The 112,037-nt window shown below is 56.7% G+C and carries 115 protein-coding genes, 4 tRNA genes and 3 pseudogenes (1 of these 122 running past the window's edge); 93 read left to right on the top strand and 29 right to left on the bottom strand.

Going from position 1 to position 112,037, the window contains the following annotated elements:
- Positions 1–202 precede the first annotated feature (202 nt).
- From birA to bfr, 49 genes are all read left to right on the top strand, one after another.
- Complete coding sequence (birA, locus tag HBN68_RS09820) at positions 203–1,150, top strand: bifunctional biotin--[acetyl-CoA-carboxylase] ligase/biotin operon repressor BirA (RefSeq protein WP_169963898.1); 948 nt, start codon at positions 203–205, stop codon at positions 1,148–1,150.
- A complete protein-coding gene (locus HBN68_RS09825; protein WP_169963900.1) occupies positions 1,140–1,883 on the top strand; it encodes a pantothenate kinase in 744 nt (247 codons plus the stop codon). The genes birA and HBN68_RS09825 overlap by 11 nt, the downstream gene beginning before the upstream one ends.
- 7 nt (positions 1,884–1,890) lie before the next feature.
- Positions 1,891–2,277, top strand: a complete 387-nt coding sequence (locus HBN68_RS09830) for a hypothetical protein (RefSeq protein ID WP_094992105.1) — start codon at positions 1,891–1,893, stop codon at positions 2,275–2,277.
- A 160-nt stretch (positions 2,278–2,437) separates the two neighbouring features.
- A tRNA-Tyr gene (locus HBN68_RS09835) sits at positions 2,438–2,522 on the top strand.
- Positions 2,523–2,546: 24 nt separating this feature from the next.
- Positions 2,547–2,620: transfer RNA gene (locus HBN68_RS09840), tRNA-Gly, on the top strand.
- Positions 2,621–2,643: 23 nt separating this feature from the next.
- Positions 2,644–2,719, top strand: a tRNA-Thr gene (locus HBN68_RS09845).
- A 247-nt stretch (positions 2,720–2,966) separates the two neighbouring features.
- Positions 2,967–3,042, top strand: a tRNA-Trp gene (locus tag HBN68_RS09850).
- Positions 3,043–3,087: 45 nt separating this feature from the next.
- A complete protein-coding gene (gene secE, locus HBN68_RS09855; protein ID WP_094992106.1) occupies positions 3,088–3,456 on the top strand; it encodes a preprotein translocase subunit SecE in 369 nt (122 codons plus the stop codon).
- A gap of 9 nt (positions 3,457–3,465) precedes the next feature.
- Positions 3,466–3,999 (top strand): transcription termination/antitermination protein NusG, encoded by a 534-nt coding sequence (gene nusG, locus HBN68_RS09860; protein WP_094992107.1) that lies wholly within the window; start codon positions 3,466–3,468, stop codon positions 3,997–3,999.
- Between the two features lie 116 nt (positions 4,000–4,115).
- The gene (rplK, locus tag HBN68_RS09865) at positions 4,116–4,547 is read left to right on the top strand and encodes a 50S ribosomal protein L11 (protein WP_008008888.1); all 432 of its coding nucleotides are present in this window, start codon (positions 4,116–4,118) and stop codon (positions 4,545–4,547) included.
- Entirely contained in the window at positions 4,547–5,242 is a 696-nt protein-coding gene (gene rplA, locus HBN68_RS09870) for a 50S ribosomal protein L1 (protein ID WP_016779167.1), read from the top strand. The genes rplK and rplA overlap by 1 nt, the downstream gene beginning before the upstream one ends.
- Before the next feature lie 197 nt (positions 5,243–5,439).
- A complete protein-coding gene (gene rplJ, locus HBN68_RS09875) occupies positions 5,440–5,940 on the top strand; it encodes a 50S ribosomal protein L10 (protein ID WP_003444392.1) in 501 nt (166 codons plus the stop codon).
- Positions 5,941–6,020: 80 nt separating this feature from the next.
- The gene (rplL, locus tag HBN68_RS09880; RefSeq protein WP_094992108.1) at positions 6,021–6,386 is read left to right on the top strand and encodes a 50S ribosomal protein L7/L12; all 366 of its coding nucleotides are present in this window, start codon (positions 6,021–6,023) and stop codon (positions 6,384–6,386) included.
- A 219-nt stretch (positions 6,387–6,605) separates the two neighbouring features.
- On the top strand, positions 6,606–10,679 hold the full coding sequence (gene rpoB, locus HBN68_RS09885) for a DNA-directed RNA polymerase subunit beta (RefSeq protein WP_047277902.1): 4,074 nt from the start codon (positions 6,606–6,608) through the stop codon (positions 10,677–10,679).
- A 64-nt stretch (positions 10,680–10,743) separates the two neighbouring features.
- Positions 10,744–14,943 (top strand): DNA-directed RNA polymerase subunit beta', encoded by a 4,200-nt coding sequence (gene rpoC / locus HBN68_RS09890; RefSeq protein ID WP_047277900.1) that lies wholly within the window; start codon positions 10,744–10,746, stop codon positions 14,941–14,943.
- Between the two features lie 216 nt (positions 14,944–15,159).
- A complete protein-coding gene (gene rpsL, locus HBN68_RS09895) occupies positions 15,160–15,531 on the top strand; it encodes a 30S ribosomal protein S12 (protein WP_002555494.1) in 372 nt (123 codons plus the stop codon).
- Between the two features lie 123 nt (positions 15,532–15,654).
- Positions 15,655–16,125: a 30S ribosomal protein S7 gene (rpsG, locus tag HBN68_RS09900; RefSeq protein ID WP_016779172.1), complete on the top strand. Its 471-nt coding sequence runs from the start codon at positions 15,655–15,657 to the stop codon at positions 16,123–16,125.
- A gap of 30 nt (positions 16,126–16,155) precedes the next feature.
- The gene (fusA, locus tag HBN68_RS09905; protein WP_094992109.1) at positions 16,156–18,258 is read left to right on the top strand and encodes an elongation factor G; all 2,103 of its coding nucleotides are present in this window, start codon (positions 16,156–16,158) and stop codon (positions 18,256–18,258) included.
- Between the two features lie 35 nt (positions 18,259–18,293).
- Positions 18,294–19,487 (top strand): elongation factor Tu, encoded by a 1,194-nt coding sequence (gene tuf / locus HBN68_RS09910; RefSeq protein ID WP_025857206.1) that lies wholly within the window; start codon positions 18,294–18,296, stop codon positions 19,485–19,487.
- A gap of 143 nt (positions 19,488–19,630) precedes the next feature.
- Positions 19,631–19,942 carry a 30S ribosomal protein S10 gene (gene rpsJ / locus HBN68_RS09915; protein ID WP_003186070.1) on the top strand — a complete coding sequence of 104 codons (312 nt, stop codon included), beginning with the start codon at positions 19,631–19,633 and terminating at the stop codon, positions 19,940–19,942.
- Positions 19,943–20,023: 81 nt separating this feature from the next.
- Positions 20,024–20,659, top strand: a complete 636-nt coding sequence (gene rplC, locus HBN68_RS09920; protein ID WP_003444377.1) for a 50S ribosomal protein L3 — start codon at positions 20,024–20,026, stop codon at positions 20,657–20,659.
- Positions 20,660–20,671: 12 nt separating this feature from the next.
- The gene (gene rplD, locus HBN68_RS09925) at positions 20,672–21,274 is read left to right on the top strand and encodes a 50S ribosomal protein L4 (protein ID WP_047277894.1); all 603 of its coding nucleotides are present in this window, start codon (positions 20,672–20,674) and stop codon (positions 21,272–21,274) included.
- Entirely contained in the window at positions 21,271–21,570 is a 300-nt protein-coding gene (gene rplW / locus HBN68_RS09930; protein ID WP_003444375.1) for a 50S ribosomal protein L23, read from the top strand. Before rplD ends, rplW begins: the two co-directional genes overlap by 4 nt.
- Positions 21,571–21,584: 14 nt before the next feature.
- The gene (gene rplB, locus HBN68_RS09935; RefSeq protein ID WP_047277892.1) at positions 21,585–22,409 is read left to right on the top strand and encodes a 50S ribosomal protein L2; all 825 of its coding nucleotides are present in this window, start codon (positions 21,585–21,587) and stop codon (positions 22,407–22,409) included.
- A 16-nt stretch (positions 22,410–22,425) separates the two neighbouring features.
- Positions 22,426–22,701 (top strand): 30S ribosomal protein S19, encoded by a 276-nt coding sequence (gene rpsS, locus HBN68_RS09940; RefSeq protein WP_003232420.1) that lies wholly within the window; start codon positions 22,426–22,428, stop codon positions 22,699–22,701.
- A gap of 13 nt (positions 22,702–22,714) precedes the next feature.
- Complete coding sequence (gene rplV / locus HBN68_RS09945) at positions 22,715–23,047, top strand: 50S ribosomal protein L22 (protein WP_003444373.1); 333 nt, start codon at positions 22,715–22,717, stop codon at positions 23,045–23,047.
- A 13-nt stretch (positions 23,048–23,060) separates the two neighbouring features.
- Positions 23,061–23,747, top strand: coding sequence for a 30S ribosomal protein S3 (rpsC, locus tag HBN68_RS09950; protein ID WP_003176422.1), 687 nt, complete (start codon positions 23,061–23,063; stop codon positions 23,745–23,747).
- A 12-nt stretch (positions 23,748–23,759) separates the two neighbouring features.
- Complete coding sequence (gene rplP / locus HBN68_RS09955) at positions 23,760–24,173, top strand: 50S ribosomal protein L16 (protein ID WP_003186052.1); 414 nt, start codon at positions 23,760–23,762, stop codon at positions 24,171–24,173.
- Positions 24,173–24,364 (top strand): 50S ribosomal protein L29, encoded by a 192-nt coding sequence (gene rpmC / locus HBN68_RS09960; protein ID WP_003444371.1) that lies wholly within the window; start codon positions 24,173–24,175, stop codon positions 24,362–24,364. The genes rplP and rpmC overlap by 1 nt, the downstream gene beginning before the upstream one ends.
- 2 nt (positions 24,365–24,366) lie before the next feature.
- Positions 24,367–24,633, top strand: a complete 267-nt coding sequence (gene rpsQ / locus HBN68_RS09965; protein ID WP_003194644.1) for a 30S ribosomal protein S17 — start codon at positions 24,367–24,369, stop codon at positions 24,631–24,633.
- A 23-nt stretch (positions 24,634–24,656) separates the two neighbouring features.
- Complete coding sequence (rplN, locus tag HBN68_RS09970; protein WP_002555479.1) at positions 24,657–25,025, top strand: 50S ribosomal protein L14; 369 nt, start codon at positions 24,657–24,659, stop codon at positions 25,023–25,025.
- An 11-nt stretch (positions 25,026–25,036) separates the two neighbouring features.
- Complete coding sequence (gene rplX, locus HBN68_RS09975) at positions 25,037–25,351, top strand: 50S ribosomal protein L24 (RefSeq protein ID WP_042561341.1); 315 nt, start codon at positions 25,037–25,039, stop codon at positions 25,349–25,351.
- A gap of 22 nt (positions 25,352–25,373) precedes the next feature.
- On the top strand, positions 25,374–25,913 hold the full coding sequence (gene rplE, locus HBN68_RS09980; protein WP_003186044.1) for a 50S ribosomal protein L5: 540 nt from the start codon (positions 25,374–25,376) through the stop codon (positions 25,911–25,913).
- 13 nt (positions 25,914–25,926) lie between these two features.
- Positions 25,927–26,232, top strand: a complete 306-nt coding sequence (gene rpsN / locus HBN68_RS09985; RefSeq protein ID WP_047277885.1) for a 30S ribosomal protein S14 — start codon at positions 25,927–25,929, stop codon at positions 26,230–26,232.
- Positions 26,233–26,444: 212 nt separating this feature from the next.
- Positions 26,445–26,837 carry a 30S ribosomal protein S8 gene (gene rpsH / locus HBN68_RS09990; RefSeq protein WP_047277884.1) on the top strand — a complete coding sequence of 131 codons (393 nt, stop codon included), beginning with the start codon at positions 26,445–26,447 and terminating at the stop codon, positions 26,835–26,837.
- 12 nt (positions 26,838–26,849) lie between these two features.
- Positions 26,850–27,383 carry a 50S ribosomal protein L6 gene (rplF, locus tag HBN68_RS09995; RefSeq protein ID WP_003176412.1) on the top strand — a complete coding sequence of 178 codons (534 nt, stop codon included), beginning with the start codon at positions 26,850–26,852 and terminating at the stop codon, positions 27,381–27,383.
- Between the two features lie 10 nt (positions 27,384–27,393).
- On the top strand, positions 27,394–27,744 hold the full coding sequence (gene rplR / locus HBN68_RS10000; protein WP_003444364.1) for a 50S ribosomal protein L18: 351 nt from the start codon (positions 27,394–27,396) through the stop codon (positions 27,742–27,744).
- Positions 27,745–27,747: 3 nt separating this feature from the next.
- The gene (rpsE, locus tag HBN68_RS10005) at positions 27,748–28,248 is read left to right on the top strand and encodes a 30S ribosomal protein S5 (RefSeq protein WP_003186035.1); all 501 of its coding nucleotides are present in this window, start codon (positions 27,748–27,750) and stop codon (positions 28,246–28,248) included.
- Positions 28,249–28,250: 2 nt separating this feature from the next.
- Entirely contained in the window at positions 28,251–28,427 is a 177-nt protein-coding gene (gene rpmD, locus HBN68_RS10010; RefSeq protein WP_003186033.1) for a 50S ribosomal protein L30, read from the top strand.
- A 3-nt stretch (positions 28,428–28,430) separates the two neighbouring features.
- On the top strand, positions 28,431–28,865 hold the full coding sequence (gene rplO / locus HBN68_RS10015; protein ID WP_047277881.1) for a 50S ribosomal protein L15: 435 nt from the start codon (positions 28,431–28,433) through the stop codon (positions 28,863–28,865).
- Complete coding sequence (gene secY, locus HBN68_RS10020) at positions 28,866–30,194, top strand: preprotein translocase subunit SecY (protein WP_003444361.1); 1,329 nt, start codon at positions 28,866–28,868, stop codon at positions 30,192–30,194. It abuts the gene before it with no gap.
- A 28-nt stretch (positions 30,195–30,222) separates the two neighbouring features.
- On the top strand, positions 30,223–30,339 hold the full coding sequence (rpmJ, locus tag HBN68_RS10025) for a 50S ribosomal protein L36 (protein ID WP_002555468.1): 117 nt from the start codon (positions 30,223–30,225) through the stop codon (positions 30,337–30,339).
- 129 nt (positions 30,340–30,468) lie between these two features.
- Positions 30,469–30,825 (top strand): 30S ribosomal protein S13, encoded by a 357-nt coding sequence (gene rpsM, locus HBN68_RS10030; protein ID WP_047277874.1) that lies wholly within the window; start codon positions 30,469–30,471, stop codon positions 30,823–30,825.
- Between the two features lie 30 nt (positions 30,826–30,855).
- Complete coding sequence (gene rpsK, locus HBN68_RS10035; RefSeq protein ID WP_007924177.1) at positions 30,856–31,245, top strand: 30S ribosomal protein S11; 390 nt, start codon at positions 30,856–30,858, stop codon at positions 31,243–31,245.
- 18 nt (positions 31,246–31,263) lie between these two features.
- Entirely contained in the window at positions 31,264–31,884 is a 621-nt protein-coding gene (rpsD, locus tag HBN68_RS10040) for a 30S ribosomal protein S4 (RefSeq protein WP_003444359.1), read from the top strand.
- A 22-nt stretch (positions 31,885–31,906) separates the two neighbouring features.
- The gene (gene rpoA / locus HBN68_RS10045; RefSeq protein WP_003176403.1) at positions 31,907–32,908 is read left to right on the top strand and encodes a DNA-directed RNA polymerase subunit alpha; all 1,002 of its coding nucleotides are present in this window, start codon (positions 31,907–31,909) and stop codon (positions 32,906–32,908) included.
- Positions 32,909–32,950: 42 nt separating this feature from the next.
- Positions 32,951–33,337, top strand: coding sequence for a 50S ribosomal protein L17 (gene rplQ, locus HBN68_RS10050; RefSeq protein WP_016779185.1), 387 nt, complete (start codon positions 32,951–32,953; stop codon positions 33,335–33,337).
- Positions 33,338–33,510: 173 nt separating this feature from the next.
- Positions 33,511–34,959 (top strand): catalase, encoded by a 1,449-nt coding sequence (locus tag HBN68_RS10055; RefSeq protein ID WP_169963902.1) that lies wholly within the window; start codon positions 33,511–33,513, stop codon positions 34,957–34,959.
- A 155-nt stretch (positions 34,960–35,114) separates the two neighbouring features.
- Complete coding sequence (gene bfr, locus HBN68_RS10060) at positions 35,115–35,579, top strand: bacterioferritin (protein ID WP_047277866.1); 465 nt, start codon at positions 35,115–35,117, stop codon at positions 35,577–35,579.
- Positions 35,580–35,673: 94 nt separating this feature from the next.
- Here bfr and uvrA read toward each other — a convergent pair whose 3' ends face one another.
- Positions 35,674–38,508: an excinuclease ABC subunit UvrA gene (uvrA, locus tag HBN68_RS10065; RefSeq protein WP_169963904.1), complete on the bottom strand. Its 2,835-nt coding sequence runs from the start codon at positions 38,506–38,508 to the stop codon at positions 35,674–35,676.
- A gap of 196 nt (positions 38,509–38,704) precedes the next feature.
- On the opposite strand from uvrA, the gene HBN68_RS10070 reads away from it, so the two are divergent.
- Both HBN68_RS10070 and HBN68_RS10075 read left to right on the top strand, forming a co-directional pair.
- Positions 38,705–40,096, top strand: coding sequence for an MFS transporter (locus HBN68_RS10070; RefSeq protein ID WP_169963906.1), 1,392 nt, complete (start codon positions 38,705–38,707; stop codon positions 40,094–40,096).
- A 9-nt stretch (positions 40,097–40,105) separates the two neighbouring features.
- Positions 40,106–40,630, top strand: a complete 525-nt coding sequence (locus tag HBN68_RS10075; RefSeq protein WP_047283157.1) for a single-stranded DNA-binding protein — start codon at positions 40,106–40,108, stop codon at positions 40,628–40,630.
- A gap of 73 nt (positions 40,631–40,703) precedes the next feature.
- Here HBN68_RS10075 and HBN68_RS10080 read toward each other — a convergent pair.
- Positions 40,704–41,506 (bottom strand): annotated as a pseudogene (locus HBN68_RS10080) (IS3 family transposase); the annotation flags it as partial.
- Positions 41,507–42,120: 614 nt separating this feature from the next.
- On the opposite strand from HBN68_RS10080, the pseudogene HBN68_RS10085 reads away from it, so the two are divergent.
- Positions 42,121–42,607 (top strand): annotated as a pseudogene (locus tag HBN68_RS10085) (Hcp family type VI secretion system effector).
- A complete protein-coding gene (locus tag HBN68_RS10090; RefSeq protein WP_262373501.1) occupies positions 42,604–43,326 on the top strand; it encodes a DUF4225 domain-containing protein in 723 nt (240 codons plus the stop codon). The pseudogene HBN68_RS10085 and the gene HBN68_RS10090 overlap by 4 nt, the downstream one beginning before the upstream one ends.
- A 354-nt stretch (positions 43,327–43,680) precedes the next feature.
- Here HBN68_RS10090 and HBN68_RS10095 read toward each other — a convergent pair.
- Positions 43,681–43,945: pseudogene (locus tag HBN68_RS10095) on the bottom strand (Tn3 family transposase); the annotation flags it as partial.
- Between the two features lie 82 nt (positions 43,946–44,027).
- Positions 44,028–44,918, bottom strand: a complete 891-nt coding sequence (locus HBN68_RS10100) for a LysR substrate-binding domain-containing protein (protein WP_070411080.1) — start codon at positions 44,916–44,918, stop codon at positions 44,028–44,030.
- A 167-nt stretch (positions 44,919–45,085) separates the two neighbouring features.
- Between HBN68_RS10100 and HBN68_RS10105 the strand changes: the two genes are divergently transcribed.
- From HBN68_RS10105 to HBN68_RS10115, 3 genes are all read left to right on the top strand, one after another.
- On the top strand, positions 45,086–46,177 hold the full coding sequence (locus tag HBN68_RS10105; protein WP_169963909.1) for a 4-oxalomesaconate tautomerase: 1,092 nt from the start codon (positions 45,086–45,088) through the stop codon (positions 46,175–46,177).
- Between the two features lie 217 nt (positions 46,178–46,394).
- A complete protein-coding gene (locus tag HBN68_RS10110; protein WP_070411090.1) occupies positions 46,395–47,699 on the top strand; it encodes a citrate:proton symporter in 1,305 nt (434 codons plus the stop codon).
- A 70-nt stretch (positions 47,700–47,769) separates the two neighbouring features.
- Complete coding sequence (locus HBN68_RS10115; protein WP_169963911.1) at positions 47,770–49,023, top strand: OprD family porin; 1,254 nt, start codon at positions 47,770–47,772, stop codon at positions 49,021–49,023.
- 84 nt (positions 49,024–49,107) lie between these two features.
- Here the strand turns inward: HBN68_RS10115 and HBN68_RS10120 are convergent, their stop codons facing one another.
- Positions 49,108–50,298, bottom strand: a complete 1,191-nt coding sequence (locus tag HBN68_RS10120) for an MFS transporter (protein WP_169891939.1) — start codon at positions 50,296–50,298, stop codon at positions 49,108–49,110.
- Positions 50,299–50,407: 109 nt separating this feature from the next.
- Here HBN68_RS10120 and HBN68_RS10125 point away from each other — a divergent pair, with 109 nt between their 5' ends.
- The 4 genes from HBN68_RS10125 to HBN68_RS10140 all read left to right on the top strand — a co-directional run bounded on the left by HBN68_RS10125 (position 50,408) and on the right by HBN68_RS10140 (position 55,554).
- Positions 50,408–51,313, top strand: coding sequence for a LysR substrate-binding domain-containing protein (locus HBN68_RS10125; RefSeq protein ID WP_169891937.1), 906 nt, complete (start codon positions 50,408–50,410; stop codon positions 51,311–51,313).
- A gap of 174 nt (positions 51,314–51,487) precedes the next feature.
- Positions 51,488–53,602: a mechanosensitive ion channel family protein gene (locus HBN68_RS10130; protein ID WP_169963913.1), complete on the top strand. Its 2,115-nt coding sequence runs from the start codon at positions 51,488–51,490 to the stop codon at positions 53,600–53,602.
- A gap of 145 nt (positions 53,603–53,747) precedes the next feature.
- A complete protein-coding gene (locus HBN68_RS10135; RefSeq protein WP_169963915.1) occupies positions 53,748–54,632 on the top strand; it encodes a sugar nucleotide-binding protein in 885 nt (294 codons plus the stop codon).
- Positions 54,625–55,554 carry an NAD-dependent epimerase/dehydratase family protein gene (locus HBN68_RS10140; RefSeq protein ID WP_169963917.1) on the top strand — a complete coding sequence of 310 codons (930 nt, stop codon included), beginning with the start codon at positions 54,625–54,627 and terminating at the stop codon, positions 55,552–55,554. Before HBN68_RS10135 ends, HBN68_RS10140 begins: the two co-directional genes overlap by 8 nt.
- 59 nt (positions 55,555–55,613) lie before the next feature.
- On the opposite strand, the gene HBN68_RS10145 is transcribed toward HBN68_RS10140, so the two are convergent.
- The 5 genes from HBN68_RS10145 to HBN68_RS10165 all read right to left on the bottom strand — a co-directional run bounded on the left by HBN68_RS10145 (position 55,614) and on the right by HBN68_RS10165 (position 59,682).
- Entirely contained in the window at positions 55,614–56,312 is a 699-nt protein-coding gene (locus HBN68_RS10145; RefSeq protein WP_169963919.1) for an OmpW family outer membrane protein, read from the bottom strand.
- A gap of 203 nt (positions 56,313–56,515) precedes the next feature.
- Positions 56,516–57,046 carry a DUF3299 domain-containing protein gene (locus HBN68_RS10150; protein WP_094992123.1) on the bottom strand — a complete coding sequence of 177 codons (531 nt, stop codon included), beginning with the start codon at positions 57,044–57,046 and terminating at the stop codon, positions 56,516–56,518.
- An 8-nt stretch (positions 57,047–57,054) separates the two neighbouring features.
- Complete coding sequence (locus HBN68_RS10155; protein ID WP_169963922.1) at positions 57,055–58,320, bottom strand: ABC transporter permease; 1,266 nt, start codon at positions 58,318–58,320, stop codon at positions 57,055–57,057.
- Position 58,321: 1 nt separating this feature from the next.
- Positions 58,322–59,032 (bottom strand): ABC transporter ATP-binding protein, encoded by a 711-nt coding sequence (locus tag HBN68_RS10160; RefSeq protein ID WP_169963924.1) that lies wholly within the window; start codon positions 59,030–59,032, stop codon positions 58,322–58,324.
- An 86-nt stretch (positions 59,033–59,118) separates the two neighbouring features.
- Positions 59,119–59,682 carry a DUF2796 domain-containing protein gene (locus HBN68_RS10165; RefSeq protein ID WP_169963927.1) on the bottom strand — a complete coding sequence of 188 codons (564 nt, stop codon included), beginning with the start codon at positions 59,680–59,682 and terminating at the stop codon, positions 59,119–59,121.
- A 135-nt stretch (positions 59,683–59,817) separates the two neighbouring features.
- Between HBN68_RS10165 and HBN68_RS10170 the strand changes: the two genes are divergently transcribed.
- Positions 59,818–60,159: a hypothetical protein gene (locus HBN68_RS10170; RefSeq protein WP_094992127.1), complete on the top strand. Its 342-nt coding sequence runs from the start codon at positions 59,818–59,820 to the stop codon at positions 60,157–60,159.
- Positions 60,160–60,192: 33 nt separating this feature from the next.
- Here the strand turns inward: HBN68_RS10170 and trxA are convergent, their stop codons facing one another.
- Genes trxA through HBN68_RS10185 form a run of 3 tightly spaced genes read right to left on the bottom strand, consistent with a single transcriptional unit; the run spans position 60,193 to position 62,235 of the window.
- On the bottom strand, positions 60,193–61,068 hold the full coding sequence (gene trxA / locus HBN68_RS10175) for a thioredoxin (RefSeq protein WP_169963929.1): 876 nt from the start codon (positions 61,066–61,068) through the stop codon (positions 60,193–60,195).
- A 31-nt stretch (positions 61,069–61,099) separates the two neighbouring features.
- Positions 61,100–61,789 (bottom strand): 50S ribosomal protein L11 methyltransferase, encoded by a 690-nt coding sequence (locus HBN68_RS10180; RefSeq protein WP_169963930.1) that lies wholly within the window; start codon positions 61,787–61,789, stop codon positions 61,100–61,102.
- Positions 61,786–62,235, bottom strand: coding sequence for a YbaY family lipoprotein (locus HBN68_RS10185; protein ID WP_094992130.1), 450 nt, complete (start codon positions 62,233–62,235; stop codon positions 61,786–61,788). The genes HBN68_RS10180 and HBN68_RS10185 overlap by 4 nt, the downstream gene beginning before the upstream one ends.
- Positions 62,236–62,375: 140 nt before the next feature.
- Between HBN68_RS10185 and nrdR the strand changes: the two genes are divergently transcribed.
- The 10 genes from nrdR to HBN68_RS10235 all read left to right on the top strand — a co-directional run bounded on the left by nrdR (position 62,376) and on the right by HBN68_RS10235 (position 69,812).
- Entirely contained in the window at positions 62,376–62,840 is a 465-nt protein-coding gene (gene nrdR, locus HBN68_RS10190) for a transcriptional regulator NrdR (protein ID WP_162199719.1), read from the top strand.
- A 38-nt stretch (positions 62,841–62,878) separates the two neighbouring features.
- Entirely contained in the window at positions 62,879–63,970 is a 1,092-nt protein-coding gene (gene ribD, locus HBN68_RS10195) for a bifunctional diaminohydroxyphosphoribosylaminopyrimidine deaminase/5-amino-6-(5-phosphoribosylamino)uracil reductase RibD (RefSeq protein WP_094992230.1), read from the top strand.
- Between the two features lie 46 nt (positions 63,971–64,016).
- Positions 64,017–64,682 (top strand): riboflavin synthase, encoded by a 666-nt coding sequence (locus tag HBN68_RS10200; RefSeq protein ID WP_094992131.1) that lies wholly within the window; start codon positions 64,017–64,019, stop codon positions 64,680–64,682.
- A gap of 16 nt (positions 64,683–64,698) precedes the next feature.
- Positions 64,699–65,790 carry a bifunctional 3,4-dihydroxy-2-butanone-4-phosphate synthase/GTP cyclohydrolase II gene (gene ribBA / locus HBN68_RS10205; protein ID WP_094992132.1) on the top strand — a complete coding sequence of 364 codons (1,092 nt, stop codon included), beginning with the start codon at positions 64,699–64,701 and terminating at the stop codon, positions 65,788–65,790.
- Positions 65,791–65,882: 92 nt separating this feature from the next.
- A complete protein-coding gene (ribE, locus tag HBN68_RS10210) occupies positions 65,883–66,359 on the top strand; it encodes a 6,7-dimethyl-8-ribityllumazine synthase (protein WP_047277819.1) in 477 nt (158 codons plus the stop codon).
- Positions 66,356–66,856: a transcription antitermination factor NusB gene (nusB, locus tag HBN68_RS10215; RefSeq protein ID WP_094992133.1), complete on the top strand. Its 501-nt coding sequence runs from the start codon at positions 66,356–66,358 to the stop codon at positions 66,854–66,856. The genes ribE and nusB overlap by 4 nt, the downstream gene beginning before the upstream one ends.
- Before the next feature lie 15 nt (positions 66,857–66,871).
- On the top strand, positions 66,872–67,825 hold the full coding sequence (gene thiL / locus HBN68_RS10220; RefSeq protein ID WP_169963932.1) for a thiamine-phosphate kinase: 954 nt from the start codon (positions 66,872–66,874) through the stop codon (positions 67,823–67,825).
- Between the two features lie 153 nt (positions 67,826–67,978).
- Positions 67,979–68,596 carry a GTP cyclohydrolase II gene (ribA, locus tag HBN68_RS10225; RefSeq protein WP_169963935.1) on the top strand — a complete coding sequence of 206 codons (618 nt, stop codon included), beginning with the start codon at positions 67,979–67,981 and terminating at the stop codon, positions 68,594–68,596.
- Entirely contained in the window at positions 68,593–69,012 is a 420-nt protein-coding gene (locus HBN68_RS10230; protein WP_169963937.1) for an MFS transporter, read from the top strand. The genes ribA and HBN68_RS10230 overlap by 4 nt, the downstream gene beginning before the upstream one ends.
- Positions 69,012–69,812: a cobalamin-binding protein gene (locus tag HBN68_RS10235; protein ID WP_169963939.1), complete on the top strand. Its 801-nt coding sequence runs from the start codon at positions 69,012–69,014 to the stop codon at positions 69,810–69,812. The genes HBN68_RS10230 and HBN68_RS10235 overlap by 1 nt, the downstream gene beginning before the upstream one ends.
- A gap of 37 nt (positions 69,813–69,849) precedes the next feature.
- On the opposite strand, the gene HBN68_RS10240 is transcribed toward HBN68_RS10235, so the two are convergent.
- The 4 genes from HBN68_RS10240 to HBN68_RS10255 form a co-directional block, all read right to left on the bottom strand.
- Positions 69,850–71,700, bottom strand: coding sequence for a TonB-dependent receptor (locus tag HBN68_RS10240; protein ID WP_169963941.1), 1,851 nt, complete (start codon positions 71,698–71,700; stop codon positions 69,850–69,852).
- Positions 71,701–71,768: 68 nt separating this feature from the next.
- A complete protein-coding gene (gene dxs, locus HBN68_RS10245) occupies positions 71,769–73,667 on the bottom strand; it encodes a 1-deoxy-D-xylulose-5-phosphate synthase (RefSeq protein ID WP_169963943.1) in 1,899 nt (632 codons plus the stop codon).
- A 133-nt stretch (positions 73,668–73,800) separates the two neighbouring features.
- On the bottom strand, positions 73,801–74,688 hold the full coding sequence (locus HBN68_RS10250; protein ID WP_094992140.1) for a farnesyl diphosphate synthase: 888 nt from the start codon (positions 74,686–74,688) through the stop codon (positions 73,801–73,803).
- The gene (locus HBN68_RS10255; RefSeq protein WP_047295759.1) at positions 74,685–74,927 is read right to left on the bottom strand and encodes an exodeoxyribonuclease VII small subunit; all 243 of its coding nucleotides are present in this window, start codon (positions 74,925–74,927) and stop codon (positions 74,685–74,687) included. The genes HBN68_RS10250 and HBN68_RS10255 overlap by 4 nt, the downstream gene beginning before the upstream one ends.
- Before the next feature lie 820 nt (positions 74,928–75,747).
- Between HBN68_RS10255 and HBN68_RS10260 the strand changes: the two genes are divergently transcribed.
- The 3 genes from HBN68_RS10260 to tssM all read left to right on the top strand — a co-directional run bounded on the left by HBN68_RS10260 (position 75,748) and on the right by tssM (position 80,967).
- The gene (locus tag HBN68_RS10260) at positions 75,748–77,256 is read left to right on the top strand and encodes a sigma 54-interacting transcriptional regulator (protein ID WP_094992142.1); all 1,509 of its coding nucleotides are present in this window, start codon (positions 75,748–75,750) and stop codon (positions 77,254–77,256) included.
- Positions 77,257–77,410: 154 nt separating this feature from the next.
- On the top strand, positions 77,411–78,193 hold the full coding sequence (gene icmH / locus HBN68_RS10265) for a type IVB secretion system protein IcmH/DotU (RefSeq protein ID WP_169963945.1): 783 nt from the start codon (positions 77,411–77,413) through the stop codon (positions 78,191–78,193).
- Entirely contained in the window at positions 78,193–80,967 is a 2,775-nt protein-coding gene (tssM, locus tag HBN68_RS10270; protein ID WP_169963947.1) for a type VI secretion system membrane subunit TssM, read from the top strand. Before icmH ends, tssM begins: the two co-directional genes overlap by 1 nt.
- Positions 80,968–81,311: 344 nt before the next feature.
- Here tssM and HBN68_RS10275 read toward each other — a convergent pair whose 3' ends face one another.
- The 8 genes from HBN68_RS10275 to HBN68_RS10310 form a co-directional block, all read right to left on the bottom strand.
- Complete coding sequence (locus HBN68_RS10275) at positions 81,312–82,067, bottom strand: XRE family transcriptional regulator (RefSeq protein ID WP_169963949.1); 756 nt, start codon at positions 82,065–82,067, stop codon at positions 81,312–81,314.
- A gap of 230 nt (positions 82,068–82,297) precedes the next feature.
- Positions 82,298–82,825 carry an inorganic diphosphatase gene (gene ppa / locus HBN68_RS10280; protein WP_016779241.1) on the bottom strand — a complete coding sequence of 176 codons (528 nt, stop codon included), beginning with the start codon at positions 82,823–82,825 and terminating at the stop codon, positions 82,298–82,300.
- A 101-nt stretch (positions 82,826–82,926) separates the two neighbouring features.
- On the bottom strand, positions 82,927–83,739 hold the full coding sequence (locus HBN68_RS10285) for a M90 family metallopeptidase (RefSeq protein ID WP_169963950.1): 813 nt from the start codon (positions 83,737–83,739) through the stop codon (positions 82,927–82,929).
- A 13-nt stretch (positions 83,740–83,752) separates the two neighbouring features.
- Positions 83,753–84,400: a DedA family protein gene (locus HBN68_RS10290; protein WP_094992147.1), complete on the bottom strand. Its 648-nt coding sequence runs from the start codon at positions 84,398–84,400 to the stop codon at positions 83,753–83,755.
- 257 nt (positions 84,401–84,657) lie between these two features.
- On the bottom strand, positions 84,658–85,467 hold the full coding sequence (gene eutC / locus HBN68_RS10295; RefSeq protein ID WP_169963951.1) for an ethanolamine ammonia-lyase subunit EutC: 810 nt from the start codon (positions 85,465–85,467) through the stop codon (positions 84,658–84,660).
- A gap of 2 nt (positions 85,468–85,469) precedes the next feature.
- Positions 85,470–86,870 carry an ethanolamine ammonia-lyase subunit EutB gene (locus tag HBN68_RS10300; RefSeq protein WP_169963952.1) on the bottom strand — a complete coding sequence of 467 codons (1,401 nt, stop codon included), beginning with the start codon at positions 86,868–86,870 and terminating at the stop codon, positions 85,470–85,472.
- Positions 86,871–86,922: 52 nt separating this feature from the next.
- On the bottom strand, positions 86,923–88,371 hold the full coding sequence (gene eat / locus HBN68_RS10305; protein ID WP_094992231.1) for an ethanolamine permease: 1,449 nt from the start codon (positions 88,369–88,371) through the stop codon (positions 86,923–86,925).
- Positions 88,372–88,485: 114 nt separating this feature from the next.
- Positions 88,486–90,006 carry an aldehyde dehydrogenase family protein gene (locus tag HBN68_RS10310; protein ID WP_094992150.1) on the bottom strand — a complete coding sequence of 507 codons (1,521 nt, stop codon included), beginning with the start codon at positions 90,004–90,006 and terminating at the stop codon, positions 88,486–88,488.
- Positions 90,007–90,351: 345 nt separating this feature from the next.
- Between HBN68_RS10310 and HBN68_RS10315 the strand changes: the two genes are divergently transcribed.
- From HBN68_RS10315 to HBN68_RS10330, 4 genes are all read left to right on the top strand, one after another.
- Positions 90,352–92,238, top strand: a complete 1,887-nt coding sequence (locus HBN68_RS10315) for a sigma-54-dependent Fis family transcriptional regulator (protein ID WP_169963953.1) — start codon at positions 90,352–90,354, stop codon at positions 92,236–92,238.
- A 79-nt stretch (positions 92,239–92,317) separates the two neighbouring features.
- Complete coding sequence (gene mpl / locus HBN68_RS10320; RefSeq protein WP_094992152.1) at positions 92,318–93,664, top strand: UDP-N-acetylmuramate:L-alanyl-gamma-D-glutamyl-meso-diaminopimelate ligase; 1,347 nt, start codon at positions 92,318–92,320, stop codon at positions 93,662–93,664.
- On the top strand, positions 93,664–94,293 hold the full coding sequence (ubiX, locus tag HBN68_RS10325) for a flavin prenyltransferase UbiX (RefSeq protein ID WP_047273487.1): 630 nt from the start codon (positions 93,664–93,666) through the stop codon (positions 94,291–94,293). The genes mpl and ubiX overlap by 1 nt, the downstream gene beginning before the upstream one ends.
- Positions 94,286–94,573, top strand: coding sequence for a YceK/YidQ family lipoprotein (locus HBN68_RS10330; protein ID WP_169963954.1), 288 nt, complete (start codon positions 94,286–94,288; stop codon positions 94,571–94,573). The genes ubiX and HBN68_RS10330 overlap by 8 nt, the downstream gene beginning before the upstream one ends.
- Before the next feature lie 4 nt (positions 94,574–94,577).
- On the opposite strand, the gene HBN68_RS10335 is transcribed toward HBN68_RS10330, so the two are convergent.
- A complete protein-coding gene (locus HBN68_RS10335) occupies positions 94,578–95,219 on the bottom strand; it encodes an oxidoreductase (RefSeq protein ID WP_094992154.1) in 642 nt (213 codons plus the stop codon).
- Positions 95,220–95,280: 61 nt separating this feature from the next.
- Positions 95,281–96,963 carry a C13 family peptidase gene (locus tag HBN68_RS10340; RefSeq protein WP_169963955.1) on the bottom strand — a complete coding sequence of 561 codons (1,683 nt, stop codon included), beginning with the start codon at positions 96,961–96,963 and terminating at the stop codon, positions 95,281–95,283.
- A gap of 170 nt (positions 96,964–97,133) precedes the next feature.
- Here HBN68_RS10340 and HBN68_RS10345 point away from each other — a divergent pair, with 170 nt between their 5' ends.
- From HBN68_RS10345 to HBN68_RS10355, 3 genes are read left to right on the top strand one after another with little or no spacing between them, the layout of a single operon-like run.
- Positions 97,134–97,496, top strand: coding sequence for a CidA/LrgA family protein (locus HBN68_RS10345; RefSeq protein ID WP_094992156.1), 363 nt, complete (start codon positions 97,134–97,136; stop codon positions 97,494–97,496).
- Positions 97,493–98,209 (top strand): LrgB family protein, encoded by a 717-nt coding sequence (locus tag HBN68_RS10350; RefSeq protein ID WP_094992157.1) that lies wholly within the window; start codon positions 97,493–97,495, stop codon positions 98,207–98,209. The genes HBN68_RS10345 and HBN68_RS10350 overlap by 4 nt, the downstream gene beginning before the upstream one ends.
- 10 nt (positions 98,210–98,219) lie before the next feature.
- Positions 98,220–98,822: an LON peptidase substrate-binding domain-containing protein gene (locus HBN68_RS10355; protein ID WP_169963960.1), complete on the top strand. Its 603-nt coding sequence runs from the start codon at positions 98,220–98,222 to the stop codon at positions 98,820–98,822.
- Positions 98,823–98,844: 22 nt separating this feature from the next.
- Here the strand turns inward: HBN68_RS10355 and HBN68_RS10360 are convergent, their stop codons facing one another.
- Together HBN68_RS10360 and HBN68_RS10365 are read right to left on the bottom strand one after the other, a co-directional pair.
- Positions 98,845–100,161, bottom strand: coding sequence for a bifunctional DedA family/phosphatase PAP2 family protein (locus HBN68_RS10360; RefSeq protein ID WP_169963963.1), 1,317 nt, complete (start codon positions 100,159–100,161; stop codon positions 98,845–98,847).
- Positions 100,162–100,209: 48 nt separating this feature from the next.
- Positions 100,210–100,920 (bottom strand): DNA-3-methyladenine glycosylase, encoded by a 711-nt coding sequence (locus HBN68_RS10365; protein WP_262373502.1) that lies wholly within the window; start codon positions 100,918–100,920, stop codon positions 100,210–100,212.
- Between the two features lie 135 nt (positions 100,921–101,055).
- Between HBN68_RS10365 and HBN68_RS10370 the strand changes: the two genes are divergently transcribed.
- The 12 genes from HBN68_RS10370 to lipA form a co-directional block, all read left to right on the top strand.
- The gene (locus HBN68_RS10370; RefSeq protein WP_094992160.1) at positions 101,056–102,327 is read left to right on the top strand and encodes a glutamate-5-semialdehyde dehydrogenase; all 1,272 of its coding nucleotides are present in this window, start codon (positions 101,056–101,058) and stop codon (positions 102,325–102,327) included.
- Positions 102,328–102,331: 4 nt separating this feature from the next.
- Positions 102,332–103,018 (top strand): nicotinate-nucleotide adenylyltransferase, encoded by a 687-nt coding sequence (gene nadD, locus HBN68_RS10375; RefSeq protein ID WP_169964090.1) that lies wholly within the window; start codon positions 102,332–102,334, stop codon positions 103,016–103,018.
- 70 nt (positions 103,019–103,088) lie between these two features.
- Positions 103,089–103,583 (top strand): ribosome silencing factor, encoded by a 495-nt coding sequence (rsfS, locus tag HBN68_RS10380; RefSeq protein ID WP_047279125.1) that lies wholly within the window; start codon positions 103,089–103,091, stop codon positions 103,581–103,583.
- 9 nt (positions 103,584–103,592) lie between these two features.
- Positions 103,593–104,060: a 23S rRNA (pseudouridine(1915)-N(3))-methyltransferase RlmH gene (rlmH, locus tag HBN68_RS10385; RefSeq protein ID WP_003444191.1), complete on the top strand. Its 468-nt coding sequence runs from the start codon at positions 103,593–103,595 to the stop codon at positions 104,058–104,060.
- Positions 104,061–104,072: 12 nt separating this feature from the next.
- Positions 104,073–105,968, top strand: coding sequence for a penicillin-binding protein 2 (gene mrdA / locus HBN68_RS10390; protein WP_169963965.1), 1,896 nt, complete (start codon positions 104,073–104,075; stop codon positions 105,966–105,968).
- 31 nt (positions 105,969–105,999) lie between these two features.
- Positions 106,000–107,103 (top strand): rod shape-determining protein RodA, encoded by a 1,104-nt coding sequence (gene rodA / locus HBN68_RS10395; RefSeq protein ID WP_047274257.1) that lies wholly within the window; start codon positions 106,000–106,002, stop codon positions 107,101–107,103.
- A gap of 5 nt (positions 107,104–107,108) precedes the next feature.
- Positions 107,109–108,131 carry a lytic murein transglycosylase B gene (gene mltB / locus HBN68_RS10400; protein WP_169963967.1) on the top strand — a complete coding sequence of 341 codons (1,023 nt, stop codon included), beginning with the start codon at positions 107,109–107,111 and terminating at the stop codon, positions 108,129–108,131.
- Positions 108,131–109,129 carry a septal ring lytic transglycosylase RlpA family protein gene (locus HBN68_RS10405; RefSeq protein ID WP_094992165.1) on the top strand — a complete coding sequence of 333 codons (999 nt, stop codon included), beginning with the start codon at positions 108,131–108,133 and terminating at the stop codon, positions 109,127–109,129. The genes mltB and HBN68_RS10405 overlap by 1 nt, the downstream gene beginning before the upstream one ends.
- 176 nt (positions 109,130–109,305) lie before the next feature.
- A complete protein-coding gene (locus HBN68_RS10410) occupies positions 109,306–110,463 on the top strand; it encodes a D-alanyl-D-alanine carboxypeptidase family protein (RefSeq protein ID WP_094992166.1) in 1,158 nt (385 codons plus the stop codon).
- A 79-nt stretch (positions 110,464–110,542) separates the two neighbouring features.
- Positions 110,543–110,818 (top strand): DUF493 domain-containing protein, encoded by a 276-nt coding sequence (locus tag HBN68_RS10415; RefSeq protein WP_094992167.1) that lies wholly within the window; start codon positions 110,543–110,545, stop codon positions 110,816–110,818.
- On the top strand, positions 110,818–111,471 hold the full coding sequence (lipB, locus tag HBN68_RS10420; RefSeq protein ID WP_169963969.1) for a lipoyl(octanoyl) transferase LipB: 654 nt from the start codon (positions 110,818–110,820) through the stop codon (positions 111,469–111,471). The genes HBN68_RS10415 and lipB overlap by 1 nt, the downstream gene beginning before the upstream one ends.
- A gap of 1 nt (position 111,472) precedes the next feature.
- On the top strand, positions 111,473–112,037 hold the 5' portion of the coding sequence (gene lipA, locus HBN68_RS10425) for a lipoyl synthase (RefSeq protein WP_094992169.1). It continues 476 nt past the right edge of the window; only the first 565 of its 1,041 coding nucleotides appear in the window; the start codon lies at positions 111,473–111,475; its stop codon lies off the right edge, out of view.

Here is a 112,037-nt window from a genome sequence, read left to right on the forward strand (position 1 = left end):
GAGAGTAGGTCATCGTCAAGATTAAATTCCAGAATCCCTGTCTGCTCACGCAGACAGGGATTTTGTTTTTGTGGCTGAAAAAGAGCGTGCACGCCATCTCTACGCTGGACACTCCTTACCCCGTCCCTGCACGCATTTCAGCTTCTATGCAATCTGCTAGCTCATCGTTATGATGCGTGCCTGATAGTGAGGCGATACTTGCATGCTGACGTTGTTGAAACTCCTTAAGGATGGCCACTTTCACTCTGGGCAGGCATTAGGCGCCCAATTGGGTATAAGCCGCAGTGCTGTATGGAAGCAATTACAAAGATTAGAGGCGGACTCAAATCTGTCTATCCATAAGGTTCGTGGTCGAGGCTATCAATTAGCATTCCCTCTGGATCTTCTAGACGAGGCAGGCTTCTCGAACAGCTGTTATCCCGTACATCTCCACGAAATAGTGGACTCAACCAATGCGGAAGCATTTCGTCAGATCAATAAAGGGCATTCTGCGCCTTACGTGATTGTCGCTGAACAGCAAAATGCCGGGCGAGGGCGCAGAGGGCGGAATTGGGAAAGTCCTTTTGCGCAGAATGTTTACTACAGTTTAGTGCTTCGAGTGGATGGTGGGTTGCGTCAGCTGGAGGCGCTGAGTCTTGTGGTCGGTCTTGCTGTATTGAATACGCTTAAAGATTTCGGTCTACAGGCAGTGGGGCTGAAGTGGCCTAACGATGTATTGGTTGGCGACAAGAAGATCGCTGGAATTCTATTGGAGTTAGTCGGTGATCCCGCAGACGTATGTCACGTTGTCATAGGTATTGGTATTAACGTAAATATGAGAGCCGCCACAGGCGTGGGCCAACCCTGGACGTCAATGAGCTTGGAAACCGGCATGAGAGTTGAGCGTAATGAGGTTATAAACGCGCTGAATAAACGGCTGAAAAATTATTTGAACGCTCACGCAGTGACGGGGTTTTCTTCGTTTCATGCTGAGTGGGAGAAGAATCACGTGTGGCAAGGTCGCGATGTTTCATTGATGGCTGGCTTGCACCAGGTTGATGGGGTTGTGGTCGGTGTGGATCAGCAGGGAGCATTGCGCTTGTGCATTAATGGTGAATTGAGAACGTACAGTGGCGGCGAGCTTAGTTTGAGATTGCGCGATGATTCTTGAGCTCGATTGCGGTAATAGCTTCATCAAATGGAGAGTGCTTGATTCCAAAGAGCCGGTGACTGGAGGAGTCGCTGATTCAGAAGGTGGATTAGTCTCTGCTATTTTGGCCCGCCCCGATTTGAATATCACACATTGTCGTATGGTCAGTGTGCGCAGTGACGTAGAAACATCGCAGCTGATTGCGGCGCTTGCCTCAGAGTTTTCTATTGAGGTTTTATGTGCGGTCCCCGCTCCTACTCTTGCGGGAGTGACCAATGGCTACGAAGATTTTGAGCGTCTAGGCCTGGATCGATGGCTCGCCCTCGTTGCAGGATATGCATTAGTTGGTGGGGCATGCCTAGTCCTCGACTTGGGTACAGCAGTCACTGCGGACTTTGTCTCAAATGATGGGCTGCATATCGGAGGGTTTATCTGCCCTGGAATGCCGCTTATGCGTAATCAATTACAAACTCATACGCGTCGCATCAAATATGACGTTGCATCGGTCACGGGGGCAATGCAGCGTATTGAGCCCGGGCGCACGACAATTGAAGCTGTAGAGCGAGGCTGTTTACTTATGCTGCGTGGCTTTGTAGCTACACAAATACAATTGGCGCGCGACTATTGGGGCGATAATTTCAAGATATTGCTTACGGGTGGGGATGCAGATTTGATTGCGGATACAGTGCCTGAAGCGCGGGTAGTCAAAGATTTGGTGTTTGTCGGACTGGCTGTCGCCTGTCCTTTTTCTTGAGGTGCCTATGCGTTGGTTGTTGATGTTGCTGGTGGTGTTGAATGTCTTTTATTTCATCTGGCATCAACAAGAGGCGCCTCTGAGGGGCAAGGAGATAATTTCGTTATCTCTGTATAAGGGTAGCAAGCAGGATATTCGACTTCTCAGTGAGGCCGGCGCTCAAAAGCTGCCAGTTGAGGATGGTGGGTGCATTTATCTACGAGTTTTGGGTTCTGGCGGTGAAGAAAAAGAAATTCTTCAGAAGATGATGGATAAGAAACTGCTGGTGGAGCAGATAGGTGAGGGCGCTCTCTTTAAGGTGATGAGCGCAGGTCCGCCTATGAAGGGTAATCAGGACGTATTGAATCTTCTGAATGAATTCAAGGAGTTAAAAGTTGAAAAAAACCCATGCTAGGGGTTGCAGCTTTTCACGTGTTTGCATAGAATGGCGCCCGCTCCACAGTGATAGTCGAAAACGAGTCTGGCTGTGAAGCAAGTCGATATGCTAACTCAATGATTTTATTGAGAAAGTGGTTGACAAGGGGTTGGGATGATGTATAATCCCGCCCAGCTCAGGAGGGGTTCCCGAGCGGCCAAAGGGATCAGACTGTAAATCTGACGTCTACGACTTCGAAGGTTCGAATCCTTCCCCCTCCACCATATTTGCGCAAATCAGCATAATTTGCGGGTGTAGTTTAGTGGTAGAACCTCAGCCTTCCAAGCTGATGATGCGGGTTCGATTCCCGCCACCCGCTCCATATGTGCTGGTTTAGAGGTTTTTGCTCTTGTAGCTCAGTTGGTAGAGCACACCCTTGGTAAGGGTGAGGTCAGCGGTTCAAATCCGCTCAAGAGCTCCATAATTCAAAGGCAGATATGAAAATATCTGCCTTTGTTTTAGCGGGCTGAAAGGCTTGTGTGGAGTGTTTGCCGGTTGGTGCCTTGTGGTGCTTACTGCTCCGGATTGTAATTGCTGTTGTGGGTTGCACGCATTCTGCTCCTTGCATCGTCATTTTGCTGTTGTTTGGCTAGTTTGGCGGAAGCGGTTGCATTTGTTGTTGAAAAGTCTCTCTCGAGGCTGCATAATTCGCGGCTCGATAATGTTTTAGGTCAGTAGCTCAATTGGCAGAGCGACGGTCTCCAAAACCGTAGGTTGGGGGTTCGATTCCCTCCTGACCTGCCAGATTCGCTCATTGCGTCTGGCTTTCTTTTCACAGGATCCTCTTTGATGACTCCCAAGGCTGAAGTTCAAGGCTCTCGCTTCGATCTCCTCAAGTGGCTGGCAGTTGTTGCCCTTGTTGCGGTAGGCGTTGTTGGGAATCAGTATTATTCTGGTTCGCCGATCCTGTATCGTGTCATTGCACTTCTTGTTCTTGCTGCAGTCGCTGTCTACGTAGGCTTGCAGACTGCTAAGGGTAAGTCGTTTGCTGTCCTGGTAAAGGAAGCTCGTATTGAGATTCGTAAAGTCGTATGGCCAACTCGCCAAGAAACTACGCAGACTACTCTGATTGTTGTAGCTGTTGTTCTAGTTATGGCGTTGCTGTTGTGGGGGCTTGATTCCCTGCTCGGCTGGCTTGTTTCCTTGATTGTTGGCTAAGGGTGTCCCGTGGCTAAGCGTTGGTACGTTGTGCATGCTTATTCGGGTTACGAAAAGCATGTTATGCGCTCTTTGATTGAGCGCATCAAGCTGGCAGGCATGGAAGATGGCTTCGGCGAAATTCTGGTTCCCACTGAAGAAGTGGTTGAAATGCGTAATGGCCAGAAGCGCAAAAGTGAACGCAAGTTCTTCCCTGGTTATGTGCTGGTCCAAATGGACATGAACGAAGGTACTTGGCACTTGGTCAAGGATACACCTCGTGTCATGGGCTTCATTGGCGGCACCGCTGACAAGCCAGCGCCGATCACAGATAAAGAAGCAGAAGCAATTCTGCGTCGTGTTGCTGATGGTAGTGATAAGCCTAAGCCGAAGACGTTGTTCGAGCCGGGCGAGGTCGTTCGTGTCACAGACGGTCCTTTCGCTGACTTCAACGGTACAGTCGAAGAGGTTAACTACGAAAAGAGTCGCATCCAGGTGGCTGTGCTCATTTTCGGTCGCTCTACTCCGGTAGAGCTAGAGTTCAGTCAGGTCGAAAAGGTCTAACTGAATACGCATCCCAACCCCATGGCTTCGCCGTGGGGTTTTGTCGTCACTGGGATAAACACGCAAGTAGCCGGGGAGCCTTTCTTAGGCGTCTGAACCCGTAATTGGAGTGCCTCATGGCCAAGAAAATTACCGCTTACATCAAGCTGCAAGTAAAGGCCGCTCAGGCCAACCCAAGCCCGCCTGTTGGTCCAGCTTTGGGTCAGCACGGTGTGAATATCATGGAATTCTGCAAAGCGTTCAACGCCCGTACTCAAGGCATTGAACCAGGTCTGCCGACTCCTGTGATCATCACTGTTTACAGCGACCGTAGCTTCACGTTCGAAACCAAATCGACTCCTGCTTCGGTTCTGCTGAAGAAAGCTGCCGGTTTGACTAGCGGTTCCGCTCGTCCAAACACCGTTAAGGTTGGCACCGTTACTCGTGCTCAGCTGGAAGAAATCGCGAAAACCAAAAACGCGGATCTGACTGCAGCTGATATGGAAGCAGCCGTGCGTACCATCGCCGGTTCTGCTCGTAGCATGGGCCTTAACGTGGAGGGTGTGTAATGGCTAAGCTGACTAAGCGTCAAAAGGCAATCGCCGGTAAAATTGAAGCTGGCAAGTCTTACAACTTCGTAGACGCTGCTGCTTTGCTGGCTGAGCTGTCGACTGTTAAATTCAGCGAGTCCTTTGATATCGCCGTAAATCTGGGCGTAGACCCGCGTAAATCTGACCAGGTAGTTCGTAGCGCAACTGTGTTGCCACACGGCACTGGCAAGACTGTACGTGTAGCTGTCTTCACTCAGGGTCCAGCTGCTGAAGCTGCTCTGGCTGCAGGTGCTGATCGCGTAGGTATGGACGATCTGGCTGCTGAAATGAAAGGCGGCGACCTCAACTACGACGTAGTTATTGCCTCTCCGGATGCAATGCGTGTTGTTGGTCAGTTGGGTCAAATCCTTGGTCCGCGCGGTCTGATGCCTAACCCTAAGGTTGGTACTGTGACTCCAGACGTTGCTACCGCGGTTAAAAACGCTAAAGCTGGTCAGGTTCGTTATCGCACTGACAAAAACGGTATCATCCACACCTCCGTTGGCAAGATCGGTTTCGACGCCGTTCAGCTGAAGGAAAACGTTGAAGCCCTGATCGCTGATCTGAAGCGTATCAAGCCTGCTTCCTCGAAAGGTATTTACGTCAAACGCGTTACCCTGAGCACCACAATGGGCCCAGGCTTGGTCATCGACCAAGGTTCCCTGGACGCGTAAGACAAATCTGGTGCATGTAAATGTGCCGATTGAAAGATTGGGGTCCCTGCCTGGCGGGGGCTATCCAAGACCGTAGGCGACGCAAGTCTTAAACCTCAAGCCTACGCAGATGGTGCTCCCGGTTCCTTACCGAATCAGACACCAAAACGACATCCGGCCTCGGTTGGATGAAACGGTAACAAGCAGGAGTTAAACCCGTGGCAATTAAACTCGAAGACAAGAAGGCCATCGTCGCTGAAGTCAACGAGGCTGCCAAAGTTGCCCTGTCTGCTGTTGTGGCTGATGCCCGCGGCGTGACAGTTGGCGCTATGACCGGACTCCGTAAAGAGGCTCGTGAAGCTGGTGTTTACGTACGTGTTGTACGTAACACACTGCTAAAGCGCGCTGTTGCTGACACTGAATACAGTGTTCTCAACGACGTGTTCACTGGCCCGACCTTGATCGCATTCTCGAATGAACATCCTGGCGCTGCTGCCCGTTTGTTCAAAGAGTTCGCGAAAGGTCAGGATAAGTTCGAGATCAAGGCAGCTGCGTTCGAGGGCAAGTTCCTCGCAGCTAATCAGATCGACGTACTGGCAAGCCTGCCGACCCGTGACGAAGCAATTTCTCAGCTGATGAGCGTGATTCAAGGCGCAACCAGCAAATTGGCTCGTACTCTGGCAGCACTTCGCGACCAGAAAGAAGCAGCTGCAGCTTAAGGCTAAGCGACTTTTTTCAGCGTTTATTGTTTATTTCGATGGCCGCTTAGGCTGTCACCCCAATACAGGAATATATAGTCATGTCTCTGACTAACGAGCAAATCATCGAAGCAATCGGCGAAAAATCCGTTCTGGAAATCGTTGAGCTGATCAAGGCAATGGAAGAGAAGTTCGGCGTTTCCGCTGCTGCTGCTTCTGCTGGTCCTGCTGCTGCCGCTGCTGTTGTTGAAGAGCAAACTGAATTCAACGTTATGTTGACTGAAGCTGGCGAGAAGAAAGTTAACGTGATCAAGGCTGTACGTGAGCTGACTGGTCTGGGCTTGAAAGAAGCCAAGGCAGTAGTTGACGGCGCTCCAGCTATGGTTCTGGAAGCTGTTTCCAAAGACGCAGCTGACAAAGCCAAGGCTACCTTGGAAGAAGCAGGCGCTAAAGTCGAGCTGAAGTAAGCATCGACCTTGCGTCTCCAGCCCAAGCGTTAAGCTGAGGCTGATGGCTGGTGGCTCTTGCCACCGGCCTTTTTCCGTTATTGGCTTCCGACTGGGTCGGCGCTTTTAACGTGCTGTAACCACCCTGTGCGGTGGAGCAAACCAAGGGGTTTGCACGATTTTCTGGCTGCTCCCGTCGGGAGGGGCCAAACAAGCAGGTGACCAAGCTGGGGAACGCTGATGGCTTACTCATATACTGAGAAAAAACGTATCCGCAAGGACTTTAGCAAGTTGCCGGACGTCATGGATGTGCCGTATCTCTTGGCAATCCAGCTGGATTCGTATCGTGAATTCTTGCAGGCGGGAGCGACTAAAGATCAGTTCCGCGACGTGGGCCTGCATGCGGCCTTCAAATCCGTTTTCCCGATCATCAGCTACTCCGGCAATGCTGCGCTGGAGTATGTGGGTTATCGTTTGGGTGAACCGGCATTTGATGTCAAAGAATGCGTGTTGCGCGGTGTAACTTACGCCGTACCTTTGCGGGTTAAAGTTCGCTTGATCATTTTCGACAAAGAATCGTCGAACAAAGCGATCAAGGACATCAAAGAGCAAGAAGTCTACATGGGCGAAATCCCATTGATGACTGAGAACGGTACCTTCGTTATTAATGGTACCGAGCGTGTAATTGTTTCCCAGCTGCACCGTTCCCCGGGCGTGTTCTTCGATCACGACCGCGGCAAAACGCACAGCTCCGGTAAGCTGCTTTATTCCGCGCGTATCATTCCTTACCGTGGTTCGTGGTTGGATTTCGAGTTCGACCCGAAAGACTGCGTGTTCGTACGTATCGACCGTCGTCGCAAATTGCCTGCGTCCGTGCTGCTGCGTGCACTGGGTTATACCACTGAGCAAGTGCTTGAAGCGTTCTACACCACAAACGTATTCCACGTGCAAGGTGAGAGCATCAGCCTGGAGCTGGTGCCCCAGCGCCTGCGCGGTGAAATTGCAGTCATCGATATCATGGATGACAAGGGCAAGGTGATTGTCGAGCAAGGTCGTCGTATTACCGCTCGCCATATCAACCAGCTGGAAAAAGCCGGTGTCAAAGAGCTCGTTATGCCTCTGGACTATGTCCTGGGACGCACAACGGCCAAGGCAATCGTGCACCCGGCTACCGGCGAAATCATTGCGGAATGCAACACAGAGCTGACAACCGAAATTCTGGCAAAAGTTGCCAAGAGCCAAGTTGTCCGTATTGAAACGTTGTATACCAACGACATCGACTGTGGTCCGTTCGTCTCTGACACGCTGAAAATTGATTCCACCAGCAACCAATTGGAAGCACTGGTCGAAATCTACCGCATGATGCGTCCAGGCGAGCCGCCAACCAAAGATGCTGCCGAGACCCTTTTCAACAACCTGTTCTTCAGTCCTGAGCGTTATGACCTGTCTGCGGTCGGCCGAATGAAGTTCAACCGTCGTATCGGTCGTACCGAAATCGAAGGTTCGGGTGTGCTGTGCAAGGAAGATATCGTTGCAGTGTTGAAGACTCTGGTCGACATCCGTAACGGTAAAGGCATCGTCGATGACATCGACCACTTGGGTAACCGTCGTGTTCGCTGCGTAGGCGAGATGGCCGAAAACCAGTTCCGCGTTGGACTGGTACGTGTCGAGCGTGCAGTTAAAGAGCGTCTCTCGATGGCAGAAAGCGAAGGCCTGATGCCGCAAGACCTTATCAATGCCAAGCCAGTTGCTGCGGCGGTGAAAGAGTTCTTCGGTTCCAGCCAGCTTTCGCAATTTATGGACCAGAACAACCCGCTTTCCGAAATCACCCACAAGCGCCGTGTTTCTGCACTGGGCCCAGGTGGTTTGACGCGTGAGCGTGCCGGTTTTGAAGTTCGTGACGTACACCCGACGCACTACGGTCGTGTATGCCCGATTGAAACGCCGGAAGGCCCGAACATCGGTCTCATCAACTCATTGGCTGCTTATGCCCGCACCAACCAGTATGGTTTCCTTGAGAGCCCGTACCGTGTTGTGAAAGAAGGCGTGGTAACCGACGAGATCGTGTTCCTGTCTGCCATTGAAGAAGCAGATCACGTTATTGCTCAGGCTTCAGCCACCATGAACGATCAGAAAGTCCTGATCGATGAGTTGGTAGCTGTACGTCACTTGAACGAGTTCACTGTTAAGGCGCCGGAAGACGTCACCTTGATGGACGTGTCGCCGAAACAGGTAGTTTCGGTTGCTGCGTCGCTGATTCCGTTCCTCGAGCATGACGATGCCAACCGTGCATTGATGGGTTCGAACATGCAGCGTCAAGCTGTACCGACACTGCGTGCTGACAAGCCGTTGGTGGGTACAGGCATGGAGCGTAACGTAGCGCGTGACTCCGGGGTTTGTGTAGTAGCCCGTCGTGGTGGCGTTATTGACTCCGTAGATGCTAGTCGCATCGTTGTTCGTGTTGCAGATGACGAAGTTGAAACCGGTGAAGCCGGTGTCGACATCTACAACCTGACCAAGTACACACGCTCTAACCAGAACACCTGCATCAACCAGCGTCCGCTGGTTCGCAAAGGTGATCGGGTTCAGCGTAGCGACATCATGGCTGATGGCCCGTCCACCGACATGGGTGAGCTGGCTCTGGGTCAGAACATGCGTATTGCCTTCATGGCATGGAACGGCTTCAACTTCGAAGACTCCATCTGTCTGTCGGAACGTGTAGTTCAGGAAGACCGTTTCACCACGATCCACATTCAGGAACTGACCTGTGTGGCTCGTGACACCAAGCTTGGTCCAGAAGAAATCACTGCAGACATCCCGAACGTGGGCGAAGCTGCGCTGAATAAACTGGATGAGGCCGGTATCGTTTACGTGGGTGCTGAAGTCGGCCCAGGCGACATTCTGGTTGGTAAAGTGACACCGAAAGGTGAGACGCAGCTGACTCCAGAAGAGAAGCTGTTGCGCGCAATCTTCGGTGAAAAAGCCAGCGACGTTAAAGACACTTCCCTGCGTGTGCCGACTGGTACCAAAGGCACTGTCATTGACGTTCAGGTTTTCACTCGCGACGGCGTTGAGCGTGACGCTCGTGCACTGTCGATTGAAAAAACCCAGCTGGACGAAATTCGCAAGGACCTGAACGAAGAGTTCCGTATCGTTGAAGGTGCAACATTCGAGCGCCTGCGCTCCGCATTGGTGGGTAACATTGCCGAAGGCGGTGCTGGTCTCAAGAAAGGCCAGGAAATCACCAATGAGGTTCTGGATGGTCTTGAGCATGGTCAGTGGTTCAAGCTGCGCATGGCTGAAGATGCTCTGAACGAGCAACTTGAGAAGGCTCAGGCTTACATCATCGACCGTCGTCGTCTATTGGATGACAAGTTCGAAGACAAGAAGCGCAAGTTGCAGCAAGGCGATGACCTGGCTCCAGGTGTGCTGAAAATCGTCAAGGTTTACCTGGCAATCCGTCGTCGCATCCAGCCGGGTGACAAGATGGCTGGTCGTCACGGTAACAAGGGTGTGGTCTCCGTGATCATGCCGGTTGAAGACATGCCGTACGATGCCAATGGCACCCCGGTTGATGTTGTCCTCAACCCGTTGGGCGTACCTTCGCGTATGAACGTTGGTCAGATTCTTGAAACTCACTTGGGCCTTGCAGCCAAAGGGTTGGGCGAGAAGATCAACCTCATGATTGAGGAGCAACGCAAGGTCGCAGACCTGCGTAAGTTCCTGCATGAGATCTACAACGAAATTGGCGGTCGTCAAGAAAGCCTGGATGACTTCTCGGATCAGGAAATTCTTGATCTGGCGAAGAACCTTCGCGGCGGTGTTCCGATGGCTACCCCGGTGTTCGACGGTGCCAAGGAAAGCGAAATCAAGGCCATGTTGCGTCTGGCAGATCTGCCAGATAGCGGCCAGATGCAGCTGACTGACGGTCGTACCGGCAACAAGTTTGAGCGTCCGGTTACCGTTGGCTACATGTACATGCTGAAACTGAACCACTTGGTAGACGACAAGATGCATGCTCGTTCTACCGGTTCTTACAGCCTGGTTACTCAACAGCCGTTGGGTGGTAAGGCGCAGTTCGGTGGTCAGCGTTTCGGGGAGATGGAGGTCTGGGCGCTGGAAGCCTATGGCGCGGCATACACTCTGCAAGAAATGCTCACAGTGAAGTCGGACGATGTGAACGGCCGTACCAAGATGTACAAAAACATCGTGGACGGCGATCACCGTATGGAGCCGGGCATGCCCGAGTCCTTCAACGTGTTGATCAAAGAAATTCGTTCCCTCGGCATCGATATCGATCTGGAAACCGAATAACACGTGACGCGAATCGAGAGCGGGGCTGTACTGCCCGCTCTCTGCTCCGCCAGGAGGAAAGGCCTTGAAAGACCTACTGAATTTGCTGAAAAACCAGGGTCAAGTCGAAGAGTTCGACGCCATCCGTATTGGATTGGCCTCGCCTGAGATGATCCGTTCGTGGTCGTTCGGTGAAGTTAAAAAGCCGGAAACCATCAACTACCGTACGTTCAAGCCTGAGCGTGACGGCCTGTTCTGCGCCAAAATTTTTGGCCCGGTAAAGGATTACGAGTGCCTGTGCGGTAAGTACAAGCGCTTGAAACACCGTGGTGTGATCTGTGAGAAGTGCGGCGTTGAAGTCGCGCTGGCCAAGGTCCGCCGTGAGCGCATGGCTCACATTGAACTGGCTTCGCCAGTAGCCCACATCTGGTTCTTGAAATCGCTGCCGTCCCGTATCGGTTTGCTGATGGACATGACCCTGCGTGATATCGAACGCGTTCTCTACTTCGAGAGCTATGTCGTTATCGATCCGGGTATGACCACGCTGGAAAAAGGTCAGCTGCTGAACGATGAGCAGTATTTTGAAGCGCTGGAAGAGTTCGGCGACGATTTCGATGCTCGTATGGGTGCCGAAGCTGTTCGCGAACTGCTGCACGCTATCGACCTGGAGCATGAGATTGGTCGCCTGCGCGAAGAGATTCCGCAAACCAACTCTGAAACCAAGATCAAGAAGCTGTCCAAGCGTCTGAAGTTGATGGAAGCCTTCCAGGGCTCCGGCAACCTGCCTGAGTGGATGGTGCTGACCGTTCTGCCGGTTCTGCCGCCAGATCTGCGTCCATTGGTCCCGCTGGATGGCGGTCGTTTCGCGACTTCCGACCTCAACGATCTTTATCGTCGAGTGATCAACCGTAACAACCGTTTGAAGCGCCTGCTGGATCTGTCTGCTCCAGACATCATCGTGCGCAACGAAAAACGGATGTTGCAGGAAGCTGTTGATGCGCTGCTCGACAACGGTCGTCGTGGCCGTGCTATCACCGGTTCGAACAAGCGTCCTCTGAAATCCCTGGCTGACATGATCAAGGGTAAGCAGGGTCGTTTCCGTCAGAACTTGCTCGGTAAGCGTGTTGACTACTCGGGTCGTTCGGTAATTACCGTAGGTCCGACCTTGCGTCTGCACCAGTGCGGTCTGCCGAAAAAAATGGCACTTGAGCTGTTCAAGCCGTTCATTTTTGGCAAGCTGGAAATGCGCGGTCTCGCGACTACCATTAAAGCTGCCAAGAAAATGGTTGAGCGCGAACTGCCAGAGGTTTGGGACGTTCTCGCTGAAGTAATCCGTGAACACCCGGTTCTCCTGAACCGTGCGCCGACCCTTCACCGTCTGGGTATCCAGGCGTTTGAACCGGTACTGATCGAAGGTAAGGCTATTCAGCTACACCCGCTGGTCTGCGCCGCGTACAACGCCGACTTCGACGGCGACCAAATGGCTGTACACGTACCGCTGACACTGGAAGCTCAGCTCGAAGCGCGTGCGTTGATGATGTCGACCAACAACATTCTGTCGCCAGCTAACGGTGAGCCAATCATCGTTCCGTCGCAGGACGTTGTATTGGGTCTGTACTACATGACCCGCGAGGCGATCAACGCTAAAGGCGAGGGTCGTGTGTTCGCGGATCTGCAAGAAGTTGACCGTGTGTTCCGTGCCGGCGAAGCCGCACTGCACGCCAAGGTCAAGGTGCGGATCAACGAAACCGTCAATGATCGTGATGGTGGCAGCGTGACCAACACCCGTATTGTCGACACAACTGTCGGCCGTGCACTGTTGTTCCAAGTTGTTCCAAAAGGTCTATCGTACGACGTCGTTAACCTGCCAATGAAGAAAAAGGCAATCTCGAAACTGATCAACCAGTGCTATCGCGTGGTTGGTTTGAAAGAGACTGTGATCTTTGCTGACCAGTTGATGTACACCGGTTTTGCTTACTCGACCATTTCCGGCGTTTCCATCGGCGTTAACGACTTCGTTATCCCGGATGAAAAAGCCCGCATCATCGGTGCCGCCACCGATGAAGTTAAAGAGATCGAAAGCCAGTACGCCTCCGGTCTGGTTACTCAGGGCGAGAAGTACAACAAAGTAATCGACCTTTGGTCGAAAGCTAACGATGAAGTTTCCAAGGCGATGATGTCGAACCTCTCGAAAGAGAAGGTTATTGACCGTCATGGCAATGAAGTTGAGCAAGAGTCGTTCAACTCGATGTACATGATGGCTGACTCCGGCGCTCGTGGTTCTGCAGCACAGATCCGTCAGCTGGCCGGTATGCGTGGTCTGATGGCCAAGCCAGACGGCTCCATTATCGAAACGCCGATCACTGCGAACTTCCGTGAAGGTTTGAGCGTACTCCAGTACTTCATCTCGACTCACGGTGCTCGTAAGGGTCTCGCGGATACGGCCTTGAAAACGGCTAACTCCGGTTACCTGACCCGTCGTCTTGTGGATGTTGCGCAAGATCTGGTTGTAACTGAAGTTGATTGTGGTACCGAGCACGGTCTGTTGATGACGCCACATATTGAAGGCGGCGACGTTGTAGAGCCGTTGGGTGAGCGTGTATTGGGTCGTGTGATCGCCCGTGACGTATTCAAGCCGGGTACTGAGGAAGTTATTGTTCCGGCAGGTACTTTGGTTGATGAGAAGTGGGTTGAATTCATCGAGCTCAACAGCATCGACGAAGTAATCGTTCGTTCGCCAATCAGCTGCGAAACCCGTTTCGGTATCTGCGCCAAGTGCTACGGTCGCGATCTGGCTCGTGGTCACCAGGTGAACATCGGTGAAGCTGTCGGCGTGATCGCTGCTCAGTCGATCGGTGAGCCGGGTACACAGCTGACAATGCGTACGTTCCACATCGGTGGTGCGGCTAGCCGGACCTCCGCTGCTGACAGCGTTCAGGTGAAGAATGGCGGTACTGTCCGTCTGCATAACCTGAAGCACGTTGAGCGTGTCGATGGCTGCCTGGTGGCTGTGTCGCGTTCCGGTGAGCTGGCAATTGCTGATGATTTCGGTCGTGAGCGTGAGCGCTATAAGCTGCCGTACGGCGCTGTAATTTCGGTTAAGGAAGGTGACAAGGTTGATGCTGGCTCTATCGTAGCCAAGTGGGATCCGCATACTCACCCAATCGTTACTGAAATGAAAGGTACCGTGACCTACGTGGGCATGGAAGAAGGCATCACGATCAAGCGTCAGACAGACGAATTGACCGGTATGACCAACATCGAAGTGCTTGATGCCAAAGACCGTCCAGCTGCTGGCAAGGACATCCGTCCCGCTGTGAAGATGGTGGGTGTAGATGGCAAAGACTTGCTGTTGCCAGGTACTGATGTACCGGCTCAGTACTTCCTGCCAGCGAACGCTTTGGTTGGTGTAGCGGATGGTGCGGAAATCGCGATCGGTGACGTTATCGCTCGTATTCCACAAGAAACTTCGAAAACTCGAGACATCACCGGTGGTCTGCCACGCGTTGCTGACTTGTTCGAAGCGCGCCGTCCGAAAGAAGCCTCGATTTTGGCTGAAGTCAGCGGCACCATCGCATTCGGTAAAGAAACCAAGGGCAAGCGTCGTCTGGTTATTACCCCGAATGACGGTAGCGATCCGTACGAAGAGCTGATTCCGAAATGGCGTCACCTGAACGTCTTCGAAGGCGAACAAGTGAACCGCGGTGAGGTTATCTCCGATGGTCCTAGCGATCCGCATGACATCCTGCGTTTGCTGGGTGTGAGTGCGCTGGCTAAGTACATCGTTAATGAAATCCAGGACGTATACCGTCTGCAAGGCGTGAAAATCAACGATAAACACATCGAGACGATCTTGCGTCAGATGTTGCGTAAAGTTGAGATTTCCGAATCTGGCGACTCCTCCTTCATCAAGGGTGACCAGATGGAGTTGACGCAGGTGTTGACCGAGAACGAGCGTTTGAGCACTGAAGACAAGTTTGTCTCCAAGTTCACTCGTGTTCTGCTGGGTATCACCAAGGCGTCGTTGTCGACTGAATCGTTCATTTCTGCGGCCTCTTTCCAAGAGACAACTCGCGTATTGACCGAAGCAGCGGTAACAGGCAAGCGCGATTACCTGCGCGGCCTGAAAGAAAACGTTGTCGTGGGTCGTTTGATCCCGGCAGGTACTGGTTTGGCTTATCACAGCGAGCGCAAACGTCGCCGTGATGCTGACAAACCATTGCGTGTAAGCGCCAGTGAGGTGGAAGCCGCACTGACCGAAGCACTGAACTCTAGCGGTAACTGAGTTCAGCCCTGAATGAAGGAAGGGCCCTGGCTGTTCCGTTCATCGAATCAAGACCAATAGTCCAGGTTTGATGGTGCGGAAGGTCGGGGCCTTGCCTTGACTGGGGGCAAGATCCTCTTTAGACTCTTGTACCCCTAAATTTGGCGGGAATTCGTTCCTGCCATTTTGCTTTTCTTGCAAGACAATAGCGTCGCAAGACAACAGTGGAGCTAGTAGATGGCAACTATCAACCAGCTGGTACGTCAGCCGCGTAAGCGTATCGTCGAGAAATCCGACGTGCCTGCGCTGCAAAACTGCCCGCAACGTCGTGGTGTGTGCACTCGTGTGTATACAACTACGCCGAAAAAACCTAACTCGGCACTGCGTAAAGTATGCCGTGTGCGTCTGACCAACGGTTTCGAGGTTTCCTCGTACATCGGCGGTGAAGGCCACAACCTGCAAGAGCACAGCGTGGTACTGATTCGTGGCGGTCGTGTAAAAGACTTGCCAGGTGTTCGTTATCACACCGTTCGCGGTTCTTTGGATACTTCCGGCGTTAAAGGTCGTAACCAGGGTCGTTCGAAGTACGGTACCAAGAAGCCGAAGTAGTTTTCGGTAGCTGGTAAATAATGCAGATTTCTTTTTTTCTGAGTCGATAAGAGTAAGGTCGGACGTACATCGTCAAGATGTAATGGTTCCGAGCTAACCTGAAGACCGTTTGAGGGCTTATCCATGCCAAGAAGACGCGTAGCAGCCAAGCGCGAAGTGCTTGACGATCCAAAATACGGAAGCCAAATCCTGGCCAAGTTCATGAACCACGTGATGGAAAGCGGCAAAAAAGCCGTTGCCGAGCGTATCGTTTATGGCGCGCTGGAGAAGGTTAAAGAGCGTAAGAACAGCGATCCCCTGGAACTCTTCGAGAAAGCACTCGACGCCATCGCTCCGCTGGTCGAAGTGAAGTCGCGCCGTGTAGGCGGTGCTACTTACCAGGTTCCGGTCGAAGTTCGTCCGTCCCGTCGTAACGCTCTGGCCATGCGCTGGTTGGTAGACTTCGCGCGCAAGCGCGGCGAAAAGTCTATGGCTTTGCGTTTGGCTGGCGAACTGTTGGACGCTGCTGAAGGCAAAGGCGCAGCAGTTAAGAAGCGTGAAGACGTGCACCGTATGGCTGAAGCTAACAAAGCTTTCTCGCACTACCGCTTCTAATTTCAGCGCTACTCACTTTGCGAGGGCTTTATGGCTCGTACTACACCGATTAACCGCTACCGTAACATTGGTATCTGTGCTCACGTGGACGCGGGTAAAACCACGACTACTGAGCGGGTACTTTTTTACACCGGCAAAAGTCACAAGATGGGCGAGGTGCATGATGGCGCCGCGACCACGGACTGGATGGTGCAGGAGCAGGAGCGTGGTATTACCATCACTTCTGCTGCGATCACTACCTTTTGGCAGGGTTCTGCCAAGCAGTACGACAACTACCGTTTTAATGTAATTGATACACCGGGTCACGTTGACTTCACGATTGAAGTAGAGCGTTCCTTGCGTGTGCTCGATGGCGCGGTTGTTGTGTTCTGCGGCACCTCTGGTGTTGAGCCTCAGTCTGAAACCGTATGGCGTCAAGCCAACAAGTACGGCGTTCCGCGTCTTGTTTACGTAAACAAGATGGACCGTGCGGGTGCAGATTTCCTGCGCGTAGTAGGTCAGATCAAGAAGCGTCTGGGTCATACTCCGGTGCCTATCCAGCTGGCTATCGGCTCCGAAGACAACTTCCAGGGTCAGATTGATCTGATGACCATGGAAGCGGTTTACTGGAACGATGCTGACAAGGGTATGACTGCACGTCGTGAGGCTATTCCTGCAGAAATGCGAGAGCTGGCTGAAGAGTGGCGCAGCCATATGGTTGAGGCTGCGGCCGAGGCCAGTGAAGAGCTGATGAACAAGTACCTCGAAGGCGAAGAGCTTTCCATCGAGGAAATCAAAGCGGCTCTGCGTCAGCGTACTATCGCTGGTGAGATCGTTTTGGCTGTTTGTGGTTCTTCCTTCAAGAACAAGGGTGTTCCCCTGGTTCTCGATGCCGTGATCGACTATCTGCCTGCCCCTACCGATATTCCGGCCATCAAGGGTTCTGACCCGGATGACGAAAATATCGAGATGGAGCGTCACGCAGATGATGCTGAGCCGTTCTCGTCTTTGGCGTTCAAGATTGCTACCGACCCGTTTGTGGGTACTTTGACCTTCGTTCGAGTTTACTCGGGTGTATTGAACTCCGGTGACGGCGTTATCAACTCGGTTAAAGGCAAGAAAGAGCGCGTGGGTCGTATGGTGCAAATGCACGCAAACGCCCGTGAAGAGATCAAGGAAGTGCGCGCTGGTGACATCGCGGCCTTGATCGGCATGAAGGATGTCACTACAGGTGATACCTTGTGCGCCGCTGATAAGCCAATCATCCTGGTTCGTATGGAATTCCCGGAGCCGGTTATTTCGGTTGCGGTTGAGCCTAAGACCAAGGATGACCAGGAAAAAATGGGTATCGCACTGGGCAAGCTTGCTCAGGAAGATCCATCTTTCCGTGTAAAAACTGATGAAGAGACTGGTCAGACGATCATCTCTGGTATGGGCGAATTGCACCTCGACATCCTGGTTGACCGGATGAAGCGTGAGTTCAACGTCGAAGCCAACATCGGTAAGCCTCAGGTTTCTTATCGTGAGCGCATCACGAAGAGCTGTGAGATCGAAGGCAAGTTCGTTCGTCAGTCCGGCGGTCGTGGTCAGTTTGGCCATTGCTGGATCCGTTTTGCACCTGCTGACGAAGGTCAGGAAGGTCTGCAGTTCGTGAACGAAGTGGTAGGTGGTGTGGTTCCTAAGGAATACATCCCGGCTATCCAGAAGGGTATCGAAGAGCAGATGAAGAACGGTGTTGTTGCCGGCTATCCGCTGATCGGCCTGAAGGCTACCGTGTTTGATGGTTCTTACCACGACGTCGACTCTAACGAGATGGCGTTTAAGGTGGCTGCTTCCATGGCGACCAAGCAACTGGCTACCAAAGGTGGCGGTGAGCTGCTTGAGCCGATCATGGCGGTAGAGGTTGTTACACCAGAAGACTATATGGGTGACGTGATGGGCGACTTGAATCGTCGTCGCGGCATGATTCAGGGTATGGAAGATACGGTTTCTGGCAAGGTAATCCGTGCCGAGGTTCCGTTGGGCGAAATGTTCGGTTATGCAACTGACGTTCGTTCCATGTCCCAGGGTCGCGCAAGCTACTCTATGGAATTCAAAAAATACGATACAGCTCCGTCGCACATCGTCGAAGCTGTTACTAAAAAACAAGGCTGATTTAGTTCAGTCCTTTAGGCAAGGAGTTAATTGTCGTGGCTAAAGAAAAATTTGATCGTTCCCTACCGCACGTCAACGTTGGCACTATCGGTCACGTTGACCATGGTAAAACCACTCTGACTGCAGCTCTGACTCGTGTTTGCTCCGAAGTTTTCGGTTCTGCTCGCGTTGACTTCGACAAGATCGACAGCGCACCAGAAGAAAAAGCTCGTGGTATCACCATCAACACTGCTCACGTTGAGTACAACTCGACAATTCGTCACTACGCTCACGTTGACTGCCCAGGTCACGCTGACTACGTGAAGAACATGATCACTGGTGCTGCCCAGATGGACGGCGCAATTCTGGTTTGTTCGGCTGCTGATGGTCCGATGCCGCAAACCCGTGAGCACATCCTGCTGTCCCGTCAGGTTGGCGTTCCGTACATCGTGGTCTTCCTGAACAAGGCTGACCTGGTAGACGACGCTGAGCTGCTGGAACTGGTTGAGATGGAAGTGCGCGATCTGCTGAGCACTTACGACTTCCCAGGTGACGACACTCCGATCATCATCGGTTCTGCTCGTATGGCTCTGGAAGGTAACGACGAAAACGAAATGGGCACCACTGCCGTTCGTAAACTGGTTGAAACTCTGGATACCTATATCCCAGAGCCAGTTCGTCTGACTGACAAGCCATTCTTGATGCCAATCGAAGACGTGTTCTCGATTTCTGGTCGCGGTACTGTTGTGACTGGTCGTATCGAGCGCGGTATCGTTCGCGTTCAAGATCCGCTGGAAATCGTTGGTCTGCGTGACACTACTGTTACCACTTGCACCGGCGTTGAAATGTTCCGCAAGCTGCTTGACGAAGGTCGTGCAGGCGAAAACTGCGGCGTTCTGTTGCGTGGTACCAAGCGTGACGACGTTGAGCGTGGTCAGGTTCTGGTTAAGCCGGGTTCGGTTAAGCCGCACACCAAGTTCACTGCAGAAGTTTACGTTCTGAGCAAGGAAGAAGGCGGTCGTCACACTCCGTTCTTCAAAGGCTACCGTCCACAGTTCTACTTCCGTACTACTGACGTGACTGGTAACTGCGAGCTGCCAGAAGGCGTTGAAATGGTAATGCCAGGTGATAACATTCAAATGACTGTTACCCTGATCAAAACCATCGCGATGGAAGATGGTCTGCGTTTCGCTATCCGTGAAGGCGGTCGTACCGTCGGCGCTGGCGTCGTAGCCAAAATCATCGAGTAATCGATGATTGCATGAAAAAGCCCCCGCCCAGCGGGGGCTTTTTTTATTGAGTTGACACCTACTGGGGTCGTCTATAGAATTGCGCCTCCTTTTAACGGGCGTATTGCGCTCGGTGGGAATAGCAATCTGGAGTCTGAAATCCAATGCAAAATCAGCAAATCCGTATCAGGTTGAAGGCTTTTGACCATCGCCTGATCGACCAATCAACCCAGGAAATCGTGGAAACCGCGAAACGTACTGGTGCTCAAGTGCGTGGTCCAATTCCACTGCCTACCCGTAAAGAGCGGTTCACCGTTCTGGTCTCCCCGCACGTCAACAAAGACGCGCGTGACCAGTACGAGATCCGTACTCATAAGCGCGTACTGGACATCGTCCAGCCAACGGATAAAACCGTTGATGCACTTATGAAGCTTGATCTTGCGGCCGGTGTGGAAGTGCAGATCAGCCTCGGCTAAGACTTGGGTCTTAGTCGTGTAACGCTCTGAAATGGGCGGCCATAGCGGGTGAAAGCCCCGTACACTCATGAGGTTTACAACATGACTATTGGTGTAGTCGGTCGTAAATGCGGTATGACCCGTATTTTCACCGAAGAAGGTGTCTCCATTCCGGTCACGGTCATTGAGATCGAGCCGAATCGCGTCACCCAGTTCAAAACTGAAGAAACCGATGGCTATCGTGCAGTGCAAGTCACTGTCGGCGAGCGTCGCGCTTCGCGCGTAACAGCTGCTCAGGCGGGTCACTTCGCCAAGGCAAACGTTGCAGCTGGTCGTACCGTAATGGAATTCCGCCTTGAAGAAGGCGAGTACCAGGCAGGCGATCTGATCAACGCTGAAATCTTCACCGCAGGTCAGATGGTCGATGTGACCGGTCAGTCCAAAGGTAAAGGCTTCCAGGGTACGATCAAGCGTTGGAATTTCCGTGGCCAAGATAACACTCACGGTAACTCCGTTTCCCACCGCGTCCCGGGCTCTATTGGCCAGTGCCAGACTCCTGGTCGTGTATTCAAGGGCAAAAAAATGTCCGGTCATATGGGCGCTGAGCGCGTGACCGTGCAGTCCCTCGAAGTAGTGCGCGTCGACGCTGAACGCAATCTGTTGTTGGTCAAGGGTGCTGTTCCTGGCGCTACTGGCGGCAACCTGGTTGTACGTCCGGCGGCCAAGGCTCGCGGTTAAGGGGAAGCTGACATGCAATTAAACGTAAATGACGCTCAAGCGATCGAAGTTTCCGAACTGACATTTGGCGGCGAGTTCAACGAGACGCTGGTTCACCAAGCAGTCGTGGCCTACATGGCCGGCGGCCGTCAAGGTAGCAAGCAGCAAAAGACCCGTTCCGACGTTCGTGGTGGCGGTAAGCGCCCTTGGCGTCAGAAAGGTACTGGCCGTGCTCGTGCCGGTACTATCCGTAGCCCAATCTGGCGTGGCGGTGGTACTACATTCGCAGCTCGTCCACAGGATCACTCTCAGAAGCTGAACAAGAAGATGTACCGCGCAGCAATGCGTTCCATCCTTGCTGAGCTGGTGCGTACTGATCGTCTGGTCGTGGTTCAGGACTTCGCTGTTGAAGCGCCGAAAACCAAAGATCTGCTGAACAAACTGAATGGCATGGGTCTGACTGATGTCCTGATCGTGTCTGAAGTTGTTGATCAGAACCTGTACCTGGCTGCTCGTAACCTGCCACACGTTGATGTTCGTGACGTGCAAGGTTCCGATCCAGTTAGTCTGATCGCATACGACAAGGTGTTGATCACCGTGTCGGCCGTGAAGAAATTCGAGGAGCTGCTGGGATGAACCAGGAACGCGTATTTAAAGTTCTGCTTGGCCCGCACGTTTCCGAGAAGGCTACGGTTCTGGCAGACAAGAAAGGCCAGTTCGTTTTCAAGGTTGCTACTGATGCAACCAAGCTGGAAATCAAGAAGGCCGTCGAAAGCCTGTTCAGCGTGAAAGTTGAGCGTGTTACTACCCTGAATGTTCTGGGTAAGAGCAAGCGCACCGCTCGCGGCGTGGGCAAGCGTAATGACTGGAAGAAGGCAGTAATCTCCCTTCAGCCAGGCCAAGATCTCGATTTCAGCAGCAGTGCTGAGTAAGGAAGGGGTGCATCATGGCAATCGTTAAATGCAAACCGACTTCCCCTGGCCGCCGTCATGTGGTCAAGGTGGTCAACCAGGAGCTGCATAAAGGCGCTCCTCACGCACCGCTGCTCGAGAAAAAATCGAAGTCTGGTGGTCGTAACAACAATGGCCGCATTACCACGCGTCACATCGGTGGTGGTCATAAGCAGCATTACCGTATGGTCGACTTCCGTCGCAACGACAAAGATGGCATTCCTGCCACTGTCGAGCGTATTGAATACGATCCAAACCGTACTGCTCACATTGCTCTTATGCTGTACGCAGACGGCGAACGCCGTTACATCATCGCCCCTAAAGGCGTGAGCGCTGGTGACCAGCTGATCTCGGGTGCTTTGGCTCCGATCAAGCCAGGTAACTCGCTGCAGCTGCGTAGCATTCCAGTTGGTAGCACCGTACACGGCATCGAATTGAAGCCGGGTAAAGGCGCGCAAATCGCTCGCTCCGCTGGTGCTTCTGCTCAGCTGGTAGCTCGTGAAGGTGTCTATGTGACCCTGCGTCTGCGCTCCGGTGAGATGCGTAAAGTTCTGGCTGAATGCCGTGCGACCCTGGGTGAAGTCTCGAACTCCGAGCACAGCCTTCGTTCGCTGGGTAAAGCTGGTGCCAAACGCTGGCGTGGCGTTCGCCCAACCGTTCGTGGTGTTGCCATGAACCCGGTTGACCACCCACATGGTGGTGGTGAAGGTCGTACCTCTGGTGGTCGTCATCCGGTATCGCCATGGGGCTTCCCGACTAAGGGCGCGAAGACTCGTGGTAATAAGCGTACCGACAAAATGATCGTCCGTCGTCGCAAGTAAATAGAGGGATACGACAGTGCCACGTTCTCTGAAAAAAGGTCCTTTTATTGATCTTCACCTACTGAAGAAGATCGAAGTGGCGGCGGAAAAGAATGATCGCAAGCCGGTGAAAACCTGGTCGCGTCGTTCGATGATCCTGCCACAAATGGTCGGTCTGACCATTGCTGTGCATAACGGTCGTCTGCATGTTCCAGTTCTCGTGAACGAAGACATGGTTGGCCATAAACTAGGCGAGTTTGCCGGTACCCGCACTTATCGTGGGCACGTGGCAGACAAGAAAGCCAAGCGTTAAGGGGTAAGGAACGATGGAAGTAGCCGCTAAGTTGTCGGGCGCTCGAATCTCCGCCCAGAAAGCCCGCTTGGTCGCCGACCAGATCCGCGGGAAGAAGGTGGGCGAAGCGCTCAACCTGTTGGCTTTCAGCAACAAGAAAGCCGCCGAGATCATCAAGAAAGTGCTGGAGTCGGCCGTAGCCAACGCCGAGCATAACGAAGGCGCAGACGTTGATGACTTGAAAGTCGCCACCGTTTTCGTCAACGAAGGGCGTTCGCTGAAGCGCATCATGCCGCGTGCCAAAGGCCGCGCTGATCGCATCGTCAAGCGGTCTTGCCATATCACTGTCAAGGTTGCTGACAAGTAACGGAGTCGAAGAGATGGGTCAGAAAGTACATCCCATTGGCATTCGCCTGGGAATCGTCAAGGAGCACACCTCCGTCTGGTACGCAGACGGCCGGACTTATGCGGACTACTTGTTCGCTGATCTGAAGGTGCGTGAATACCTCCAAGACAAACTAAAAAGCGCGTCCGTAAGCCGTATCGATATCCATCGTCCGGCCCAAACTGCACGCATCACCATCCACACCGCTCGTCCAGGTATTGTTATCGGGAAGAAAGGTGAGGACGTTGAGAAACTGCGTCAGGACCTGACCAAGCAAATGGGTGTGCCTGTGCACATCAATATCGAAGAGATCCGTAAGCCGGAGCTCGACGGTATGCTGGTTGCGCAGAGCGTAGCTCAGCAGCTGGAGCGTCGTGTAATGTTCCGTCGCGCTATGAAGCGCGCTGTACAGAACGCTATGCGCATTGGTGCCAAGGGCATCAAAATCCAAGTGAGCGGTCGTCTCGGCGGTGCTGAAATCGCACGTACTGAATGGTATCGCGAAGGTCGTGTGCCATTGCACACCCTGCGTGCCGACATCGACTATGCCAACTACGAAGCTCACACCACTTACGGTGTGATCGGTGTAAAGGTTTGGATCTTCAAAGGCGAAGTAATTGGTGGTCGCCAAGAAGAACTGAAACCGCAAGCACCAGCGCCTCGTAAAAAAGCTGCTAAGTAAGGGGTACGCCAAATGTTACAACCTAAGCGTACGAAGTTCCGCAAGCAAATGACTGGCCACAACCGTGGCCTGGCATTGCGCGGTAGCAAAGTCAGCTTCGGCGAGTTCGCGCTGAAGTCTGTTGCTCGTGGTCGTCTCACCGCTCGTCAGATCGAGTCAGCGCGTCGCGCACTGACCCGTCACGTAAAACGTGGTGGCAAGATCTGGATCCGTGTATTCCCGGACAAGCCTGTTACCAAAAAGCCTCTCGAAGTTCGTATGGGTAAAGGTAAGGGTAACGTGGAATATTGGGTTGCCCAGATTCAGCCAGGCAAAGTCCTGTATGAAATCGAGGGTGTTTCTGAAGAGCTGGCGCGTGAGGCTTTCGCCCTGGCTGCTGCAAAGCTGCCGCTCGCCACCTCCTTTGTTAAACGGACGGTGATGTGATGAAAGCGAATGAACTTCGTGAAAAATCCGCACAGCAGCTGAACGAGCAACTGCTCGGCTTGCTGCGCGACCAGTTCAATCTGCGCATGCAGAAAGCAACTGGCCAGTTGGGGCAGTCGCATCTGCTCTCGCAAGTTAAGCGTGACATCGCTCGCGTGAAGACTGTGCTCAAACAGCAGGCAGGTAAGTAATCATGGCTGAAGCCGAAAAAACTGTCCGTACGCTGACTGGCCGTGTTGTCAGCGACAAGATGGACAAAACCATCACCGTTCTGATTGAGCGTCGCGTTAAGCACCCGATCTACGGTAAATACGTTAAGCGTTCGACTAAGCTGCACGCGCACGACGAAACCAATCAGTGCCACATCGGCGACAAAGTCACTATTCGTGAAACTCGTCCGATGGCCAAGACTAAGTCTTGGGCTCTGGTTGATGTTCTCGAACGCGCTGTGGAAGTCTAAGGACTAGGGGTCGGAGAAATTATATGATTCAGACTCAATCCATGCTCGATGTGGCCGATAACAGCGGCGCACGCCGCGTTATGTGCATCAAGGTGCTGGGTGGCTCCCATCGTCGTTACGCTGGTATCGGTGACATCATCAAAGTTACCGTCAAGGAAGCAATTCCGCGCGGTAAAGTGAAAAAAGGCCAAGTGATGACTGCTGTAGTAGTCCGCACTCGTCACGGTGTTCGCCGTGCAGATGGCTCCATTATCCGCTTTGATGGCAACGCTGCTGTTCTTCTGAACAACAAGCAAGAGCCTATCGGCACCCGTATCTTTGGGCCAGTGACCCGTGAGCTTCGTACTGAGAAGTTCATGAAGATCGTCTCGCTCGCCCCAGAAGTGCTGTAAGGAGATCCGACATGCAAAAGATTCGTCGTGACGACGAGATCATCGTGATCGCCGGCAAAGACAAAGGTAAGCGCGGTAAGGTGCTTAAGGTTCTCGCTGACAACCGTCTGGTTGTTGGTGGTCTGAACCTGGTTAAGCGTCATACCAAGCCTAACCCGATGTCGGGCGTACAAGGCGGTATCGTCGAAAAAGAAGCGCCATTGCACGCTTCTAACGTCGCCATTTTCAACGGCGAAACCAACAAGGCTGACCGCGTTGGTTTCAAAGTAGAAGAAGGCAAAAAAATTCGTGTCTTCAAGTCGACCCAAAAAGCGGTTGATGCTTGAACACTGCTAGGTAGATAAGACCATGGCACGACTAAAAGAGATTTACCGGAAGGAAATCGCTCCGAAACTTAAGGAAGAACTTAAGCTTTCGAACGTGATGGAAGTTCCGCGCGTTACCAAAATCACCCTGAACATGGGTTTGGGCGAAGCGATCGGCGACAAAAAAGTCATCGAACACGCTGTAGCTGATTTGGAAAAGATCACGGGTCAAAAAGTTGTTGTGACTTACGCTCGCAAGTCCATCGCAGGCTTTAAAGTTCGCGAAGGCTGGCCGATCGGCGTCAAAGTAACTCTGCGCCGTGAGCGTATGTATGAATTCCTGGATCGTCTGCTGTCGATCTCCCTGCCTCGGGTTCGCGACTTCCGCGGCCTGAATGCCAAGTCCTTCGATGGTCGTGGTAACTACAGCATGGGCGTTAAAGAGCAGATCATCTTCCCGGAAATCGACTACGACAAGATCGATGCACTCCGCGGTCTGGATATTACCCTGACCACCACTGCTCGGACGGATGATGAAGGTCGCGCATTGCTGCGTGCATTCAAATTCCCGTTCCGCAACTGATTGGAGTAGGACCATGGCTAAGATGAGCATGAAAAACCGCGAGCTGAAGCGTCAGCTCACGGTTGCCAAGTACGCCAAGAAGCGTGCCGAGCTGAAAGCAATCATCGTTGATCTGAACGCAAGTCCAGAAGCGCGTTGGGAAGCGACAGTAGCTCTGCAGAAGCAGCCACGTGACGCAAGCGCCTCGCGCATGCGTAACCGCTGCCGCCTGACTGGTCGTCCGCATGGTGTTTACCGCAAGTTCGGCCTCGGTCGTAACAAATTGCGTGAAGCAGCAATGCGCGGTGACGTACCAGGTCTGGTTAAAGCCAGCTGGTAAGCCGTACAGGCAAAGTTATCGATGTCAGGCTCGCGAGATCCTGACAGTCGGTGATCTTGAACATGAATCAAGCCCCTATTGGGGCTTGATTCATTTCTGGTGTGTGTCTAGAATGACCGGCTCGCCTGAGCCCGTGCTTTTTAAGCATTGAGTCACTCGGCGACAGTTGTAGCCGCAAGGCTAATTCTTTTTGTATCAGGAGCGTCTAGCCCATGAGTATGCAGGACCCGTTAGCGGACATGCTAACTCGAATCCGTAATGCCCAGATGGCTGAAAAGTCCGTCGTAAGCATGCCATCTTCCACGTTGAAGGTAGCTGTAGCCAAAGTCCTGAAGGACGAAGGTTATATCGCGGATTATCAGATCAGCAGCGAAATCAAACCACTGCTGTCTATCGAGCTGAAGTACTTCGAAGGCCGTCCGGTTATCGAAGAAGTTAAGCGCGTTAGCCGTCCAGGCCTGCGTCAGTACAAGTCCTCCGAAGATCTGCCGAAAGTTCGTGGCGGTCTGGGTGTGTCTATCGTCTCCACCAACAAAGGTGTGATGACGGATCGTGCTGCGCGCGCTGCCGGTGTCGGCGGCGAAGTTCTTTGCACTGTGTTCTAAGGGGGGATAAGCATGTCACGCGTCGCTAAGAACCCCGTTAAGCTGCCAGCTGGTGTTGAAGTAAAATTCGCCGGCCAACAGCTTTCGGTGAAGGGTGCCAAGGGCACTCTAGAACTGAACATCCATTCGTCCGTTGAGATCGTTGAAGAAGCTGGTGAGCTGCGTTTCGCTGCTCGCAATGGCGATCAACAAACTCGCGCAATGGCTGGTACCACTCGTGCGTTGGTAAACAACATGGTCCAAGGCGTAAGCCAAGGCTTCGAGCGTAAGCTCCAGCTGGTCGGTGTTGGTTACAAAGCGCAAGCAAAAGGCACAGTGCTGAACCTGGCTCTTGGCTTCTCGCACCCAGTGGATTACGAACTGCCGGAAGGCATCACCGCTGAGACCCCTAGCCAAACCGATATCCTGATCAAGGGCATCGACAAGCAGCTAGTAGGTCAAGTGGCCGCTGAGATCCGCGACTTCCGTCCGCCAGAACCTTACAAAGGTAAAGGTGTGCGTTACGCGGACGAAGTCGTCCGCCGTAAAGAAGCCAAGAAGAAGTAGGGCCTAGCAAATGACCGACAAAAAAGTTACTCGACTGCGTCGCGCTCGCAAAGCACGTCTGAAAATGCACGAATTAGAAGTCGTGCGTCTCTGCGTGTTCCGCTCTTCGCAGCACATCTATGCCCAGGTCATCTCGGCCGACGGCAGCAAAGTCCTGGCAAGCGCCTCGACTTTGGACAAAGAACTGCGTGATGCTGCCACTGGCAACATCGACGCGGCCACAAAGGTTGGCCAGCTGGTCGCTACGCGTGCAAAAGCCGCTGGCGTCTCGCAGGTGGCTTTCGACCGCTCTGGCTTCAAGTACCACGGCCGCGTTAAAGCGCTGGCTGAGGCTGCTCGTGAAGCTGGGCTGGAGTTCTAAGTTATGTCAAATAACGACCAAAAGCGCGACGAAGGCTACATTGAGAAGCTGGTTCAAGTTAACCGCGTAGCCAAAACCGTTAAAGGCGGCCGTATCTTCACTTTCACCGCGTTGACCGTGGTTGGTGATGGTAAAGGGCGTGTTGGCTTCGGCCGTGGCAAGTCACGTGAAGTGCCTGCTGCGATCCAGAAGGCAATGGAAGCTGCTCGCCGCAACATGATCCAGGTTGATCTGAACGGCACCACTCTGCAGTACGCAATGAAGTCTGCTCATGGCGCTTCGAAGGTGTACATGCAGCCTGCTTCTGAAGGTACTGGTATCATCGCTGGCGGCGCAATGCGTGCTGTCCTCGAAGTTGCTGGCGTTCAGAACGTACTGGCTAAGTGCTACGGCTCGACTAACCCTGTAAACGTGGTTCACGCCACTTTTAAAGGTTTGAAAGCTATGCAGTCTCCTGAATCTATTGCCGCCAAGCGTGGCAAAAGCGTTAAGGAGATCTTCTGATCATGGCTACCGTTAAAGTAACGCTGATCAAAAGCATGACCGGCCGTATCCCTAACCACAAATTGTGCGTTAAAGGTCTGGGTCTGCGTCGCATCGGTCACACTGTAGAAGTACTTGATACTCCCGAGAATCGCGGGATGATCAACAAGGCTTACTACATGCTGCGTGTAGAGGGTTAATCGATGAAACTCAATGATCTGAGTCCAGCGCCGGGTTCCCGTCGCGAAAAGCATCGTCCGGGCCGTGGTATCGGTAGTGGTTTGGGTAAGACTGGTGGCCGTGGTCACAAAGGTCAGACTTCCCGCTCCGGTGGCACCATTGCTCCAGGCTTTGAAGGCGGCCAACAGCCGTTGCATCGCCGTCTGCCTAAGTTCGGTTTCGTTTCCCTGAAAGCCATGGATCGCGCAGAAGTGCGTTTGTCCGAGCTGGCTAAAGTGGAAGGCGACATCGTAACTGTGCAGACTCTGAAGGATGCCAACGTGATCAATGTCAACGTACAACGTGTGAAAATCATGTTGTCCGGTGAAGTGACTCGCGCTGTCACCATCAAAGGTATCGCAGCCACCAAAGGTGCGCGTGCGGCTATCGAAGCAGCTGGCGGCAAGTTCGAGGAATAAATGGCTAAGCAAGGTGCTCTCTCAGCGCTCAGCAAAGGCGGGTTGTCCGAGCTCTGGGCTCGTCTGCGTTTTCTATTCCTGGCGATCATCGTCTATCGGATAGGCGCACACATCCCAGTTCCTGGTATTAACCCGGACCGGCTGGCGGACCTGTTTCGACAGAATGAGGGGACCATTCTTAGCTTGTTCAACATGTTTTCCGGCGGCGCGCTGGAGCGGATGAGTATTTTTGCGCTGGGGATCATGCCGTATATTTCGGCATCGATCATCATGCAGCTTATGTCCGCTGTTAGCCCGCAGCTGGAGCAGTTGAAGAAGGAAGGTGAGGCTGGCCGTCGCAAGATTAGCCAGTACACCCGCTACCTCACTGTCGCTCTTGCTCTTGTCCAGGCTATTGGCATGTCCATTGGTCTGGCAGGGCAGGGCGTAGCGTTCACTGGTGACCTGGGCTTTCATTTCGTTGCAGTGACCACCTTTGTGGCTGGTGCAATGTTCATGATGTGGCTGGGTGAGCAGATTACTGAGCGTGGAGTTGGCAACGGTATCTCGATGTTGATTTTTTCGGGTATCGTCGCCGGTCTTCCGAGAGCAATTGGGCAGTCGTTCGAGTCTGCGCGTCAGGGTGATATCAATATCTTCGCTCTGGTTGCTATCGGTTTGCTGGCAGTAGCGATTATCGGTTTTGTGGTGTTCATTGAGCGTGGCCAGCGTCGTATTGCTGTTCACTACGCTAAGCGTCAGCAAGGCCGTAAGGTCTTTGCTGCTCAGACAAGCCACCTGCCGCTGAAAGTGAATATGGCCGGCGTTATCCCGGCTATTTTCGCGAGCAGCATTTTGCTGTTCCCGGCTTCGCTGGGTGCCTGGTTTGGTCAGTCTGAAGGTATGGGCTGGTTGCAGGACATCTCACAGTCGATCGCTCCTGGTCAGCCGTTGAATATTCTGCTGTTTAGTGCAGGGATTATTTTCTTCTGCTTCTTCTATACGGCGTTGATGTTCAATCCGAAAGACGTAGCGGAAAACCTGAAGAAGTCCGGTGCCTTTATTCCGGGTATCCGTCCAGGCGAGCAGTCGGCGCGCTATATTGATGGCGTTTTGACTCGTTTGACTCTGTTCGGTGCTCTTTATATGACGGCCGTGTGTCTGCTGCCCCAGTTTCTGGTGGTTGCGGCCAACGTTCCGTTCTACCTTGGCGGGACCTCGTTGCTGATCGTTGTTGTGGTTGTTATGGACTTCATGTCGCAAGTACAATCGCACCTCGTTTCGCACCAGTACGAATCCCTGATGAAGAAAGCCAACCTGAAGGGCTACGGCAGCGGAATGCTTCGCTGAAGTACCCATAAGGTTAGAGGAGTTGGTGATGAAAGTTCGTGCATCGGTGAAAAAGCTGTGCCGTAACTGCAAGATTATTCGCCGCGAAGGTGTTGTTCGGGTAATTTGCAGCGCGGAGCCACGTCACAAACAGCGCCAAGGCTGAGTGTGATCTGTTTGAAGCCCAGCAGCTAGTGCGCTGCTGGGTTGATTATTTGTTATTACAGCGATATTATCTCGCGCCCTATTTCTTGGCTTCCGGGGCGTAGGTAGCTGTCAATTGGAGTCCCACTGAATGGCCCGTATTGCAGGCGTTAACATTCCAGATAACAAGCACACTGTTATCTCGCTGACCTACATCTATGGTGTTGGTCGCACTACTGCACAGAAAATCTGTGTAGATGCTGGTGTAAACCCAGCCGCTAAGATCAAGGATCTGAGCGACGAGCAGATTGAACAGCTGCGTGGCGAAGTGGCGAAGTTCACCACTGAAGGTGACCTGCGTCGTGAAGTCAACATGAAAATCAAACGCTTGATGGACTTGGGCTGCTACCGCGGTCTGCGCCATCGTCGTGGTCTTCCAGTGCGCGGTCAGCGTACCAAGACCAACGCGCGTACTCGCAAAGGTCCGCGTAAGCCGATCCGCAAGTAATCGCACCAGCGAATCGACAGGAATTTAGTCATGGCAAAACCTGCTGCTCGTCCTCGTAAAAAAATTAAAAAGACAGTGGTTGATGGCATCGCCCACATCCACGCGTCTTTCAACAACACCATCGTGACCATCACCGACCGTCAGGGTAATGCGCTTTCTTGGGCAACCTCCGGTGGTTCGGGTTTCCGCGGTTCTCGCAAGTCCACCCCGTTCGCTGCTCAAGTAGCTGCTGAACGTGCTGGTCAAGCTGCGCTGGAATATGGCCTGAAAAACCTTGACGTTAACGTTAAGGGCCCAGGTCCAGGTCGTGAGTCCGCTGTCCGTGCTTTGAACGGCTGTGGCTATAAGATCGCCAGCATCACCGACGTGACGCCAATCCCGCACAACGGGTGCCGTCCGCCGAAGAAGCGCCGCGTGTAATCCAGGAGACTGTAAAGAATGGCTCGTTACATTGGTCCAAAATGCAAACTGGCACGTCGTGAAGGCACCGATCTCTTCCTGAAGAGTGGTGTGCGCGCTATCGAATCGAAGTGCAATATTGAAGCTGCTCCAGGCATCCACGGCCAGCGCCGCGGTCGCCAATCCGACTACGGCACCCAACTGCGTGAAAAGCAGAAGGTCCGTCGTATCTACGGCGTTCTCGAGCGTCAGTTCAGCGGCTACTACAAACAAGCTGCTGGCAAGAAAGGTGCAACTGGTGAAAACCTGCTGCAACTGCTCGAATGCCGTCTGGATAACGTCGTATACCGTATGGGTTTCGGTTCTACTCGTGCCGAATCTCGTCAGTTGGTATCGCACAAGTCGATCAGCGTAAACGGTCAGACCGTTAACGTTCCGTCCTACCAGGTACGTGCTGGTGACGTGGTCGCTATCCGCGAGAAAGCAAAGAACCAGCTTCGCATTGTCCAAGCTCTCGATCTGTGTGCCCAACGTGGCCGCGTAGAATGGGTAGAAGTAGACACTGAGAAGAAGTCGGGCGTTTTCAAGAACGTTCCAGCTCGCAGTGATCTGTCCGCCGACATCAACGAAAGCCTGATTGTCGAGCTCTACTCCAAGTAAGGGCTAGAAAATAGGTGCATCCATGCAGATTTCGGTAAATGAGTTCCTGACACCTCGCCATATTGATGTGCAAGTTGTCAGTCCAACCCGCGCTAAAATCACACTCGAGCCTCTCGAGCGTGGTTTTGGCCACACCCTGGGCAACGCGCTGCGCCGCATCCTGTTGTCCTCAATGCCAGGCTGTGCAGTAGTCGAGGCCGAGATTGATGGTGTGCTCCACGAGTACAGCGCCATCGAAGGTGTACAGGAAGACGTAATTGAAATCCTGTTGAACCTTAAAGGTCTGGCTATCAAGCTGCACGGCCGTGACGAAGTTACGCTGACCTTGTCGAAGAAGGGTTCGGGGGTGGTTACCGCTGCCGATATTCAGCTGGATCATGATGTCGAGATCGTTAATCCCGATCACGTAATCGCCAACCTGGCGTCTAACGGCGCCTTGAACATGAAGCTCACCGTAGCTCGTGGTCGTGGTTATGAACCAGCAGACTCGCGTCAGAGCGATGAAGATGAAAGCCGCAGCATTGGTCGCTTGCAGCTGGATTCTTCGTTCAGCCCGGTACGTCGCATCGCATACGTGGTGGAAAACGCCCGTGTCGAGCAACGTACTAACCTGGACAAACTGGTTATTGATCTGGAGACCAACGGTACCCTGGATCCTGAAGAGGCCATTCGTCGTGCTGCAACCATCCTGCAACAGCAGTTGGCTGCATTCGTCGACCTCAAGGGTGACAGCGAGCCAGTGGTTATCGAACAGGAAGACGAGATCGATCCGATCCTGCTTCGTCCGGTTGACGATCTGGAACTGACCGTGCGTTCGGCCAACTGCCTTAAGGCGGAGAACATTTACTACATCGGTGACCTGATTCAGCGCACTGAAGTAGAACTGTTGAAGACTCCGAACCTGGGCAAGAAATCCTTGACTGAAATCAAGGACGTTCTGGCCTCCCGTGGTCTGTCCCTCGGCATGCGCCTCGACAACTGGCCGCCTGCAAGTCTTAAGAAGGACGACAAGGCGACTGCCTGATCGTCGTAATCACCGAACGTTGTGTTTGGTAAGGAATGAACCATGCGTCATCGTAAAAGTGGTCGTCACCTGAGCCGCACTAGCTCGCACCGTAAGGCTATGTTTCAAAACATGGCTGTGTCGTTGTTCGAGCACGAGCTGATCAAAACGACTCTGCCGAAAGCCAAAGAATTGCGTCGCGTTGCTGAGCCGCTGATTACTCTGGCCAAGATTGATTCTGTTGCTAACCGCCGTCTGGCATTCGACCGTACTCGCTCGAAAGCCATGGTTGGTAAGCTGTTCAACGATCTGGGCAAGCGTTATGCAACTCGTGAGGGTGGCTACCTGCGCATCCTCAAGTGCGGCTTCCGCGCTGGCGACAACGCGCCTATGGCGTACGTCGAGTTGGTTGATCGTCCAGTTGGCGGTGAAGCTGTATCCGCTGAGTAAGACGTCAGTCTCTACAAAGAACCGGGCCTAGTGCCCGGTTTTTTGTGCGTGTTGTATTGTGGTTTTCTATTGATCTCCATAATTTAATGAATTTGCCCATGCTAAATACATGGTCAATACTCCTCGTCAGCCGATCACACGGCAGTAACAAGACTGACTGAGGAAGTAAACGCATGAACCAGATCAAAACGCTTACCACTGCCAGCGGCGCCCCAGTTGCTGATAACCAGAATTCTCGTTCTGCCGGTCCTCGTGGGCCTTTGCTGCTTGATGACTTCCATTTGATCGAGAAGCTCGCACACTTCAACCGTGAAAACATTCCAGAGCGCCGCGTACACGCCAAGGGCTCGGGGGCTCACGGGACATTCACCGTTACGCGTGACATGTCGCAGTACAGTAGCGCGAAGCTGTTCGATACTGTTGGCAAGCAAACGCCGACATTCATGCGCTTTTCCACGGTCGGCGGTGAGCGCGGCTCTGCCGACACTGAGCGTGACCCTCGCGGTTTTGCAATCAAGTTCTATACCGAAGAAGGCAATTGGGACATCGTGGGTAATAACACGCCCGTGTTCTTTATCCGTGATCCCCTCAAGTTTCCGGACTTTATCCACACCCAAAAGCGTCTGCCGCAAAGCAACCTGAAAAGCGCACAAATGATGTGGGACTTTTGGTCACATTCGCCCGAGTCATTGCACCAAGTCACTATTTTGTTTTCTGACCGCGGTATACCGGATGGCTATCGCCATATGCATGGATTTGGCAGTCACACGTACAGCCTGATCAACGCGGCTGGTGAGCGTCATTGGGTCAAGTGGCATTACAAAACCAAACAAGGTATTAAAAACCTGGTGCCTGAAGAGGCGGCTCGTTTGGCGGGTACAGACCCTGACTATGCTCAGCGCGATCTGTTCGGTGCGATTGAACGGGGAGATTTCCCTAAGTGGCGTGTTTGCATGCAGGTCATGACCGAAGCGCAGGCGGCAGCGCATTACGAAAATCCGTTTGATGTCACTAAAACCTGGTCGCAAAAAGAGTTTCCGCTGATCGAGATTGGCGAGTTGGAGCTCAACCGTAACCCGCTCAATTACTTTGCCGAAGTTGAACAAGCAGCGTTTGGCCCCAGCAATATGATCCCAGGCGTTGGTTTGTCGCCTGACCGCATGCTTCAGGGTCGCGTGTTCGCCTACGCAGATGCCCATCGTTATCGCGTGGGCACCAACCACCAGCATTTGCCGATCAATTCGCCACGTGTCCCCGTGCACACCTATCAGCGCGATGGCTCCATGGCCTATGGCAATAACGGCGGTGCTGCGCCTAACTATGAGCCCAACAGCTACACTGACGCTCCCAAGCAGGCGCCACAGTATGCTGAGCCGCCATTAGCATTGAGTGGTGCAGCAGATCGTTATGATCACCGCGAGGACACTGACTACTACAGCCACGCGGGCGCTCTGTTCCGTTTGATGAGCCCTGAACAGAAAGCACTGTTGATCAACAACATTGCCGGCGCGATGGCCGGGGTGTCCGACGAAGTGGTGCAGCGTCAATTGCCGCACTTCTATAACGCTGATCCGGCATACGGTGAAGGCGTGGCAAAAGCGTTGGGTGTACAGCGTAACTAACTCTAAGTGAGAAGCAGAACCGCCCTCAATTGGGCGGTTTTTGCGTTTTTTAGCCTCGTTATCTCAGATAAACAGCACATTTATTGCGATTGAACCGTGACCTCCAGGTCAGCTTGGTTCAAACTACAGCCTTTCAAGCAGGGAGATGTGGGCCGATGCTAGGGCACCCGGAAGTAATCGATTATCTCAACACGTTGCTCACCGGCGAGCTGGCTGCACGTGATCAATATTTCGTCCATTCCCGTATGTACGAAGACTGGGGTTTCACCAAGCTTTACGAACGCATCAATCACGAGATGGAAGAAGAGGCACAGCACGCTGATGCGTTGATGCGCCGGATTCTGATGCTCGAAGGCACGCCACGCATGCGTCCGGATGATCTGGATGTGGGCACCACCGTCCCGGAGATGTTTGCCGCGGATTTGCGTCTTGAATACAAAGTTCGAGCCGCGCTGTGCAAAGGTATTGAACTCTGTGAGCTCCACAAAGATTACGTCAGCCGCGACATGCTTCGCATCCAACTCGCGGACACCGAAGAAGACCACACCTACTGGCTGGAGAAACAGCTGGGGCTGATAAAGTCGATTGGCCTGCAGAACTACCTTCAATCGCAGTTCTGATTAACGTCATGATCTGTCGCAACTTCATGTTGCGATGACGCTTACTGAAAGGCCCTGACATCTCACGATGGCAGGGCCTTTTTCATACGCCGATTTAAGCTTTGTCGCGAATTAACAGCGGTTTCAGGTAGAACCCGGTGTGTGATTGTTTCATGTTGGCCACGTCTTCAGGCGTTCCGGTTGCAATGATCTGGCCGCCCTTTGAACCGCCTTCAGGGCCCAGGTCTACCAGCCAATCCGCAGTCTTGATCACATCCAGGTTGTGCTCAATGACCACCACGGTATTTCCGTGATCGCGTAACCGATGCAGTACATCCAGCAATTGCTGGATATCGGCGAAGTGAAGCCCTGTTGTGGGTTCGTCGAGGATGTACAGCGTTTTACCCGTATCGCGCTTGGACAGCTCGCGGGACAACTTGACCCGCTGAGCCTCGCCGCCTGACAACGTTGTGGCAGATTGCCCCAGCTTGATATACGACAAACCTACGTCCATTAACGTTTGCAGCTTACGCGCCAGCGCAGGGACGGCATCGAAGAACTCTCGGGCTTCTTCAATGGTCATCTCCAGCACTTCATGGATACTCTTGCCCTTGTACTTGATCTCAAGGGTTTCGCGGTTGTAACGCTTGCTCTTGCACACGTCGCAAGGCACGTAGATGTCTGGCAGAAAGTGCATTTCTACTTTGATCAGGCCATCGCCCTGACATGCCTCGCAACGCCCGCCCTTGACGTTGAACGAGAAACGCCCCGGGCCATAACCCCGGGAGCGTGATTCCGGTACGCCGGAGAACAGCTCGCGAATCGGCGTAAACAGCCCGGTGTAGGTTGCTGGGTTCGAGCGCGGCGTGCGCCCAATCGGGCTTTGGTCGATATCGACGACCTTATCCAGATGTTCAAGCCCTTTAATGCTGTCGTGAGCAGCCGCTTCTAGTGTGGTCGCGCCGTTCAAGGCTGTCGCGCTGAGCGGGTAGAGCGTGTTATTGATCAGCGTGGACTTGCCCGAACCCGAAACCCCGGTCACGCAGGTCAGCAGGCCAATGGGGATTTCGAGGTCAACATTACGCAAGTTGTTACCACGAGCTCCTTTGAGCGCCAGCGTCAGCTTTTTATTACGCGGAGTGCGCCTGGCTGGAACTTCAATCTTCACCCGTCCCGACAAGTATTTACCGGTCAGCGAGTCAGGATGTGCCATCACCTCGGCCGGCGTGCCTTCGGCAACGATGTGTCCGCCATGCACGCCCGCGCCCGGGCCGATGTCCACTACATAGTCCGCCAGACGAATAGCATCTTCATCATGCTCGACCACAATCACGGTATTGCCGATGTCTCGAAGGTGCTTGAGCGTGCCGAGTAGGCGATCGTTATCGCGCTGATGCAAGCCGATAGAGGGTTCGTCAAGGATATAAAGAACACCCACCAGCCCAGCACCGATCTGGCTGGCCAACCGGATACGCTGCGCTTCGCCGCCGGACAGCGTATCAGCGCTGCGATCCAGCGATAGATAATCGAGGCCCACATTCACCAAAAATTGCAGGCGTTCGCGAATCTCTTTCAGAATTTTGTCTGCAATCTCGCCACGACGTCCGGTCAAGCTCAGCGCGCTGAAATATTCAGTGGCATCACCGATCGGCATGTTAGTCACCGCTGGCAGGTTTTTCTCCCCGACCCACACGTGACGCGCTTCGCGACGCAGGCGTGTGCCGCGGCAGTCCGGGCAGGCCTGAGTGCTGAGAAACTTGGCCAGCTCTTCACGAACGGTCGCTGACTCGGTTTCGCGATAGCGACGCTCCAGGTTGGGCACGATGCCTTCAAATGGATGCGCCCGCTTGACGATATCGCCACGGTCATTCAAATAGCGGAAATCCACGTTCTGCGTGCCGCTGCCATACAGAATGACTTTCTGTTTGTCGGCAGGCAATTCGCTGAATGGCACTTCAAGACTGAAATCGTAATGCTTGGCCAGGGCTCCCAACATCTGGAAGTAATAGACGTTACGCCTGTCCCAGCCGCGAATGGCCCCTTCGGCCAGGGTCAAATCACCGTTGACCAGTCGCTTGATGTCGAAAAATTGCTTAACACCCAGACCGTCGCAGGTTGGGCATGCACCGGCGGGGTTGTTGAAGGAAAACAGCTTGGGTTCCAGCTCGCTAATGGCGTGCCCACAAATAGGGCAGGCAAAGCGTGCCGAGAAAATCAGCTCTTCACCGGGCTCATCGTCCATCGGTGCAACCAGCGCGATGCCATCGGCCAGCTTTAGCGCAGTTTCAAACGATTCGGCCAGACGCTGTTGCAGGTCCTCTCGCACCTTGAAACGGTCAACCACCACATCGATAGAGTGTTTTTTCTGCTTGTCGAGCTTTGGCAACTCGTCGAGTTCGCACAGCTTTCCGTCGACGCGTGCCCGAACGAAGCCTTGAGCCCGCAGTTCTTCAAAGACGGACAAATGCTCGCCCTTGCGCTCCCGGATTACCGGGGCCAGCAGCATCAGTTTGCTGCCTTCGGGTTGCGCCAACACCAAGTCGACCATCTGGCTGACGGTCTGTGCTTCCAGTGGGATATCGTGATCCGGGCAGCGCGGAATCCCCACGCGTGCATACAGCAAACGCAGGTAGTCGTAGATTTCAGTGATTGTGCCGACGGTGGATCGCGGGTTGTGCGACGTCGACTTCTGCTCGATGGAGATAGCAGGCGAAAGACCTTCGATAGTGTCGACGTCAGGCTTTTCCATCATTGAAAGAAACTGCCGCGCATAGGCCGACAGCGACTCGACGTAACGTCGCTGGCCTTCGGCATATAAAGTGTCAAATGCCAGGGATGATTTGCCGGAGCCAGACAGTCCGGTGATGACGATCAGTTTGTCCCGGGGCAGGGTCAGGTCGATGTTCTTCAGGTTGTGGGTTCGTGCCCCACGTATCAGGATCTTGTCCACTGCGGCCTCGCTTGGCGGGCATAACGTAAACGAATGAGTATACGGATCTGCGTGAAAGCTGTGCAGGTCCTTAGTGGCGCGATGTCATTAAGGGCCTTCATAACTTTTACGTGACAAAGCGTCGCGCATCGCTCGTGTGTGTGCTGTTACTCGATGGGACTGGTAGAATCGCCGCCGGTTCACACGAGGTTTTTCCATGCACGATCCCCACAGCGAACGCATGAGTGGTAGCGAGACCCGCGCAGCAAGCGGTCTGGCCCTTGTGTTTGCCTTCCGCATGCTTGGTATGTTCATGGTGTTGCCGGTATTGGCGACCTATGGAATGGACCTGGCAGGTGCAACGCCCGCCTTGATTGGTTTGGCGATTGGCGCTTATGGCCTGACCCAGGCCATGTTTCAGATCCCTTTCGGGGTCATTTCCGACCGTATCGGCCGTCGCCCGGTTATCTACCTGGGGCTGGTGGTTTTCGCGCTGGGCAGTGTGTTAGCGGCGTGCTCGGACTCGATCTGGGGCGTGATAGCCGGACGCATCTTGCAAGGGGCTGGCGCGATTTCGGCGGCGGTCATGGCGTTACTTTCTGACTTAACCCGTGAACAGCACCGTACCAAAGCCATGGCCATGATTGGTATGACCATCGGTTTATCCTTCGCAGTCGCCATGGTGGTAGGGCCGCTGTTGACCCGCGCTTTTGGCTTGTCCGGCCTTTTTCTGGCTACCGGGGCCATGGCACTGGTGGGGATTGTGATCATTATGTTCATGGTGCCTCGCTCAACCGGCACGTTGCAGCACCGTGAGTCGGGGGTGGCCAGGCAGGCGCTGCTGCCGACTTTGCGTCACCCTGACCTGCTGCGTCTGGACCTCGGGATTTTTGTGTTGCACGCCATGTTGATGTCCAGCTTCATTGCCTTGCCGCTGGCGTTGGTTGAAAAAGCCGGCTTGCCCAAGGAGCAGCATTGGTGGGTTTACCTGACCGCTTTGTTGATTTCGTTCTTCGCCATGATTCCGTTCATCATCTACGGCGAAAAGAAACGCAAAATGAAACGAGTTTTACTCGGTGCCGTCGCGACGTTAATGCTCACTGAGCTATTCTTTTGGCAGTTCGGCGACAGCTTGCGTGCGTTGGTGATCGGCACGGTGGTGTTCTTCACTGCGTTCAATCTGCTGGAGGCTTCGTTGCCTTCGCTGATTAGCAAGGTGTCTCCGGCGGGCGGCAAGGGTACGGCGATGGGGGTGTATTCCACCAGCCAATTCCTGGGGTCGGCACTGGGCGGCATACTTGGCGGCTGTATGTTTCAGCATGGCGGTCTGTCGGTTGTGTTCCTGGGATGCGCAGGTCTGGCTGCACTCTGGTTAGCCTTTGCTGTTACCATGCGCGAACCGCCGTATGTAACCAGCCTGCGCTTGCCGCTGTCGCCTGAGGCGCTTCGCGAAGCAGGTTTGACCGAGCGTTTAAAGGCCGTTGCAGGCGTAACGGATGCAGTGGTGGTAGCCGAAGAGGCTGCCATTTATATCAAATTGGACACCGAACTATTGGATCGCGCGACACTCGAGCAGCTGGTTAACCCGGCGCCGACGTGCGAAGCCTAGGAGAACGTTATGGCCCGTGGGGTTAACAAAGTTATATTGGTCGGCACATGCGGCCAGGATCCCGAAGTTCGCTACTTGCCTAACGGTAATGCCGTGACCAACCTGAGTCTGGCAACCAGCGAACAGTGGACTGACAAGCAAACCGGCCAGAAAGTTGAAAAGACGGAATGGCACCGTGTATCGATGTTCGGCAAAGTGGCCGAAATTGCTGGCGAATACCTGCGTAAGGGTTCGCAGGTGTACATCGAAGGCAAGCTGCAAACCCGTGAGTGGGAAAAAGACGGTATTAAGCGTTACACCACTGAAATTGTGGTTGATATGCAAGGCACCATGCAGCTCTTGGGTGGCCGTCCACAAGGCGACCAGCAAAACCAGGGTGGCGGTAACAACTATCAGCAATCCGCACCGCGTCAGCAGGCTCAACGCCCTGCACCGCAGCAGCAGCCACAGCGCGAGTCGCGTCCGGCGCCGCAACAGCAGGCACCGCAACCTGCTCCGGATTTCGACAGCTTTGATGACGATATCCCGTTCTAGCCTGCATAAGACTATTTTGTAAGGTTTAGACACGAAGCCCCCGCTATCCGGGGGCTTCGTGTTTTATGAAGGTTAATAGCGCATCAATGGTCAAAACACTGGCATCTGCGACTTCATTGACCAGCCAACGACCCAACGAGAAAACAGATCCAGCACCACCGCCAAATGCAGCCAGCCTTCATACGTACGAATGTAAGTGATGTCGGTGACCCAAACTTTGTTGGGGTCTACGACATCGAACTGGCGCTTCAGTAAAATTGGGTGAGGCGACCGCAGGCTTGCCGCCGTATTTGCCAGGACGGCGGCGATACCCTTTCTGAGAGCGCAGACCTTTAAGACGCATCAGCCTCGCCACACGATGCCGACCACAATCCTCACCGACTTCGCGCAGATCGTCATGGGCGTTGCGATAGCCATAAACGCCGCCGCTCTCCAGCCACGAATGCCTGATCAAACCCAATAATCGCTGATCGTCTTTAGCGCGTGCAGATTGCGGTTCGGATAACCAAGCGTAATAACCACTGGGATGGACTTTCAGCGTCAGGCAGAGCCGTCGAATCGAATAGTCGCCCGCTCGCTGCTTGATAAAGGCGTACTTCAACCGCACTCCTTGGCAAAGTACGCGGCGGCCTTTTTTAAGATGTCTCGCTCTTCGGTGACACGCTTGAGTTCGGCTCGTAGACGACGCAGTTCAGCGTGCTGATCGTCGTCTTGCTGCCGTTCTGCTTGAGGTTTGCTGTAGCGCTTTATCCAGGCATAGAGGCTATGCGTCGACACACCAAGGTGTGCTGCCACATCAGCGACACGCAGCTTCTTTTCGGTCACTTGATTGACCGCTTGGATTTTGAATTCTTCGGGATAACGTGGGTTGCTCATGGCACCTCCTGATTGGCCTCAGTTTAAGGCATGGAGGTGTCTACGAAACCCGGGGCTATTCACAGAGCCTAGTTAGCCTGGTCGGTGAGCGCATCATCGCCAGCGTTGGCTCCAACGCCAAATGCCAGCAAATGACCAAAGCAGATCCACTGAAGCGAGTGAAGAAGGCAATCCTCAGGAATGTCGCGGCTCGCCTCGCCGCAAGTGTGCTGATGACGATATCGTGTCGCTGATCGGTACCCGGTTCGATGAGTCCGTGCAGCGCGAGCGGAAAATGTCTGAGCGCGGCGAGAGCGCCTTTGAGGTGCTGAATCTCGCCGCCGATGCGGGCGGGTACGACTGGGTACTTAGCCCTATCGCTGAAATGACCACCATGGACGTGTTCAGCTAGATCGGCCAGGTGATGGGGTTTGGGGAGTAGCGGAACAGAAAGTGCACTTAAGCTCGGATACCCTAGTTTCGCGACCTGCCCACAGACTTACCAGGCCAGATTTTTCACGGAGCCGCCGTCGGATCCAAGTTCGAAATACTTCGTTTAGCTTTTCAGAGATGCCCTACAGCACACCTGAAACCCTTGTAATAGGATATTTGGCGACTAAAAAGGAGTATCACGTATGGCTAACCACGGTTACATGACCATCACCGGCAAGGCTCAAGGACTGATTTCGGCGGGTTGTTCAACCCAAGACTCTATTGGCAACAAATGTCAGAGCGGACATACCGACGAAATCATGGTGCTGTCTTACACCCACAACATGGTCAACATCGGAAATATTAATAAGCCAACACATAGTCCAATCATTATCACCAAAAACGTTGATAAAGCTTCACCGCTCCTCGCTCAAGCACTCTCAACTAGAGAAGAAATAAACTGTACAATTAGTTTTTATCGAGTGTCTTCTTTCGGCATGCAGGAAAAATTCTATTCAGTATCGATCAATGGCGGGGTTATTGCCGATCTGACACTTGAGCATGCCTCATGCTATTTTGCAAAGCGACGCAGAAACTCAAGAGCATATTTCTATTCGGTACCGAGATATCACGTGGACCCACCACGCTGCAGGCACCAGCGGATATAGCACGTGGGGAAATAACGAATGAAACCAACAAGCGAAAGTTGCATGCTTGGTAGCTGTGATTATTGGATGATTAGCCAAGCCGCCGCAAAGTTGGGTAGTCAAGCCAGCACATTAGGCGCTAGGCATATAAAAGATGGAACGCTGCGCCTGCAATTCAACAGAGAGGTTTCTTATTACGCCAGAGGCATTGTTAATGATGTCTCGCGGGGTAATAAAAGCGCTGAGCAAGGACTAAAAGAGTTAAAGGATGAGCAAAACAGTCTGCTAAGCCAGGCAAGAGACGTTGCCTTACGAGGAGCAGGCGTGATCTCGGGAGCGCTTCAGTTTGCTGCGGGCGCTGGGATTTGCTACGCCTCCGTGGGCACACTTTGCCTTTTCGCGGGTGCGCCTATGATGCTCAACGGTCCTAATAACATCTATGAAAGCGGGCGCAATCTTTTCGAGAATCGTTCCGATACCATAGGGCCACTGAGAACGGTATATCGCGCCGCTTCTGGAATGCTGGGGAAAGGTAATTGTGAGGCCGATGTGGCCTATGGAATGGTTGACTTAAGTTCGTCAGCCTACGGCATAGGCAGAATGGTATTAAAGCCCGATTCCTGGCGTTTGTTTAGATACGTGAATACGGATTATATTAGGGCATACCGGCAAGCTTCCGTCCATGGTTTCGCTTTCGATAGATTTATGGATATCCAGAACGTAAAAAATATGTATGACACATGCCACCCTTCTAATGAATAACTTTATATTTTATTCGGCTTTCGTGCTGCTTACGGCCTTATTGTACTGGCCTGCGTTTTGGGCAAGCTTCGCGTTTTCAGGCAGCCGCTTCTCCCTGATAAAATTTTGGGGTGCACTGATTTATACTGTCCTATGCGCCTCTATTCACGGTTTTTTTTTGCGAGATAGCACGTTACCGTTTATGGGGTATGTAGATAACTCTGTAATGGGCTGGCTATCCCTTGTAATGATATTTGTCCACGTGTGTACCATTCCAGTTAATTGGGAGCGAAAACGCTGGTTTTTACGAAAGTAAACTCACACCGAATCGATACCCATCTAGGAGGATGTTTCAAAGAAGCGTCCTGGTTATCCTCACAGGTCATCGTCCGGATTACGCAGTGGCGGCAGCTCACCTCTGGCGACCTCTTCTGGTACCGCGGGAGTACCGTCCTAACATATTGATGTGCTCGAAGATCAGCGGCGACAGCCGAGCCAGATCCTCGTCCAGCACCGGGTAACCATGCTGCTTTAGCCGCTCTACGGCGGCCGTCATGTAGAGGGTGTTCTACAGCACGATGATGTTCACCACCAAGCCCAAGGCGCCGAGCTGATCCTCCTGACCTTCGCGGTAGCGCTGGTTGTGCATTTCCTTGGCGCTGAAGTAAGCGCCCACCTCCATCACGACGTCTGCGGTAATACCCGTCGCTTTGGTCAGAGACTTATTGAGGCCACTGCTCAAGCAAGATCGAGACGAACTTTTCTGCCGCCGGAGACAGAGAGGCACCTCTGCGATAAACCAGTCCCAATGAGCGATTTACCACCGGATCAATTAAGGGGACGCTGACCAGTGTTGGATGATCGCCAGAAGGCATTGCAAGACTGGGCATCACCGATACACCAAGCCCTGCTTCTACTAAACCCAATGAAGTTGAAAGGTGCTGGACTTCGTAAAACCACGTCGGCCGCCAGCTTGAACTCGACAAGGCGTGGTCTAAAAGCATGCGGTTTCCGCTTAATCGACCTACGCCAATCAACCGATACTCACTGAGTTGCGACCACTTTACAGACGCGCAATTGGCCAGCTTATGGTCGCGTCTGCATGCCAAAACAAACGGTTCATTCACTAAGGTCACAAACTCGATGTCCGGGTGCTGGCCACTCATCATGTTGATGCCAAAATCGGCTTCGCCACGCAGTACTGCTTCCAGACCGTCGTTGGCGCTCAGGTCTAACAGGCGAATATGGATTTTAGGATAACGCTCGTTGTAGAGGCGGATCACTGAAGGCAAAAAATAGAAGGCTGCCGTGGGGATACAGGCAAGGGTGACACGACCACTTTGCCGTTCCGCTAACTCCCGAATATTAAGAATCGAGTCATCAAAGTCGTCGAGCAGTCTGCGTGCTTTGGGTAAAAAATCGCGGCCTACGCTCGTCAGGCTGACTTTGCGTGTGGTTCGATCAAGCAGGGCAGTGCCCAACCCCTCTTCAAGCTTTTTTATTCGACGACTTAACGCTGGCTGAGAAAGATGAAGTGCGTCAGCCGCTTCGTGAAAACTGCCAAGCTCTGCAATTTTAACGAAAGAGCGAATGTCTTGGAGTTCGTATTCCATAAAGTTCTCTCGCTAGAAAGGCCTGCTTCACCGGAAGTGGCTGGAATTTATTATTTTGTGAAACGCAATAATGACTCAATTCTTTGCATTGGAATCACTATTGCTTCCCTGTCACTCTCTTCGCAAGGAAATAATTCATTAAGTTAATTTAAAAAGAGTTACTAATTATGCAGCGTGTTCCATGCGTTCTAATGCGCGGCGGTACTTCGAAGGGGGCGTTTTTTCTTTCTCATGATCTACCCGAGTCAATTACGGAACGGGATGAGTTACTGCTTTCGTTGATGGGGTCTGGTCACGAGTTGGAGATAGATGGGATTGGTGGGGGTAGTCCTCAGACAAGTAAGGTTGCCATCGTCAGCCCTTCACTCCACCCGGATGCAGATGTCGATTACCTTTTTGTCCAAGTGATGGTCTCAACGCGCCGCGTGGATACGACGCCTAACTGCGGCAATATGCTCTGTGCAGTTGGCCCGTTTGCTATTGAGCAAGGCCTGGTTAAACCCAGCGGTCCTACAACCCGGGTGCGTATCCGTAACCTGAACACCCATACGTTTGTGATGGCTGAAGTGCAGACGCCTCAAGGCAAGGTGACTTATGAAGGGGAGACCGCCATTGATGGTGTGCCAGGTAGCGCGGCGGCTGTTCACCTGACGTTCCTTGATGCTGCAGGCAGCAAGACAGGCGCACTTTTCCCGACAGGCAATGTTCAAGACGTATTTGACGGCATTCCCGTGACCTGCATCGACATGGCCATGCCGATGGTGATCGTCGAGGCTCGACACATGGGCAAGCAAGGTGATGAGTCGCCTGTAGAGCTCGATGCCGATACGACATTTCTGCACCGTTTAGAAACCATACGCCTGCGTGCTGGCGCGGCAATGGGGTTAGGCGATGTGAGTGACCGGGTGATTCCAAAACCCGTGTTGATTGCGCCAGCCAAAGCAGGTGGAGCGCTTCTAGTCAGGTATTTCATGCCTCACGCCTGCCATCGTGCATTGGCCATCACCGGCTCGATTGGTCTGGCCACAGCTTGTGTTAGCCAAGGTAGCGTGGCAGCACAACTGCTGGGTAAGGCTTGCAAGCCACGTCAGCAAGACGTGCGCATAGAACACCCAAGCGGTGGTATCGACGTCAGGTTGTCTTATACAGGCATGAGCGGCGAAATTATTTGCGCTTCTGTTGTAAGAACAGCGCGCAGGTTGTTTTCCGGGTACGTGTATGCCTCTCCCTTACGAAAACGAGCGAGTCAGTTTAATTAAGGTCGCGTTTTATAGAGCCGCATCAAACAACACTAAAAGAGGTGATGCCATGAATATCATTCATTCGCTGAGTGATGGGCCTGTAATTATGTACCGCTGTATAACGTCCATACAGTTCATGATGGGCACGCCTACTGAGCAGGGGCTCAATAACAGTTAGACGCCGCTTAGTACTTAGACGTCGATTACTTCATCTATAACAATAAGAGAATACTCTATGCTCGCCTTCCTGGGGTTGGCCATGGTGGTTGTGTTCACGTTCCTGATCATGACCAAGCGCCTGTCACCGATAGTTGCCTTGACACTGGTTCCGCTTGTATTTGCGCTGATTGGAGGTTTCGGCGGTACAACCGGAAAGATGATGCTGGACGGCGTGAAAATGGTCGCGCCTTCGGCTGCATTATTGTTATTTGCCATTCTTTTCTTTGGCGTGATGATTGATGCAGGCCTGTTTGACCCGTTGATCCGCAAAATCCTGAAACGGGTTAATGGTGACCCGATGAAGATTGCTGTGGGCACTGCACTGTTGTCATTGACCGTTGCGCTGGATGGGGACGGCACGACCACGTACATGATCACCTGCGCTGCAATGTTGCCCTTATACAAGCGTATTGGTATGAACCCCATGATCCTCGGCATCATTGCGATGTTGTCACTGAGCATCATGAGCGGTATGACCCCGTGGGGCGGCCCGGCCACGCGAGCGATAGCGGCGCTGGGGCTTGATGCGGGGGAATATTTCATCCCGTTATTGCCCACCATGATCGGTGGTGCATTCTGGGTTGTATTCACCGCCTTCCTATTGGGACGGGGAGAACGCAAACGTATTGGCAATGTGCTTTTACCAAGCGGTGGTAGCGACTGTTACATCAAAGCCATCCTGAACGATACCCCGCATAAGCGCCCCCGGCTGGCCTACATCAACTTGATGCTGGTCATCGCCGTTATGACTGCTTTGGTAATGGGGCTGATGCACTCTGCCATCCTGTTTTTGATCGGGTTTGTGTGTGCATTAATGATCAATTACCCACAACTGGATATACAAAAAGAGCGCCTTCTCGCCCACTCCGGCAACGCCATGACGGTGGTTGTGCTGGTATTGGGTGCCGGTATATTTGCGGGGATTTTCTCAGGCACCAAGATGGTTGATGCCTTGGCACAAACGTTAGTGGAGTGGATCCCGCCCGACTGGGGCCATCTGTTTCCTCTTATTGTGGCCATCACCAGCATGCCGCTGACCTTTGTCCTGTCCAATGACGCGTATTACTTCGGCGTTGTCCCCATCCTTGCCAATGCGGCAGCTATCTACGGCATTAGCCCCCTGGAAATTGCACGGGCCTCAATTTTGGGCCAGCCCGTTCATTTGATGAGCCCTCTGGTCGCCTCTACGTTGCTGCTGATGGGCATGCTCGACTGCCATATCGGTGATTTTCAGAAAGCAGCGTGCAAGTGGGCGGTTCTCACTTCGCTCGTTGTGACCGCTATCGCACTTCTAACGGGCGCGTTGACGCTTTGGGTCTGATGTTTTTCGCCTAACAACCCATTCGGGTTGCAGACCCGGTGCAGCGCCAATAATAAAAAAGAGTCGTGCCATGAAAAAAATTTTACTGCGTGGTGTCCTTGCGACGTCCCTGAGTGCTTTACCGATAATTACTTCAAACGCTACGGAGTTTATTGAAGGGAGCCATTTGAAGCTTCAATTACGAAACATTTACTTCAACGAAAATTTCCGGGATGAGAACGGACTGAGCCCCCGCGCTGTTAAAAACGCGAAGAGTGAGCGAACAGAGTGGGCTCAAGGTTTTTTAGTAGACTTCAAGTCCGGTTTTACGCCGGGCACGATTGGATTTGGAATAGATGCATTAGGTCTGGCAGGTTTCAAGCTGGACTCTGGCAGAGGGCGCAGTGGCACCGGTTTGCTTGCAGTGCATTCAGATGGACAAGCCGCCGATGAATTCTCCAGCCTGGGAGTCGCGGGTAAAATCCGCTTTGCGCAGTCCACCGTCCAACACGGATCTGTATTGCCCAAGACACCGGTATTGATCTACAACGATGCGCGCCTTTTACCTCAGTCTTATCAGGGAACACTGTTCACTAGCACCGACATCGATAATTTGACACTGTCGGGGGGGCGCCTGAATCAATTCAAGTTAAGGGACTCCTCGGATAGCCGTTCGATTACACCGAACGGTTTCACGGGGCGAGGCTCAACATTCTCATACATAGGCGGCGAATACACACTGAGTGAACATACCCGTTTGGGGTACTTCTACGGGCAGTTGGATAACTTTTACAGGCAGCATGTCGCCTCAGTTCAGCACGACCGGCCATGGGGAGCTGGCGTATTAACGACCGATTTACGTTATTTCCGTAGTGTCGGCGCCGGTACACAGAAGGCAGGCGAAATTGACAATACCCTGCTCAGTAGCCTGCTGAGCTACTCAATCGCAGGCCATCGAGTGAGCGCCGGTTATCAAGTACTCAATGGCCAGGCCGATTTACCGTACATCACGGGTGCGACCGTCTATTCCTTCAGCAACGCCGGAATAGGTAAGTTCATTCATGAAGATGAAAGGACTTGGATGCTCAGTTATGGGTATGACTTTTCAAGGGTGGGCATGCCGGGCTTGACGCTATCGGGTCGCTATTTGAGTGGAAAAAATAGCAAGGCTGGATCTGCGCAGTTGCACGAACATGAGCGCGACGCAGAGCTGGCGTATGTTGTACAAAGCGGGCCACTTAAAGGCGTGGGCTTAAAAGTTCGAAATTATGTATACCGTTCTGATGTTGCCAGAGGCAGGGACAGTAATCGTCTTTACCTTACTTACGATATCGCGCTGTGGTAAACCCGATGGCTCTGTCAGGTCTTGCCAGGCACATCAGTTTTCAAAAAGCTCACCGCCGTTCAGGGATGAGCTTTTTAACCGCGCTTAACGACGTCGCATCAACAGGACAGCAAGCACAATTGCGACGCCAGCAATACCCGTTGAAATGACTCCCAGAGACTCCAGCCCATAATGCCGAATCCCCAGGCCGCCGATGATTGCGCCTAACCCGATACCCGCATTGGCGGCTGAAATGTTCATCGTCGCGGCCAATGCCTGAGCTTTCGCCCCCGCCCGCATGACCCGGACCTGGCAAATCGGGAACAGTGCGGTATAGGCAATGCCCCACACGGCCAGCGCGACAATCAAGCCTGTGTGTTGTGCCGCCAATGGCGTGGCAGCCAGCATGCCTGCCGCAAGCAGACAGAGAAATACCACGCTTGAGCCCAGTGGGCTGTGATCTACCATGCGCCCACCGATGTGGTTGCCAAGCATGCCGACGGCGCCAAAGCCCATTAGCCACCAACCCACATGACCTGGCGAAATACCCGCGAGACTTTCGAGGGTATCTGCGAGGTAGGTGTAGGCCGTGAACATGGCTGTGAAGGTCAGAACAGACAGCGCGACATGGGCGATAAAGCGTGGGTCTTTGAAAATGAGCGTTTGTTTTTCACCCTGATTGCGCTGGGGCGCGCCGGGCAAAGTTGGCATATAGCTGCGCATAAGCCCGGCGATTAACAGGCAGAGGGCGGCCAACATCCAGAAGCTGCCACGCCAGCCAATGGCGTCCGCCGCCAGCGTGCCCAGCGGGATGCCGAAAACAAGGGCTGCTGAAATACCCATGTACACGTTCGCCACCGCTTTCCCAGCATTAGCCGGGCCAGCGAGTTGGCCGGCTGTTTCACTTGCCGTGCCCCAGAAAACGGGCAAAAGCAGTGCAGGAACAAACCTCGCAATCGCCAAGATCCAGATATTGGCGGACACCGCTGCCAGCGCATTCGACGCGGCAAACACCAGCAAGATAAAGGTGAACAACTTCCTGCGGTCAATATGGGCCAGTCGCGCCGTCAGAATCGGACCGAACAGCATCACCGTGAAGGCAAATAACGTCACCAACTGGCCTGCGAGCGTAACCGAGACATTCAAGTCCCGCGCCAACGCAGGCAAGAGGCCGATGATCAGAAACTCGGTGGTCACAATCACAAAGGCTGCAATGGCCATAATGGCGATTTGAACTGCCGTGTGTGAAGACGTTGTAGGAGCGGCCGTGGAATGGGCCTGAGGTGAAGAGGGCATGGGGAGACGCTCTAAAAAAACAGTGCGTTAGCTTATTGGAGAAATAAATTCAGATTGCGGCTATAAACTACGCAATCAGATGAATTCAATTCCCCAATATCGAGGCGCGATGTTTTCTTCAGAACGGTTAAAAGGGCTGGACGTTTTCGTGTCTGTTGCTGAAACCGGTAGCTTTACAGGTGCTGCTGAGCGTTTGAACCTTACGCGTTCGGCCATTAGCAAAGCCATCGCCCGGCTGGAATCACGGCTGGACACCCGACTGTTCACTCGAACCACCCGCACGTTGTCGCTGACTGATGCAGGTGTGAGGTTTTACCGAACCTGCACCCATGTGCTGGGTGAGCTGGAGGAAGCGGAGTTATCCCTGCATGCGCACAGCACCGAGCCCATGGGCCGTGTGCGCATCGACTTGCCCGCCGCCTATGGTCGCCTTCATGCGCTGGGGGCCATTTTGCGCTGTGCGCGCGAACATGGGTTGCTGCAGCCGCATATTTCGTTTTCGGACCGTTATGTGGACCCGGTTGAAGAGGACATCGACATTGTCGTGCGTATAGGCGGGCCGGACCTGCTGTCGCAAGCGTTGGGCCGACGTTATCTGGGGACCGAGCGCCTGGTGTTTTGTGCCTCGCCCGATTATTTGCTCCGCCAAGGCGTTCCTCGGACTGAGCAGGATTTGCAGCACCACCATTGCGTGATGTATGGCCGCGCGGACGGGAGCGTCAACCCATGGTGGTTCGCCGGGGCGCACGGTGGTCGGGAGCGCCGGATGTTGCCCGCGCACATCGCTATTGGTGATGGCGAGGGGCAAGCCGCTGCGGTGCTGGCTGGACACGGCATCGCCCAGCTGCCGACCTGGTTGGTGCAAGACGCGCTGGCGCAGGGAACACTGGTGCAAGTGTTGGCACATCTGGCTACGGACGGATCGCCCATCCATTTGCTGTGGCTCAAGCGCCGCCAATCCCAAGCCAAGGTCAGCGTATTGCTGGACGCGTTAGGGGCGGCGTTGACGGCGTAAAACGCTATCGAAGGGTTTCTCTGAGTGATCTGTAAGAAGGTTTTCTGGCGAAGGTGCGAAGTCTTCCAAGTGATTGACTACGCTGTAACCAGAAAATAGCAAGGCAACTGAAATCGAACTTCGCTGAACCCTATCGATCAGTTGACTACAGACGTCCAGGAGGTCACCCCGGTTTTGTCTCATTTCAAACCCGTATTTTTGCTTTTCATCCTGTTGCTCACAGGCATTGGATTCGCGCAGGCAGCCCCTACGCTGTCGTCCGTTATCAAAGCTGAGGAAACCGACGGCAAGCCGCCCGTATTGGTGGACGGCGGATTGCTTGGCGCTTTGGGTGCTGGCATGGATGAAATGCAAGGCCAGCTCGGGCTGAGCGTGCACGTGTTCGATACCTGGCGCTTGCGCACCGAGCGGGCGGCCGATGAGGTCGGTGTCTTGCTGGAGCAGGCCTCGACCCATCCCTCCTGGAGCGGGGTAGGAGATTTCCTGTGGTTATCCGCGGTGTGGATAGGCGTCTTTGCTGCCGCGATGGTTGGCGGGCGTCTGGTGGCGCGTCATGTGAGCGCGACCCGGCCCCTGAGGAATCGTCCCCGCCTGCAGACGCTAACCCGCTACATGGTTGCTTATCTGATCCCGGCGTTGATTGCCTTGCCGGTCACGCTGTACGCGAGCCGCTTTCTGCAGGATTCCATGGGCCGTTCGCTGGCACTGAGCCTTTCGTATGCCAGCAGCGCCGGCGTCTTTTGCGCGGCTCTGGTGCTGTCACTGAGCGCCATGTTTTATGTCGGCCACAAGCGACGGGCCGTGGAAATCATTCGTCGCTACTCGATGCGCCCCTTGTTCCTGATCGGCTTTTTTGCTGCGTTCAGCGATGCAATGAACAGTCCGCAAATCGCCCCACAACTCGGGGGCAACCTTGCCAGTTGCCTGTCGGTGGTTACGGGATTAATCGCCTGTTTCATTTTTGCCTTTTTGGCCATCAAGCTGAGGCGTCCAGTGGCGCACCTGATCCGCGACCGTGCGCTGGCGCAGCGCTTGGGGCAGCCAGCGCTTCAAGAGTCGTTGCGTATTTTCTCTGTGCTCTGGTACTGGCCGATCCTGCTGATGCTTCTGGTTTCGATGCTTAATTTGATTGGCGTGGGTGAGGGCAGCGAGCAGGCGTTACGCAACGCGTTACTGACCTCCGGGCTGTTGATCGGCACCGTGTTCCTGAGCACGATTTTGCATCACTGGTTCAGTACCCATGCCAGCCGTAACGGTGCGTACCGGGAGCGTTTGATGACCGTGCTGTACGCGCTGTTGCGTATCGCGCTGGCCGTGACATTCATTGAGCTGCTGGCGCAAATCTGGGGCTTCTCGCTGTTGGCGTTTGCGTCTGATAGTAATACCGGCAAGGTCATTAGCGATTCCCTCGGGCATATCCTGTTGATCCTGCTGGTGACGTGGCTGACCTGGGTGGTGCTGGACACAGCGATTCAACAAGCCCTGCAGCCCAACACCAACCGGCGGGGCACGCGGGAGCCAAGCACGCGAATCAAGACCATCCTGCCGCTGATGCGCAATGCCATCAAAGTGATTCTGGTGGTGGTCTGCACCATTACCACAATGGCCAATCTTGGGGTAAACGTTGCGCCGTTTCTGGCCGGAGCCGGGGTGATCGGTCTGGCGATCGGTTTTGGTTCACAGCAATTGGTTCAGGATGTAATCACCGGCCTGTTCATCATTATTGAAGACACCATTTCGGTCGGTGACTGGGTTGTGGTCGATGCCAATCACGCGGGCACCGTGGAAGGCCTGACCATCCGCACCTTGCGTTTGCGTGACAGCCGCGGCTTCGTGCACTCGGTGCCCTTCGGCCAGATCAAGGCCGTGGTCAACCATTCCCGTCAGTTCGCCTATGCGTTCTTTTCTGTGCAATTCACTTACGCCACGGACATCGACAAAGCCACCGACCTGATTCGCGAAGCGGGGCGCCAGATCAGTGATGACCCACTGCTAAGCCTCAGCCTGCAAGGTTCGCTGACCGTGTTCGGGGTCGATAGCATGAACCTCGATGGCGTGACCGTTACGGCGCAATTTCGCACCATGTCCGGTGCACAAAGCACCATCACACGTGCCTTTAACGATCGCTTGAAAAAGCTTGTGGATAAGTCTGAGGACGTTCACTTTGCGCAAACCTATCCACAGGCGTTGCTTGCCCCCCTGAACGCGCTTGCCCCGTCTCAGGCAGCGCAGGCAGCGCCCCATCGACCGACGTTGGTACTGAGCGATGAACCACCGTCATCGCTATAAACGGTGTAGGACGCTGATGCAGTTTGTCAGTGACGACACGCACAGAAACCCGCAAAATGCGGGGGTCTTGATCATGGCCAACGGCTTGTACGGTTGGTTTTCTGGTATACATCACCGTTCTGAATAGACTGAGCCTGCACACTCTATGCGAATGCGCCTTATGTTGTTGGGCGGCGGAAATGCTCTCGGGCAGGCGCTGATTCGTCTGGGTGCCGAGGAAGACATCAACTTCCTGGCCCCGCGTCCGCCGCAAGACGGTTGGGATGCTGCGAGTCTGACCCAACTGCTCGATGACACCCGACCGGACGCCGTCATCAATCTTGCCTACTACTTCGACTGGTTTCAGGCGCAGTCTGTCAGCGAGTCTCGCCTGACTGCCCAGGAGCGCGCTGTCGAGCGTCTGGCCGAACTGTGCCAGCACCACGGCATCACGCTAATACAGCCTTCCAGCTACCGCGTGTTCGATGGCTCCCGGGCCACTGCTTACAGCGAGAAAGACGAGCCTGTCCCGCTGGGCTTGCGCGGCCAGGCCTTATGGCGCATTGAGCAAACGGTGCGGGCGATTTGCCCGCAGCACGTCTTGCTGCGTTTTGGCTGGCTGCTTGATGACAGCCCGGATGGCGCGTTGGGGCGCTTTCTGGCCCAGGCTGAAAAACCGGGGGAATTGCTGATGGCCGATGACCGTCGCGGCAATCCCACCCCGGTCGATGACGCAGCCCGGGTGATTATCTCGGTGCTCAAACAACTCGACTGTGCGGCGCCGTTGTGGGGCACCTATCACTACGCCGGTCACGAGGCCACCACGCCGCTGGCACTGGGGCAGGCCATTCTGACCGAGGCGCGCAATCTGCACCCGCTGGCCATTGAAGCGCCGACGCCTCAAGCGCACGCCGCGCGCCCCGATGCCGCCGAGGAACCGCAGCATGCGGTGCTGGCGTGCAAAAAAATTCTGCATACCTTCGGGATCAAGCCCCGCGCCTGGCGCGCTGGCATCCCGGCCCTACTGGACAGGTTTTATCGTCATGGCTGATGCCCCCATTCTCGTAACCGGCGGTGCCGGGTTTATTGGTTCTAATCTGGTCGATGCATTGCTGGCCAAAGGCTACGCAGTGCGCATCCTGGATGACCTTTCCACCGGCAAGCGCAGCAACCTGCCTCTGGACAACTCCAGGGTTGAACTGATCGAAGGTGATGTGGCTGATGCCGCGTTGGTCGCCAAAACCATGGCCGGCTGCCGTGCCGTGGTGCACCTGGCGGCAGTGGCGTCGGTGCAGGCATCGGTGGATGACCCCGTACGCACTCACCAGAGCAATTTTGTCGGCACCTTGAACGTCTGCGAAGCCATGCGCGAAGCGGGCGTCAAACGCGTGGTCTTTGCGTCCAGTGCAGCGGTCTATGGCAACAACGGCGAAGGCGAGTCAATTGTTGAAGACACAGCTAAAGCGCCGCTCACCCCGTATGCTTCGGACAAACTGTCGAGCGAATACTATCTGGACTTCTACCGTCGCCAGCACGGTCTGGAGCCGGTGATTTTCCGCTTCTTCAACATCTTCGGGCCGCGTCAGGATCCCTCTTCGCCGTACTCGGGGGTGATCAGCATTTTCAGTGAACGTGCTGAAAAAGGCCTGCCCATCACCATCTTTGGCGATGGTGAACAAACCCGCGACTTTGTGTATGTGGGCGATTTGGTGAAGATTCTGGTGCAGGCAGTCGAAGCCGGACACGTGGAAGAAGGCGCGGTCAACGTGGGCCTGAACAAAGCCACGACCCTCAAGCAAATGTTGGCCGCTTTGAGCGAAGTGGTCGGCGAGTTGCCACCGATCAGCTACGCCCCGGCGCGCTCCGGTGACATTCGGCATTCGCGTGCTGATAACAGCCGCCTGTTACAGCGTTTCAAGCTGGGCGAGACCACGCCGATGAGTGAAGGCCTGGCGCGTTTGTTGGGTCGCTAATACACGCTGCAAATGAAAAAGGCGCCTCGAAAGGCGCCTTTTTTATGTCCGGGGATTGCTTAGAACTTGTAACCCAGGCCAACCATGTAAACCCATGGATCCACGTCAACGTTGACCTTGGCACGAGTGCCAGGCGCAACGCCGTTGTTTTCTACGGTAGCGCGGGTATCGATGTCGATGTAGCGCGCCTGGGCGTTGATCATGATGTTGTCGGTCAGCATGTAGTCAGCACCGATTTGCCAGGCCATGCCCCACGAGTTTTTTGCTTTGAAGTTATCGAAGCCCGCAGCGCTGGCGCGGCTGCCCACGTGTTCGTCATAAATCCAGGTGTAGTTGATACCGGCACCCACGTACGGTTGGAACGCAGACTTGGAGTCCAGTGGGTAGTACACAACGCTCAAGGTCGGTGGCAAGTGCTTGAGGGTACCCAGTTTGCCGTTGGCCGCGTCCAGGCCGGTGCCTTTGATTTTCACGTCATGCTCGAAGGGGGTCGCGGCCAGCAACTCGATACCGATGTTGTTGGTGACCATGTAGGCAAAGTTGAGACCCAATTGGGTGTCGCTGCTCATGGTTGCCTTGCCGCCCAGATCGCGACCCGCCAGCGGACCCTGATCCACTTTTACGCTGGAGCTGTCGGCTTTCGGGTTAACCGTAATTGCACCGGCACGGACGATAATGTCGCCTTCAGTGTGCGCGTGGGCAAGCGGGGCAACGACGGCAAGGGCAAGTGCCGCTGCGCTGAGCAAAGACTTGTGCATGGGAGCTCCAATTGGATATTTAAAATTTATATAACCAATGGTAATGAGCGCTCCGAGCCACTCTGTTGACCCAGCTCAATGAAACGACGATGGGTTGAAAAATTGTGAAAATTTCGTGAACTAACCCGCAAAGCACCACTCTTTAATCGCTGTCGCGGCCTGCCATTACTGGGCCCGGAAGCCGAGACGGGCGTGACTGGCGATTACTCTGGCAATTCGTACACATAGATTTTCTGTGCGTCCATCTGATACCCGGCATCGGCCAGCTCGCTGCTGCTCGGCTTGACCTGCAACGCGCCTTCGATCCAGTACGGCTGATACAGCTCGTCCAGCTTGACCCCGACTTTACTAGTCACGTGCACGATCTGGTTCGAGGGCGGCGGCGGGACATGGATGCAGGCGCCGAAATACGGCACCAGCAAAAACTCCGTGGTGCGGCCTTCTTCGTTGACCTCCAGGGGCACGATGTACCCCGGCAGACGAATGTTTTGCCCGTCCAGTGCAGGCACTACCGGCGCATTGGGCATGCTCTGCGCCGCCGCAGGCGCTGCCTCGGGGTCAAGATTGCCCAACTGCGACAGGTCATGCATCGGCGCCATCTCCGGCACTTCGGGCGCTGCATCAGGCGGAATCATCTCCGACCACGTCAACTCCTTCGGTTCGGCTGCCCACACAGGGGTTGAAACCATCAGTAACAGGGCTAGCAGTACGCGTGGCAAGACGGACTTTTTCATACACAGGCTCATAAGCGAATGGACAGGCCATCGGCCAGCGATTGGCGGTAAGCGCGCCAGGCGGGCACGCAGCCCATTAACAGGGCGGCGGCCAGAATACCTGCCAGCAGGGTCCATTCATATTCGCTCGGCCAAGCCAGTGGTAAATACAGTCCGTAGTTCGATTGCACGTAACCTTGCGCCAGCGCGATACCCACATACAACAGGGCCATGCCTGCCACTACACCGCTCAGCGCCAATGCCAAGGCTTCGAATACCAGCAGGGTAGCGATGTGCCACGGGCGGGCGCCAACTGATCGCAGGATCGCCATTTCGCGGCGTCGCTCATTGAGGCTGGTCAAAATCGCGGTCAGCATGCCGATCAACCCAGTTAGCACCACAAACAGCGATACCACAAACAAGGCTTTTTCAGCGGTGCTCATCAGGCTCCACAGTTCTTGCAAGGCGACGCCGGGCAAAATGGCCATCATCGGTTCGCCCCGGTATTCGTTAATTTCACGCTGCAAGGCAAAGGTCGAAATCTTGCTGTTCAGCCCCAGCATGAAAGCCGTGATGGCCTGAGGCGTGAGGTCCATGTTGCGGGCTTGGTCGGCCGTCACACGACCTGCGCCACGAGCGGGCACGCCGTTGTGCCAGTCGATGTGAATGGCCTCCATGCCGCCCAGGCTGATGTGCAGCGTGCGGTCCACTGGCGTACCCGTGCGTTTGAGAATGCCGACCACTGTGAAGGGTTTGTCGTCGTGCTTAACCAGACTCACGGCTGCGACACCGTGGGCCAGCACCAGTTTGTCACCCAGTTTGTAGTGCAGCGCCTGTGCGACCTCGGCGCCAAGCACCACTTCAAAAGGGTCGGAGGCAAAGGCGCGGCCCTCGGCCAACTGCAGATTTTGCCGGTGACCGTATTGATAGTGCTCAAAATAGGCTTCGCTGGTGCCCATGACCCGGTAGCCGCGGTGGGAGTCACCCAGCGACATGGGGATCGCCCATTTCACCTTGGGGTTAGTGGCGAAGTGTTCAAAGCTGTCCCAGCGAATGTTGTTGGTGGCATTGCCAATGCGGAACACCGAATACAGCAGCAAATTCACCGACCCCGAGCGGGCGCCGACGATCAGGTCGGTGCCGCTGATGGTGCTGGCAAAGCTGGCACGGGCCTCGGTACGCACCCGCTCCACGGCCAGCAACAAACACACGGACAAGGCAATCGCGAACGCCGTCAGCAGGGCGGTAAAGCGGCGGTTGGCCAGACTGGCCAGCGCAAGACGAAACAAATACATCTCAGACCTCTGCCGGGGCGGCGGCACGATTGAGTTCAGACAACGACAGGTTGCGGTCGAATAGCGGGGCCAGGCTTTGATCGTGGCTGACGAACAACAGGCTGGCGCCTGCTTCGCGGCATTCGGCGAACAACAACTGAATGAAGGCTTCGCGTGCATCGGCGTCAAGGGCCGAGGTGGGCTCGTCAGCGATTACCAGTGCGGGTTGGCCGATCAGTGCGCGGGCGGCGGCCACCCGTTGTTGCTGGCCGATGGACAGCGAGTCGGCTCGTCGCTCCAGCAACGCCGGGTCTTTAAGGCCCAAGTGGGCGAGCAAGGTGTGCGCGGCCTTGTCGACACTGCCATGACGCTGAGCGGCGCGGCTGGCCCGCAGTTTGGAAAAGTGGCAAGGCAGTTCCACGTTTTCACGCACGGACAAAAACGGCAGCAAGTTAAATTGCTGGAAGATGTAACCCGTGTGATCGACGCGAAAACGGTCGCGTGCGCCAGAACCCAATTCACTCAGTTCCTGGCCCAGTAAACGGATTGAGCCGTGGTCGGCTTTTTGCACGCCTCCCAGCAAACCCAGCAAGGTGGTTTTGCCGCTGCCGCTGGGGCCTTTGAGAAACAGGGTTTCGCCGGCCTGCAGGCTGAATTCGGGGATGTCCAGCAGCACGGGATGGCCCGGCCAACTAAAAGTCAGGTCGCTCAGCTCGATGAGTGCTTGGGTCATGGGTCGTCAGAATCGCCTGCAATGTCGGGAAAAGTGGGTGTCACTGGCGCAGCCTGCTAAAGAGCTGCACCAGCCACTGGCCGTAGTCAGAACGTCAGCGTCGGCGCTTTCGCTGACACGTTGACTGCTTGCTGACCGTTCGGACCGATCAGTTGTACCTTGAATGTGTGGGTCCCGGGGAATGTCTTGAAAAACGTGCCGAAGTCGAGGTTTTTCAACTGGCCCGGTTCGGCGCAGGTAAACGCGTAGTGTGCTTCGACATCGCTGTGGTGATGTTCAGTCTTGGCCTTGCTCGCGCCTTCTTCAGGTGCGGGGTCGAACAACGGGCTGTTGAGTTCCTGCGCCTCAACCACACACTTTGCCGCCGGCGGCAGGTTGAACAGAGTCAGCGGGTTTTCCAGTCGGGCCTTGGCGGCCGCAACGCTGGCTTTGTCTGCATCGGTAGTGGCCGCGTGTTCAAACCCCACCAGGTTCATCGCAGGGCTGTCGAGGTCCAGTTCCAGTGTGTTGTCGTCAAGTGCCACATTCAATGTGCCGACGCCGTGTTCATGGGGGGCAAGGCTGCCATGTTCGTGATCATGCGCTTGAGCCGCGTGCACCACGGCCAGCGGTAATAAAGCGAACGGCAAAGCGAGCAGCAAACGACGCATAGCATGACTCCAGCAAGAAATGGATGATTGTTTTGTTATGTAATCTTATAACGCGACCGCGAGAGTTTGCCCGTGTGCTTGGCGTTACGCAAGACGCATGGGAGCATGCGCACATGAAACTTGAGGAGCCCTGCAATGGTGCGGATTCGCGGAACAATAGGCGATTGGCCCGTCGACTTGACGGTTGAACTGGATGAGGCGGAGTGGGCGCAGTTGGGTGGGCAGATTAAAACGTCTGCGCCCGGCCATGCTGCAGTCGTCAGCCCCCCGGTGAGTCAGGACGACACGGTGTGGGAAATGACCAAAGACATACTGCGTAAGGCCGGACAAATGACCGGGCCGCAGTTGTTGGAGCAACTGGAGGCTTTGACCGGCAGCACAGGGGCGGGAAAACGCCTGTTGGTGCGTCTGCGCCATAGCCGCGAAGTGAAAGTGGTGAGCGGCGCCGACTCACCGGTTTACAGCTGGGTTGAGTAAAACCGGTGAGGGCGCGCTGTTGCAGTGGGCAGGTCAATACAGCGCGGCAAACAATTTGCGGCGATAGGTGGTGACCAGCGGGTGATCATTGCCCAGCAGATCAAACACTTGCAGCAGCGTCTTGTGAGTAATGCCCTCGTGGAAGCTGCGGTTGCGGATAAACAGCTTCAGCAAGCCTTCCAGGGCCCCTTCGTATTGCTGGCGCGCCAGCTGCTGAACTGCCAGTTGATAGGCGGCTTCGTCGTCCAGCGGGTTTTGCGCCACGCGGGTTTTCAGGTCAGCAACATCCGGCAGGTCTTTGGCCTGGCTCAAGAAGGTCAGTTGCGCCTTGGCGCCTGCCAGCTCGGCTTTATGCTCGTCGCTTTTAACCGCGTCCAGTACGGCTTGCGCTTCAGTCAGCTCGCCACGCTCAGCCAGGCAGCGGCCATACAGAATCAGCGCCTTGGCGTTGGTGTTGTCTTCGGTGAGTACCTGCTTGAGCAACGTTTCAGCGTCGGCAAAGCGGCTTTCGGTAAACAGGGCCTGCGCTTGCACCATCGGGTCTTCAGCAGGCGGGGCAGGCATGACGACATGAGGCTCAAGCATGGCGCGAATGGCGGATTCGGGTTGCGCTTCCTGAAAGCCGTCAACCACTTTACCGTCTTTGAACAACACCACGGTCGGCAGGGTGCGAATGCCGATGCGGCCCACGATGTCCTGCTCCACGTCGCAGTTAACCTTGGCCAGCTGCAGTTCGCCCTGATAGTCCTGGGCAATCTGCTCCAGAATCGGCAGCATCACCTTGCACGGCGCGCACCACTCAGCCCAAAAATCCACCAGTACGGGTTGATCAAACGAGGCTTCAACAACCTGTTTGTCGAAGTCTGCCGACGTCACGTCGAAGCTATAAGAAGTCGTAGGTTGAGTCATTGTGGGTCTCGAAACAGGTAAATGAAGGCAACTATAAAGGCTGTGCGGGCACGCTGAAAGTGGCTTGCCAGCGCTGCGCGTGATACAGGCTCACGTCGCGGAACTCATGGGGCTCGGCCAGATCCGGCAACGTGAGTGCCTTGAGGCTTTCCAACTGGCGGTACAACGGATGCTTGAAATCACGCACCCGGGAATCGGCCACCAGCGTCTGTTGGCCGCGGGTCAAAAACTGGTCAAGCAACGGCAGGTTTTCGCGGTCGTACAGCACATCAGCCACCAGGATCAGATCGAAACGGTCCGCCTCGCCAAAGAAATCGCTGGAATAGCTCAATTGCACCTGATTGAGCGCCGCATTGGCTTGGCAGGCTGCCAGCGCCAGCGGGTCGAGATCGCACGCCAGCACTTCCAGTGCGCCTGCTTTGGCTGCAGCAATCGCGGCTACGCCTGAGCCTGCGCCGAAGTCCAGCACGCGCTTGCCTTTGACCCAGTGCGGCTGGTCGGCCAAGTAACGTGCCAGTGCCAAACCGCTGGCCCAGCAAAACGCCCAGTACGGAGGTTCGTACAAAATCCGACGGGTCTCGTCCGGGGTGAATGCGCGGTTCATGTTCTGCGCGTCGATCAGCCACAGCTTGAGTGACGTGTCAGGCAAGTCGGTGACCACCAGTCGCGCATCCCCCAGCAGCTCACTTAGCGACTGTTGCAGGGCGAGCGGCGGGCTCATGGTGCTTTGACAAATGCCAAGGTGCCCAAGGCTTGCGTTGTCGGCTGCTGGATGATGCGTGACGGCAAGTGCAGGATCAGTTGCCCGGACTGGCTGGCGCGCCCGCGCAGTTCAACCCGCGCACCGGCCGGGAATGCCTGCGGATTGAAGCGCAGCTTGAACGGCAGCGGCTGGTTGTTGCCGACTATCTTGCTGCTGGCCATCAGCCCTTGAGGACGGCCGCGTTCATCCACGATCAACATCGCCAGTTCAACTTCGGCGCCCGCGGGCGCGCCTGTCAGTACGCCGCTCAGTTCACGCTGATGGGCGGGCAAGGGGCCGAGATCCGCAGGCGCATCGGTTTTAGGCTGGGTCAGCACTTGAGGTTGCGCCGACTTGGGCGGCTCACTGCTACACGCGACCAGCACACTGGCGAGGCACAGCAAAACAAGCGTTCGTAGCGACATAGAGGGCTCCAGCAGCAGGTCAGTCGACGTATCGGATTGTGTAAAACGTAGTAGGCGGACTGTATACCGTAAAGCCTATGGCTTGTCTTGCCAGTGGGATGCGCTACCATGGCGCTCCCCATTTTTTGTTGCCTGCCACCATGCACTGTCCCTTCTGCGGTGCCAACGACACTAAAGTCATCGACTCGCGTCTGGTCGCCGAGGGCGATCAGGTGCGTCGCCGGCGCGAATGCCTGGCCTGTGGTGAACGCTTCACCACCTTTGAAACAGCTGAGTTGGTCTTACCCCGCCTTATCAAACAGGACGGCAGCCGTCAGCCGTTCGACGAAGAAAAACTGCGCGCCGGTATGCAGCGTGCGCTGGAAAAACGCCCGGTCAGTGTCGAGCGTCTTGAAGCGGCGCTGGCGCATATCAAAAGCAGGTTGCGCGCCACCGGCGAACGCGAAGTCAAATCGCTGGTGGTCGGTGAGCTGGTCATGACCGAACTGCAAAAACTCGACGAAGTGGCCTACATCCGTTTCGCTTCTGTGTATCGACGTTTCCAGGACCTCAACGAGTTCCGCGAAGAGATCGACCGCCTTGCCCGTGAGCCTTCAAAGGAGTGATTGTGTCCACTGAGCAAACCGTCCTGGACGCCCATTACATGGCGCGTGCCATCGAGCTGGCCCGAAAGGGTCTGTACACCACCCATCCCAACCCGCGCGTCGGCTGCGTGATTGTGCGTGACGGCCAGATCGTGGGCGAGGGCTGGCATGTGCGGGCCGGTGAACCCCATGCCGAGGTCTACGCATTGCGTGCCGCTGGCGAACTTGCCCGGGGGGCGACCGCCTATGTCACCCTTGAGCCGTGCAGCCATCATGGCCGTACCCCGCCGTGCGCCGAAGGGTTGGTCACTGCCGGGGTCGCCCGCGTGGTGGCCGCCATGCAAGACCCTAACCCGGAAGTCGCCGGGCGTGGCCTCAAGCGTTTGGCCGATGCCGGTATCGACGTGCGCTGCGGCGTGCTCGAAACCGAAGCGCGTGCCCTGAACAAAGGGTTTCTCAAACGCATGGAGCTGGGCTTGCCCTTTGTGCGGGTCAAATTGGCAATGAGCCTGGACGGGCGCACGGCGATGGCCAGCGGCGAAAGCCAATGGATCACAGGCCCCGCCGCACGTTCGGCCGTGCAGCGTCTGCGCGCCGAGGCCAGCGTCGTGGTGACGGGTGCAGACACTGTGCTGGCCGACGGCGCGCGCCTGACCGTGCGTGCTGATGAGCTGGGCCTGGATGCCGAGCAGACCGCGCTGGTCATGAGCCGGCCGCCGTTGCGCGTGTTGATCGATGGCCGCCTGCGCGTGCCGCTCGATGCGCCGTTTTTCAAAGCAGGTCCGGCACTCGTTGCCACGTGTGTACCGCCAGCGGGGCAATACCGCACAGGGCCAGAGTGCCTGGTGATCCCCGGCGAAAACGGTCAGGTCGATTTGCGTCAATTGTTGGTGGCGCTGGCGGCCCGGGGCGTTAACGAGGTACTGGTTGAAGCCGGTCCACGTCTGGCGGGCGCATTTGCCGAGCAAGGGCTGGTGGATGAATATCAAATCTTCATCGCGGCCAAATTCTTGGGTTCAACCGCGCGTCCTCTGCTGGAGCTGCCATTGACCCGCATGAGCGAAGCGACCGAACTCAAGATCACAGATCTGCGCGCAGTTGGGGATGACTGGCGAGTCACTGCCATCCCAGTGCCATTAGCCAGCGTATAATTCTCAGCCTCCGTTTTACGCAGGTTTTGTTCTCAAGGGGAACGCCATGTTTACCGGCATCATCGAATCCATCGGCAACATCCGTGCATTGACCCCAAAAGGTGGTGATGTACGGGTTTATGTAGAGACCGGCAAGCTCGACCTGAGCGACGTTAAACTCGGCGACAGCATTGCCATCAACGGCGTTTGCCTGACGGCGGTTGAGCTGCCGGGCAACGGCTTCATGGCCGACGTCAGTCGCGAGACGCTCGACTGCACGGCTTTCAACGATTTGAAAGCGGGCAGCCGGGTCAATCTCGAAAAAGCCCTGACCCCGACGACGCGTCTGGGCGGTCATCTGGTGAGCGGTCACGTGGACGGCGTCGGTGAGGTGATCTCCCGCGAAGAGAACGCCCGCGCCATTGAATTCCGCATCCGTGCGCCAAAAGAGCTGGCCAAATACATCGCCCACAAAGGCTCGATCACGGTCGACGGCACCAGCCTGACCGTGAACGCGGTCAATGGCGCCGAATTCTCGTTGACCATCATCCCGCACACCTTGAGCGAAACCATCATGGACGACTACCGTCCGGGCCGTCGGGTGAACCTTGAGGTCGATCTGCTGGCGCGCTATCTGGAGCGTTTGCTGCTGGGCGACAAGGCCGCCGAGCCGACCAAGGGCAGCACCATCAGCGAAAGTTTTCTGGCCGCCAACGGCTACCTCAAATCCTGACTTAAGGGGGTGCCGCGTGGCGCTCAACAGCATCGAAGAACTGGTTGAAGACATCCGCCAAGGCAAGATGGTCATCCTCATGGATGACGAAGACCGCGAGAACGAAGGCGACCTGATCATGGCCGCCGAGTGCTGCAAGGCCGAGCACATCAACTTTATGGCGCGTTTTGCCCGTGGCCTGATTTGCATGCCGATGACCCGCGAGCGTTGCGAGCTGCTCAAGCTGCCGTTGATGGCACCGCGCAACGGCTCGGGGTTTGGCACCAAGTTCACGGTTTCCATCGAAGCCGCAACCGGCGTCACCACCGGCATCTCGGCCGCCGATCGTGCCCGCACCGTGCAAGCCGCTGCGGCCAAGGACGCCAAGGCTGAAGACATCGTCAGCCCGGGGCATATCTTCCCGCTGATGGCACAGGCGGGCGGCACGCTGGCCCGTGCCGGCCACACCGAAGCCGCCTGCGACCTGGCGCGCATGGCCGGTTTCGAGCCAAGTGGTGTGATCTGCGAAGTGATGAACGACGATGGCACCATGTCCCGTCGCGCCGAGCTGGAAAAATTCGCGGCTGAACACAACATCAAAATCGGCACCATTGCCGACCTGATTCACTACCGCATGATCCACGAACGTACCGTTCAGCGGATTGCCGAGCAGCCATTGGACAGCGAACTGGGCCAATTCAACCTGGTGACCTATCGTGATTCAGTCGAAGGCGACGTGCACATGGCACTGACCCTGGGCAAGATCTGCGCCGACGAACCGACGCTGGTGCGGGTGCATAACATGGACCCGCTGCGTGATCTGTTGATGGTCAAACAGCCCGGTCGCTGGAGCCTGCGGGCCGCCATGAGCGCCGTTGCAGCGGCTGGCAGCGGTGTTGTGCTGCTGTTGGGGCACCCGCTGGATGGCGATGTGTTGTTGGCCCATATCCGCGAAACGGCCGATGCATTGCCGGTCAAAAAACCGACCACCTACAGCATCGTGGGGGCAGGTTCGCAGATCCTGCGTGACCTCGGCGTACGCAAAATGCGCCTGATGAGTTCACCGATGAAGTTCAATGCCATATCCGGTTTCGATCTGGAAGTTGTAGAATACGTGCCCTCCGAATAATGACCGGGTGTTTCCCGCCTGAAATTCGTGGCCCAAACTCATTAAAGAACGCACGCAAGTGCGTTCTGGCTCTTTAATACGAGACATACCGAATGACCCTGAAGACCATCGAAGGTACCTTCATTGCCCCCAAAGGCCGCTACGCACTCGTCGTTGGCCGTTTCAACAGCTTCGTTGTCGAAAGCCTGGTGAGTGGTGCCGTTGATGCCCTGGTTCGCCACGGTGTGAACGAAAACGACATCACCATCATTCGTGCGCCGGGCGCGTTCGAAATCCCGCTGGTTGCGCAAAAAGTTGCCCAGCGCAATGAATTCGCTGCCATTGTCGCCCTGGGCGCTGTGATTCGCGGCGGTACTCCGCACTTCGAATACGTGGCAGGCGAGTGCACCAAAGGTTTGGCTCAGGTGTCCATGCAGTTCGGCGTACCGGTTGCATTCGGCGTGCTGACCGTTGACTCCATCGAACAAGCCATCGAGCGCTCCGGCACCAAAGCCGGTAACAAGGGCGCCGAAGCCGCCTTGTCCGCCCTCGAAATGGTCAGCCTGTTGGCGCAGTTGGAGGCCAAGTGATTTCCGACGAAAGCGATCGTTTCAACCCGCGCGATCCAAAACCTGCGGACGCTGGCAAGCCTTCCAAAAGCGCCAAACGTCGTGAAGCGCGTCAGCTCGCGACACAGGCGCTGTATCAGTGGCACATGGCCAAGCACTCGCTGAACGAGATCGAAGCGCAGTTCCGCGTTGATAACGACTTCACCGACGTTGATGCTGCGTACTTCCGTGAAATCCTGCACGGCGTGCCTGCAATCAAAGCGGATATCGATGCTGCCCTGGCCCCGTGCCTGGACATCACCATCGAAGAGCTGGACCCGGTTGAACTGGCCGTACTGCGCCTGTCTACCTGGGAACTGATCAAGCGTGTTGACGTGCCTTACCGCGTGGTAATCAACGAAGGCATCGAGCTGGCCAAAGTGTACGGTTCCACCGACGGGCACAAGTTCGTCAACGGTGTGCTGGATAAATTGGCGCCGCGCCTGCGTGAAGCTGAAGTCAAGGCGTTCAAGCGCTAAACAGCGCTGTCGGCCATGGGCGAGTTCGAGCTGATCCGTACCGTGTTCGCTGCCGCGCCTTGTGCGCAGGGCGGCGAGGGCGTTGCCTTGGGAATTGGCGACGACTGCGCCCTGCTGGATGTTCCCTTCGGGGAACAACTGGCCATTTCCACAGACACGCTGGTAGCTGGCGTGCACTTCGCAGACCCTTGCGACCCTTTTTTGCTCGGTCAGCGTTCGCTGGCAGTGGCGGCCAGTGACCTGGCGGCCATGGGCGCAACCCCCCTCGCGTTTACCCTTGCCCTGACCTTGCCGACGGTGGAAGCCGATTGGCTGCAAGCGTTTGCCCGGGGTTTGAATCACATGGCGCAACGCTGCAACGTGCGCCTGATCGGTGGCGACACCACCCGTGGTCCCTTGTGCCTGACGTTGACAGTATTCGGTCGCGTCCCGACGGGGCACGCCCTGACCCGCAGTGGCGCCCGGCCGGGGGATCTGCTCTGCGTGGGCGGTGAGCTGGGCAATGCCGCGGGTGCTTTGCCTCTGGTGCTCGGTCAGCGCAACGCCGAATCCTTTATCGCAGAGCCGCTGCTGGCGCATTACTGGTCACCGCAGCCGCAACTGGCACTGGGTCAGGCGCTGCGTGGCAAAGCAACGTCGGCGCTGGATATCTCGGACGGCTTGTTGGCTGACTGCGGGCATATCGCGCAGGCATCGCGCGTTCGGCTGCTGATTGAGAACGAGCGCCTGCCCATCTCTGTGGCGCTGCAGGAGTTTCTGGGTGATGCGCCAGCGCAACTGGCGGCGTTAAGCGGCGGCGATGACTACGTACTGGCATTTACGCTGCCACCTGTTGAGTTGCCTACACTGCTGGCCGATGGCTGGCCAATTCATGTCATCGGTTGTGTGGTTGAAGGGCAGGGCGTTGGCGTGCTGGATGCGCAGGGGCAGGACATTACCCCGGCAACCCGTGGCTATCAGCATTTTTAAGGCGAACACCTGTTACAGCAGTCGTTACGGGGTATGTCTGATCAAACTTTTAGATATTTATCCTCGATAATTCAGCCTAAGCGTCTGTAGGAACGTCCTGTTACAATGCAGCCTCTGCGAATTTCCAGTCCTCAAATTGATCAGGAGCACACGGTGCCCGTCGCTTTTGTTGCCGCTTGCAAACTCCCTACTCCCTTTGCCGAATTCACCATGCATGGCTTCCTTGAGAAGGCCACGGGTCGTGAACACGTTGTGCTCAGTTTGGGCGACGTGGCGGACGGTGCGCCGGTTCTGGGCCGCGTGCATTCCGAATGCCTGACCGGCGATGCCCTGTTCAGCCAGCGCTGCGACTGCGGCTCTCAACTCGAAGCTGCCCTGCAGGCCATCGCCCGTGAAGGCCGGGGTGTGCTGTTGTACTTGCGTCAGGAAGGCCGTGGCATTGGCTTGCTGAACAAAGTGCGCGCCTACGAATTGCAGGACGGTGGTGCCGATACCGTCGAAGCCAACGAGCGACTGGGCTTTGCCGCCGATCAGCGCGACTACGCGATCTGTCTGCCAATGCTGGAACACATGGGCGTCAAGTCATTGCGCCTGATGACCAACAACCCGCGCAAGGTCAAAGCCTTGACCGACATGGGCATCACCGTGGCCGAGCGTGTGCCGCTTCACACCGGTCAGAACCCGCATAACAAACTGTACTTGGCGACCAAGGCCAACAAGCTCGGGCACATGATGGGCAATCAGCACCAGAATGAAGCTGACCCGGCGTGACTCGGGGCCAGCGTCGTCGGCGCCTGAGTTTCAGTTGGTGGCAACAGCTGGTGTTGACCCTGTTGCCGCTGGTACTGATTAACGTATTTTTCGGCGCGTCCGAACCGCTCTTGCCTGAATTGGCCATGCCTCTGTTTATTGCGGGCCTCTTGTCGATGTTCGTCACCCTGCGCACGTTCGCGCCTTATAAACATGGCCTGATCCATTTGCAAAAGTCCCTTGATACAGCCCAGGAACCTGCGGCCTGGGATGAATTGGCGCACGTGCGGCGTCGTGCGTTGCTGGCAGCAGGGTTGCCCGCATGGATCGCTGCGTTGGCCGTGTTTGTCGGCCTTGAAGGTGTGCCGCTGTTGCTGCTGGGGTTGTCGACGCTGGTGCTGTTTTACCTCTACCGCATCCCGCGTCAGGTCGGCTGATGCGCCTCTGGCTGGCGGTTCTGCTGCTGGCCGTGAGCACCTCGGCCATGGCAGGCATGCGGGTCGTCAGCCTGGCGCCTTCACTGTCTGAAATCGTCGTGGAACTGGGTGCGGCCGACGTGCTGGTCGGGCGCCTGGACGCGGGCGAGACCTTGCCAGAGTTGGCCAATGTGCCCTCGGTGGGCGGCTATGGCCAACTGGACATGGAGCGCCTGCTCAGCCTGCGCCCGGACTTGGTCCTGCTGTGGCCAGGCAGCGTTGGCGTGGCTCAGCGCGACCAGTTGAAACGCCTGAACCTTCCCACTTTCACCGCCGAACCGAAAAGCCTGACCCAACTGGCCGATCAGGTCGAAGCGTTAGCGTCTGCGCTCAATCGCCCAGAACGCGGGCGCGAGTTGGCGACCCGGTTGCGCGCTCGTCTGGAGCAATTGCAGCAGCAATACACCCGCGAAGAACCGTTACGCGTGTTTTATCAAGTCTGGGATCAGCCGTTGTACACGGTAGGTGGCCAGCAAATCATCAGTGACGCGCTGGCTGTTTGCGGTGCCCGCAATGTGTTTGCCGACTTGTCGTTGCCGGCACCCCAAATCAGCGTGGAGTCGGTTTTGCAGCGTAATCCCGACGTGATCATTGCAGGCACCCAAGCGCAGTTGGATGCCTGGAAGGCCTGGCCACAGCTCGACGCCGTAAAGCACGGGCGCTTGTTGCTACTCAACGACAAAGGTCTTGAGCGCCCAAGCGGACAGATGATCGAAGCCACGGCTCGTTTGTGCGAACAATTGGCTGGGCGTGCGCAGTAGCTGCTGACGGCGTGCGTGTGGCAGCAATCACACAGTTTTACAGGCTGGGGGTCCAGGTCACGGCAACCTGTAGGCTGCGCCGCTCTTCGCGATAGCCGTAATAGTTGCCGTCATATCCGTACAGTGCGCGGGTGAAGGTTTTATCCAGCAGATTGTCGACTTTCACGTCCAGTCGCACGTCTGAGTTGGCCTGCCAATGCGCCCGCAACCCCAGCAGGGCATAACCGCCCATCGGCTGCTGATTCTGTTCATCGTTATAGCTGCTGCTTACGGCTTGCCAGCTGGCGCCCACGCCGAGCCGGTCAAACTGTCGATCCAGATCGAGGCTCAAGGTGCGGCGCGCCCGGCGGCTCAAGGTTTTGCCAGTGTCGCGGTCGCGCGGGTCGATGATGGCCAGGCCGAGGCTGCTCTGCCAACCGAACCATTCCTGTTGCAGTGCGCTTTCGAAACCGGTGATGCGTGCAGCCCCGATGTTCTGCTGAATCCAGTCGGCATCTGCGACGATTGCGTCTTGAATGTCTGTGCGATACAGCGATGTTTCCAGTCGGCTGGTTTCACTCAGTTGGCTGCGCCACTGCAGTTCGTAACTTTTGGAGTGTTCGGGCTCAAGCGCCGGATTGCCAAACTGCGGGTAGTACAGGTCGTTGAACGTAGGCGCCCGGAAGCCTTCGCTGTAGGACAGCAGCACATCGTTAGCGGCATTGAGCGGCACTGTCAGGCTGGCGCTCCACGTGTTATTGCTGCCGAATTGCTGGTTTTTGTCATGACGCAGCCCCAGCTCCGTTGAAAAGCCCTCACCCTGAAAGCGGTGCTGCACAAATACGGCGCGGTTCCAGCGACTGTCTTTGTCGAACGCGGTGCTGCTACGAACCCGATCCTGATACGCGTCGAAGCCCAGCATCAGGCTGTTTTGATCATCCAGCGAGAGGCTGTTTTGCCAGTTCAGGGAATCGCGGTAGGTGTTGAAGCTGTAAAGGTCGGGGCTCAATTTGTCTCGGGTTTTTTCGCGGTTCTCGCTGTGGCCGAGTTCGATGCGCGAGTTCCAGCGCTCAGAGAGCTGTGCATCAATGAAGCTGCCTACGCTGCTGATGTCGAAATTGCTGTAAGACTTTTGCCCGAACGTCGCATCAAGTTCGGTTTTGCCCTCGCTTTTGATGGCGCTGAGGCCGATCTCAAGGCCGTCGTTCAGGTGATGATTGAGGTTCAGACTGACCGATTTGTTGCGATACGCATCGTGGTCGTTATCGACCGGGTAGGACACCGTGGTGCGGTTGATCCCCGCTGTGTTTTCCAGCGCACCGCTGAGGTTGAAGCGCGTGTGGTCATCGCCGCCAGACACCCCGACACTGTTTTGCGAACTGCCGTAGCTGCCCTGCGCACTGTGCAGGCGCAGTTGCGGCGCTTGATCGGCGCCGCGCCGGGTGAAAATCTGAATCACGCCGCCGATCGCATCGCTGCCATAAATCACCGAGCGCGAGCCGCGCAGCACCTCCACGCGCTCGATCTGATCAATGTTCAGGTATTGCAGGTTGCTGTCGGCCGAGGTGGCATTGGCCATGCGCTGGCCGTCGACCAGCACCAGGCTCTGCGCCGATTTGGTGCCGCGAATGTAGATGCCCGGCAGTGCACCGCGCCCACCGCTGCGCGCCACTTGTACGCCCGGCACACGGCCCAGCAGGTCGGTAAGGCCTGTGGGCTGCAAGCGGTCGATGTCGTCGCGGGTAAAGACGGTGTTGGCGCTGGAACTGTCAGAACGTGCTTGCACCTGACGGTTGCCGGTAATCAGTGTTTGCGGCAGCTTGAGGGCATTGTCGCGCCCCTCGGTATCAGCCAGCACCGAACTGGCTGGAATGACGCTGAGAATCAAGGCCAGGCGAAGAGATTTCATGATGTGCGAATTCTATGGTCCCTTGTAGTCGCTGCCGATCTCCAGGATTCGACAGCGACTACACAGGTTTACAGCCCCAGCAGTGCCATGCGCTGACGCACAGACGCTTCGATGCCAGCGGCATCCAGACCACATTCGGCCAACATTTGGCTTGGCTTGGCGTGTTCGACGTACACGTCGGGCAAACCGAGGTGCAGGATCGGTTTGAGCAGGTTTTCGCGGGCCATGAATTCGCTGACCCCGGCTCCCGCACCACCCATGATGGCGTTCTCTTCGATTGTCACCAACAGTTCGTGGCTGTTGGCCATTTCACGCACCAGGGCTTCGTCCATCGGCTTGACGAAACGCATGTCGACCACGGTCGCGTCGAGGGTTTCAGCCACTTCCAGGGCTTGCGCCAGTTGCACGCCAAACACCAGCATCGCGACGTTGCTGCCTTTGCGACGAATCATGCCTTTGCCGATTTCCAGCGGTTCCAGGGTTTTCTCGATGGGCGCATTCGGCCCCGTGCCGCGCGGGTAGCGCACCGCCGCCGGGCCGTTGTACAGGTGGCCGGTGGTGAGCATTTTGCGCAATTCGTTTTCATCACTCGGGGTCATGATGACCATGCCCGGTATGCAACGCAGGTACGACAGGTCGAAACTGCCAGCGTGGGTCGGGCCGTCTTCGCCCACCAGACCGGCACGGTCAATGGCAAACAGGACATCCAGATTTTGTACCGCAACGTCATGCACCAGTTGGTCATAGCCGCGTTGCAGGAATGTCGAGTAGATCGCCACTACCGGTTTGGCGCCTTCACAGGCCATGCCCGCGGCCAGGGTCACGGCATGCTGTTCAGCGATGGCCACATCAAAATAACGCAGCGGGAAGCGCTCGCTGAACTTGATCAGGTCCGAGCCTTCTTTCATCGCCGGAGTAATGCCCACCAGGCGCTGATCGGCCGCGGCCATGTCGCACAGCCAGTCGCCAAATACGGCGGAGTACTTGGGCCCACTGGCCACTTTGGGCGCTGCAACCGGTGCGTCCAGCGGTTCAAGCTTGGTGATGGCGTGGTAACCAATCGGGTCGGCTTCTGCTGGCGCAAAGCCTTTCCCCTTTTTAGTGACGATGTGCAGGAATTGCGGGCCTTTGAGGTCGCGCATGTTGCGCAGCGTTGCGATCAACGTTGGCAAATCATGGCCGTCAATCGGGCCGATGTAGTTCCAGCCGAGCTCTTCAAACAACGTGCCGGGCACCAGCATGCCTTTGGCATATTCTTCGGTGCGGCGCGCGATTTCCCAGGCGCCCGGCAAGCGCGACAGCACTTTCTTGCTGCCTTCGCGCATGCTGGCGTAAGTGCGGCTGGAAAGAATTTTGGCCAGGTAGTTGGACAACCCCCCGACATTGCGCGAGATCGACATGTCGTTGTCGTTGAGGATCACCAGCATGTTGGCGTCGACTTCGGGGGCATGGTTCAAGGCTTCGAATGCCATGCCAGCAGTCAGGGCGCCATCACCGATGACGGCAATTGCCTTGCGGTCACTGTTTTGCAGGCGGGCGGCAATGGCCATGCCCAGCGCGGCGCTGATCGAGGTGCTGGAGTGGCCAACGCCAAAGGTGTCGTACTCGCTCTCGGCGCGGCGCGGGAAGGCGGCTATGCCGTCCTTCTGACGCAAGGTCGCCATGTGTTCGCGGCGCCCGGTCAGGATTTTATGCGGATACGCCTGATGGCCCACGTCCCATACCAGACGGTCGTCCGGGGTATCGAACACGTAGTGCAACGCAATGGTGAGTTCAATGACGCCCAGGCCGGCACCGAAATGCCCGCCCGTCTGACCGACGGTGTAGAGCAGTTCCTGGCGCAATTCATCGGCCAAAGGTTCCAGCTCGGCTTCGGCTAACCGGCGCAGGCCCGCAGGCGTGCCGGCTCGGTCGAGCAGGGGCGTGGTCGGGCGTATGCGGGGAATCTCATGAAACGTCGTTGGCATCAGGCGAATCGTTATAGGTATAAGAAGAGGCGGCAGTTTACCTTATGCAACGGAAGCTGCCCACGGAGTCTGGTATTCGTTAGTCAGACCTTGGCAGTAGAGCAGGTCTGAAAAATCTGTATTGCGCCGCTTTTTAGTGGCGGCGCCCCACGATGTAGCGTGCGAGTTCACGCAACGGTTCGGCAGCTGCATCAAAAGGTCGCAGGGCGTTAATGGCCTGATCGCGCAGTTCGAGCGCGTAGGCTTTTGCCGCTGGCAGACCCATCAATGAGGGATAAGTCGGTTTGTCACGGGCCGCGTCGGCGCCTGACTGTTTGCCAAGCGTAGCCGTATCGCCCTCTACATCAAGGATGTCGTCCTGAACCTGGAACGCCAGACCAATGGCCCTGGCATAAACCTTCAGGGCGTGCAGGTCTTCAGGGCGGGCGCGACCACTGGCCAGGGCGCCCAGCTGCACGCTGGCTTCAATCAGCGCGCCAGTCTTGTGGCGGTGCATGTATTCGAGGGCAGTCTGGTCAAGCTTGACCCCGACCGAACCCAAATCAATGGCTTGCCCGCCCACCATGCCTGCCGGGCCTGCGGCCATCGCCAGGTCAGAGACCATGCGCAGTCGCGTGTCAGCGTCCAGCGTGTTCATGTGTGGATCGAGCAGGGCACTAAACGCCAGACTTTGCAGCCCGTCACCGGCCAGAATCGCACAGGCTTCGTCGAACGCTTTGTGGGTGGTCGGCTGACCACGGCGCAGGTCGTCGTCGTCCATGGCTGGCAAATCATCGTGCACCAGCGAGTAGGCGTGTATTAGCTCCACTGCGCATGCCGCACCATTGGCTTGCGCGGGGTCGGCCCCCAAGGCCTCGCACGCGGCATAGGCCAGCAGCGGTCGGACCCGCTTGCCGCCATTCATGACGCTGTAGCGCATCGCCTCGTACAGGCGGGCCAGCTCCGGTGCCGGAGCGACAAACAAGCGTTCAAGGGCCGCGTTGACACGGGCCTGGCTGCTGGCTTGATAAGCATCAATCATTCGGGTTGTTCCGCATCAAATGGCTCTTGGGCCAATTCACCATCACGTTCGAGCAGGATGTGCACTTTCTGTTCGGCCTGAGCCAGTGCGCCCTGGCATTCGCGGGTCAGGCGGATGCCTTGCTCGAATGCTGTCAGCGAGTCTTCCAGCGACAACTCGCCGTTTTCCAGACGCTCGACCAGTGTTTGCAGGTCAGCGAGGGACTGCTCGAAATCAAGGGAAGCTTTTTTGCGGGCCATGGCGGCGTTCTCGGTAGGCGTTAAAACCGGCTGACACTAGCAGACAGCGGGTTTTGGGGCAAATCTGACGGCGTTGAGCGTGCTGCAAGGGCGGTCGCTTGAAGGTGTTTCACCGCTTAAAAGCTGGACTACAGGAACTGAGCCACGAGGCTTAGGCCAAGTCTGAATTTTTCCTGAGGCTTTGTAGGGATAACTAAGTTTTCTGGCGTGATTTTCTACCCAAACACTTTTTTTGGGCGTTTTTTAAATCTCGGAGACGCTTCCTATAGAAATACCGAAATTTCCGACTTTTTTTCGTTAGTCATTCCCCTATCGTCGCGCTCCATGGTCGGACGCGAGGAGTGACCGATGGCACGTTTTATTGCTTCTCCGACAGTGATTCGTCCGATACCGCACGTAGGCAGCATCGGGTGTTGACGTGTCCCAGCAAGGTGCGTAAGCGCTTGATCGGATTGGCCCAAACGCCTGTGGTTACTGCCAACTTTGCCGGGCGTGACGTTCATTTTTCCACTGTGTTTGAGGCGCTGGGGCGTACACGGGGCAGGGCGCCAACCCTTGCACGGCTTCAAACACACGGCAACCGCCTGTTTCAGGGCTAATTCCGTATTCATACCTACCCGTTGACTGGGTCGGCAACGTATTCGCGCATATCTGCCGGGGGCTTTCCCGCGAACGGACATACGCAGTCGTGATCCTGAGCAGCACACTTCATTAAGGACAGAAGACATGATCAACGCAGACTTGCAAGACCTGACCCAAGCCCCGGCCCCGTTGCGGCGCCGTGGCCCGCTACCGTGTGAATGCGAGTGAGGGGCGTGTGATGTTCGCTCACGTCCCGCAGCCGCTGGAGTATGCCGAAACCCTGCTGGCTCATTTCGCCCGGCTGTCGCTGAGCGCTGACAGCCGTACGCTGCTGAGCCAAACGGCTCAGGCAATGGCGCAGCTTATCGGGTGCCAATTGAGCCAGCTTTACCTGTTGGATGCCTCGCGTGAACGGCTGGAGCTCAAGGCTCAGTGGTTTGAAGGTACGCTGCGCCCGGCGTTCGGTGCCGGACGTCAGGCCGACTATGGCCAAACGCCTTTGTTGCAATACGCCATCAGCCAAAATCGAGCTGTTGACTTGAGCAACCTCGATAGCTGTTTGCACAACCTCGATTTTTTGCCCAGTGCCGGAGTCCCTTGGCGTGGACTATTGGCTGTACCGATGCTGGACTCGCGTCAAACAGTGGCTGGCGTGTTGATGCTGGCCAGTCACACCAGCCAGCAACTGCAAGGTTATGCCGCGTCATTAAGCGCCTTGGGTAGCTTTGTATTGATGCAAATGAAGCTGTTGGAGCGCAACCCGCAACGCGGCAAGTCGTTGAGCCGTTGCGTGAGTAACGGGACCTTGATCGGTTCCAGCCCGGTCATGCGCAAAACCTACCGTTTGATCAATCGCGTTGTGCACAGCCCCTTAACCGTGCTCCTGCTGGGGGAGACCGGCACCGGGAAGGAAGTCGTGGCACGGGCGATTCACGATACAGGCCCCCGGCGCGCCCATCCCTTCATCGTGCAGAACTGCGCCGCTTTTCCGGAGGACCTGCTGGAAAGCGAATTGTTTGGTTATCGCAAAGGTGCCTTTACTGGAGCGGAGCGGGATCGCAAAGGGCTGTTCGATGCTGCACACGGCGGCACCCTCTTGCTGGATGAAATTGGGGACATGCCACTGGCGCTGCAAGCCAAATTATTGCGCGTGCTGCAAGAAGGCGAAATCCGGCCTTTGGGGAGCAATGAAACGCACACCATCGACGTTCGCATCATTGCCGCGACCCATTGTGATTTGAAGCAGCGAGTGAGGCAGGGGCGTTTCCGTGAAGACCTGTATTACCGCCTCGCGCAGTTCCCGGTGGTGCTGCCCGCCCTGCGTGAGCGCGGCAGTGACATCTGTGAGCTGGCCACTCATTTCGCAACCAGCACCTGTGCTTTTTTGCAGCGCCGCCCCGTCGTGCTGGCCGACAGCGCACTGGCGCAACTGGCCTGTTATTCCTTTCCGGGCAATGTGCGCGAGCTTAAAGGGTTGGTCGAGCGTGCGGTCCTGCTGTGCGACGGGCATGAGCTGCTGGCCGAGCATTTTGTACTGCCCTCCGAACTGACCGATGAGTGGGGTGGCCTCAATTATCGCAAGCGCATGGACGCCATGGAGCGCGGTTTACTGCTCGATTGTTTACGGCGCAACGGCGGAAATCAGACCCAGGCCGCCCTTGAGCTGGGTCTCGCACGGCGCACGCTCCTGTATCGCCTCGGGCGTTTGAACATCAGTACGGATGAGATTCGGGCCTACGCCTCGTGATCCCCGCGCACTGGCCAGCTGCAAAGGCACTTCCACCGTCGATGACGACCGCCATCGTCCGTTGGTGCTCCGCACGTCATCAGCCGCAGTCGTCAGCGAAGAGCAGCGGCGTTTGCTTTGCGCTCCTTCAACAGGCCCCATAAGGATGAGGCCCTTGCCGCGTAGTGAACATGTCGATGAACGGATCGCCTACCCCGCTCACCTCAAGCCGACGGATCGCTTCAGTGTCGGCCCAAATCCCTTGGTGGCGGCTGCCAGCGAGTTGTTGTCATTGGTGGTGGGCATTCGTCACTCAATGGCGGAATACGACTTGCCAGTCCTGCATGCCCGGCTCAGTGCAGGCGTGAAAGCGTTCGAAGCCAACGCCCTGTATTCGGGGTGTGAACGCGGGCAAGTCATGAGCGCCCGTTATGTCCTGTGCACGGTACTGGATGAGGCCATTTCATCCTCGGAGTGGGGCAATGAGAACGACGGGTCGCAAAAGAGCCTGTTGGGCCGTTTTCACAATGAAACCTTGGGCGGCGCCAACGTTTTTCAATTGATCGATCGGCTTTGCCTGGAGCCTGCGAAGAATCTCTATTTGCTTGAGTTGCTCTATGTCAGCCTGTCGCTGGGCTTCGAAGGCCGCTTTCGCGTGGAGACGGGCGGTGCGCTCGAACGGGAGGCGATACGCGACAGCCTCTATCGCCAGATCCGTCATGTGCGCGGCGATGTCATCCGTGATGCCTCGCCTCACTGCCAGGGCCTGAAGGCCCGGCGCGGCCATCGGGTGCGCATCGTCCCGTGTTGGTTGCTGGTCACGTTGACCTTGGGCTGCCTGACGGTCATGTATTCGGGGTTCGCCTGGGTGCTGAGTCAACAGCGTGAAGCGGTGATGCAACACTACGAACAGCACGCGGCTGAGGATCAGGCCGCAGGTGTAAACAGGAAGTCATGATGAGCAATTGTTTGCACAAGGCCATGGGGTTGCTGAGTCAAACCTGGCGGTGGACGCTGTTGGGGGTGCTGACTGTTGCGCTGTCGATCTGGTGGGCCGGGCCATTGCTGGCCGTGAACGGGCACAGGATTTGGGCCGACCCCGTTGCGCGGTTGTTGAGCATCAGTGGCGTGGTCCTTCTCTGGGGGCTGGCCATGGCGTTTGTCAGCGGGCGCGCAGGCCTGCGTAAAAAAAACGAGGCTGAACGCGAAGCGTTAGGGGGTGATGCCGCCTTCAACACCCTGCAAAAACGTTTCAGGCAGGCGCTGTACACCCTAAAAGATACCTGCGTGCACCTCGACCGACCTGAACATTGGCGCGACGAATTGCCCTGGCTCATGGTGCTCGGGCCGCCAGGCGCCGGCAAAGCCCGTTTGCTGGATGTCTCCGGTCTGGAATTTGCGCGGCACACCCTTGATGGCAGCCCCCCCCGCGACCTGCGCAGCACCCTGGACTGTGAGTGGTACTTTGCTGAACTCGGGGGATTAGTCGGCACCGCCGGAGGATGCTTGCCTTCCGGCATTGAGCCGCGCAATGCCAGCGACTGGCGGACCTTGCCTGGCCAGTTGCGCAAACGCGCGCGCGGGGGGCTGTTGAACGGAGTGTTGGTGACCATTCCTGTAGATACCCTGATGCTCGGCCGCACTGACACGCTGTCCGGTCTTTCGGATCAGATCCGGGCACGGTTGCAAGATGTGCATGAGGTGTTGCGCATCGAGTTGCCGGTGTACCTGGTGCTGACCAAGACTGACCTGATACCTGGCTTTACCGAGTTTTTCGAGCCTTTGCCCCTTGAAGAACGCGCTCAGGTATTCGGTGCCAGCTTTGAGCAGGGGCAGGGCGGTGCTGCGCTTATGCGTGCCGAGTGCGAGGCGTTGTTGCAGCGGCTTAACAGTCAGATCATCGTGCGTATGCATCAAGAGCGCGATGCGCAGCGGCGCGGGCGAATACTGGACTTTCCTCGGCAATTGAGTGAAGTCGCGACACGGCTTTGTGTGTTTACCGACATGACGTTTTCGCTCAACCGCTATCCACAGGTCAGCCCGCTGCGGGGGTTTTACCTGACCAGCGCTGCCGACGCCTCGCAACCCGCCGAGGTTGCGCGAGATAAAATCCGCACCCTGCCCGTGCAGCTCCCGGGCCAGTCTTACTTCATTCACCATCTGTTCAGGCGTGTGATGTTGCCTGAAGCGCAGAGGGCCGGGCTCGATAAGCCTAAGCGCCAACGTTTGTGCTGGGGCCAGCGTTTTCACTACCTCTTGGCGATGGGGGTGGTAGGGGGAATGGGTGTGTTGTGGACCAGCAGTTTTTTGTCCAACCATGCGCGTTTTGACCAACTGCGTCAGCTGACTCCGCACTGGACTCAACAACATGGGCAACTCAATCCTCAAGATGATGCCCAGGCCGTACTGCAAATCCTGGACACGTATTACGCCGCCACTCACGTATTCCCTTCGGCATGGGATGCGGCCTTGTATGAACGCACCGGGCTGTATCAAGGCGCAGAGGTGCGCGAGCGGGTCGAGCGCGCTTATCAACACACCTTGCAAACCGAGTTGATGCCGCGGGTGGTCCAGCAGCTCGAACAACAAATACACGCCAACTTGAGCAACCGTGAACGTTTGCTCAACAGCCTGCGCGCCTACTTGATGTTCGACGTCAGTGACAAACGCGACCCCGCCTGGCTCAAAGGCTGGATGGCCAACGACTGGTCGATGCGCTACCCCGGCCTGACGCATGTGCAGAACGGCCTGAATCAGCACCTCGAACGTTTGCTGAACACCCCGGTAAAGCCTGCGCTCGATACGGCACTGATTGCTCAAGCGCGTCAGGTTCTGCGCAGCGAATCGCTGGCAACCGTGGTCTACCGCACGCTCCGTGAGCAGGCGCGCTCATTGCCGCCTTACTGTATTGCTCTAGACCTAGGGCCGCACGGCCATCTCTTGACTGGCGCCGATTACAACGTTCCGGGGTTTTACACGCAGCAAGCGTATCAACAGTATCTCTCGATCCAGGGCGTGAGCCTGGTGAGCGACATCTTGGGTAATAACTGGGTGCTGGGGGAGAGCAACAGCACCAGCGCGATGGGCATGCGCAAACTCATGGTTGAAGTGGAGCAGCTGTACTTTCGGGACTACGCCGAGCACTGGGCGGCAGCGGTCGGGCGACTGGGTTTGAAGCCGTTCAATGACGCCCGCGAAGGTGCTGAGTACTTGGCCGGCATGACCTCAGCCAACTCGCCGATCCTGCGCATGCTGTTGGCAGTGCGCAATAACACGCGCTTCATCACGCTGGCAGATGAACTGCCTGACCTGGCCAGTACGGTAGATGCCGGAGCGCTGTCGGGTGTGGTCAACGTCGTCGGTACTGCCGTCGCCAAGCGCGCTGACCCATTGACGGCCAATGTGGCCGACACGTCCAAAAAGGCCATGCAGCGGCAGTTCGAACCTCTTCATCATCTATTGGACGACAACGACGGCCCTGCGGACCCTCTCTCGCTGTTATTCGCCAGACTCACCGATTTGCAAATGCAAATGGCGGCACTCGCCAGCGCGAGCGCACCGGCTGACGCCGCTTTCGAAATCGCCCGCCAGCACATGAGCGGCCAGCGGGATGCTTTGAGTCAACTTCGTCATACCGCCCAACGCTTGCCTCGCCCGCTCAATCACTGGTTTAACGGAATGGCCGAAAACACGTGGGGCGTGAGTGCTGAACCAAACCTATCAATCCCTTAGTAAGCGCTATAAGCATGGGGTGTACCCGTGTGGTGCGCGAACGATCGGCCAACGTTAGCCCTTCAATGCCCACAGCAATAGTGCAGATGTAATCGACGGGCATTAAAAAGCCGGCTTGTGGCCGGCTTCTCGGGGGAGGATGTGGTTTATTTTTGGTAAACCGTACCCACCTTCAATTTGGACATCCAGCGTTAAAGCATGCGGATGTGGACGCAGAGGCGTGTGGCCGTCTGGTCGTGCGAACCGCTCGCGGCGGTTGCAAGGTGTGCGGCGCAGCATACTCAACTTCGCGAAGGTTTCCCAGCTAAAACCGGTCCGGGTTGCCCGGCAATGCGGGTCGTCAGTCAGTTGTCTTCAAGCGGGTGTGGCACAGCAGGCCTGCGAGTGTTGAGGGTCGACCACCAAAATACCCACCCCAATATGCGGATATTCAGTGCATGAATCTGTTCGGCCGAGTACGTCTCGTCAGGGTATTCACTGTTGTTGTGGCCGCGCAGTCGCAGTCCGTCGCCCGGCAGGCGGTATGCGTATTTGATGCGCAGCATGCCGTCTTGTTCGAGGGCGTAAATCTCACCGTCCACGATGTGTGTCAGGCTGCTGTCGACGGCGAGGGTGGAGCCGCTCTGAATTTTTTGCGCCATGCTGTTGCCAATCATCGGGACGCAAATGGCGTGTTCGGGGTTCACGGCTGCGGCTCGCAAGATCGCGTTGTCGAGGCGTATGTGGCCGTCAGGTATTTCCATGACGCGCGTCCCGGTGCCACAGGGCGTTAACACCTCGTTGTAAAACGCGAGGCGGGCATCGGTTCTGTCGGGTGTAACGCTGGTGGGTCGAAGGGGCGTGAGGTGTGCCTCTGATGGCGCACGCAGAGGTTCATGTGTGCTGGGCCCTTTAGGGTGTTTAGAACCTTCACCCGTACGTAGCCAGCGACTGTTCACACAGAGCAGCTCGGCGATTTCGTCAAGTCGGGCCATGGGAATGCCGCGCTTGAACCAGTTATTGACGTGCTGCGGCGTAACGCGGCGATTGGCAGCGAAGTCCGAAGCGGATAAATGGCATTCCCTTAACAGGAGCCTTAGACGATCACCGGATGTATTCATGCTGGCGGAGTTTACGGAGAAGAATGCGCCGTTTAAATAAACTAAACGTTCAAAAAAGACACGCAAGAACCAGAGATATCGCGGACTTCAAAAGCCTTTTCCTACGTTTGATGTGCGACGTATTTGTACGCGGTGAACATAGTGTTTTACGGTGTTTAAGCAGGCATAAAAAAACCCCGGAAGACCGGGGTTTTTTGTGTAGGAACTTGCCGTAACAAGTGACTCAACACTTAGCCTTTGTAAGCAGCAACCGACTTGGTGATTTCGGCACGGGCAGCTTCTGCGTCGCCCCAGCCTTCGATTTTCACCCACTTGCCTTTCTCGAGGTCTTTGTAGTTCTCGAAGAAGTGCTGGATCTGCTGGATCAGCAGAGGTGGCAGGTCGGTGTACTCTTTTACGTCCACATACAGCTGCGACAGCTTGTCGTGTGGCACTGCAACTACTTTGGCATCGCCGCCGCCGTCGTCAGTCATGTGCAGGATGCCGACCGGGCGAGCACGGATAACCGAACCTGGTGCAACCGGGTAAGGGGTCACGACCAGCACGTCGAGGGGGTCACCGTCGTCGGCCAGGGTGTTCGGGATGAAACCGTAGTTGGCCGGGTAGAACATCGGGGTGGCCATGAAGCGGTCAACGAACAGGCAATCGCTGTCTTTGTCGATTTCATATTTGATCGGCGCGTGGTTAGCCGGAATCTCGATAGCGACGTAGATGTCATTCGGCAGGTCTTTGCCAGCCGGAATCTTGCTGTAGCTCATTGGGCGGTGCCCCCGTTAGTAGGCCAGTTTGCTTGGCCGATTTGGCCAAAAAGTGGCGGCGATTATAGGCGTATTCCTGCAACGACGTCACGCCTGGGCGATCAGTGCTGTGCGCGGTATCCGACATGTTCGTGCTGAAGCGTTTGTAAGCGGGTCAACGGGTCCTGACGATAAAACAGGCTCAGTTGTTGGTAAACCTGCGGGTAGGCCTGGCTCAACAGATCAGGAGCGCTGAAGAAGTATTCGCTGATGACCGCAAAAAACTCCGCCGGGTTTTCGGCCGCATACGGGTCGATAGGCGCGTGATCGGGATTGTGGTGATCGAGGTAGTGGTTGAGGTGGTCGTAGGCCTCTTGCATGGCGTGGGACCAGTCGCTGACATTCATGCTGCTGTGCAGCGGCGGCATGCCATTGGCGGCACCGTTGAGCATGTCGAGCTTGTGCGCCAGCTCATGAATCACCAGGTTGTACCCTTCCCAGCCGCCGCTCGACAGAACGCCCGGCCAGGCCAGCACCACCGGGCCATGCTGCCAGGCTTCGCCGCTGTGATGACCTTCCCACTCATGCTCCACGCCACTGGCGTCGCGGTGACGCTGCGGGCTGACGAAATCGTCGGGGTACAGCACGATTTCGTGAAAGCCCTGATACCAGTCCAGCTCACCCAGGTTCAGTAACGGCAATTGCGCTTGCGCAGCCAGCAGCAACCGGCCGACGTCGGTGAGTTCAACACCGGGCATCGGTGTCAGGTGTTTGTCCTGCAAAAACAGCACGCTGTGCTCACGTAGCCATTTGTCTTGTTCGTCATCCAGACCGTCGAGAATGCTCAGGTGTTGGCGCACCTCATGCCAGGCATCCGGGGCTACCGGGTGCTGGGCAAGAATCCTCTGGCGTCTCCATTCGCTCAGCGACCACATGGGTTTTTCTCGATCAGGCTTTAGAAGGGGTGCGCCCCAGACGGCTGCGCACCACACCGACAATCATTGGTACCAGCGACAGCAGGATGATACCCACCACCAGCAGCGACAGGTTTTTCTTGATGAACGGTACATTACCGAAGAAGTAACCCAGCGTGACAAGACCGCCGACCCACAGGATTGTGCCGAATACGCTAAAGCCGAAAAAGCGCGGGTAGGGCATGCGTGCCACACCGGCTACAAAGGGGGCGAAAGTCCGGATGATCGGCAGGAAGCGCGCCATGGTCACGGTTTTACCGCCGTGGCGGTCATAGAAATCATGGGTTTTTTGCAGGTAGTCGCGACGGAAAATCTTGGAGTCCGGATTACTGAACAGCCGTTCGCCCGCCGTTCGCCCGATAACGTAGTTGGTACTGTCACCCAAAATCGCCGCCAGCATCAGCAAACCGCCGAGCAGCACTGGGTCCATGCCACCGCCCGCTGCCACAGCGCCTGCGATAAACAGCAACGAGTCGCCTGGCAAGAACGGCATGACCACCAGCCCGGTTTCGCAAAAAATCACCAGAAACAGGATGGCGTAAATCCACACGCCGTAATCTCTTACCAGCATGTCCAGGTACACATCGAGGTGCAGGATGATGTCGATCGGGTTGAAATCCATGTAAAGCACCTGTGTTGATGACCCGGCTCAGCAGGTCTGTGCGGGGAAAAAGGTAATGAACTACAGGGGGTGTAGTTTTTTCGTACATTTTGAACCGGACGGATTATACGGATTGAAGCAAATTCTGCTTCTAGAGTTTGTAGCGAAGCGTGTATTACGGTCAGAACGATAGAGAGAACCCGCAGCGGCTGTCGATTGCAGGCCTGCGCTGCTTAAGCGCAGCCGCAGGTCAACAGAATAGCGACTAGCCGCTGTATTTATTGGCCACTCAGTAAGAAATTATCGCGGGACGTGTCCGTTTCCAGTGTCTGAATCTGAGCTTCGTCCTTGAGGTTTACACCCGACAACTGCCGACGGCAGGCTTCACGCATCAGATACGCCAGCCGATGAGCGGCCATGCCATAACTAAGCCCTTCCAGTCGTACGTTGGAAATACAGTTGCGGTAGGCGTCAGTCAGCCCGACCTTGGGCGCATAAGTGAAATACAGCCCGAGACTGTCCGGGGAGCTGAGCCCGGGCCGCTCGCCAATCAGCATCACCACCATTTTTGCCCCGAGCCGTTCGCCGACTTCATCCGCCACCGCCACCCGGCCTTGTTCGATCAGCACCACAGGTGACATCGACCAGCCATCGCTGACGATGTGCTCTTCCATGCGCGCCAGAAAGGGCAAGGTGTGCCGGTGGACCGCCAGCGCGGACAGGCCATCGGCTACCACCACGGCCACGTCGACTCCGCCGGGGTTGGTGTGCGCGTAATCGCTTAAACGCTGCGCCGAGGCCTCGTCCAGTCTGCGGCCAAGGTCAGGGCGTTGCAGGTAGGTGTGGCGATCGGCCGCCGCGCTGTGCAGCAACAAACTGTCACGGCCGCGTTCGCTCAGTTGAGCGCTCAAGCTCGCATGATCGAATGGCAAATGCACGGCATCGCGCGCCTGGGCGTGGGCAAACTGGAAATCCAGCTGCGCATGGGTCGGCAGGCTGGTGCCGGTGCGGCCCAGCGCAATGCGTGCGGGGGTCAGACTGCGCAGCGCCCGCCACGGATTTGTGTTGTCGTGTGGGGTAGTGGCCATGGTCAATGACCTCCCAAATGGGCCAGCGCCTGACGAAATGCCGGCGGCAGTTGGTGACCGAATTCGATGCGGCCATCGCGCTGGGTGAAAATGCCGATCTTGCTCAGCCATTGTTCGAACTCGGGTGCAGGCTTGAGCCCGAGTGTCTTGCGCGCATACAGCGCGTCATGGAACGAGGTGGTCTGGTAATTGAGCATGATGTCGTCCGACCCCGGAATGCCCATGATGAAGTTGATCCCGGCCACGCCGAGCAACGTCAGCAGGGTGTCCATGTCGTCCTGATCCGCTTCGGCGTGGTTGGTGTAGCAGATGTCGCAGCCCATCGGCACCCCGAGCAGCTTGCCGCAGAAATGGTCCTCAAGCCCGGCGCGGATAATCTGCTTGCCGTTGTACAGGTACTCGGGGCCGATGAAACCGACCACGGTGTTGACCAGAAACGGTTTGAAATGCCGCGCCACGGCATAGGCGCGGGTTTCGCAGGTTTGTTGATCGACGCCAAAGTGCGCGTTGGCCGACAGCGCGCTGCCTTGACCTGTTTCGAAATACATCAAGTTGTTGCCCAACGTGCCGCGATTGAGGTTCAAACCGGCGTCATAGCCTTCTTGCAGGACATTCAAGTTGATACCGAAACTGGCATTCGCCGCTTCGGTGCCAGCAATGGACTGAAACACCAGATCCAGCGGCACGCCGCGGTTGATCGCTTCAATGGAGGTGGTGACGTGGGTCAGCACGCAGGATTGAGTGGGGATTTCGTAACGTTGAATGATCGCGTCCAGCATCTTCAGCAGGTCGCAGATCGAGGCAATGCTGTCGGTGGCCGGGTTGATGCCAATCATGGCATCGCCATTGCCGTAGAGCAGGCCATCGAGAATGCTGGCGGCGATCCCGGCCGGGTCATCGGTGGGGTGGTTGGGTTGCAGGCGCGTTGACAGGCGGCCGTGCAGGCCCAGCGTGCCGCGAAACCGGGTGATGACGCGGATCTTCTGCGCCACCAGAATCAGGTCCTGAACGCGCATGACCTTCGACACGGCCGCGGCCATTTCCGGCGTCAGCCCCGGCGCAAGGGCACGCAAGCTGTGTTCATCGGCTGCGTCGCTGAGCAGCCAGTCACGGAACCCGCCGACGGTCAGGTGGCTGACCACGCTGAAAGCCCGGGCGTCGTGGCTGTCGATAATCAGTCGCGTAACCTCATCGGTCTCGTAAGGAATCAGCGCTTCGTGCAGGAAATGCGTGAGCGGGATGTCGGCCAGTGCCATTTGTGCCGCAACCCGCTCGCCGTCGTTTTGCGCGGCCACACCCGCCAGAAAATCGCCGGAGCGAGCCGGGCTGGCCTTGGCCATCACCTCTTTGAGGCTGTCAAAGCGGTAAGTCTGCGTGCCTACCGCATGGGAAAACGTTGCCATACAGGGTGCTCCTTGACGCCAGACGCGAGGCGTCTGGCGGGATGCTCAGCGATCAGTGCAAGGTTTCTTCGGCTTTCTGGATCGCCGCAAATTCCTCTTCAGGTGTGCCGGCGACCAAGTGATGCCGACTGTAGAACGCAAAGTAGGCAATTAATACGCCATAGATCACGGCAGCACCAATCACCACGCGTGGGTCGACCAGGAAACCGGCGACCACCGCCACGCACGCCAGTACCAGCGCGACGCCGGAGGTGAAAATGCCCCCCGGTGTGCGGTACGGGCGCTCCATTTTGGGGCGACGAATGCGCAGGGTGATGTGGGCGGCCATCATCAACACATAGGAAATGGTCGCCCCAAACACAGCCACCAGAATCAGCAGGTCGCCTTGGCCGGTCAGTGACAGGCCAAAGCCGATGATGCCGGGGATGATCAGGGCCAGTACCGGCGCCTTGCTTTTGTTGGTCTCGGACAGTTTGCGTGGCAGATAACCTGCACGGGACAGGGCGAAGATCTGACGCGAATAGGCGTAAATGATCGAGAAGAAACTGGCGATCAAACCGGCCAGGCCGACCAGATTGACGAAACCGCCCATCCAGGTGGAGCCGCCATAGGCTTTGCTCAAGGCTTCTACCAGCGGGTTGCCCGAGGCCATCAAATGATGCGCCCCGGCGCCGCCCGGCCCGATGACCAGAATCATCAACGCGAATGTCACCAGCACCAGCATGGCGCCGATCAAGCCGCGCGGCAGGTCGCGTTTCGGGTTCTTGGTTTCTTCGGCGGCCAGCGGCACGCCCTCAACGGCGAGGAAAAACCAGATCGCGTAAGGGATGGCTGCCCACACGCCCACATAACCGAAGGGCAGAAACGGGCTGGCGCCCTTGGCCTCGGTCACCGGGATGTCCAGCAGGTTGGCGACGCTGAAGTGCGGCACCATCGACACCAGAAACACCCCCAGCGCAATGGCGGCCACGGCGGTGATGATGAACATCAACTTGAGCGCTTCACCGACCCCAAAAATGTGGATGCCGATGAAGATGATGTAAAACGCCAGATAGATCATCCAGCCGCCAATCCCGAACAGCGACTCGCAGTAAGCGCCGATAAACACGGCAATGGCGGCCGGGGCGATGGCGTACTCGATGAGGATCGCCGTGCCGGTCAGGAATCCGCCCCATGGGCCGAAGGCGCTGCGGGCAAAGCCATAGCCGCCGCCTGCCGTAGGGATCATTGACGACAACTCGGCCAGCGAGAAACACATGCACAGGTACATGGTGGCCATCAGCAATGTGGCGAGGAACATACCGCCCCAGCCGCCTTGGGCCAGGCCGAAGTTCCAGCCGGCATAGTCGCCGGAAATCACATACGCCACGCCCAGCCCTACCAGCAGGACCCAGCCGGCGGCGCCTTTTTTCAGTTCGCGTTGTTGAAAGTAATCGGAGCCGACTTTTTCAAAGTCGACCGAAGAGGGAGCCGCTGCGGCGGCGATTGGTTCGCTAGGCATGTGCATTCACCTGTTCTTTTATAGTTTGGAAAATTTGACAGGGTGTGAAGCAAGAGAAGGGCCAACCCGGATGTCTGCAGGAGCGAAGCTGGCTCGCTCCTGCAGACCAGGCCGTTAGAAGAAGCCCAGCGGGTTGATGTCGTAACTCACCAGCAGGTTTTTGGTCTGCTGATAATGGTCGAGCATCATCTTGTGGGTTTCACGGCCGACGCCGGACTTTTTGTACCCGCCGAACGCAGCGTGCGCCGGGTAGAGGTGATAGCAGTTGGTCCACACACGACCTGCCTTGATCGCACGGCCCATGCGATAGGCGCGGTTGATGTCGCGGGTCCACAGGCCAGCACCCAGTCCGAACTCGGTGTCATTGGCGATGGCCAGCGCTTCGGCTTCGTCTTTGAAGGTGGTGATGCTGACCACCGGGCCAAAGATTTCTTCCTGGAACACGCGCATTTTGTTGGTGCCCTTGAGCAGGGTCGGCTGGATGTAATAGCCGGTTGCCAGGTCACCTTCGAGTTTGGCCACGGCGCCACCGGTCAGCAGCTCGGCGCCTTCGTTTTTGGCAATTTCAAGGTAAGACAGGATCTTGTCGAACTGCTGCTCGGACGCTTGTGCGCCGACCATGGTGTCTGTGTCCAACGGGTCGCCGCGCTTGATCGACTCGACCTTCTTCATCACCACTTTCATGAACTCGTCGTAGATCGACTCTTGCACCAGCGCGCGCGAAGGGCAGGTGCAGACTTCGCCTTGGTTGAAGAACGCCAGCACCAAGCCTTCAGCGGCCTTCTCGATGAAAGACGGTTCAGCCTGCATGATGTCTTCGAAGAAAATATTCGGCGACTTGCCACCCAGTTCTACGGTGGAAGGAATGATGTTTTCAGCGGCACATTTCATGATGTGCGCGCCCACAGGCGTCGAACCGGTGAAAGCAATTTTGGCAATCCGCTTGCTGGTGGCCAGGGCTTCGCCTGCTTCCTTGCCGAAACCTTGCACCACGTTCAGCACACCCGGCGGCAGCAGGTCACCGATCAGTTCCATCAGCACACTGATGCTCAGCGGCGTTTGTTCGGCAGGCTTGAGCACGATGCAGTTACCGGCTGCCAGCGCGGGGGCGAGTTTCCAGGCGGCCATCAGCAGCGGGAAGTTCCACGGGATGATCTGCCCGACCACGCCGAGCGGTTCGTGAATGTGATAAGCCACGGTGTTGCCGTCAATCTCGGCAGCGCTGCCTTCCTGGGCGCGGATGCACCCGGCGTAGTAACGGAAGTGGTCGGCCGCTAACGGTACATCGGCGTTCAGGGTTTCGCGCACGGCTTTGCCGTTGTCCCAGGTTTCGGTGACGGCCAGCAGCTCAAGGTTTTGTTCGATACGGTCAGCGATTTTCAGCAGCACCAGCGAGCGCGCCTGCACCGACGTCGCGCCCCAGGCATCCGCAGCGGCATGAGCGGCGTCGAGGGCTTTCTCGATGTCTTCAGCTGTCGAGCGCGGGAACTGGGCGATGGGTTTGCCGTTCACCGGTGAGGTATTGGTGAAATATTGACCGTTGACGGGAGCCACGAATTCGCCGCCGATGTAGTTACCGTATTGGCTCTTGAACGAGACGATCGAGCCTTCAGTACCGGGTTGTGCGTAACGCATGGTGAGTGTCTCCTGGCTTTATTGTGCTTATGGGAGGACGCGCTGTGGCGCTGCCCTAAGCCGGAGCAAAGGCCGGGCCAAATTGTTTCGAATGCTCTAAAACGGGGCTTTGAGCAGAGTTTGAGCGTTCTCTTGCACCTGGGCTGTGACATGGCTGGCACAGTCGGGGTGACACTCTGTACCAAAAACGGTACAGCGGCTGACCGGCCAGTCAGATGGCGATTGCAATGCATACGGCGCAAGAGGATGCTGGGGGCTCGGTTTGGACTGGTTCTTGGGCGCATCTCCCGGGGCATTTGCCCTGCACACGCCGAGACCGCCGAGACAGAGCGGAGAATAATAAAAATGCACAGTGCAGATATCAGTCGGCACGCCCGACAAGTCATCGACGTCACTCAGGGCCGTCCTCAAGGATGCGACCCGTCGATTGTTCGCTCCTGGCAACGCTGCCTGGAGGATTACCACCTCGATCCCGCTCAAACTGTCGCCCCGACGGTGCTTGAACACGGTCGCATTCTGGAAGGGCGCGAGCGTTTGCAGCAGGTGTTGCACATTGCCAGTCATGAAATGAACAGCTTGCATCAACAGTTATCGGGTGCCGGTCATGCGGTATTACTGACCGATGCCCGGGGCGTGATCCTGAACTGCGTGACCGCGCCCACGGAGCGCACAGTGTTTGAGCGGGCCGGGCTGTGGCTGGGGGCAGACTGGAGTGAGGCCCGCGAAGGTACCAATGGCATTGGCACTTGTCTGGTTGAGCGACAAGCGCTGACCATTCATCAGGATGAGCACTTTCGCGGTCGCCACACCGGACTCACGTGTTCGGCCAGCCCGGTGTTTGACCCGCAGGGTGACTTGCTGGCCGTGCTGGACGTGTCTTCGGCCCGCCACGACGTGTCGCGCCAAAGCCAGTTCCACACCATGGCGCTGGTCAACCTGTCGGCAAAAATCATCGAAAGCAGCTATTTCTTGCGTCACTTCGAAGACCAGTGGCTGTTGCGCGTTCACCTGCAAGCACAATCGGTGGGGCTATTTAGCGAAGGCATGCTGGCGTTCGATGGCGAGGGCGTGATTGCTGCGGTCAACCAGAGTGCCTTGAACCTGCTGGGGCATGTGCACGGCGGGCTGATCGGGCAAACCGTCGATCAGGTATTTGATTGCCCGCGCGATGAGCTTTTCGCCCGCGCCAGCCCGCAGGCCAGCGCCAGTTGGCCGCTGCGCACCCGTGATGGTCGCGTTTTATTTGCGGCATTGCGCGGCCAGGCCCGCAGTCACCCCACGCCGGTCAGCGTTCAACCAGACCCAGCGCCTGCGCGCCTGAGTGGGATCTGCTTGGGCGACGATGCGTTGCAAACTGATTTTCGCCGCGCGTTGCGGGTCTTCGAGCGCGACGTGCCGCTGTTGGTCAATGGCGAGACCGGCTCGGGTAAAGAGGCCTTTGCCAAGGCGGTGCATCAGGCGAGTCTGCGCACGGACCAGCCTTTTGTGGCGCTCAACTGCGCTGCGATTCCCGAAAGCCTGATTGAGAGTGAATTGTTCGGCTATCGCGGCGGCAGTTTTACCGGTGCGCGCAAAGAGGGCATGCAGGGCAAGTTGCAACAGGCAGATGGCGGAACCTTGTTTCTCGATGAAATCGGTGACATGCCACTGGCCATGCAGACCCGTTTGCTGCGCGTACTGGAGGACCGACTGGTGGTGCCGATTGGTGGCGAGCCGCAGGCTGTGAACGTGCGCATCATCAGTGCCACCCACCGCAACTTGCTCGAGCGCGTGGAGCAGGGCAGTTTTCGCGAAGACTTGTATTACCGACTCAACGGACTGGAAATCGCTTTGCCCGCCTTGCGTGATCGCAGCGACAAGTGCCAGTTGCTGGATTTTCTGCTGGCCGAGGAGGCGGGGCAGGAGCGGTTGGTGATTGACCCGCAGGCACGTCAGGCGCTGCTTGATTTCAACTGGCCGGGCAACGTACGACAAATGCGTACGGTGTTGCGTACCTTGGCGGCCTTATGTGAAGACGGGCGCATCAGGTTGCAGGACTTGCCAGCCACTATGCGTCAAACCTCACCCAAAGCCCCTGAAACGCCTGAACACCCGCTCGATGAAGCCGAGAAAATGGCCTTGTTGATGGCGCTGGAGTTGCATCGCTGGCACATGACACATACCGCGCTGCAACTGGGGGTCAGCCGCAATACGCTGTACAGAAAGCTGCGCAAGCATGGCATTGAGCGTTAAGCCAGGCGCTCATCCTAATCATCAGGTGCGAAAAAAAGTCCCCTACGCTACCCTTCGCCGATGATTTTCGAGGTCGACTATGCACATTCATATTCTTGGTATTTGCGGCACATTCATGGGTTCGCTGGCGGTATTGGCCAAAGAACTGGGCCATCACGTGACAGGTTCCGACGCGAACGTCTATCCGCCGATGAGCACCCAGCTGCAAGCTCAAGGCATTGAGTTGACCCAAGGCTACGACCCCGCCCAGCTGGACCCCGCACCTGACGTGGTGGTGATCGGCAACGCGCTGTCGCGGGGTAACCCGGCCGTCGAGTACGTGCTGAACAAAGGCCTGCCTTATGTGTCCGGGCCGCAATGGCTGGCCGATCACGTGCTGCAAGGCCGCTGGGTGCTGGCCGTGGCCGGTACTCACGGCAAAACCACCACCAGCAGCATGCTGGCCTGGGTGCTGGAACATGCCGGCATGGCGCCGGGTTTCCTGATCGGCGGCGTGCCGCAAAACTTTGCCGTGTCGGCGCGGTTGGGCGACACGCCGTTTTTCGTGGTTGAGGCGGATGAGTACGACAGCGCCTTCTTCGACAAGCGTTCCAAGTTCGTCCATTACCGTCCGCGTACCGCGATCCTCAACAACCTTGAGTTCGATCACGCTGATATCTTCCCTGATTTGCCTGCGATTGAGCGGCAATTTCACCACTTGGTGCGCACTATTCCGAGCGAAGGGCTGGTGATTCACCCGACCACAGAACCTGCGTTGCAGCGTGTGATCGATATGGGGTGCTGGACCCCGGTGCAAACCACGGGTGAGGGTGGCCAATGGCAAGCCCGCCTGTTGAGCGATGACGGCTCGCGCTTTGACGTGCTGTTCGAGGGCGTGGTTCAGGGCACTGTCGAGTGGGACATGACCGGTCAGCACAACGTCGCCAACGCGCTGGCAACACTGGCCGCAGCCCGGCATGTCGGGGTCGTGCCGAGCATGGCAATCGACGGCCTGAGCGCGTTCAAAAGTGTGAAACGCCGAATGGAAAAAGTGGCTGAAGTGAATGGCGTCACGATCTATGACGACTTCGCTCACCACCCGACCGCCATCGCCACCACACTGGACGGGTTGCGCAAGCGTATCGGCGATGCGCCGTTGGTGGCGATCATTGAACCGCGCTCAAACTCCATGAAGCTGGGTGCGCACCGTGATGGCCTGCCGCAGAGTGTGGTTCAGGCCGATCACGTGGTCTGGTACGCGCCGGCCAATCTGGGTTGGGATCTGGCGGCAACGGTTGCATCGAGCCCTGTGTCGACCCGGGTCTGCGATTCGCTGGACGCCATCATCGCGGACGTCAAAACCCGCGTTAAGCCCGGCACCCACGTGGTGATTATGAGTAACGGCGGCTTCGGTGGCCTGCACGGCAAACTGGCGGACGCACTGTGATGAGTGGCCCGGAACGCATTACCCTGGCCGTGACCGGTGCATCGGGCATGCCTTACGCATTGCGCCTGCTCGATTGCCTGGTGCGCGAAGACCGTGAAGTCCATTTCCTGATCTCCAAGGCCGCGCAGTTGGTCATGGCGACCGAAACCGACGTCAACCTGCCACCCAAGCCGCAGGCCATGCAGACGTTCCTGACCGAATACACTGGGGCAGCTGCCGGGCAGATCCGCGTGTATGGCAAGGAAGACTGGATGTCGCCGGTGGCGTCGGGGTCCGGCGCTCCGGCAGCGATGGTGGTGGTGCCCTGTTCCACGGGCACGCTGTCAGCCATTGCCACGGGCGCGTGCAACAATTTGGTCGAGCGGGCGGCAGACGTAACGCTCAAAGAACGTCGCCAGTTGATCCTGGTGCCGCGCGAAGCGCCGTACTCCAGCATTCATCTGGAAAACATGCTCAAGCTGTCGAACATGGGCGCCATCATCTTGCCGGCGTCGCCAGGGTTTTATCATCAGCCGCAGACTATTGATGACCTCGTGGATTTCATGGTTGCGCGCATTCTTAACCTGCTCAATATCCCGCAGGACATGCTCCCGCGTTGGGGCGAGCACCATGTGGGCGGCGATGAGTAAAGCCTTGTTGGGCGTGTTGATGCTCATGCACATCGGCGGTTGCGCCAGCGTTCGCACGTTGGATGCCGCCAAGCCTGGTGCGCCGGTGGTGTATTCGGGCACGCGACTCGATTGGTATGCATTGCAAGGCGGCTGCTGTGCGCAGGACCGATTTGGCGCCCAGGCCCCGCATTATCCGGGGCTGGACCTGCCTGCCAGTGCATTGCTCGATACGCTATTGCTGCCGTTGTCGGTGCTGACCGTGCTGGGCGTCGGGGTTCAGGCCAATGGCGGGCTATAGCGGATTACTTGCCCAGCTTTCTCAGTTCGTCGGATTCAACCACCCGCACGTCCTTCTGCTCTTCGAGCGCCAGGCGCCACAGCGCCCGGGCCAGGTCACAGGCTTCAATGCCGTGATACTTGCCCGGGATCAGTTTTGAGAACAAACCTGCAATTTTCTCTGCTGGCCGTTCGTCCAGGCGTTCGCCGATGAGCAGCGATGGGCGGGCAATGGTCAGTTGAGGCCATCCCTGCGCGCGCAAGGATTGCTCCATCTCACCTTTGACCCGGTTGTAGAAAATGGACGACTCCGGGTCTGCGCCAATTGCACTGATGACGATCAAATGCCTGGCGCCCATTTCACGCGCGCGTTTGCCAAAAGCCACGACCATGTCGTGATCCACGGCGCGAAAGGCTTCTTCGGAGCCAGCCTGCTTGATGGTGGTCCCCAGGCAACAGAACGCCACCTCGACCTCGCCACTGAGCAGGGGCAAAAAGGCTTCGGGTTCGCCGACCGGGTTCTCAAGGCGCGGGTGGGCGGCCAGCGGTTTGCGCGAGGGGGCGAGTACGCGTACTACCGTAGGTTCGTTGAGCACACGGTCGAGTAAATGTTCACCGGTCAGGCCGGAGGCACCCGCTATCAGGATGTGCTGAGGCGTCAGGTACATGCGAAATCTCCCTTGATACATTCAGCTTAGTCACTCTGGGCGTCCATGCTGTTCCATCGGATTAATACAACGCTTGCCGCGCTTGTTGCTCACGCAGGCGCTGCCAGTGGTTCAGGACGCCTTTCGGTGCCCAGATTTGAGGTGCGGATGCATCGAAATTGTCGGCCTGTTCGCGCTCGGCCACGTATTGCTTGGCCAGTGTGAACGCTTGCTGCAGGTCGTCGGTCTGGTTCAGGGCCTGAGCGAACAGGGCGTTGCCGAAGTAGGTGAAGTCGGCTTCTTCCGAGCAGCCAAACGAAACCTTGTCAGCGTCGGAAGCGGTCATGATCAAGGTTTTTTCATCCTTGAGCGCCGGTATGAATCCGCCCGAGTAGCAGGCAGAAATCACAATGATCTTGTCGCGATGCTTCAACGGGGCAAGCGCGGCGGCCAACTCCTCGGCGGGCAGGTCTGCCAGTTCAAGGCGCGGCTGGTCGAGCACCAGTTCGTGATCGTGGGTGCCGTGGCTGGTCAGGTAGATGAACACCAAGTCTTCCGGGCCCGTGCGCTCGGCCAGGGTCTTGGCGGCACGGTGCAGGTTTTCACGGGTGGCCATGGGGCGATCCATCAAGTGGTCGCGATGGTTGACCAGGCTGATGTTGCCGCGGCTGCCGAAACGGCTGGTGAGCATGTCGCTGACGTAATCGGCTTCACGCAGAAAGACGCTTTGCTTGCCGTCGCCGCCCAGCACCAGGCTGTACAGCTCTACCGCCGGGGTGGTGTGTGGAACCGCTTTGAGGGCCTGGTCAAGCAACTTGCCCTGATTGAGCAGGCCCAGTTCAAGCGGGTCCGGCAGCAGCTCGCCTTTTTCGTCGCGCACGCGCAGCCCGTTGATCCAGTAGCCTTTCTCGACCGAGCCGTCGCTCAGCGTCAGGGTGCCATAGCCCTGATACGTGTCATTGGCGAAATCACCGACATAGCGGCTGCCATCGGCCATGTTGAGCTGGCCGGGACCATTGAAGCGCCATTCGTTGAATTGGCCGCGGTAGTGGCTGCCATCAACGCCGATGAACTCGCCTTTGCCGGTCAGCGCGCCGTCCTTGAACTCACCGATCCACACGTCGCCGTCAGCGTTTTCGAAGCGGCCCTTGCCGTTGAGCTGGTTGTCCTTGAACTCGCCTTCGTATTGATCCCCTTCGGCACTATTAAAAATGCCATTGCCTTCGAGCTGGCCATTGACAAAGGTGCCGGTGAATTCGTTGCCGCTGGCATCGCTGCGCTTGCCTTCGCCATGGGGTTTGCCGTGGGCAAACTGGCCCTGATACTCGCTGCCATCCTCCAGTTCCAGGTGGCCGAAGCCGGAAAACTGGTCATCTTTGAAGTCGCCGCGATAGCTCATGCCGCCTTGTTTGAGGGTGCCTTCACCTTCGCGGCGGCCTTGTTTGAAGCCGCCGACGTAGTCGCTGTCGTGGGTGGTCAGGCTGCCTTGTCCGTTGTACAGGCCACCCTCGAATTTGCCGCGGTACACGTCCCCATTGCTGGCGTGCCATTCGCCCTGGCCCTGAAACACCCCATTGCTGAATTCCCCCGCGTACCAATTGCCGTTCGGGTAGTCGATGCGGCCTTGGCCCTGCAACAGACCATTGACCACTTCGCCGCGGTAGCGCCCGCCATCAGGCAGGCGAGCGTCCGGGGGCAACAGCGATTCGCCGTCACCGCAGGCCGTCAGCAGCAACGTCAGAGCAAGGGGTACAAATGGGCGCATGGCAGGATCCGAAAAGTTAGGCCTGCGAGTATGCCGCAGCAATGGAAGCCGCTCTATAGGGCGACATGAAACATCCTGTGATATTCCCGAAGGCCCCTGCCTTTAGCCAAGCCAGGCTGTGGTGAGCGTGCTTATAATGCGGCGCAAAAAAAGATCGCTGGAGATGAGAGATGTTGTTACGCGGCCTGACCTGGCTGGTGCTGTTTCAATTGCTCGGCACTGCCCTCAATCACTTGTTCATCCCTGTGCTGCCCGGCCCGATCATCGGGTTGTTGCTGCTTTTGGTCTTTCTGATCGTGCGCGGTGAAGTCAGCGAGCCCTTGAGTCAGGCGGCCAGCGGTCTGTTGCGCTATCTCCCGTTGCTGCTGGTGCCACCGGCGGTGGGCGTGATGGTTTACGCCAGTGATATTGCTGCCGATTTTTGGGCGATTGTTGGCGCGCTGGTGCTGTCGCTGCTGTTGTCGATGGCGTTCGTGGGTGTGCTGATGCAGCGTTTGCTCAAGCGTCATCAAGCGCCGGAGGAGCGGCCATGACCTTGGAATGGCAAGGCGCATGGCAGGCTGTGATCCATCATCCGCTGTTCGGCATTGGCATTACCCTGGGTGCCTATCAGATGGTGCTGGCGGCTTTTGAGAAAACCCGCTGGATTTTCCTGCAACCGGTATTGGCTTCGATGCTGCTGGTTATCGGTGTGCTGCTCAGTTGTGGCCTGAGCTACGACGAATACCGCAAAAGCACCGATATTCTGAGCATCCTGCTGGGGCCGGCCACTGTGGCGCTGGCCGTGCCGCTGTACTTGAACCTGCGAAGAATCCGGCAACTGTTCTGGCCCATCTTTACTACGCTGGTGATTGGGGGTGTGTTTGCCACCGGTCTCGTGGTGGTGTTGGGCTGGTGGTTCGGCACCGAGCACATGGTGCTGATGACGCTGGCGCCCAAGTCGGTGACCTCGCCGATTGCCATGCTGGTGGCGGAGCAAATCGGCGGTGTCGCAGCACTGGCGGCGGTGTTTGTGCTGATTACCGGGGTCATTGGCGCGATTGCCGGGCCGGGCTTGCTTAGCCTGCTGCATGTTCACAGCGCTGAAGCGCGGGGCATGGCGCTGGGCATGACGGCTCACGCAGTCGGGACGTCAGTGGCCTTGCAGGAAGGTGAAGAGTGCGGCGCCTTCGCGGCGTTGGCGATGAGTTTAATGGGTGTGGGCACGGCGGTATTTCTACCGTTGGCCGTCAGCCTCATGGTGTAAGGACGTAGACATGACATTGCCGTTGTTTCCTCTCAAGACTGTGCTGTTTCCCGGGTGTGTACTGGATCTGCAAATTTTTGAGGCGCGCTACCTCGACATGATTAGCCGTTGTATGAAGCAGGGGAGCGGCTTTGGGGTGGTGTGCATTCTGGAGGGTAGTGAAGTGGGCGATGCTCCCGAAGACATTGCACTCATCGGGTGCGAAGCGCTCATCCGCGATTTTCAACAGCAGGAGAACGGCCTGCTGGGCATACGGGTCGAAGGCGGGCGCCGCTTTGAAATTCTGAGCATGGACCTGCAGCGCGACCAGTTATTACAGGCCGACGTTGAATGGCTGGACGAGATCCCCGAACAACCCCTGGCGGACGAAGACCAAGACTTGCTGGCGCTGCTCAAAGCGTTGGCCGAGCACCCCATGGTGGCGGCGCTGAACATGAACCCTGACGTTGTGGGGCAGCAATCGCTGGCCAATCAACTGGCCTACTTGCTGCCTTTTGCCGAGGAAGACAAGCTTGAACTGCTGCAAGTCGATGATCCGCAGCAGCGTCTGGACGGTATTCAGGTGTTGCTGGACGAAATGCAGGGCGAGTATCAAGGCGAAACCTTGAATTGATCCCCGCCCTGCGTTTCAGCTGTCAATACGCGTAGCGCAGCAGCTCTTTGGACATGTGCGCCAACATAAAAAAGCCATACAACGCCATGCTGGCGGGCAGGATCAGCCACCAGACTTTCTGCGGTACGGGGCTTAATGGCATGTAGCGTTGACACAGGGCCAGACCGAAGGCATTGACCGTGATTGCCAACAACGCACCGGCCATGATGTCTGTTGGCCAGTGAGCGCCGAGGTACACCCGCGACATGGCGACGGTGATCGCCAGCAGGCATCCCAGCAATACCCACGTGATACGCATACGCTGCGGTTGCTCGCGCCCGGCAAGAATCGCCAACGCCACAAAGAACGCAAACGCGCCCGAGCTGTGGCCGCTGGGCATGCTGTAGCTGGTCAGCGGATCAACCAGTACGTCAGGGCGAACCCGGGCGAAAAACAGCTTGGTGGCGGTATTGGCCAGCGCTGTGAATAACGTCACCCCGCCGAAGAAAAACATCGCGCGCCATTGCCGGGTCAGCAACAGGATGATGCACACCAGTGCCGCCGCCAGAAACTGGGTGCGGAAGTTGCCGATTTGCGTCACCAGCACGGCGGCCATGTCCATGGTGCTGCTGCGATGTTCCTGCACCAGCGCAGAAATGCCCTGATCCAGCGCTGTCATGTACGGGTAGCCAGCGAACAACGCCAACAGAAGCGTCAGGCTCAGAGCACCGATCAGCAAGGTGGCCCTGGATTGACGCCGAATGCTGGCGTTGATGCTCAACCCCAACAAGGCCGCCAGCCCGACCGCGACTATCGCCGCTTGTGGCCAGAAGCCGTCAGGCAATGGCAAGCGGATGGCGGCCCCGGTCGCCCAGCCGGGCAGCAGGTACGCCACCGACCAGCCAATGCCGGCCAGCAGGCTGACGCCGATAAACCGCGGGATGGGCATGTCGCACATGCCTGCCACCATCGGCAACATGGGGCGTAGCGGGCCGATGAAGCGCCCCACCAGCAAACTGACGATGCCGTACTTGTGAAAGTAACCTTCGGCGCCGTTCATCCACTCGGGGTGAGTGCGCAGCAGCGGCAGGCGCCGAATATTCTGATGGAAGCGTCTGCCCAGCGCGTATGAGGCAACATCTCCCAGCAAGCCGCCGAGAAAGCCGAGCAATAACGTTTCGCCCAGGGACAAGGCGCCGCTGCCCGCCATAACGGCGATTGCAAACAACAGCACGGTGCCCGGCACAATAATCCCGGCAATGGCCAGGCATTCAACGCACGCCACAATAAATACCGCGAGGCCCAGCCACTGCGGGTTGGCTGTTAGCCAGCCAGTTACGCTATCGAGCCATGGGCCCATGTTTCAATTTCCTTTTGATCGTCGGTTAAGTCTTTTAAGCAGTGGCAATTACGCGTGATCCAGGATCACGTAGTCCTTGCCTTCAACCTGGCCGCGCCTCAACGGGTTGCGCGTGCAATACGCAGCGTAGTCAGCGTCGACAAAGCGGTACATCAGGTGTTCATCCCGCCCGTGGGGGATGCCCAGGCGCGTGGTTTGAATCACATGCGAGGGTTGTTGTGCGACGTCATCGACCCGTAAACGTTCGGGGTCGAAACATTTTGCATCCCATTCAGGCACTTTCAGGCCCAGCGCCTTGCACAGCAGGGTTTGCCCGGCGCAGAGCTTTTGGTCGGGGCGCGGTCGACCTTGAGTATCGGGGTTGTTGCGCTGCATGAGCGCCAGACTGTCCGGGCCTGATAAGTCGTCGACCCATGGGTAAGCCGATTTGATCAATACCGCATTGCCCGGGCCGTGGGCACTGAAGTTCAAGGAATCGCCGCCGCGAGCGTAGTACATATAAATGTGCCCGCCATCGAGAAACAGCGCCTTGCGCTTTTCGGTGTAGCCCAGCGAGGCATGGCTGCCTTTGTCGACGCAGTAATACGCTTCGGTTTCGATAATGCGCGCACTGAGCCACAGGCCGTTGACCCGGTGGCGGATGACCTTGCCCAAGAGTTCGCGGGCAACACGTTGAGCATCTCGGTCGAAAAAGGAATCCGGCAGCACGTTTGGCATCTTCAGGGCTATCACATCAGTGGCTAAAAGGGCGCAGATCATAGCAAGACCTGCTTAATTCGCGCTGAACACTGTGTATTTGTGGTCCATTTCGACCATCCGCCTGCCACCGCTGTGCGTAAGGCAGCATGATCGCTATAATCGGCCGCTTTCCTCTCTGCCAAGACCATTGAGACCATGACTGAGTCCGTTCTTGACTACATGACCCGCCTGGGTCGCGCTGCCCGTGAAGCTTCCCGTGTGATTGGCCGAGCCAGCACCGGGCAAAAAAACCGTGCCTTGCTGGCGGCTGCCGCTGCCCTGGACGCTGCGCGACCGGAACTGACTGCCGCCAATGAGCAGGATCTGGCGGCGGGTCGGGCCAATGGTCTTGAGCCTGCCATGCTGGAGCGCCTGGCGCTGACCCCTGCGCGCATCGACGGCATGATCGTCGGTCTGCGCCAGGTGGCCAGCCTGCCGGACCCGGTCGGCGCCATTCGTGACATGAGCTACCGCCCTTCGGGTATTCAGGTGGGCAAGATGCGCGTGCCGTTGGGCGTGGTCGGTATCATTTATGAGTCGCGCCCCAATGTGACCATCGACGCCGCGAGCCTGTGCCTGAAATCCGGCAATGCCACCATTCTGCGCGGAGGCTCCGAGGCGATTCACTCCAATCGGGCCATTGCAGCCTGTATCCAGCGAGGTCTGGCCGAGGCCGGTCTGCCGCCGGCGGTGGTGCAAGTCGTTGAAGTGACCGATCGCGCAGCGGTTGGTGCCTTGATTACCATGCCTGAATACGTGGACGTGATCGTGCCCCGTGGCGGCAAAGGCCTGATCGAGCGAGTCAGCCGTGATGCACGGGTGCCGGTCATCAAGCATCTGGACGGCATTTGCCATGTGTATGTCAGCGCCCATGCCGACCTGCCAAAGGCGCAACGTATTGCGTTCAACGCCAAAACGTACCGCTACGGCATTTGCGGGGCGATGGAAACACTGCTGGTGGATCAAGCCGTTGCGGCCGAATTTCTGCCCGCGATGGCTGAGCAATTTCGCGCCAAGGGCGTCGAACTGCGTGGTTGCGAGCGCACCCAGGCGCTGATTGACGTTGCGCCGGCCACAGAAGACGACTGGCACACCGAATATCTGGACGCGAAGTTGTCGATCCGCGTGGTCGACGGGCTGGACGCGGCGATTGAACACATCAACCACTATGGCTCCCATCACACCGACTCGATCGTCACCGAACATCAAGGCGACGCCCGGCGTTTCATGGCTGAAGTGGACTCCAGTTCGGTGATGCTCAACACCCCGACCTGCTTCGCGGATGGATTTGAATACGGATTGGGTGCGGAGATTGGCATTTCTACTGATAAGCTGCACGCCCGCGGCCCGGTGGGTCTCGAAGGTCTGACCTGCGAGAAGTACATTGTGGTCGGTGACGGACAACTGCGCGGTCAGGAGCCGGTGTGATTTGATCGACCTTGAAGCGTCCGCGCACGCAGCGAAGAACGACGCGTTACCCCGGCGCATAGGCGTCCTGGGTGGAACCTTCGATCCGGTGCACATCGGGCATTTGCGCGGCGCGCTGGAAGTCGCCGAGATGATGGAACTCGATGAGCTGCGTCTGACACCCAACGCCCGGCCGCCCCATCGCGACACGCCACAGGTGTCGGCGCATGATCGTCTGGCGATGGTCCAGTGCGCGGTTGAAGGAGTGGCTACGCTGGTGGTAGACGCCCGGGAACTGCAACGGGACAAGCCGTCCTACACCATTGACACCCTGGAACTGATGCGCGCCGAACTGGCCGCTGATGACCAGTTGTTTTTATTGCTGGGTTGGGACGCGTTTTGCGGCCTGCCCACATGGCACCGCTGGGAAGAGTTGCTCCAGCATTGCCATATCCTGGTGCTTCAGCGCCCGGATGCCGACAGCGAACCGCCGGATGCCTTGCGCAACCTGCTGGCAGCGCGCTCGGTAAGCGACCCGCTGGCCTTGAAAGGGCCGAGCGGACAGATTGCATTCGTCTGGCAGACACCGCTCGCGGTATCCGCCACCCAGATCCGTCAACTGCTGGCCAGCGGTAAGTCGGTACGTTATCTGGTGCCCGACGCGGTCCTGGCCTACATCGATGCGCACGGACTGTACCGTGCGTCGAACTGAAAAGGCGTGTTTCAAGGCGCGATTTGACGTGTATTGAAACACCCGAACATACGAGCAAAACGAGTTTTATATGACCAACAAAGATGTAAGCAAAGTTAAGCGCAAAGGCACGTTCAAGAGCGCACCCCTGCCTGAAAAAGCCCAGCCGACTGAAATCCTGAAAGGCGAAGAACTGGTCAAAGTGGCCGTGACGGCTCTGGAAGACGTCAAGGCTCAGGACATTCAAGTGATCGACGTGCGCGACAAGCACAGCATCACCGACTTCATGATCATTGCCACCGGTACGTCGAACCGTCAGATCGGCGCGATGCTGGACAAGGTTCGCGAAGCGGTCAAGGCACTGGGTGTCAAACCGTTGGGCGAAGAAGGCAAGGGCGACAGCGACTGGGTTCTGCTGGACATGGACGACGTGATCGTTCACATGATGACCGCCAGTGCACGTCAGTTCTACGACCTGGAGCGTCTGTGGGCCGGTGCGGAACAAAGCCGTGCAGGCAGCGCTGCTCACCACAGCCCGGAAAACACCCACGAGCATTTCCTCAAGCTCAACAAAGACCAAGAGTAAGGGTTAGCTGTGCGCCTGCGTTTGATCGCTGTCGGTTCGCGTATGCCTAAATGGGTGGAAGAAGGCTGGCATGAGTATGCCAAGCGTCTGCCATCCGAGCTGGCCCTTGAACTGGTAGAAATACCGCTCAATACCCGCGGCAAGAATGCCGACGTGGCCCGCTTCATCCGTCAGGAAGGCGAGGCCATGCTGGCCAAGGTCGGTCCGGGGGAGCGCATTGTCACGCTGGAAGTGCATGGCAAACCCTGGAGCACCGAGCAGCTGGCGGTCGAACTGGACCGCTGGCGCCTGGACTCGCGCACCGTGAACTTTATGGTCGGCGGCCCCGAAGGGCTGGCGCCGGAAGTCTGTGCACGTGCCGATCAGCGCTGGTCGCTGTCGCCGTTGACGTTGCCGCACCCGTTGGTAAGGATTCTGATTGGTGAGCAGTTGTATCGCGCCTGGACGGTTTTGTCCGGGCACCCTTATCACAAATAGTCAGCGTCCCGAATGTCTCAGCCAATTCGCCTCAAAGACCACGAGAAAGACGCACGTCTTGTGCGCAGCCGCGTCGTGGTCGGCGCAATTGTGGTGGTGGCGCTCATTTGTGCGCTGATTGCGCGTCTGTACTACTTGCAAGTCGTGCAGTACGAGTACCACTCGACCCTGTCTGAAAACAACCGGGTGCACGTGCAGCCGATCCCCCCGACACGCGGCCTGATTTTTGACCGCAACGGTGTGGTAATCGCGGACAACCGGCCCAGCTTCAGCCTGAGCATGACCCGCGAGCGTTCCGGTGACTGGCAGCAAGTGCTCGATGTGATTGTCGAGGTGTTGCAGCTCACGCCGGAAGACCGCGCCTTGTTCGAAAAGCGGATGCGGCAGGGGCGTAGGCCCTTCGAGCCGGTGCCCATTCTGTTTGAGCTCACTGAAGAACATATCGCCCGAATTGCCGTGAACCAGTTCCGCCTGCCCGGGGTTGAAGTGGTTGCGCAACTGGTACGTCACTACCCGCAGGGCGCGCACTTTGCGCATTCGGTGGGGTACATGGGGCGGATCAACGAGAAAGAACTTAAAACCCTCGATCCGGTGAATTACAGCGGCACCCATCACATTGGTAAAACCGGCATCGAGCGCTTCTATGAAGCTGAGCTGCACGGTCAGGTGGGTTACGAAGAGGTCGAGACCAACGCCCGCGGCCGCGTGTTGCGCGTGCTCAAGCGAACGGACCCGATTCCCGGCAAAGACATCGTGCTCAGCCTCGACATCAAATTGCAGGAAGCTGCCGAGGAAGCGCTGGCCGGGCGTCGTGGCGCCGTGGTGGCGTTGAATCCGAATACCGGCGAAGTCCTGGCGATGGTCAGTCAGCCGAGCTTCGACCCCAACCTGTTTGTCACCGGTATCAGCTTCAAGGCATATGCCGAATTGCGCGATTCGATCGACCGTCCGCTGTTCAATCGCATCTTGCGCGGGCTTTACCCGCCGGGTTCGACCATCAAGCCTGCGGTGGCGATTGCCGGACTCGACAGCGGTGTGATTACCGGTGCTTCACGGGTCTACGACCCTGGCTACTACATGCTGCCCAATTACGATCACAAGTACCGTAACTGGAACCGCAGCGGTGATGGCTATGTGGACTTGGACACGGCGATCATGCGTTCCAACGACACCTACTTTTATGACCTCGCCCACAAGCTGGGGATTGATCGTCTGTCGTCGTACATGAATCAGTTTGGTATCGGCCAGAAAGTCTCGCTCGACATGTTCGAAGAGTCCGCCGGTCTGATGCCGTCCCGCGAGTGGAAGCGGGCGACGCGGCGCCAGGCATGGTTCCCGGGCGAAACCCTGATTCTGGGGATCGGCCAGGGCTACATGCAGTCCACACCCCTGCAACTGGCCCAGGCCACGGCACTGATTGCCAGCAAGGGCAAATGGATCCGTCCGCACCTGGCCAAGACCATTGAAGGCGTACCGCCCGTTGACCCGAACCCGATGCCCGACATCGTGCTGCGTGACCCGTCCAACTGGGCCAAGGTCACCCACGGCATGCAGCAAGTGGTGCATGGCGCACGTGGGACGGCGCGGGTGGCGGGCGTTGGTGCGCAATACCTGATCGCTGGCAAGAGTGGTACGGCGCAGGTGGTGGCGATCAAGCAGGGCGAAAAATATGACCGTTCCAAAGTTCAGGAGCGCCATCGCGACCACGCGTTGTTCGTAGGCTTTGCCCCGGCTGACAACCCGCAGATTGCGGTCTCGGTCATGATTGAAAACGGTGAGGCGGGCAGCCGCGTCGCGTCGCCGGTCGTGCGCAAGGTCATGGATGCCTGGTTGCTGGATGCAGAAGGCAAGCTCAAACCTGAGTACGCCAGCCCTTCAAAGGCGGAGGTTACGGCCCGTGATGAGTAATTTTGATCGCATGCTCTCCAGTGAGGATGTGATGCGTCGACGTGCCTCGCTGTTGCAGCGTTTGCACATTGATGGCCCGCTGCTGATTTTGCTGTTGACCCTGGCGGCCGGCAGTCTGTTTGTTCTGTACTCCGCCAGCGGCAAGAGTTGGGACCTGCTGAGCAAGCAGGCCACTTCGTTTGGTATCGGCCTGGTGTCAATGTTCATCATTGCTCAGCTTGAGCCCCGCTTCATGGCACGCTGGGTGCCGATTGGCTACCTGATCGGCGTGTTGTTGCTGGTGGTGGTGGACGTCATGGGCCACAACGCCATGGGCGCTACGCGCTGGATCAACATTCCGGGGGTGATCCGCTTCCAGCCTTCGGAGTTCATGAAGATCCTGATGCCAGCGACCATCGCCTGGTACCTCTCCAAGCGCACGCTGCCGCCCCAACTCAAACACGTGGCAATCAGCCTCATGCTGATTGGCGTGCCCTTTGCGCTGATTGTGCGTCAGCCCGACCTCGGCACTGCGCTGCTGGTACTGGCCGGCGGCGCGTTTGTACTGTTCATGGGCGGCCTGCGCTGGCGCTGGATTCTCAGCGTGCTGGCGGCCACGGTCCCGGTCGCTGTGGCCATGTGGTTTTTCGTGATGCACGACTACCAGAAGCAGCGCGTATTGACCTTCCTGGACCCTGAAAGCGATCCGCTGGGCACCGGCTGGAACATCATTCAATCCAAGGCCGCCATCGGCTCAGGCGGCGTGTTTGGCAAAGGCTGGTTGCTGGGCACCCAGTCGCACCTGGACTTCCTGCCCGAAAGCCACACCGACTTCATTATCGCGGTCATGGGCGAAGAGTTCGGCTTGGTGGGCATTTGTGCCTTGCTGCTGATTTACCTGTTGTTGATCGGTCGCGGCCTGGTGATTACGGCCCAGGCGCAGACGCTGTTCGGTAAATTGCTGGCGGGCAGCCTGACCATGACGTTTTTTGTTTATGTTTTCGTCAACATCGGTATGGTCAGTGGCCTGTTGCCGGTGGTGGGCGTGCCATTGCCGTTCATTAGCTACGGCGGAACTTCGCTCGTGACGCTGCTGTCAGCGTTTGGGGTTTTGATGTCGATCCACACACATCGCAAGTGGATCGCGCAAGTTTGATTAAGGTGAAGAATTCAATGCAAGTAATGCGTGGCTGGGCTGCTCGATACGCGTCCTGGGTAGGCCTGTTGGGTCTGTTCGGGGCGGCGCAAAGCGCAGTGGCCGGCGACTATGAAGGCTCGCCCCAAGTGGCTGAATTTGTCGGTGAGATGACCCGCGATTACGGGTTCGCCGGTGAACAGCTGATGGACGTATTCCGTGAGGCTCAGCGCAAGCAGAGCATCCTGGACGCCATTTCGCGCCCGGCCGAGCGCGTCAAACAGTGGAAGGAATACCGCCCGATCTTCATTTCGGATGCCCGCGTGGCACGTGGTGTCGATTTTTGGCGTGAGCACGAAGCCGCGCTGGCCCGCGCCGAGCAGGAATATGGCGTACCGGCGCAAGTGATTGTGTCGATTATCGGCGTTGAAACCTTCTACGGCCGCAACACGGGCAGCTACCGGGTGATCGACGCGTTGTCGACGCTGGGCTTCGATTACCCGCCGCGTGCTGAGTTCTTCCGCAAAGAGCTGCGCGAATTTTTGCTGCTGGCCCGCGAGGAACAGGTTGATCCGCTGACCCTCAAAGGTTCGTACGCCGGAGCAATGGGTTTGCCGCAGTTTATGCCGAGCAGCTTCCGCGCCTATGCCGTGGACTTTGATAACGACGGCCACATTAATATCTGGAGCAACCCGGACGACGCCATTGGCAGTGTGGCCAGCTACTTCAAGCGCCATGGTTGGGTCGCGGGGGAGCCGGTGGTGATTCGCGCCGATGTCCAGGGTGATAGCGCAGACCAAGGCCTGACCCAGGGTATTGAGCCTGTGAAAACAGTCGGGGAGTTGCGAGCGCTGGGGTGGTCGAGTCATGATGCGCTGCGTGACGACATGCCGGTCACCGCTTTCCGTCTCGAAGGCGATAACGGCCCTGAATACTGGATGGGCCTGAAGAATTTTTATGCGATTACGCGTTACAACCGTAGCGTGATGTACGCCATGGCAGTGCACCAACTGTCCGACCTGCTGGTTCAAGCACGGGGCAACAAGTAATGCCGTTTCTAGCGATCCGTACACCCTTGAAAGTCGCTGCCTGCGCCGCCGTCGCGTTGCTGGTGGTGAGTTGTTCCAGCAGTCGCTCTACCGCGCCGCAGCAAAAGTCGGCCCCTGTGGTGCGCGCCACCCCCGGTCTGGATATCAACCGGGCGCACAAGGACGGCGCACCGTGGTGGGACGTAGACGTCTCGCGTATCCCGGACGCGACGCCAACCCTGCACACCGGACCGTACAAGGCCAACCCGTATACCGTGCTGGGTAAAACCTATTTCCCGATGCAAGAATCCAAGACATACGTGGCCTCGGGCACGGCGTCCTGGTACGGCACCAAGTTTCACGGTCAGAACACCGCCAATGGCGAGGTGTATGACCTGTACGGCATGAGCGCAGCGCACAAAACCTTGCCGCTGCCCAGCTACGTCAAAGTGACCAATCTGGACAACGGTAAAGCCGTGGTGCTGCGGGTTAATGACCGTGGCCCGTTCTATTCGGACCGTATCATCGACTTGTCCTACGCAGCGGCCAAAAAGCTCGGTTATGCCGAAACCGGAACGGCGCGCGTCAAGGTGGAAGGCATCGACCCGCAACAATGGTGGGCGCAGCGCGGTCGACCTGCGCCGTTGATGCTCAATGAGCCGAAAATGGCCCAGAATGCGCCGGGCCCTACCATCGCCACCGGCAAGGTGGAGCAATGGACGCCGCCTGCGCAGCAGCACGCTACTGATGTCGTGCCAGTGCCGCGTATGGCTGGCGGTCAGGGCACGTACTTGCAGGTCGGCGCCTTTGCCAACCCGGATGCTGCAGAGTTGCTTCGTTCCAAGCTCAGTGGCATGGTCAGTGCCCCCGTATTTATCAGCTCGATTGTGCGCAATCAGCAGACCTTGCACCGTGTGCGGCTGGGGCCGATTGCCTCGGCCGGCGAAGTACAGCAAGCGCAAAACAGCGTGAGACTGGCCAATCTGGGCCAGCCAAGCGTTGTGACATCGGATCAGTAACACTGATTAACGCGTTGGGCCCTGAAGGTTTGGGGCTCAAACGCAGTTGCAGCGACAAAGAACAAAAGCCCTGCGAGGGGGTGCCTGCAACTGAATACGCGACAGCCTCTATAACAGGGCTGTCAGAACAGTTTTGCCCGCGAGGGTAAGTTTCCATCAACAATTTCGAGAGACGGATGAACATCACCACCTTTGCCAAACGCCTGTGCCTGCTTGTCCCGCTGATCATTACGCCTGCCGCCTGGGCAGCCGAAATGATGCCGTCGCCGCCACAGCTTGCCGCCAAATCCTACGTGCTGATGGATGCCAATAGTGGCAACGTGCTGGTTGAGAACAATGGCGACCAGCGCCTGCCCCCAGCCAGCCTGACCAAACTGATGACCGCGTACATTGCGACGCTGGAAATCCGTCGTGGCCAGATCGGTGAGAACGACCCGGTCACCGTCAGCGAGAACGCCTGGCGCACCGGTGGTTCGCGCATGTTCATCAAGGTCGGCTCCCAAGTGTCGGTCAGCGATCTGCTGCACGGGATCATCATTCAGTCGGGTAACGACGCCAGTGTTGCATTGGCTGAACACATTGCCGGCAGTGAAGATGCGTTCGCGGACCTGATGAACAAGACCGCCGCCGAGCTGGGCATGACCAATAGCCACTTCATGAACCCGACCGGTCTGCCAAACCCTGAGCACTATTCGTCGGCGCATGACATGTCGCTGCTGGCCCGCGCGATCATCCACGAAGACCCCACTCACTACGCGATCTACTCGCAGAAAGAGTTCTTCTGGAATGGCATCAAGCAGCCTAACCGCAACCTGTTGCTGTGGCGCGACAAGACGGTTGACGGCCTGAAAACCGGTCACACCGACGAAGCGGGCTACTGCATGGTGTCTTCGGCAGTACGTGACGGCATGCGTTTGATTGCCGTGGTGTTTGGCACCAACAGCGAAGCGGCCCGTGCGGCCGAAACGCAAAAACTGCTGACCTACGGTTTCCGCTTCTTCGAAACCCAGACCTTCTATCAAAAAGGCACCGAGCTGGCGCAAGCTCCCGTCTGGAAAGGCACCACCAGCCAGGTCAAAGCCGGTCTGGCCAACGACCTGACCCTGACCCTGCCTAAAGGCCAATTGAAAAAGCTGGCCGCGAGCATGACCATGAACCCGCAACTGATGGCGCCTATCGCCAAAGGTGACGTGATCGGTAAGGTTGAAGTCAAACTCGACGATAAAGTTGTTCACAGTGCGGACTTGATCGCACTTGAGCCGGTTGAGGAAGGTGGCATTTTCCGCCGCGTGTGGGATAGCATCCGTCTATTCTTCTACGGGTTGTTCAACTGATTGCACCCACCTGTGTGACCCTGCGCTTACCCCGCGCGGGGTCATGTCTGTAGTTCCGGGCTTACGAGGCCAATACGCCATGAGCGATAACGAAGTAAAGGCGCCAAAGATCGAATTTCCTCAAACCGATTACCCGATTAAGGTGATCAGTGACACCGGTGTGGGCAACAAGGACAAAATCCTCGTGATCGTGAAAAAACACGCGACGATCAACGATGATCGTGTTGACGAGCGCCAGAGCACCAACGGCAAGTACACCACCATCCAGTTGCACATTGTGGCCACGGATCAAGACCAGCTGTACAACATCAACAGCGAACTGCGGGCCACCGGCTTCGTTCACATGGTGTTGTGATGTCGCGGGCCCTGGGTTTTCGCGAGTTGTCGTTGCTGGACTACGAGCCCACATGGCAGGCGATGCAACGTTTCACCGACCAGCGCAAAGACCGGCCCGAGACGCAAGACGAAATCTGGCTGGTGGAGCATCCGCCGGTATTTACCCAGGGGCAGGCCGGCAAGGCCGAGCATTTGCTGTTACCGGGTGATATTCCGGTGGTCAAATCGGATCGCGGCGGCCAGGTGACGTATCACGGGCCTGGCCAGTTGGTCGCTTACCTGATGCTGGACGTGCGGCGTCTGGGCTTTGGGGTCCGCGAACTGGTCAGCCGGATGGAGCGCTGCCTGATCGAGCTGCTCGCCAGTTATGGCGTCAGTGCCGAGGCCAAGCCCGATGCGCCGGGGGTTTATGTGAATGGCGCGAAAATCGCCTCATTGGGCCTGCGGATCCGCAATGGCTGCTCTTTCCATGGCCTGGCCCTGAATGTGGACATGGACCTGGAACCGTTTCGACGGATTAACCCCTGTGGATACGCGGGGCTGGCGATGACCCAGTTGCGTGACCATACAGGCCCGATTGAATTTGCCGAGGTGCGTGCCCGGCTGCGTGCGCAGCTCGTCAAACACCTCGACTATGCTGAGCAGACGACCCTGACGGGCGGAATCGATTGATATGACTACTGCGCAAGACGCTGTTGAAACCCTGATCCCTACGCTGGACATCTCTGAACGTGCAGCCCGCGCCAGCGAGGCCCGTTCCAAGGTTGAGACCGGCGTCAAACTGCGCGGTGCCGAAAAGGTTGCGCGTATCCCGGTCAAAATCATTCCGACCACCGAGTTGCCGAAAAAGCCTGACTGGATTCGTGTACGCATCCCGGTTTCGCCGGAAGTCGACCGTATCAAGCAACTGCTGCGCAAACACAAACTGCACAGCGTCTGCGAAGAAGCGTCCTGCCCGAACCTGGGAGAGTGCTTCTCGGGCGGTACTGCCACCTTCATGATCATGGGCGATATCTGCACCCGTCGCTGCCCGTTCTGTGACGTGGGCCATGGTCGACCGAAGCCTCTGGACGTCAATGAGCCTGAAAGCCTGGCCATCGCCATTGCTGACCTGGGCTTGAAGTACGTAGTCATCACCTCGGTAGACCGTGACGACCTGCGTGACGGCGGCGCTCAGCATTTTGCTGATTGCATCCGCGAAATCCGCAAGCTGTCACCCAACGTCCTGCTTGAAACCC

It is taken from the genome of Pseudomonas sp. WS 5078 (assembly GCF_012985745.1).
Classification (GTDB): domain Bacteria; phylum Pseudomonadota; class Gammaproteobacteria; order Pseudomonadales; family Pseudomonadaceae; genus Aquipseudomonas; species Aquipseudomonas lundensis_A.

What these genes read in the sequence shown, in the direction of transcription:
- rpsK (WP_007924177.1), top strand. Translation starts at nt 30,856, where the DNA reads ATGGCAAAACCTGCTGCTCGTCCTCGTAAAAAAATTAAAAAGACAGTG.
- rpsN (WP_047277885.1), top strand. Translation starts at nt 25,927, where the DNA reads ATGGCTAAGATGAGCATGAAAAACCGCGAGCTGAAGCGTCAGCTCACG.
- rplX (WP_042561341.1), top strand. Translation starts at nt 25,037, where the DNA reads ATGCAAAAGATTCGTCGTGACGACGAGATCATCGTGATCGCCGGCAAA.
- HBN68_RS10120 (WP_169891939.1), bottom strand. Translation starts at nt 50,298, where the DNA reads ATGCCCTCTTCACCTCAGGCCCATTCCACGGCCGCTCCTACAACGTCT.
- rplO (WP_047277881.1), top strand. Translation starts at nt 28,431, where the DNA reads ATGAAACTCAATGATCTGAGTCCAGCGCCGGGTTCCCGTCGCGAAAAG.
- HBN68_RS10185 (WP_094992130.1), bottom strand. Translation starts at nt 62,235, where the DNA reads ATGTCGCTACGAACGCTTGTTTTGCTGTGCCTCGCCAGTGTGCTGGTC.
- HBN68_RS10140 (WP_169963917.1), top strand. Translation starts at nt 54,625, where the DNA reads ATGGCTGATGCCCCCATTCTCGTAACCGGCGGTGCCGGGTTTATTGGT.
- HBN68_RS10315 (WP_169963953.1), top strand. Translation starts at nt 90,352, where the DNA reads ATGCACAGTGCAGATATCAGTCGGCACGCCCGACAAGTCATCGACGTC.
- HBN68_RS10410 (WP_094992166.1), top strand. Translation starts at nt 109,306, where the DNA reads ATGAACATCACCACCTTTGCCAAACGCCTGTGCCTGCTTGTCCCGCTG.
- rplD (WP_047277894.1), top strand. Translation starts at nt 20,672, where the DNA reads ATGCAATTAAACGTAAATGACGCTCAAGCGATCGAAGTTTCCGAACTG.
- HBN68_RS10160 (WP_169963924.1), bottom strand. Translation starts at nt 59,032, where the DNA reads ATGACCCAAGCACTCATCGAGCTGAGCGACCTGACTTTTAGTTGGCCG.
- rodA (WP_047274257.1), top strand. Translation starts at nt 106,000, where the DNA reads ATGCGTCGACGTGCCTCGCTGTTGCAGCGTTTGCACATTGATGGCCCG.
- mpl (WP_094992152.1), top strand. Translation starts at nt 92,318, where the DNA reads ATGCACATTCATATTCTTGGTATTTGCGGCACATTCATGGGTTCGCTG.
- eutC (WP_169963951.1), bottom strand. Translation starts at nt 85,467, where the DNA reads ATGGCCACTACCCCACACGACAACACAAATCCGTGGCGGGCGCTGCGC.
- fusA (WP_094992109.1), top strand. Translation starts at nt 16,156, where the DNA reads ATGGCTCGTACTACACCGATTAACCGCTACCGTAACATTGGTATCTGT.
- HBN68_RS10070 (WP_169963906.1), top strand. Translation starts at nt 38,705, where the DNA reads ATGCACGATCCCCACAGCGAACGCATGAGTGGTAGCGAGACCCGCGCA.
- ribD (WP_094992230.1), top strand. Translation starts at nt 62,879, where the DNA reads ATGGCGCGTGCCATCGAGCTGGCCCGAAAGGGTCTGTACACCACCCAT.
- rpsC (WP_003176422.1), top strand. Translation starts at nt 23,061, where the DNA reads ATGGGTCAGAAAGTACATCCCATTGGCATTCGCCTGGGAATCGTCAAG.
- HBN68_RS10110 (WP_070411090.1), top strand. Translation starts at nt 46,395, where the DNA reads ATGCTCGCCTTCCTGGGGTTGGCCATGGTGGTTGTGTTCACGTTCCTG.
- rplR (WP_003444364.1), top strand. Translation starts at nt 27,394, where the DNA reads ATGACCGACAAAAAAGTTACTCGACTGCGTCGCGCTCGCAAAGCACGT.
- ribE (WP_047277819.1), top strand. Translation starts at nt 65,883, where the DNA reads ATGACCCTGAAGACCATCGAAGGTACCTTCATTGCCCCCAAAGGCCGC.
- HBN68_RS10335 (WP_094992154.1), bottom strand. Translation starts at nt 95,219, where the DNA reads ATGTACCTGACGCCTCAGCACATCCTGATAGCGGGTGCCTCCGGCCTG.
- secY (WP_003444361.1), top strand. Translation starts at nt 28,866, where the DNA reads ATGGCTAAGCAAGGTGCTCTCTCAGCGCTCAGCAAAGGCGGGTTGTCC.
- rplL (WP_094992108.1), top strand. Translation starts at nt 6,021, where the DNA reads ATGTCTCTGACTAACGAGCAAATCATCGAAGCAATCGGCGAAAAATCC.
- HBN68_RS10200 (WP_094992131.1), top strand. Translation starts at nt 64,017, where the DNA reads ATGTTTACCGGCATCATCGAATCCATCGGCAACATCCGTGCATTGACC.
- HBN68_RS10090 (WP_262373501.1), top strand. Translation starts at nt 42,604, where the DNA reads ATGAAACCAACAAGCGAAAGTTGCATGCTTGGTAGCTGTGATTATTGG.
- rplK (WP_008008888.1), top strand. Translation starts at nt 4,116, where the DNA reads ATGGCCAAGAAAATTACCGCTTACATCAAGCTGCAAGTAAAGGCCGCT.
- HBN68_RS10350 (WP_094992157.1), top strand. Translation starts at nt 97,493, where the DNA reads ATGACCTTGGAATGGCAAGGCGCATGGCAGGCTGTGATCCATCATCCG.
- eat (WP_094992231.1), bottom strand. Translation starts at nt 88,371, where the DNA reads ATGCCTAGCGAACCAATCGCCGCCGCAGCGGCTCCCTCTTCGGTCGAC.
- HBN68_RS10370 (WP_094992160.1), top strand. Translation starts at nt 101,056, where the DNA reads ATGACTGAGTCCGTTCTTGACTACATGACCCGCCTGGGTCGCGCTGCC.
- rpoB (WP_047277902.1), top strand. Translation starts at nt 6,606, where the DNA reads ATGGCTTACTCATATACTGAGAAAAAACGTATCCGCAAGGACTTTAGC.
- HBN68_RS10170 (WP_094992127.1), top strand. Translation starts at nt 59,818, where the DNA reads ATGGTGCGGATTCGCGGAACAATAGGCGATTGGCCCGTCGACTTGACG.
- rplA (WP_016779167.1), top strand. Translation starts at nt 4,547, where the DNA reads ATGGCTAAGCTGACTAAGCGTCAAAAGGCAATCGCCGGTAAAATTGAA.
- rplN (WP_002555479.1), top strand. Translation starts at nt 24,657, where the DNA reads ATGATTCAGACTCAATCCATGCTCGATGTGGCCGATAACAGCGGCGCA.
- ppa (WP_016779241.1), bottom strand. Translation starts at nt 82,825, where the DNA reads ATGAGCTACAGCAAGATTCCGGCTGGCAAAGACCTGCCGAATGACATC.
- mrdA (WP_169963965.1), top strand. Translation starts at nt 104,073, where the DNA reads ATGTCTCAGCCAATTCGCCTCAAAGACCACGAGAAAGACGCACGTCTT.
- HBN68_RS10345 (WP_094992156.1), top strand. Translation starts at nt 97,134, where the DNA reads ATGTTGTTACGCGGCCTGACCTGGCTGGTGCTGTTTCAATTGCTCGGC.
- HBN68_RS10310 (WP_094992150.1), bottom strand. Translation starts at nt 90,006, where the DNA reads ATGCGTTACGCACAACCCGGTACTGAAGGCTCGATCGTCTCGTTCAAG.
- HBN68_RS10165 (WP_169963927.1), bottom strand. Translation starts at nt 59,682, where the DNA reads ATGCGTCGTTTGCTGCTCGCTTTGCCGTTCGCTTTATTACCGCTGGCC.
- rpsQ (WP_003194644.1), top strand. Translation starts at nt 24,367, where the DNA reads ATGGCTGAAGCCGAAAAAACTGTCCGTACGCTGACTGGCCGTGTTGTC.
- HBN68_RS10125 (WP_169891937.1), top strand. Translation starts at nt 50,408, where the DNA reads ATGTTTTCTTCAGAACGGTTAAAAGGGCTGGACGTTTTCGTGTCTGTT.
- HBN68_RS10260 (WP_094992142.1), top strand. Translation starts at nt 75,748, where the DNA reads ATGTTCGCTCACGTCCCGCAGCCGCTGGAGTATGCCGAAACCCTGCTG.
- HBN68_RS10250 (WP_094992140.1), bottom strand. Translation starts at nt 74,688, where the DNA reads ATGATTGATGCTTATCAAGCCAGCAGCCAGGCCCGTGTCAACGCGGCC.
- HBN68_RS10290 (WP_094992147.1), bottom strand. Translation starts at nt 84,400, where the DNA reads ATGGATTTCAACCCGATCGACATCATCCTGCACCTCGATGTGTACCTG.
- rpsH (WP_047277884.1), top strand. Translation starts at nt 26,445, where the DNA reads ATGAGTATGCAGGACCCGTTAGCGGACATGCTAACTCGAATCCGTAAT.
- HBN68_RS10180 (WP_169963930.1), bottom strand. Translation starts at nt 61,789, where the DNA reads ATGAGCCCGCCGCTCGCCCTGCAACAGTCGCTAAGTGAGCTGCTGGGG.
- trxA (WP_169963929.1), bottom strand. Translation starts at nt 61,068, where the DNA reads ATGACTCAACCTACGACTTCTTATAGCTTCGACGTGACGTCGGCAGAC.
- thiL (WP_169963932.1), top strand. Translation starts at nt 66,872, where the DNA reads ATGGGCGAGTTCGAGCTGATCCGTACCGTGTTCGCTGCCGCGCCTTGT.
- ubiX (WP_047273487.1), top strand. Translation starts at nt 93,664, where the DNA reads ATGAGTGGCCCGGAACGCATTACCCTGGCCGTGACCGGTGCATCGGGC.
- HBN68_RS10365 (WP_262373502.1), bottom strand. Translation starts at nt 100,920, where the DNA reads ATGATCTGCGCCCTTTTAGCCACTGATGTGATAGCCCTGAAGATGCCA.
- HBN68_RS10155 (WP_169963922.1), bottom strand. Translation starts at nt 58,320, where the DNA reads ATGTATTTGTTTCGTCTTGCGCTGGCCAGTCTGGCCAACCGCCGCTTT.
- rplF (WP_003176412.1), top strand. Translation starts at nt 26,850, where the DNA reads ATGTCACGCGTCGCTAAGAACCCCGTTAAGCTGCCAGCTGGTGTTGAA.
- rplE (WP_003186044.1), top strand. Translation starts at nt 25,374, where the DNA reads ATGGCACGACTAAAAGAGATTTACCGGAAGGAAATCGCTCCGAAACTT.
- tssM (WP_169963947.1), top strand. Translation starts at nt 78,193, where the DNA reads ATGAGCAATTGTTTGCACAAGGCCATGGGGTTGCTGAGTCAAACCTGG.
- HBN68_RS10235 (WP_169963939.1), top strand. Translation starts at nt 69,012, where the DNA reads ATGCGCCTCTGGCTGGCGGTTCTGCTGCTGGCCGTGAGCACCTCGGCC.
- rpsD (WP_003444359.1), top strand. Translation starts at nt 31,264, where the DNA reads ATGGCTCGTTACATTGGTCCAAAATGCAAACTGGCACGTCGTGAAGGC.
- HBN68_RS10105 (WP_169963909.1), top strand. Translation starts at nt 45,086, where the DNA reads ATGCAGCGTGTTCCATGCGTTCTAATGCGCGGCGGTACTTCGAAGGGG.
- HBN68_RS10300 (WP_169963952.1), bottom strand. Translation starts at nt 86,870, where the DNA reads ATGGCAACGTTTTCCCATGCGGTAGGCACGCAGACTTACCGCTTTGAC.
- rplC (WP_003444377.1), top strand. Translation starts at nt 20,024, where the DNA reads ATGACTATTGGTGTAGTCGGTCGTAAATGCGGTATGACCCGTATTTTC.
- rpmC (WP_003444371.1), top strand. Translation starts at nt 24,173, where the DNA reads ATGAAAGCGAATGAACTTCGTGAAAAATCCGCACAGCAGCTGAACGAG.
- rpsJ (WP_003186070.1), top strand. Translation starts at nt 19,631, where the DNA reads ATGCAAAATCAGCAAATCCGTATCAGGTTGAAGGCTTTTGACCATCGC.
- rpsL (WP_002555494.1), top strand. Translation starts at nt 15,160, where the DNA reads ATGGCAACTATCAACCAGCTGGTACGTCAGCCGCGTAAGCGTATCGTC.
- HBN68_RS10285 (WP_169963950.1), bottom strand. Translation starts at nt 83,739, where the DNA reads ATGTGGTCGCTGAGCGAATGGAGACGCCAGAGGATTCTTGCCCAGCAC.
- rplW (WP_003444375.1), top strand. Translation starts at nt 21,271, where the DNA reads ATGAACCAGGAACGCGTATTTAAAGTTCTGCTTGGCCCGCACGTTTCC.
- rpsM (WP_047277874.1), top strand. Translation starts at nt 30,469, where the DNA reads ATGGCCCGTATTGCAGGCGTTAACATTCCAGATAACAAGCACACTGTT.
- HBN68_RS10355 (WP_169963960.1), top strand. Translation starts at nt 98,220, where the DNA reads ATGACATTGCCGTTGTTTCCTCTCAAGACTGTGCTGTTTCCCGGGTGT.
- nrdR (WP_162199719.1), top strand. Translation starts at nt 62,376, where the DNA reads ATGCACTGTCCCTTCTGCGGTGCCAACGACACTAAAGTCATCGACTCG.
- rplB (WP_047277892.1), top strand. Translation starts at nt 21,585, where the DNA reads ATGGCAATCGTTAAATGCAAACCGACTTCCCCTGGCCGCCGTCATGTG.
- HBN68_RS10275 (WP_169963949.1), bottom strand. Translation starts at nt 82,067, where the DNA reads ATGAATACATCCGGTGATCGTCTAAGGCTCCTGTTAAGGGAATGCCAT.
- HBN68_RS10115 (WP_169963911.1), top strand. Translation starts at nt 47,770, where the DNA reads ATGAAAAAAATTTTACTGCGTGGTGTCCTTGCGACGTCCCTGAGTGCT.
- rplV (WP_003444373.1), top strand. Translation starts at nt 22,715, where the DNA reads ATGGAAGTAGCCGCTAAGTTGTCGGGCGCTCGAATCTCCGCCCAGAAA.
- rpsE (WP_003186035.1), top strand. Translation starts at nt 27,748, where the DNA reads ATGTCAAATAACGACCAAAAGCGCGACGAAGGCTACATTGAGAAGCTG.
- HBN68_RS10255 (WP_047295759.1), bottom strand. Translation starts at nt 74,927, where the DNA reads ATGGCCCGCAAAAAAGCTTCCCTTGATTTCGAGCAGTCCCTCGCTGAC.
- bfr (WP_047277866.1), top strand. Translation starts at nt 35,115, where the DNA reads ATGCTAGGGCACCCGGAAGTAATCGATTATCTCAACACGTTGCTCACC.
- HBN68_RS10100 (WP_070411080.1), bottom strand. Translation starts at nt 44,918, where the DNA reads ATGGAATACGAACTCCAAGACATTCGCTCTTTCGTTAAAATTGCAGAG.
- secE (WP_094992106.1), top strand. Translation starts at nt 3,088, where the DNA reads ATGACTCCCAAGGCTGAAGTTCAAGGCTCTCGCTTCGATCTCCTCAAG.
- dxs (WP_169963943.1), bottom strand. Translation starts at nt 73,667, where the DNA reads ATGCCAACGACGTTTCATGAGATTCCCCGCATACGCCCGACCACGCCC.
- HBN68_RS10150 (WP_094992123.1), bottom strand. Translation starts at nt 57,046, where the DNA reads ATGAAAAAGTCCGTCTTGCCACGCGTACTGCTAGCCCTGTTACTGATG.
- rpmD (WP_003186033.1), top strand. Translation starts at nt 28,251, where the DNA reads ATGGCTACCGTTAAAGTAACGCTGATCAAAAGCATGACCGGCCGTATC.
- HBN68_RS10075 (WP_047283157.1), top strand. Translation starts at nt 40,106, where the DNA reads ATGGCCCGTGGGGTTAACAAAGTTATATTGGTCGGCACATGCGGCCAG.
- HBN68_RS09825 (WP_169963900.1), top strand. Translation starts at nt 1,140, where the DNA reads ATGATTCTTGAGCTCGATTGCGGTAATAGCTTCATCAAATGGAGAGTG.
- rpsG (WP_016779172.1), top strand. Translation starts at nt 15,655, where the DNA reads ATGCCAAGAAGACGCGTAGCAGCCAAGCGCGAAGTGCTTGACGATCCA.
- birA (WP_169963898.1), top strand. Translation starts at nt 203, where the DNA reads ATGCTGACGTTGTTGAAACTCCTTAAGGATGGCCACTTTCACTCTGGG.
- rplQ (WP_016779185.1), top strand. Translation starts at nt 32,951, where the DNA reads ATGCGTCATCGTAAAAGTGGTCGTCACCTGAGCCGCACTAGCTCGCAC.
- lipB (WP_169963969.1), top strand. Translation starts at nt 110,818, where the DNA reads ATGTCGCGGGCCCTGGGTTTTCGCGAGTTGTCGTTGCTGGACTACGAG.
- HBN68_RS10330 (WP_169963954.1), top strand. Translation starts at nt 94,286, where the DNA reads ATGAGTAAAGCCTTGTTGGGCGTGTTGATGCTCATGCACATCGGCGGT.
- HBN68_RS10360 (WP_169963963.1), bottom strand. Translation starts at nt 100,161, where the DNA reads ATGGGCCCATGGCTCGATAGCGTAACTGGCTGGCTAACAGCCAACCCG.
- HBN68_RS10405 (WP_094992165.1), top strand. Translation starts at nt 108,131, where the DNA reads ATGCCGTTTCTAGCGATCCGTACACCCTTGAAAGTCGCTGCCTGCGCC.
- HBN68_RS10240 (WP_169963941.1), bottom strand. Translation starts at nt 71,700, where the DNA reads ATGAAATCTCTTCGCCTGGCCTTGATTCTCAGCGTCATTCCAGCCAGT.
- rplP (WP_003186052.1), top strand. Translation starts at nt 23,760, where the DNA reads ATGTTACAACCTAAGCGTACGAAGTTCCGCAAGCAAATGACTGGCCAC.
- rpmJ (WP_002555468.1), top strand. Translation starts at nt 30,223, where the DNA reads ATGAAAGTTCGTGCATCGGTGAAAAAGCTGTGCCGTAACTGCAAGATT.
- rsfS (WP_047279125.1), top strand. Translation starts at nt 103,089, where the DNA reads ATGACCAACAAAGATGTAAGCAAAGTTAAGCGCAAAGGCACGTTCAAG.
- HBN68_RS10415 (WP_094992167.1), top strand. Translation starts at nt 110,543, where the DNA reads ATGAGCGATAACGAAGTAAAGGCGCCAAAGATCGAATTTCCTCAAACC.
- rpoA (WP_003176403.1), top strand. Translation starts at nt 31,907, where the DNA reads ATGCAGATTTCGGTAAATGAGTTCCTGACACCTCGCCATATTGATGTG.
- HBN68_RS10135 (WP_169963915.1), top strand. Translation starts at nt 53,748, where the DNA reads ATGCGAATGCGCCTTATGTTGTTGGGCGGCGGAAATGCTCTCGGGCAG.
- HBN68_RS10340 (WP_169963955.1), bottom strand. Translation starts at nt 96,963, where the DNA reads ATGCGCCCATTTGTACCCCTTGCTCTGACGTTGCTGCTGACGGCCTGC.
- HBN68_RS10055 (WP_169963902.1), top strand. Translation starts at nt 33,511, where the DNA reads ATGAACCAGATCAAAACGCTTACCACTGCCAGCGGCGCCCCAGTTGCT.
- HBN68_RS10145 (WP_169963919.1), bottom strand. Translation starts at nt 56,312, where the DNA reads ATGCACAAGTCTTTGCTCAGCGCAGCGGCACTTGCCCTTGCCGTCGTT.
- HBN68_RS09830 (WP_094992105.1), top strand. Translation starts at nt 1,891, where the DNA reads ATGCGTTGGTTGTTGATGTTGCTGGTGGTGTTGAATGTCTTTTATTTC.